This is a genomic window from Microvirga ossetica (assembly GCF_002741015.1).
Lineage (GTDB): Bacteria > Pseudomonadota > Alphaproteobacteria > Rhizobiales > Beijerinckiaceae > Microvirga > Microvirga ossetica.
The window spans coordinates 3761797-3870376 of record NZ_CP016616.1 but is presented as its reverse complement, the minus strand read 5'-3'; the positions used below and the strand labels follow the sequence as shown (position 1 = coordinate 3870376).

122 protein-coding genes, 1 tRNA gene and 3 pseudogenes (2 of these 126 running past the window's edge) are annotated in these 108580 nt (G+C 64.0%); 62 read left to right on the top strand and 64 right to left on the bottom strand.

Annotation, left to right across the window (positions count from 1 at the left end; genetic code table 11):
- The 3 genes from proC to BB934_RS18485 form a co-directional block, all read right to left on the bottom strand.
- Window positions 1–64 carry the 5' portion of a pyrroline-5-carboxylate reductase gene (gene proC / locus BB934_RS18495; RefSeq protein ID WP_099510947.1) on the bottom strand. It extends 761 nt beyond the left edge of the window, so only the first 64 of its 825 coding nucleotides appear in the window; its start codon is at window positions 62–64; its stop codon lies beyond the left edge, outside the window.
- A 72-nt stretch (window positions 65–136) separates the two neighbouring features.
- Window positions 137–637 (bottom strand): type III secretion system chaperone family protein, encoded by a 501-nt coding sequence (locus BB934_RS18490; protein ID WP_099510946.1) that lies wholly within the window; start codon window positions 635–637, stop codon window positions 137–139.
- A 244-nt stretch (window positions 638–881) separates the two neighbouring features.
- Window positions 882–1160: an accessory factor UbiK family protein gene (locus BB934_RS18485; protein ID WP_099510945.1), complete on the bottom strand. Its 279-nt coding sequence runs from the start codon at window positions 1158–1160 to the stop codon at window positions 882–884.
- A 138-nt stretch (window positions 1161–1298) separates the two neighbouring features.
- Here BB934_RS18485 and lgt point away from each other — a divergent pair, with 138 nt between their 5' ends.
- The 3 genes from lgt to pgeF are packed head-to-tail and all read left to right on the top strand — an operon-like array spanning window position 1299 to window position 4006.
- On the top strand, window positions 1299–2156 hold the full coding sequence (lgt, locus tag BB934_RS18480) for a prolipoprotein diacylglyceryl transferase (RefSeq protein WP_099510944.1): 858 nt from the start codon (window positions 1299–1301) through the stop codon (window positions 2154–2156).
- Window positions 2153–3235, top strand: a complete 1083-nt coding sequence (locus BB934_RS18475; protein WP_418294707.1) for a class I SAM-dependent methyltransferase — start codon at window positions 2153–2155, stop codon at window positions 3233–3235. Before lgt ends, BB934_RS18475 begins: the two co-directional genes overlap by 4 nt.
- A gap of 3 nt (window positions 3236–3238) precedes the next feature.
- The gene (gene pgeF, locus BB934_RS18470) at window positions 3239–4006 is read left to right on the top strand and encodes a peptidoglycan editing factor PgeF (protein WP_099510943.1); all 768 of its coding nucleotides are present in this window, start codon (window positions 3239–3241) and stop codon (window positions 4004–4006) included.
- Here the strand turns inward: pgeF and BB934_RS18465 are convergent.
- The gene (locus BB934_RS18465; protein WP_099510942.1) at window positions 3996–4751 is read right to left on the bottom strand and encodes an SDR family oxidoreductase; all 756 of its coding nucleotides are present in this window, start codon (window positions 4749–4751) and stop codon (window positions 3996–3998) included. The genes pgeF and BB934_RS18465 overlap by 11 nt on opposite strands.
- A gap of 288 nt (window positions 4752–5039) precedes the next feature.
- Here BB934_RS18465 and BB934_RS18460 point away from each other — a divergent pair, with 288 nt between their 5' ends.
- A complete protein-coding gene (locus BB934_RS18460; RefSeq protein ID WP_099510941.1) occupies window positions 5040–5687 on the top strand; it encodes an outer membrane protein in 648 nt (215 codons plus the stop codon).
- A gap of 58 nt (window positions 5688–5745) precedes the next feature.
- Here BB934_RS18460 and BB934_RS18455 read toward each other — a convergent pair whose 3' ends face one another.
- From BB934_RS18455 to uvrC, 10 genes are all read right to left on the bottom strand, one after another.
- Entirely contained in the window at window positions 5746–6351 is a 606-nt protein-coding gene (locus BB934_RS18455) for a glutathione S-transferase family protein (RefSeq protein ID WP_099510940.1), read from the bottom strand.
- 65 nt (window positions 6352–6416) lie between these two features.
- Window positions 6417–7265, bottom strand: a complete 849-nt coding sequence (locus tag BB934_RS18450) for a 23S rRNA (adenine(2030)-N(6))-methyltransferase RlmJ (RefSeq protein ID WP_099510939.1) — start codon at window positions 7263–7265, stop codon at window positions 6417–6419.
- Window positions 7266–7357: 92 nt separating this feature from the next.
- Entirely contained in the window at window positions 7358–7924 is a 567-nt protein-coding gene (locus tag BB934_RS18445) for a ribonuclease T2 family protein (RefSeq protein ID WP_099513007.1), read from the bottom strand.
- Between the two features lie 92 nt (window positions 7925–8016).
- Complete coding sequence (locus BB934_RS18440) at window positions 8017–8448, bottom strand: hypothetical protein (RefSeq protein ID WP_099510938.1); 432 nt, start codon at window positions 8446–8448, stop codon at window positions 8017–8019.
- 80 nt (window positions 8449–8528) lie between these two features.
- Window positions 8529–9575: an extensin-like domain-containing protein gene (locus tag BB934_RS18435; protein ID WP_099510937.1), complete on the bottom strand. Its 1047-nt coding sequence runs from the start codon at window positions 9573–9575 to the stop codon at window positions 8529–8531.
- Between the two features lie 506 nt (window positions 9576–10081).
- Window positions 10082–10336 carry a hypothetical protein gene (locus BB934_RS18430; RefSeq protein ID WP_099510936.1) on the bottom strand — a complete coding sequence of 85 codons (255 nt, stop codon included), beginning with the start codon at window positions 10334–10336 and terminating at the stop codon, window positions 10082–10084.
- A 62-nt stretch (window positions 10337–10398) separates the two neighbouring features.
- The gene (locus tag BB934_RS18425; protein WP_099510935.1) at window positions 10399–10857 is read right to left on the bottom strand and encodes a molybdenum cofactor biosynthesis protein MoaE; all 459 of its coding nucleotides are present in this window, start codon (window positions 10855–10857) and stop codon (window positions 10399–10401) included.
- Between the two features lie 23 nt (window positions 10858–10880).
- The gene (moaD, locus tag BB934_RS18420; RefSeq protein ID WP_099510934.1) at window positions 10881–11132 is read right to left on the bottom strand and encodes a molybdopterin converting factor subunit 1; all 252 of its coding nucleotides are present in this window, start codon (window positions 11130–11132) and stop codon (window positions 10881–10883) included.
- A 5-nt stretch (window positions 11133–11137) separates the two neighbouring features.
- The gene (pgsA, locus tag BB934_RS18415) at window positions 11138–11734 is read right to left on the bottom strand and encodes a CDP-diacylglycerol--glycerol-3-phosphate 3-phosphatidyltransferase (RefSeq protein ID WP_099510933.1); all 597 of its coding nucleotides are present in this window, start codon (window positions 11732–11734) and stop codon (window positions 11138–11140) included.
- 138 nt (window positions 11735–11872) lie between these two features.
- The gene (uvrC, locus tag BB934_RS18410) at window positions 11873–13879 is read right to left on the bottom strand and encodes an excinuclease ABC subunit UvrC (RefSeq protein WP_099510932.1); all 2007 of its coding nucleotides are present in this window, start codon (window positions 13877–13879) and stop codon (window positions 11873–11875) included.
- Between the two features lie 107 nt (window positions 13880–13986).
- Here uvrC and BB934_RS18405 point away from each other — a divergent pair, with 107 nt between their 5' ends.
- The 3 genes from BB934_RS18405 to BB934_RS18395 all read left to right on the top strand — a co-directional run bounded on the left by BB934_RS18405 (window position 13987) and on the right by BB934_RS18395 (window position 16819).
- Entirely contained in the window at window positions 13987–15147 is a 1161-nt protein-coding gene (locus BB934_RS18405) for a benzoate/H(+) symporter BenE family transporter (RefSeq protein ID WP_099510931.1), read from the top strand.
- A 63-nt stretch (window positions 15148–15210) separates the two neighbouring features.
- Entirely contained in the window at window positions 15211–15732 is a 522-nt protein-coding gene (locus BB934_RS18400) for a hypothetical protein (protein ID WP_099510930.1), read from the top strand.
- Between the two features lie 154 nt (window positions 15733–15886).
- Window positions 15887–16819, top strand: a complete 933-nt coding sequence (locus BB934_RS18395; protein WP_099510929.1) for a ribose-phosphate pyrophosphokinase — start codon at window positions 15887–15889, stop codon at window positions 16817–16819.
- Here BB934_RS18395 and BB934_RS18390 read toward each other — a convergent pair.
- The 3 genes and pseudogenes from BB934_RS18390 to BB934_RS18380 all read right to left on the bottom strand — a co-directional run bounded on the left by BB934_RS18390 (window position 16816) and on the right by BB934_RS18380 (window position 18862).
- Complete coding sequence (locus tag BB934_RS18390; protein ID WP_237050034.1) at window positions 16816–17559, bottom strand: IS630 family transposase; 744 nt, start codon at window positions 17557–17559, stop codon at window positions 16816–16818. The genes BB934_RS18395 and BB934_RS18390 overlap by 4 nt on opposite strands.
- Before the next feature lie 134 nt (window positions 17560–17693).
- Window positions 17694–17825, bottom strand: a pseudogene (locus BB934_RS50935) (helix-turn-helix domain-containing protein); the annotation flags it as partial.
- 215 nt (window positions 17826–18040) lie between these two features.
- Window positions 18041–18862 (bottom strand): class I SAM-dependent methyltransferase, encoded by an 822-nt coding sequence (locus BB934_RS18380; RefSeq protein WP_099510927.1) that lies wholly within the window; start codon window positions 18860–18862, stop codon window positions 18041–18043.
- 273 nt (window positions 18863–19135) lie between these two features.
- On the opposite strand from BB934_RS18380, the gene BB934_RS18375 reads away from it, so the two are divergent.
- The 4 genes from BB934_RS18375 (at window position 19136) to BB934_RS47145 (ending at window position 21821) form a co-directional block, all read left to right on the top strand.
- The gene (locus BB934_RS18375; protein WP_099513005.1) at window positions 19136–19753 is read left to right on the top strand and encodes a 50S ribosomal protein L25/general stress protein Ctc; all 618 of its coding nucleotides are present in this window, start codon (window positions 19136–19138) and stop codon (window positions 19751–19753) included.
- Between the two features lie 86 nt (window positions 19754–19839).
- Entirely contained in the window at window positions 19840–20451 is a 612-nt protein-coding gene (gene pth / locus BB934_RS18370) for an aminoacyl-tRNA hydrolase (protein WP_099510926.1), read from the top strand.
- Window positions 20452–20496: 45 nt separating this feature from the next.
- Complete coding sequence (gene ychF / locus BB934_RS18365; protein WP_099510925.1) at window positions 20497–21594, top strand: redox-regulated ATPase YchF; 1098 nt, start codon at window positions 20497–20499, stop codon at window positions 21592–21594.
- Window positions 21595–21668: 74 nt separating this feature from the next.
- Window positions 21669–21821 carry a hypothetical protein gene (locus BB934_RS47145; protein WP_157934218.1) on the top strand — a complete coding sequence of 51 codons (153 nt, stop codon included), beginning with the start codon at window positions 21669–21671 and terminating at the stop codon, window positions 21819–21821.
- Between the two features lie 3 nt (window positions 21822–21824).
- Here BB934_RS47145 and BB934_RS18360 read toward each other — a convergent pair whose 3' ends face one another.
- A complete protein-coding gene (locus BB934_RS18360) occupies window positions 21825–22181 on the bottom strand; it encodes a group III truncated hemoglobin (RefSeq protein ID WP_099510924.1) in 357 nt (118 codons plus the stop codon).
- A 220-nt stretch (window positions 22182–22401) separates the two neighbouring features.
- Here BB934_RS18360 and nfi point away from each other — a divergent pair, with 220 nt between their 5' ends.
- The 5 genes and pseudogenes from nfi (at window position 22402) to BB934_RS18340 (ending at window position 28064) form a co-directional block, all read left to right on the top strand.
- Window positions 22402–23070, top strand: coding sequence for a deoxyribonuclease V (gene nfi, locus BB934_RS18355; RefSeq protein WP_099510923.1), 669 nt, complete (start codon window positions 22402–22404; stop codon window positions 23068–23070).
- A 169-nt stretch (window positions 23071–23239) separates the two neighbouring features.
- Window positions 23240–24265: a calcium-binding protein gene (locus BB934_RS18350; protein WP_099510922.1), complete on the top strand. Its 1026-nt coding sequence runs from the start codon at window positions 23240–23242 to the stop codon at window positions 24263–24265.
- A gap of 220 nt (window positions 24266–24485) precedes the next feature.
- Window positions 24486–24566: pseudogene (locus BB934_RS50930) on the top strand (hypothetical protein); the annotation flags it as partial.
- 21 nt (window positions 24567–24587) lie between these two features.
- Window positions 24588–26948, top strand: coding sequence for a cadherin domain-containing protein (locus tag BB934_RS18345; RefSeq protein ID WP_099510921.1), 2361 nt, complete (start codon window positions 24588–24590; stop codon window positions 26946–26948).
- Between the two features lie 99 nt (window positions 26949–27047).
- Window positions 27048–28064: a MaoC family dehydratase gene (locus BB934_RS18340; RefSeq protein ID WP_099510920.1), complete on the top strand. Its 1017-nt coding sequence runs from the start codon at window positions 27048–27050 to the stop codon at window positions 28062–28064.
- 162 nt (window positions 28065–28226) lie between these two features.
- On the opposite strand, the gene BB934_RS18335 is transcribed toward BB934_RS18340, so the two are convergent.
- Window positions 28227–28772: an adenine phosphoribosyltransferase gene (locus tag BB934_RS18335; protein ID WP_099510919.1), complete on the bottom strand. Its 546-nt coding sequence runs from the start codon at window positions 28770–28772 to the stop codon at window positions 28227–28229.
- A gap of 51 nt (window positions 28773–28823) precedes the next feature.
- On the opposite strand from BB934_RS18335, the gene BB934_RS18330 reads away from it, so the two are divergent.
- Complete coding sequence (locus BB934_RS18330) at window positions 28824–29015, top strand: hypothetical protein (protein WP_099510918.1); 192 nt, start codon at window positions 28824–28826, stop codon at window positions 29013–29015.
- A 3-nt stretch (window positions 29016–29018) separates the two neighbouring features.
- On the opposite strand, the gene BB934_RS18325 is transcribed toward BB934_RS18330, so the two are convergent.
- Window positions 29019–29894: an S-methyl-5'-thioadenosine phosphorylase gene (locus BB934_RS18325; protein ID WP_099510917.1), complete on the bottom strand. Its 876-nt coding sequence runs from the start codon at window positions 29892–29894 to the stop codon at window positions 29019–29021.
- Window positions 29895–30077: 183 nt separating this feature from the next.
- Between BB934_RS18325 and BB934_RS18320 the strand changes: the two genes are divergently transcribed.
- The gene (locus BB934_RS18320) at window positions 30078–30581 is read left to right on the top strand and encodes a cupin domain-containing protein (RefSeq protein ID WP_099510916.1); all 504 of its coding nucleotides are present in this window, start codon (window positions 30078–30080) and stop codon (window positions 30579–30581) included.
- Here the strand turns inward: BB934_RS18320 and BB934_RS18315 are convergent, their stop codons facing one another.
- From BB934_RS18315 to petA, 4 genes are all read right to left on the bottom strand, one after another.
- Window positions 30582–31196 carry a 2'-5' RNA ligase family protein gene (locus tag BB934_RS18315; protein ID WP_157934217.1) on the bottom strand — a complete coding sequence of 205 codons (615 nt, stop codon included), beginning with the start codon at window positions 31194–31196 and terminating at the stop codon, window positions 30582–30584. It abuts the gene before it with no gap.
- 68 nt (window positions 31197–31264) lie between these two features.
- Window positions 31265–32149 carry a cytochrome c1 gene (locus BB934_RS18310; RefSeq protein WP_099510914.1) on the bottom strand — a complete coding sequence of 295 codons (885 nt, stop codon included), beginning with the start codon at window positions 32147–32149 and terminating at the stop codon, window positions 31265–31267.
- Between the two features lie 24 nt (window positions 32150–32173).
- A complete protein-coding gene (locus tag BB934_RS18305; protein ID WP_099510913.1) occupies window positions 32174–33454 on the bottom strand; it encodes a cytochrome b in 1281 nt (426 codons plus the stop codon).
- Window positions 33455–33479: 25 nt separating this feature from the next.
- Window positions 33480–34043, bottom strand: coding sequence for a ubiquinol-cytochrome c reductase iron-sulfur subunit (petA, locus tag BB934_RS18300; RefSeq protein ID WP_099510912.1), 564 nt, complete (start codon window positions 34041–34043; stop codon window positions 33480–33482).
- Window positions 34044–34347: 304 nt separating this feature from the next.
- Here petA and BB934_RS18295 point away from each other — a divergent pair, with 304 nt between their 5' ends.
- Both BB934_RS18295 and hemF read left to right on the top strand, forming a co-directional pair.
- Window positions 34348–34839, top strand: a complete 492-nt coding sequence (locus tag BB934_RS18295; RefSeq protein ID WP_099513003.1) for a tRNA (cytidine(34)-2'-O)-methyltransferase — start codon at window positions 34348–34350, stop codon at window positions 34837–34839.
- On the top strand, window positions 34836–35732 hold the full coding sequence (gene hemF / locus BB934_RS18290; protein WP_099510911.1) for an oxygen-dependent coproporphyrinogen oxidase: 897 nt from the start codon (window positions 34836–34838) through the stop codon (window positions 35730–35732). The genes BB934_RS18295 and hemF overlap by 4 nt, the downstream gene beginning before the upstream one ends.
- Window positions 35733–36036: 304 nt before the next feature.
- On the opposite strand, the gene BB934_RS18285 is transcribed toward hemF, so the two are convergent.
- From BB934_RS18285 to BB934_RS18270, 4 genes are read right to left on the bottom strand one after another with little or no spacing between them, the layout of a single operon-like run.
- Window positions 36037–37281, bottom strand: coding sequence for a CCA tRNA nucleotidyltransferase (locus tag BB934_RS18285; RefSeq protein ID WP_099510910.1), 1245 nt, complete (start codon window positions 37279–37281; stop codon window positions 36037–36039).
- On the bottom strand, window positions 37281–37538 hold the full coding sequence (locus BB934_RS18280; RefSeq protein ID WP_099510909.1) for a DUF6111 family protein: 258 nt from the start codon (window positions 37536–37538) through the stop codon (window positions 37281–37283). Before BB934_RS18280 ends, BB934_RS18285 begins: the two co-directional genes overlap by 1 nt.
- Window positions 37535–38173, bottom strand: a complete 639-nt coding sequence (locus tag BB934_RS18275; RefSeq protein WP_099510908.1) for a CoA pyrophosphatase — start codon at window positions 38171–38173, stop codon at window positions 37535–37537. The genes BB934_RS18280 and BB934_RS18275 overlap by 4 nt, the downstream gene beginning before the upstream one ends.
- The gene (locus tag BB934_RS18270) at window positions 38173–38772 is read right to left on the bottom strand and encodes a DUF1285 domain-containing protein (RefSeq protein ID WP_099513001.1); all 600 of its coding nucleotides are present in this window, start codon (window positions 38770–38772) and stop codon (window positions 38173–38175) included. Before BB934_RS18270 ends, BB934_RS18275 begins: the two co-directional genes overlap by 1 nt.
- Window positions 38773–38971: 199 nt before the next feature.
- Here BB934_RS18270 and BB934_RS18265 point away from each other — a divergent pair, with 199 nt between their 5' ends.
- The 4 genes from BB934_RS18265 to BB934_RS18250 are packed head-to-tail and all read left to right on the top strand — an operon-like array spanning window position 38972 to window position 45817.
- The gene (locus tag BB934_RS18265; protein WP_099510907.1) at window positions 38972–39988 is read left to right on the top strand and encodes an AAA family ATPase; all 1017 of its coding nucleotides are present in this window, start codon (window positions 38972–38974) and stop codon (window positions 39986–39988) included.
- A gap of 9 nt (window positions 39989–39997) precedes the next feature.
- Window positions 39998–40924, top strand: coding sequence for a DUF58 domain-containing protein (locus tag BB934_RS18260; protein WP_099510906.1), 927 nt, complete (start codon window positions 39998–40000; stop codon window positions 40922–40924).
- Between the two features lie 3 nt (window positions 40925–40927).
- Window positions 40928–43732, top strand: coding sequence for a DUF4159 domain-containing protein (locus BB934_RS18255; protein WP_099510905.1), 2805 nt, complete (start codon window positions 40928–40930; stop codon window positions 43730–43732).
- A 12-nt stretch (window positions 43733–43744) separates the two neighbouring features.
- Window positions 43745–45817, top strand: coding sequence for a hypothetical protein (locus tag BB934_RS18250; RefSeq protein ID WP_099510904.1), 2073 nt, complete (start codon window positions 43745–43747; stop codon window positions 45815–45817).
- On the opposite strand, the gene BB934_RS18245 is transcribed toward BB934_RS18250, so the two are convergent.
- Both BB934_RS18245 and BB934_RS18240 read right to left on the bottom strand, forming a co-directional pair.
- A complete protein-coding gene (locus BB934_RS18245) occupies window positions 45818–46327 on the bottom strand; it encodes a GNAT family N-acetyltransferase (RefSeq protein ID WP_099510903.1) in 510 nt (169 codons plus the stop codon).
- A gap of 155 nt (window positions 46328–46482) precedes the next feature.
- On the bottom strand, window positions 46483–46965 hold the full coding sequence (locus BB934_RS18240; RefSeq protein WP_099510902.1) for an NUDIX domain-containing protein: 483 nt from the start codon (window positions 46963–46965) through the stop codon (window positions 46483–46485).
- Window positions 46966–47302: 337 nt separating this feature from the next.
- Here BB934_RS18240 and mbfA point away from each other — a divergent pair, with 337 nt between their 5' ends.
- The 10 genes from mbfA (at window position 47303) to BB934_RS18190 (ending at window position 56120) form a co-directional block, all read left to right on the top strand.
- The gene (gene mbfA, locus BB934_RS18235) at window positions 47303–48274 is read left to right on the top strand and encodes an iron exporter MbfA (RefSeq protein ID WP_099510901.1); all 972 of its coding nucleotides are present in this window, start codon (window positions 47303–47305) and stop codon (window positions 48272–48274) included.
- Window positions 48275–48328: 54 nt separating this feature from the next.
- A complete protein-coding gene (locus BB934_RS18230; protein ID WP_099510900.1) occupies window positions 48329–49243 on the top strand; it encodes a metallophosphoesterase family protein in 915 nt (304 codons plus the stop codon).
- A gap of 270 nt (window positions 49244–49513) precedes the next feature.
- Complete coding sequence (locus BB934_RS18225; RefSeq protein ID WP_099510899.1) at window positions 49514–50212, top strand: DUF4142 domain-containing protein; 699 nt, start codon at window positions 49514–49516, stop codon at window positions 50210–50212.
- 169 nt (window positions 50213–50381) lie between these two features.
- Complete coding sequence (locus BB934_RS18220; RefSeq protein WP_099510898.1) at window positions 50382–51080, top strand: fumarylacetoacetate hydrolase family protein; 699 nt, start codon at window positions 50382–50384, stop codon at window positions 51078–51080.
- 123 nt (window positions 51081–51203) lie between these two features.
- Window positions 51204–52049, top strand: a complete 846-nt coding sequence (locus BB934_RS18215) for a lysine/arginine/ornithine ABC transporter substrate-binding protein (protein ID WP_099510897.1) — start codon at window positions 51204–51206, stop codon at window positions 52047–52049.
- A 219-nt stretch (window positions 52050–52268) separates the two neighbouring features.
- Window positions 52269–53114, top strand: coding sequence for a lysine/arginine/ornithine ABC transporter substrate-binding protein (locus BB934_RS18210; protein WP_099510896.1), 846 nt, complete (start codon window positions 52269–52271; stop codon window positions 53112–53114).
- Between the two features lie 147 nt (window positions 53115–53261).
- On the top strand, window positions 53262–53984 hold the full coding sequence (locus tag BB934_RS18205; RefSeq protein WP_173909465.1) for an ABC transporter permease: 723 nt from the start codon (window positions 53262–53264) through the stop codon (window positions 53982–53984).
- The gene (locus tag BB934_RS18200) at window positions 53984–54709 is read left to right on the top strand and encodes an ABC transporter permease (RefSeq protein ID WP_099510895.1); all 726 of its coding nucleotides are present in this window, start codon (window positions 53984–53986) and stop codon (window positions 54707–54709) included. Before BB934_RS18205 ends, BB934_RS18200 begins: the two co-directional genes overlap by 1 nt.
- A complete protein-coding gene (locus BB934_RS18195) occupies window positions 54702–55511 on the top strand; it encodes an ABC transporter ATP-binding protein (protein ID WP_099510894.1) in 810 nt (269 codons plus the stop codon). Before BB934_RS18200 ends, BB934_RS18195 begins: the two co-directional genes overlap by 8 nt.
- A 78-nt stretch (window positions 55512–55589) precedes the next feature.
- Window positions 55590–56120, top strand: coding sequence for a dihydrofolate reductase family protein (locus tag BB934_RS18190; protein WP_099510893.1), 531 nt, complete (start codon window positions 55590–55592; stop codon window positions 56118–56120).
- A gap of 102 nt (window positions 56121–56222) precedes the next feature.
- Here BB934_RS18190 and BB934_RS18185 read toward each other — a convergent pair whose 3' ends face one another.
- The 3 genes from BB934_RS18185 to BB934_RS18175 all read right to left on the bottom strand — a co-directional run bounded on the left by BB934_RS18185 (window position 56223) and on the right by BB934_RS18175 (window position 58740).
- The gene (locus BB934_RS18185; protein ID WP_099510892.1) at window positions 56223–56615 is read right to left on the bottom strand and encodes a hypothetical protein; all 393 of its coding nucleotides are present in this window, start codon (window positions 56613–56615) and stop codon (window positions 56223–56225) included.
- Window positions 56616–57098, bottom strand: a complete 483-nt coding sequence (locus BB934_RS18180) for a DUF4112 domain-containing protein (protein ID WP_237050008.1) — start codon at window positions 57096–57098, stop codon at window positions 56616–56618.
- Between the two features lie 346 nt (window positions 57099–57444).
- Window positions 57445–58740, bottom strand: coding sequence for an ISNCY family transposase (locus BB934_RS18175; protein ID WP_099510891.1), 1296 nt, complete (start codon window positions 58738–58740; stop codon window positions 57445–57447).
- 111 nt (window positions 58741–58851) lie between these two features.
- Between BB934_RS18175 and BB934_RS18170 the strand changes: the two genes are divergently transcribed.
- Together BB934_RS18170 and BB934_RS18165 are read left to right on the top strand one after the other, a co-directional pair.
- The gene (locus BB934_RS18170; protein ID WP_099510890.1) at window positions 58852–59397 is read left to right on the top strand and encodes a D-Ala-D-Ala carboxypeptidase family metallohydrolase; all 546 of its coding nucleotides are present in this window, start codon (window positions 58852–58854) and stop codon (window positions 59395–59397) included.
- A 46-nt stretch (window positions 59398–59443) separates the two neighbouring features.
- Complete coding sequence (locus BB934_RS18165) at window positions 59444–60316, top strand: alpha/beta fold hydrolase (RefSeq protein ID WP_099510889.1); 873 nt, start codon at window positions 59444–59446, stop codon at window positions 60314–60316.
- 263 nt (window positions 60317–60579) lie between these two features.
- Here the strand turns inward: BB934_RS18165 and BB934_RS18160 are convergent, their stop codons facing one another.
- The 5 genes from BB934_RS18160 to BB934_RS18140 form a co-directional block, all read right to left on the bottom strand.
- Window positions 60580–61338: a LamB/YcsF family protein gene (locus BB934_RS18160; protein ID WP_099510888.1), complete on the bottom strand. Its 759-nt coding sequence runs from the start codon at window positions 61336–61338 to the stop codon at window positions 60580–60582.
- A 4-nt stretch (window positions 61339–61342) separates the two neighbouring features.
- Window positions 61343–62635 carry a nicotinate phosphoribosyltransferase gene (gene pncB / locus BB934_RS18155; RefSeq protein WP_099510887.1) on the bottom strand — a complete coding sequence of 431 codons (1293 nt, stop codon included), beginning with the start codon at window positions 62633–62635 and terminating at the stop codon, window positions 61343–61345.
- A gap of 90 nt (window positions 62636–62725) precedes the next feature.
- Complete coding sequence (locus BB934_RS18150; RefSeq protein ID WP_099510886.1) at window positions 62726–63055, bottom strand: c-type cytochrome; 330 nt, start codon at window positions 63053–63055, stop codon at window positions 62726–62728.
- Between the two features lie 55 nt (window positions 63056–63110).
- Window positions 63111–64376 (bottom strand): PQQ-dependent sugar dehydrogenase, encoded by a 1266-nt coding sequence (locus BB934_RS18145; protein WP_099510885.1) that lies wholly within the window; start codon window positions 64374–64376, stop codon window positions 63111–63113.
- 182 nt (window positions 64377–64558) lie between these two features.
- The gene (locus BB934_RS18140) at window positions 64559–65062 is read right to left on the bottom strand and encodes a pyridoxamine 5'-phosphate oxidase family protein (RefSeq protein ID WP_099510884.1); all 504 of its coding nucleotides are present in this window, start codon (window positions 65060–65062) and stop codon (window positions 64559–64561) included.
- A gap of 207 nt (window positions 65063–65269) precedes the next feature.
- Here BB934_RS18140 and BB934_RS18135 point away from each other — a divergent pair, with 207 nt between their 5' ends.
- The 3 genes from BB934_RS18135 to BB934_RS18125 are packed head-to-tail and all read left to right on the top strand — an operon-like array spanning window position 65270 to window position 67255.
- Entirely contained in the window at window positions 65270–66397 is a 1128-nt protein-coding gene (locus tag BB934_RS18135) for an Mrp/NBP35 family ATP-binding protein (protein WP_099510883.1), read from the top strand.
- A 10-nt stretch (window positions 66398–66407) separates the two neighbouring features.
- Window positions 66408–67034 (top strand): molybdenum cofactor guanylyltransferase MobA, encoded by a 627-nt coding sequence (mobA, locus tag BB934_RS18130; RefSeq protein ID WP_099510882.1) that lies wholly within the window; start codon window positions 66408–66410, stop codon window positions 67032–67034.
- Entirely contained in the window at window positions 67031–67255 is a 225-nt protein-coding gene (locus BB934_RS18125) for a sulfurtransferase TusA family protein (RefSeq protein WP_099510881.1), read from the top strand. The genes mobA and BB934_RS18125 overlap by 4 nt, the downstream gene beginning before the upstream one ends.
- A gap of 47 nt (window positions 67256–67302) precedes the next feature.
- Here the strand turns inward: BB934_RS18125 and BB934_RS18120 are convergent, their stop codons facing one another.
- The gene (locus BB934_RS18120; protein ID WP_099510880.1) at window positions 67303–67479 is read right to left on the bottom strand and encodes a CsbD family protein; all 177 of its coding nucleotides are present in this window, start codon (window positions 67477–67479) and stop codon (window positions 67303–67305) included.
- Window positions 67480–67814: 335 nt separating this feature from the next.
- Here BB934_RS18120 and BB934_RS18115 point away from each other — a divergent pair, with 335 nt between their 5' ends.
- Window positions 67815–68597: a sensor histidine kinase gene (locus BB934_RS18115; RefSeq protein WP_157934216.1), complete on the top strand. Its 783-nt coding sequence runs from the start codon at window positions 67815–67817 to the stop codon at window positions 68595–68597.
- A gap of 15 nt (window positions 68598–68612) precedes the next feature.
- On the opposite strand, the gene BB934_RS18110 is transcribed toward BB934_RS18115, so the two are convergent.
- Both BB934_RS18110 and BB934_RS18105 read right to left on the bottom strand, forming a co-directional pair.
- Complete coding sequence (locus BB934_RS18110) at window positions 68613–69866, bottom strand: glycerate kinase type-2 family protein (protein WP_099510878.1); 1254 nt, start codon at window positions 69864–69866, stop codon at window positions 68613–68615.
- 170 nt (window positions 69867–70036) lie between these two features.
- Complete coding sequence (locus tag BB934_RS18105; RefSeq protein WP_099509524.1) at window positions 70037–71524, bottom strand: NAD-dependent succinate-semialdehyde dehydrogenase; 1488 nt, start codon at window positions 71522–71524, stop codon at window positions 70037–70039.
- Window positions 71525–71834: 310 nt separating this feature from the next.
- Here BB934_RS18105 and BB934_RS18100 point away from each other — a divergent pair, with 310 nt between their 5' ends.
- The 6 genes from BB934_RS18100 to BB934_RS18075 all read left to right on the top strand — a co-directional run bounded on the left by BB934_RS18100 (window position 71835) and on the right by BB934_RS18075 (window position 78221).
- Window positions 71835–73043, top strand: a complete 1209-nt coding sequence (locus BB934_RS18100; protein WP_099510877.1) for an ABC transporter substrate-binding protein — start codon at window positions 71835–71837, stop codon at window positions 73041–73043.
- A 124-nt stretch (window positions 73044–73167) separates the two neighbouring features.
- Window positions 73168–73926, top strand: a complete 759-nt coding sequence (locus tag BB934_RS18095) for an ABC transporter ATP-binding protein (protein WP_099510876.1) — start codon at window positions 73168–73170, stop codon at window positions 73924–73926.
- The gene (locus BB934_RS18090) at window positions 73919–74626 is read left to right on the top strand and encodes an ABC transporter ATP-binding protein (RefSeq protein ID WP_099510875.1); all 708 of its coding nucleotides are present in this window, start codon (window positions 73919–73921) and stop codon (window positions 74624–74626) included. The genes BB934_RS18095 and BB934_RS18090 overlap by 8 nt, the downstream gene beginning before the upstream one ends.
- Before the next feature lie 6 nt (window positions 74627–74632).
- Window positions 74633–75520: a branched-chain amino acid ABC transporter permease gene (locus BB934_RS18085; RefSeq protein ID WP_099510874.1), complete on the top strand. Its 888-nt coding sequence runs from the start codon at window positions 74633–74635 to the stop codon at window positions 75518–75520.
- Window positions 75521–75578: 58 nt separating this feature from the next.
- Window positions 75579–76499 (top strand): branched-chain amino acid ABC transporter permease, encoded by a 921-nt coding sequence (locus BB934_RS18080; RefSeq protein WP_418294760.1) that lies wholly within the window; start codon window positions 75579–75581, stop codon window positions 76497–76499.
- A gap of 81 nt (window positions 76500–76580) precedes the next feature.
- Window positions 76581–78221: a GMC family oxidoreductase gene (locus tag BB934_RS18075; protein ID WP_099510872.1), complete on the top strand. Its 1641-nt coding sequence runs from the start codon at window positions 76581–76583 to the stop codon at window positions 78219–78221.
- 81 nt (window positions 78222–78302) lie between these two features.
- Here BB934_RS18075 and BB934_RS18070 read toward each other — a convergent pair whose 3' ends face one another.
- Entirely contained in the window at window positions 78303–79046 is a 744-nt protein-coding gene (locus tag BB934_RS18070) for a LuxR C-terminal-related transcriptional regulator (RefSeq protein ID WP_162299174.1), read from the bottom strand.
- Window positions 79047–79436: 390 nt separating this feature from the next.
- Complete coding sequence (locus tag BB934_RS18065) at window positions 79437–80174, bottom strand: LuxR C-terminal-related transcriptional regulator (RefSeq protein ID WP_099510870.1); 738 nt, start codon at window positions 80172–80174, stop codon at window positions 79437–79439.
- Window positions 80175–80541: 367 nt separating this feature from the next.
- Here BB934_RS18065 and BB934_RS18060 point away from each other — a divergent pair, with 367 nt between their 5' ends.
- Window positions 80542–81021 (top strand): lytic transglycosylase domain-containing protein, encoded by a 480-nt coding sequence (locus BB934_RS18060; RefSeq protein ID WP_099512995.1) that lies wholly within the window; start codon window positions 80542–80544, stop codon window positions 81019–81021.
- Window positions 81022–81134: 113 nt separating this feature from the next.
- A complete protein-coding gene (locus BB934_RS18055; RefSeq protein WP_418294705.1) occupies window positions 81135–81776 on the top strand; it encodes a 3'-5' exonuclease in 642 nt (213 codons plus the stop codon).
- Here BB934_RS18055 and BB934_RS18050 read toward each other — a convergent pair.
- A complete protein-coding gene (locus tag BB934_RS18050; protein ID WP_099510869.1) occupies window positions 81770–82393 on the bottom strand; it encodes a flagellar biosynthesis protein FlhF in 624 nt (207 codons plus the stop codon). The genes BB934_RS18055 and BB934_RS18050 overlap by 7 nt on opposite strands.
- A gap of 424 nt (window positions 82394–82817) precedes the next feature.
- Between BB934_RS18050 and BB934_RS18045 the strand changes: the two genes are divergently transcribed.
- Entirely contained in the window at window positions 82818–84332 is a 1515-nt protein-coding gene (locus BB934_RS18045) for a sensor domain-containing diguanylate cyclase (RefSeq protein ID WP_099510868.1), read from the top strand.
- A gap of 64 nt (window positions 84333–84396) precedes the next feature.
- Here the strand turns inward: BB934_RS18045 and BB934_RS18040 are convergent, their stop codons facing one another.
- From BB934_RS18040 to mnmA, 5 genes are all read right to left on the bottom strand, one after another.
- Window positions 84397–85539, bottom strand: a complete 1143-nt coding sequence (locus BB934_RS18040; RefSeq protein ID WP_099510867.1) for a GGDEF domain-containing protein — start codon at window positions 85537–85539, stop codon at window positions 84397–84399.
- 170 nt (window positions 85540–85709) lie between these two features.
- A tRNA-Met gene (locus BB934_RS18035) sits at window positions 85710–85786 on the bottom strand.
- A 111-nt stretch (window positions 85787–85897) separates the two neighbouring features.
- Window positions 85898–86116 (bottom strand): hypothetical protein, encoded by a 219-nt coding sequence (locus tag BB934_RS18030; protein ID WP_099510866.1) that lies wholly within the window; start codon window positions 86114–86116, stop codon window positions 85898–85900.
- 100 nt (window positions 86117–86216) lie between these two features.
- Window positions 86217–86858, bottom strand: a complete 642-nt coding sequence (locus tag BB934_RS18025; RefSeq protein ID WP_099512991.1) for a class I SAM-dependent methyltransferase — start codon at window positions 86856–86858, stop codon at window positions 86217–86219.
- A 22-nt stretch (window positions 86859–86880) separates the two neighbouring features.
- Entirely contained in the window at window positions 86881–88035 is a 1155-nt protein-coding gene (gene mnmA, locus BB934_RS18020) for a tRNA 2-thiouridine(34) synthase MnmA (RefSeq protein WP_099510865.1), read from the bottom strand.
- A gap of 341 nt (window positions 88036–88376) precedes the next feature.
- On the opposite strand from mnmA, the gene sciP reads away from it, so the two are divergent.
- Together sciP and BB934_RS18010 are read left to right on the top strand one after the other, a co-directional pair.
- Entirely contained in the window at window positions 88377–88652 is a 276-nt protein-coding gene (gene sciP / locus BB934_RS18015) for a CtrA inhibitor SciP (protein ID WP_099510864.1), read from the top strand.
- 211 nt (window positions 88653–88863) lie between these two features.
- A pseudogene (locus BB934_RS18010) lies at window positions 88864–89085 on the top strand (helix-turn-helix domain-containing protein); the annotation flags it as partial.
- 6 nt (window positions 89086–89091) lie between these two features.
- Here the strand turns inward: BB934_RS18010 and BB934_RS18005 are convergent.
- On the bottom strand, window positions 89092–89919 hold the full coding sequence (locus tag BB934_RS18005) for a class I SAM-dependent methyltransferase (protein WP_099510862.1): 828 nt from the start codon (window positions 89917–89919) through the stop codon (window positions 89092–89094).
- The gene (locus BB934_RS18000) at window positions 89916–90929 is read right to left on the bottom strand and encodes a lysylphosphatidylglycerol synthase domain-containing protein (protein ID WP_099510861.1); all 1014 of its coding nucleotides are present in this window, start codon (window positions 90927–90929) and stop codon (window positions 89916–89918) included. The genes BB934_RS18005 and BB934_RS18000 overlap by 4 nt, the downstream gene beginning before the upstream one ends.
- A gap of 323 nt (window positions 90930–91252) precedes the next feature.
- Here BB934_RS18000 and istA point away from each other — a divergent pair, with 323 nt between their 5' ends.
- The 3 genes from istA to BB934_RS17985 all read left to right on the top strand — a co-directional run bounded on the left by istA (window position 91253) and on the right by BB934_RS17985 (window position 94347).
- Entirely contained in the window at window positions 91253–92791 is a 1539-nt protein-coding gene (gene istA / locus BB934_RS17995) for an IS21 family transposase (RefSeq protein WP_099509451.1), read from the top strand.
- An 18-nt stretch (window positions 92792–92809) separates the two neighbouring features.
- Complete coding sequence (istB, locus tag BB934_RS17990; RefSeq protein ID WP_099509450.1) at window positions 92810–93571, top strand: IS21-like element helper ATPase IstB; 762 nt, start codon at window positions 92810–92812, stop codon at window positions 93569–93571.
- A gap of 152 nt (window positions 93572–93723) precedes the next feature.
- A complete protein-coding gene (locus tag BB934_RS17985; protein WP_099510860.1) occupies window positions 93724–94347 on the top strand; it encodes a GNAT family N-acetyltransferase in 624 nt (207 codons plus the stop codon).
- 56 nt (window positions 94348–94403) lie between these two features.
- Here the strand turns inward: BB934_RS17985 and fliJ are convergent, their stop codons facing one another.
- A complete protein-coding gene (fliJ, locus tag BB934_RS17980) occupies window positions 94404–94793 on the bottom strand; it encodes a flagellar export protein FliJ (protein WP_099510859.1) in 390 nt (129 codons plus the stop codon).
- 507 nt (window positions 94794–95300) lie between these two features.
- Here fliJ and ctrA point away from each other — a divergent pair.
- Complete coding sequence (ctrA, locus tag BB934_RS17975; RefSeq protein ID WP_099510858.1) at window positions 95301–96002, top strand: response regulator transcription factor CtrA; 702 nt, start codon at window positions 95301–95303, stop codon at window positions 96000–96002.
- Between the two features lie 74 nt (window positions 96003–96076).
- The gene (locus BB934_RS17970) at window positions 96077–96514 is read left to right on the top strand and encodes an EamA family transporter (protein WP_099510857.1); all 438 of its coding nucleotides are present in this window, start codon (window positions 96077–96079) and stop codon (window positions 96512–96514) included.
- On the opposite strand, the gene chpT is transcribed toward BB934_RS17970, so the two are convergent.
- Window positions 96515–97156 carry a histidine phosphotransferase ChpT gene (chpT, locus tag BB934_RS17965; RefSeq protein WP_099510856.1) on the bottom strand — a complete coding sequence of 214 codons (642 nt, stop codon included), beginning with the start codon at window positions 97154–97156 and terminating at the stop codon, window positions 96515–96517.
- Between the two features lie 172 nt (window positions 97157–97328).
- Between chpT and BB934_RS17960 the strand changes: the two genes are divergently transcribed.
- The 3 genes from BB934_RS17960 to BB934_RS17950 all read left to right on the top strand — a co-directional run bounded on the left by BB934_RS17960 (window position 97329) and on the right by BB934_RS17950 (window position 100144).
- On the top strand, window positions 97329–98162 hold the full coding sequence (locus BB934_RS17960) for a 3'(2'),5'-bisphosphate nucleotidase CysQ family protein (RefSeq protein WP_099510855.1): 834 nt from the start codon (window positions 97329–97331) through the stop codon (window positions 98160–98162).
- A gap of 159 nt (window positions 98163–98321) precedes the next feature.
- Window positions 98322–98924: a DUF1134 domain-containing protein gene (locus BB934_RS17955; protein WP_099510854.1), complete on the top strand. Its 603-nt coding sequence runs from the start codon at window positions 98322–98324 to the stop codon at window positions 98922–98924.
- A 212-nt stretch (window positions 98925–99136) separates the two neighbouring features.
- Window positions 99137–100144 (top strand): coiled-coil domain-containing protein, encoded by a 1008-nt coding sequence (locus BB934_RS17950; RefSeq protein ID WP_099510853.1) that lies wholly within the window; start codon window positions 99137–99139, stop codon window positions 100142–100144.
- A gap of 19 nt (window positions 100145–100163) precedes the next feature.
- On the opposite strand, the gene BB934_RS17945 is transcribed toward BB934_RS17950, so the two are convergent.
- A complete protein-coding gene (locus BB934_RS17945; RefSeq protein ID WP_099510852.1) occupies window positions 100164–100517 on the bottom strand; it encodes a hypothetical protein in 354 nt (117 codons plus the stop codon).
- A gap of 53 nt (window positions 100518–100570) precedes the next feature.
- Entirely contained in the window at window positions 100571–101434 is an 864-nt protein-coding gene (locus tag BB934_RS17940) for a D-amino-acid transaminase (protein WP_099510851.1), read from the bottom strand.
- 113 nt (window positions 101435–101547) lie between these two features.
- Here BB934_RS17940 and BB934_RS17935 point away from each other — a divergent pair, with 113 nt between their 5' ends.
- Window positions 101548–102162, top strand: coding sequence for a hypothetical protein (locus BB934_RS17935; protein WP_099510850.1), 615 nt, complete (start codon window positions 101548–101550; stop codon window positions 102160–102162).
- A 131-nt stretch (window positions 102163–102293) separates the two neighbouring features.
- Here BB934_RS17935 and BB934_RS17930 read toward each other — a convergent pair whose 3' ends face one another.
- From BB934_RS17930 to BB934_RS17915, 4 genes are all read right to left on the bottom strand, one after another.
- Window positions 102294–102617: an SWIB/MDM2 domain-containing protein gene (locus BB934_RS17930; RefSeq protein ID WP_099510849.1), complete on the bottom strand. Its 324-nt coding sequence runs from the start codon at window positions 102615–102617 to the stop codon at window positions 102294–102296.
- Window positions 102618–102802: 185 nt separating this feature from the next.
- The gene (locus BB934_RS17925; RefSeq protein ID WP_237050007.1) at window positions 102803–103252 is read right to left on the bottom strand and encodes a response regulator; all 450 of its coding nucleotides are present in this window, start codon (window positions 103250–103252) and stop codon (window positions 102803–102805) included.
- An 88-nt stretch (window positions 103253–103340) separates the two neighbouring features.
- The gene (locus tag BB934_RS17920) at window positions 103341–104375 is read right to left on the bottom strand and encodes an apurinic/apyrimidinic endonuclease family protein (protein ID WP_099510847.1); all 1035 of its coding nucleotides are present in this window, start codon (window positions 104373–104375) and stop codon (window positions 103341–103343) included.
- Window positions 104376–104419: 44 nt separating this feature from the next.
- Entirely contained in the window at window positions 104420–104773 is a 354-nt protein-coding gene (locus tag BB934_RS17915) for a response regulator (protein ID WP_099510846.1), read from the bottom strand.
- Between the two features lie 257 nt (window positions 104774–105030).
- Here BB934_RS17915 and BB934_RS47135 point away from each other — a divergent pair, with 257 nt between their 5' ends.
- A complete protein-coding gene (locus BB934_RS47135; protein WP_157934214.1) occupies window positions 105031–105186 on the top strand; it encodes a hypothetical protein in 156 nt (51 codons plus the stop codon).
- 9 nt (window positions 105187–105195) lie between these two features.
- Here the strand turns inward: BB934_RS47135 and BB934_RS17910 are convergent, their stop codons facing one another.
- From BB934_RS17910 to BB934_RS17890, 5 genes are all read right to left on the bottom strand, one after another.
- Entirely contained in the window at window positions 105196–105885 is a 690-nt protein-coding gene (locus BB934_RS17910) for a hypothetical protein (protein WP_099510845.1), read from the bottom strand.
- A 30-nt stretch (window positions 105886–105915) separates the two neighbouring features.
- A complete protein-coding gene (locus tag BB934_RS17905) occupies window positions 105916–106332 on the bottom strand; it encodes a DUF3618 domain-containing protein (protein WP_237050006.1) in 417 nt (138 codons plus the stop codon).
- Complete coding sequence (locus BB934_RS17900; protein ID WP_099512987.1) at window positions 106329–106718, bottom strand: phage holin family protein; 390 nt, start codon at window positions 106716–106718, stop codon at window positions 106329–106331. The genes BB934_RS17905 and BB934_RS17900 overlap by 4 nt, the downstream gene beginning before the upstream one ends.
- 11 nt (window positions 106719–106729) lie before the next feature.
- Complete coding sequence (locus tag BB934_RS17895; protein ID WP_175608886.1) at window positions 106730–107257, bottom strand: hypothetical protein; 528 nt, start codon at window positions 107255–107257, stop codon at window positions 106730–106732.
- A gap of 109 nt (window positions 107258–107366) precedes the next feature.
- Complete coding sequence (locus BB934_RS17890; protein ID WP_099510844.1) at window positions 107367–107753, bottom strand: helix-turn-helix domain-containing protein; 387 nt, start codon at window positions 107751–107753, stop codon at window positions 107367–107369.
- A gap of 108 nt (window positions 107754–107861) precedes the next feature.
- Here BB934_RS17890 and BB934_RS17885 point away from each other — a divergent pair, with 108 nt between their 5' ends.
- Window positions 107862–108580, top strand: the 5' portion of a protein-coding gene (locus BB934_RS17885; protein ID WP_099510843.1) for a LuxR family transcriptional regulator. The gene runs 19 nt beyond the window's last position; 719 of the gene's 738 nt are visible here — the first part of the coding sequence; it begins with the start codon at window positions 107862–107864; the stop codon falls past the right edge of the window.

Below are 108580 nucleotides of genomic sequence, written 5' to 3'. Positions count from 1 at the left end.
AGCCGCCCATCTTGCCGGCTCCGACCAGAACGAGGGACGACGGGAGACGGGAAGCATGCGACATGACGATGTCCTGAGGGAAGGATGCGGAACGGCCGCTATCTATCCCTGTCCGCCCGGCCCTGTCGAGGCGGGTTCAGGCCTCGCCCTCGGTTTCGAACAGGACACAATCGAGCGCCTCGCGGGCGGACTTGCCGGCCCAGATCACGAACTGGAAGGCCTGGAAATAGCGCTCGCAGGCCTCGACCGCGACCCGCAGCATGGTCTCGCATTGCCCGTCGGTCGGGTCCGCGCCGCCCGCCAGCAGCAGGGCATGGCGGAACATCACCACGTTTTCCGAGCTCCACAGGTCGAAATGCCCGACCCAGAGCTGCTCGTTGACGGCGGAGATGAGCTGGAGCACGTCCTGGCGACGCCGCTCCGGCACCTTCAGGTCGAAGGCGCAGGCCACATGCAGGGCTTCCACGTCCTCGATCCAGGTGAAGGCGATGTCGTAATCCGCCCAGCGGCCGGAGACCGAGACGGCCATCTCGTCCGTTTCGGCCCGGTCGAAGATCCAGTGCCGCAGCGAAGCGAGGCGTTCGACCACATCGAGGGGATGTTCCGAACGATCGATTTCAAGATGAATCTGCGACATGTCGATCCAAAAAGCTGAATCACCTGAATATGGTAAACACATTCGGGCAACATCATTGCGTGGATCCGGGCTCTACTCGAAAGAAGTACTCAGAAGACCTACGATATTCGGAGTGCCTGCCGTCGCCGCCACGAATCAGCTCATGAATCGACAGTCTTAGATTTCGGCCTCCGTCACAATGCGCGTGATTCACCTGTCCACAACAGGAGCCCTGCGCTGAGGGCAGGCCGGCTTTCCGGTCGAATCAAGGCGTTGCGGGATTGATGCCGGCGGTGGAGGAGAGCTTGGCCTCGAGTTCCTTCACCCGGGCCGCGAGCTTCTCGTTCTCCTCGCGGGCGGCGGTCACCATCTCGCGCAGGACATCGACCTCCTCGCGGGTGGCGACATCCATGTCCTTGACCAGGCGCTCGAACTGGCTGCGGACCACGCTCTCGATCTCGCGCCGGACTCCCTGGGCCGCGCCGGCGGCATCGGTGGCGAAGCGGGCGAGTTCATCGAAGATCCGGTTGGACGATTGGGTCATAGGCGCAAATCCACAGCGTTCGACGGGCTCTCAAGGCCCCGGGACGCCACACATGAGCGCATTCGCCGCAAACTGCAACAGGGTTGACGACCCCCTCCCGGCGGGTCCAATGGCAGGACATTCCATCAAGGCCCGCTCATGGCTCTCTCGTTTCCCATCATCGACCCGGTGGCGATCTCCATCGGCCCCTTCGCGATCCGCTGGTACGCGCTTGCCTATGTGGCGGGCCTGCTCGGCGGCTGGTTCTATGCCAAGCGCCTCGCCGCAAAAGCCGATCTCTGGGGCTCCCTGCGCCAGCCCAAGGCGACGGACGTGGACGACCTGATCGTGTGGGTGGCGCTGGGCGTCGTGCTGGGCGGACGGATCGGCTATGTGCTGTTCTATAATCTCGGCTCCTATCTCTCGCGGCCGCTGGAGATCCTCGCGGTCTGGCATGGCGGCATGTCCTTTCACGGCGGCTTCCTCGGAGCGGTGCTCGCCATCGTCCTCTTCGCGCGCTGGCGCGGGCTCAACCCGCTCGCCATGCTCGACATGGCGGCGGTGGTGACGCCGATCGGCCTGTTCTTCGGGCGCATCGCCAATTTCATCAACGGCGAGCTCTGGGGCCGCCCCGCCCCCGACTTTCCCTATGCCGTGGTCTTTCCGCATGCGGGCCCCGAGCCGCGCCATCCGAGCCAGCTCTATGAGGCCTTCGGCGAGGGACTGATCCTGTTCATCGTCATGGCCATCGCCGCCCGGGCCTTCGGCTTCCGCCGGCCCGGCCTCCTCGGCGGCATCTTCGTGCTGGGCTATGCGGTTGCCCGCATCGTCTGCGAGTTCTTCCGCGAGCCCGACGAGCAGCTCGGCTTCCTCTTCGGCTCCTCGGTAGGGGCTCTCGGCGGCGGCATCACCATGGGCATGCTGCTCTCGATCCCCATGGCCCTTGTCGGCGCCGGCGTCATCGTCATGGCGGCGCGAGGCTATACGCGGCCGGCAAGGCCGGTCGAGGCCGCGTGAAGCCGCTCGCGGACACCTTAAACGAGATCATCGCCCACGACGGGCCGATCACGGTCGAGCGCTACATGAGCCTGTGCCTGAGGCACTACTACGCCACGCGCGATCCCCTCGGCGCGGCCGGCGATTTCACCACGGCGCCCGAGATCAGCCAGATGTTCGGCGAGCTGATCGGCCTGTGGATGATGGAAATCTGGCACGCCATGGGCCGCCCTGCCCCCTGCCGCCTCGTCGAGCTGGGACCGGGGCGCGGCTCCTTGATGGCCGACCTGCTGCGCGCGACCCGCGTCCTGCCCGACTTCAAGGCGGCCGCCACCGTCCATCTCGTGGAGACGAGCCCGGCCCTGCGGCAGCGGCAGCAGGCGGCCCTCGCCTCCTCCGGCTTCGCCCTTGAATGGCACGACCGGCTCGAGGACGTGCCTCCGGGCCCGACGCTTCTCGTCGCCAACGAGTTCTTCGATGCCCTGCCGGTCCGCCAGTTCCTCGCCACCGAGCGCGGCTGGTGCGAGCGGCTGGTGGGCATCGACGGAGATCGCCTGATCTTCGGCCTTCGCCCCGAGGCGGAACAGGGTCTCGGCAACCCGCTGCGTCCAGGCGACGTGCTGGAATGGCCGGCGGCCTCCATCGAGGTGATGGGCGAGCTTACCCGCCGCCTGGAGCGGGACAGGGGCGCGGCCCTGATCTTGGACTACGGCTATTGGGGCCCGGCCTATGGCGACACCCTGCAGGCGCTGCGGCAGCACGCCTTCGTCGATCCCCTGGCCGAGCCGGGCGAGGCGGATCTGACCACCCATGTGGATTTCCATCGCCTCACCCAGGCCGCCATTGCCGGCGGGACGCAGGCTCACGGCATCGGCCTGCAGGGCGATTTCCTCAAAGCTCTCGGCATCGAGGCCCGCGCCGCCGCCCTGAAGGCACGGGCGACGCCGGCCCAGGCGACCGATATCGAGAAGGCCCTCGCGCGCCTCACCGAGCGCGGCCCGACCGGCATGGGAGAGCTGTTTAAGGTTTTGGCCGTTACAGATAGAGCCATCGAAGCCGTTCCCGGCCTGCCCGCCCTGTCCACCTCTTCACAAGATTAAGCCATGCATATCCAAGCGCCCGCCCTCGCCTCGCTGCCCCGGATCCGCCACGCCTTCTTCACCCGGCAGGGCGGCGTGTCGGAGGGGATCTACGCCACCCTCAACGGCGGCATCGGCTCGTCGGACGAGCCGTCGCGGGTGCAGGAGAACCGCCGCCGGATGACGGAAACGCTGGGCGTTCGGGCGGATGCCCTGATCAGCGTGTATCAGGTCCATTCCCCGGACGCGGTCGTCGTCGAAGGCCCCTGGACGGCCGAGCGCCCGAAGGCGGATGGGATGGTGACGGCCGTGCCGGGCCTCGCCCTCGGCATCACCACGGCGGATTGCGGCCCGGTCCTGTTCGCCGATCCGGAGGCCCGGGTGATCGGCGCGGCCCATGCGGGCTGGCGCGGAGCGGTGACCGGCGTGCTCGAATCGACCGTCGAGGCCATGGAGCGGCTCGGCGCGCGGCGTGAAAAGATCATCGCGGTGCTCGGCCCGACGATCGGCCAGAACGCCTACGAGGTCGGCCCGGATTTTATCGAGCGCTTCACGACGGAGGCCCCCGGTCACGAGCGCTTTCTCAAGCCGGGGGAGAGGCCGGGTCATGCCATGTTCGACCTGCCCGGCTTCATCGGCGCGCGTCTTGCGACAGCGGAGATCGGCGGCTTCACCGATCTTAGCCTGTGCACCTATTCGGACGAGGAGCGATTCTTCAGCTATCGCCGCACCACCCACCGCAAGGAGCCGGATTACGGCCGGCTGATCTCGGCGATCGCGCTCACTCCTTGATGCCGGCGACGTCCGGCGTCTCCCAGGCGAGGTGCTGGCCGCCGTCGACGGCGATCATCTGGCCCGTGACGCTGCGCGCGCCAGCCAGATAGAGCACCGCATCTGCGATCTCGTCCGGCGTTCCGCCATGGCCCAGCAGCACCGCGTCGCTCTGCTTGGCGAAATCCTCGTCGCCCTGGCGCATGTTCGACAGGGTGGGACCCGGCCCGATGGCATTGACGCGGATACGCGGCGCGAGCGCCTGCGCCATGGTCTGCGTGGCGCTGAACAGGGCCGCCTTCGTCAGGGTGTAGGAAAAGAACTGAGGCGTCAGCTTCCAGACGCGCTGGTCGACGATGTTGACGATGCTGCCCCGCGCGCCGGCGGGGAGCTGGTGCGCGAAGTCGCGGGCGAGGAAGGCCGGGGCACGCAGGTTCACGGCGAAGTGCCGGTCCCAGCGCTCCTGCGAAAGCGTCTCGATCTCGTCGGGCTCGAACTCGGAGGCATTGTTGACGAGAAGCGTCAGGGGACCGAGGGCGCGGACAGCCTCCGGCACCAGGCGCTCCACGGCAGCCCCGTCCGCGAGGTCGCCCTGGACGACGGTGGCCCGGCCACCCGCTGCGGCGATGCCCGCGGCCATAGCCTGCGCCTCTTCGGTCGAGCGGCGGCAATGGATGGCGACCGCATAACCCTCCGCTGCGAGTCGCTCGACGATCCGGCGCCCGATACGCTGGGCCCCACCCGTCACCAGAGCGGCTTTGTTCATGTCTCGAACCCTCAAAGCAATATTGTCACGGCCCATCGAAGCACAGACAAGAAAATGACATTTTTTCGCTGCCGCGTCGAACATACGGCCAAGCTGCGCGTTGTGGATCAGCGATGCCATAAGGGGAACGCACGCACATTGCCGCCACAATCCCGCCACAGCCCATTGCCGAGCTGTGGTCGTGAAGTCACAGCCCTCGACCGGTTGTCGCTCTATAAACGGGTAGTGCCCGGCCGATCCACGTCAGCGCGGATCGGTTTGGCATGACATCGATAGGAAAGAGAAATCATGAAGAAAATTCTTCTCGCCAGCGTCGCTCTCTTCGGCTTTGCCGGTGCCGCTTCCGCTGCGGACCTCCCGGTCCGCGCCGCTCCTCCGGCTCCGATCATCGCCGCCGTTCCGGTCTTCACCTGGACCGGCTTCTACGTCGGTGTGAACGCCGGCTACGGCTGGAATGCCAATGACAGCATCACCGTCGGCGGCGTGACGTTCGACCTCGACGACGAGGGCGGCTTCGTCGGCGGCGCCCAGGCCGGTTACAACTACCAGATCGGTTCGTTCGTGGTCGGTCTCGAAGGCGACATCCAGTACGCCGATTTCGGCGGCGACGACCGCTTCGACTTCGACGGCGACGGCATCCTCGACGACGACTTCAACACCAGCGACTGGTTCGGCACGGTGCGGGCTCGCGCCGGTGTGGCCTTCGATCGCGCTCTGATCTACGCCACCGGCGGCTTCGCCTTCGCTGACAACGCCACCGGCTGGACCGTCGGCGGTGGTCTCGAGTACGCCTTCACCAACAACCTGTCGGCCAAGATCGAAGGCCTGTACGTCAACCTCGACCAGGACGACAACTTCCCGGGCCTCGACCTCGACAACGACGCCGAGTTCGGTGTGGTGCGCGCCGGCCTGAACTTCCGCTTCGGCACCTACTAAGATCCGTCTCACCCGAGACAGACGAAAAGGCCCGGGTCACACCCCGGGCCTTTTTTGTTTATGGCGTCACCCTGGTCTTCGCGAAGGCCGGGACGCGGGACTCGAAATCGTCGAGCCAGGCGACGAGCTTGGGATAGCTTTCGCGCCAGCGGCCGGCGAAGCGCAGGTCGAGATAACCAAGGGCGCAAGCAAGAGCGATCTGGCCGATATGAAGGTCCTGGCCGGGTTGCGAGAGATGCGCTTCCGCATGATCGAGCCCGCGGCGCACCTTGTCGGCCTGGTGGGAGACCCATTTCGGCTCGTGCCTATCCTCGGGACGGAAGCGGCCCTCGTAGACCTGCAGCAGCGCCGCATCCATGATGCCGTCGGCAAGCGCCTGATCGCGCAGGGCCGAGAACCGCCCGGCTCCGTTAGGGATGACGCCCCCACCTCCGGCCAGATGATCGAGATAATCGACGATCACGCGGGAATCGTAGAGCACATCGCCATTCTCCAGGATCAGCGCCGGGATCTTTCCGAGCGGGTTCTGCTGGCGGATCGAATCCTCAGGATTCAGGGTGTCCGCATCGACGATCTGAATGCGATCGGAGAGCCCCAGAATCGAGGCCGTGAGCTTGACCTTCCGGCCGAAGGGCGACGCAGACGAGGAACGGAGAACGAGCATGAGCAAACTCCTATCGAGATGATGGGAGCACTCATGAACGCTCAGGCCACGAACGGCAATTCGTTTTAAGCAGGGGGACCGAAGGCTTCACAGCGATAAGCGCCGTAGCCGCGGCGCGAGAGGCGCTCGGCGAGCGCCGGCAGAAGCACCTCCGCCTCCTGTTTCAGCGACCAGGGCGGGTTGATGACGAAGAGGCCGCTGCCGTTCAGACGGGTCGCATCGCGGGGATCGTCCACATAGAGTTCGAGGCGCAGGCCCGGACGCGGGCTTGCCTCATGAAGACGCGCGGCAACGGCATCGACCGGCGCGACATCCTTGATCGGATACCATCCGGCATAGACGCCGGTCGGCCATTTCGTCAGGGCTGCCAGAAGCTCCGTCGCGAGCCGATCGAGCTCGTTCGGCTCCTCGTAAGGCGGGTCGATGAGAACGAGGCCGCGCTTCTCCTTCGGCGGAATCAGGGCATGGAGCGCCGTCCAGCCGTCGAGATGCATCACTTTGAGATTGGTGACTTCGTTGAACGCCTCGTTCAGCACTGCGTGGTCCGCCGGATGGAGTTCCACGAACACGCCTCTATCCTGCCGTCGCAGGACTTCGCGCAGAATGGCGGGCGAGCCGGGATAGGCATTCTCGCCATGGCGGGCGCGCACCTCGGCGATCACCGCACGATACGGCGCCAGGATCTCCTCGACCTCGGGCGAGAAAACCTCTTCGAGGCGTCCGATGCCTTCGACCCATTCCCCCGTACGCCCGGCCTCGTCACTGGTGAGATCATAGAGGCCGATCCCCGCATGGGTGTCGATGACGCGCAGCGGCGTCTCCTTGCGCTGGAGATAGGCAAGGATCCGCACCAGGAGGGCGTGTTTCATGACGTCGGCGAAATTGCCGGCGTGGAAGGCATGGCGGTAATTCATATCGGTCCTATAGCATCGGACGCAAAAGCGGATTCAACTTTTGCGATTGATCCGATGCTTCTCTCCATGGATCGGCGCATCGGATCGATGCGCTATCTCACTGCCGGGACTGCTGTCTCGCCTGCGCGGCAGCCGTCGCGATCGATCTCGGTGCATGAGCGGAAGCCGCGAAGGTCCCGGGTGAGGCAGATGCGTACTTCCTGGAAGATACGCCGTCCGCAGGACACCGAAATCATGTCGGGACGCAAGCCCGGATTGACGGAGACGAAGGCCCGCTCGATCTCGCTCGGCAGCACCTGCGAGCGATTGCTCAATTCCTTGAAGCCGTCCGGAATGCGCACGAGGTCCCGCGCCTGTCGCACGGCGCGGAAATAGCCGCTCGGGGACTCGCCGGTGCAGGTCCCGTGCTTGCGCCATTGATAGCGGGCAAGGTTGTCGTCAGGAAAAAGGCCTTTGGCCTCGGCGACCGCCGCCTGGGGCACGAAGCGCCCATTGGGTTCGCAGAAGCTGGGATAGCCCTGCTCGCGCTGCGGCCACAGGCCGTGCGTCACGAAGCCGAGGCCGCTGCCGTTGTCGCATTGCCGGCTCCGGCTGCCGCTGTTCTCGCAGAAGCCGGGCGACCAGGACAGGGCCAGCACATAGAAGTCGAACTGCCCCATCGGGGCGCCCCTCGCCTCCCGGGGAACTTGAGCCGCAGAAGGAAGGATCAGGAAAAGGCAGGCGCCTGCGAAGGCAAGCCACCGGCGCAGGATCAAGGGGCGGCCTGCTTGCAGTGAGGCGCGAAGGCATATTGGCGGTCGAGGCCGTCGACACAGGTTTCGGTGTTCCAGCCGATGCCGATGAAGCCGAGATCCTCACGGATCGAGAAGTTGATCCGCCGCTTGTAGCCGTCGGAGACGACCACCGTTCCCGTGCAGTAGCGCCGGGGGATGTAATCGAGGCCCCAGGGGCGCCAGGCGACTTCCCGCACTCGCTCGAAGCCGATCAGCTTGAGGCTGGAATTCCAGAACCGGATTTCCGTTTTCTCGAATCGCAAGGTGATGCTCTGGAGAACGGACGGGTCAGCGCAGGCAGGCAGAGAGGCGTCGAAAGGCTCGTCGCGCCGTTCCGCCGGCGTGATCTCGCGCGCAAGCGCAGGCGCGCTCAACAGCATGCAGGAGATGAAAGCCGCCAGCCACTTCATTCGAATGCTCCACCGGGTCGTCAGATTTGCATCACCGACCATGTAAGCGACGCTCGCGAAGGTCAAGGCACCGCTTGCGTTTAATAGAGGGCGTGTCTGTTGAGCATCATCGGCTGCCCGGCCGAGCGCTCCGGCCGGGGCGGCGCGTAGGTCTGCTCGACGGGACGCCCGACCGGCGGGAGCGGCGCCTGCGAATAGGGCGAGGACGGCGAGACACGCGAGGACCCCGCATGCGCACCCGGCAGGTCGGCGGAATACCCTCCGCCCGAGGAATAGCGCGGGGCGGGCGCAACCGGGGCGGCGAAGGACGGCGACGGCGGTGGCGGCGGAGCGGGCGGGATATAGGCGTCTCCCTCCGCCACGTCCTGCTCCAGGTCGACGGGTGCCAGATCGCCCGAGGAGGCCGCGCTCTGAAGGATTTCGCGGCTGCGCTCGGGATCGATTCGCGGCGAGAATTTCAGGATCGGCTTGCAGATGCGCCGGTCGCCGCGGGGGTCGTGCCGGGCGAGATCGATGTGGAAATGATCGTAGTGCAAGGCATCCGAGCCGGGGCCGAGCACCGTGGTGAAGTAGCGGCAGGCGCCGACGAAGGCCTCGCGCAGGAACTCCTGCTCGGTGGCATCCGCGCCGCGCCAGCCCTTGACCACGGAGATCTCCCGGCCGTCGGCCAGGACGAAACCCATCACGTCGAGGGCGTTGCCGAAGGAATGCTCGGACAGCTTGGCGCCGCGCTGGTTGTTGCGCGGGCGGCAGGAATAGGAGCCCGCCTTGATGTCGGCGAGCGGAACGCCGAAATACATCTCGGCCGCTGGCCGCACGATCTCGTCGAGCCAGGTGTCGATGCGGGGGATGATGGGACAGGCGAGCGTCACCTTCGATTTCAGGCCCACGCTGCCGTTGTTGAAGGCCGAAACCTTGAACGGGTAGTCCATGCCGCAGACGCCGGGACCGTCGATCTTCGAGCTCAGCGCCATATAGGCGGAGGGCTGCACGAGACGCTGCGACAGGCAGGCCTCCTCGGCCTGCGCACGCCAAGGCTCGCGCTGCTCGAAACGAAACAGCCCGCAACCGGTGAGCCCAAGCCCGGTGAGCGATAGGGCAACAAACGCAACTAACCCACGACGCATGGGCCGGAGACTAGGTCGAGGGCGTAAACATCCCGTCAACGGCCGGCGACTACGCCTCCGGCAGGCTCCGATTCGAGCGATTCAGGAGCTGAGCCGCAGGGGAAAATGCTCTGGAATCGGGTGCGACAGAATTGAGCAGGAACTTTTTTCGTCGCTCATCTCGGGCAAATTCTGCCCGCCGAAACAAGAGGTTAACTTTTTGTTAACGATTACATCGGGCTGGCGGCGCGAAGCCTAGCCATTTCGAGACGCTTCTCAGGATGGCGGGGGTTTGATAGCCTACCTCTCCATTCAGATAGGGCAATAACCCTTCACGATCTTCAGGGGCTGAGATGAATCCGACCTCCACCTTCGACTGGACGGCCACATTCAATATCACTGCCGTCTGCGTCTCCTTTTCCTTTATTTTCGCCGTTTTCGCCGGGCTCCTCTGAGACCGCGAGACGTCATTCCCTTTCCAGGTCAACCTCCAAGTTTCAACGCTGCCGCACTCCGGCAGCGTTTTTTCATGCATCGGGGCAAGGCGTCTCCGTGACGCTCCAGGACATCACGTTGACCTCCATCTGGCATTGCGCCAGCCGGGGTCCCTCCGCCGTCCTCAGGCAGACCTTCTCGCCCTCGGCGAACATCTTGCCCTGAGCCCGGCAATAGCAGTCGAGCGGGTTGTGAGCGGGAGCCTGGACCGTTTGAGGAGCCGGCATCTCATGGGCCGCGGCCGGGGCCATCGCCATCAGGCCGAGCAGGACGACAACGCTGCGCATGGGGCATCTCCGCGTGTCACGTCAGAGATAATGCTCATCCCGTCTGGCGACGGCGTCAAGCGCTATCGGCTCCACCTTTCCGCCGCCCGATCGTCCGTATCCTTCGCTTCGACCCAGGCGCCGCTCGTGCCGTCCTTCAGATGCTCGCGCTTCCAGAACGGAGCGTGGGTCTTCAGGTAATCCATGAGGAAGGCGGCCGCCTCGAAGGCGGCTTGGCGGTGGGCGCTGGCGGTAAGGACGAGCACGATCTCCTCGCCCGGCCGGATCATGCCGAACCGGTGGATGACGGTGAGACCGAGAAGCGGCCAGCGGCTTTCGGCCTGCGCGGCGATCCGGCCGATCTCGGCCTCGGCCATGCCGGGATAATGCTCGAGCTCGAGGGCCACGAGCCGGCCGCCCTCGTCGCGGCACAGGCCGGTGAAGGCCACCACAGCGCCGATATCGCCCCGCCCCGCGGTCAGAGCGGCGGTCTCGGCGGCGGCATCGAAGGGCTCGGCCTGGATGCGGATCGTTGCTGGCATGGCATCGCCGCTCCCTATGGGAGCTAGCCTCCCGTCATCGGGGGGAAGAAGGCGACCTCACGAGCGCCGGCGATGCGGGCATCGGGCTTGACATGGACATGGTCGATGGCGGCCCGGACGACGCCCTCGTTCTCGAAGGCATAGTCGTATTCCTCGCCCCGCCCCTTCAGCCAGCGCACAAGGTCGGCAACCGTGTCGATCCCCTCCGGCAGGGTCACCTGCTCGTCCGTCCGGCCGATCCGCTCGCGCACCCAGGCGAAATAGACGAGCTTCATCGGCTCTAGCCCTCGTCCACCAGATGGTGGATGCCGTTCTTGAAATAGTCCCAGCCGGTATAGATCGTCAGGATGGCGGCGATCCATAACAGGATCGTGCCGATCAGGATGTTGTTCGGCAGCACCGTCTCGCCCGCCGGCCCGGCGATCAGAAAGCCGAGGGCCACGAGCTGGAGCGTCGTCTTCCATTTGGCGACCCGGCTTACCGGCACGCTGACCTTCAGCTCCGCCAGGAACTCGCGCAGGCCCGAGACCAGGATCTCGCGGCAGAGGATGACGATGGCGGCCCACAGGGCCCAGCCCTTGATGGTGCCGTCGGCCACCAGCATGAGCAGGGTCGCGGCCACCAGAAGCTTGTCGGCGATGGGGTCGAGCATGCGCCCGAGGGCCGATTGCTGCGCGAAGGTGCGCGCCACATAGCCGTCGAGATAGTCGGTGATGGCGGCGATGGCGAACACGGCGAGCGCGAACCAGCGGGACCAGTGGTCCTCCGGCCAGAACAGCAGGCCGACCACGGCGGGCACGGCCGCAAGCCGACCATAGGTCAGCATGTTGGCAAGGTTGAAAGCCTTCGAGCGGCCCATAGAGGTGACAGTCTTCATAACACCCGCAGGAAGCATGTTGAGGGTTGCTCCGTCAATCGGACAGGCCCGGTTTGCGCACCGCCGCCCTTCCGCGAACACGGCAATGTGACATGGACCTGTCCTTCGCCAACGACCGGGCCGCAACGGACGTTCATTCTAGCCCCGGTCGTGGAAGAAATCGTAGACCGCGCGGGCCGTGGCTGCGTTCACGCCGGGCGCCTTCATCAGGTCCTCCAGGGCGGCGCGCTGGATCGCCTTGACGGTGCCGAAATGGTGCAGGAGCGCCCGCTTGCGGGTCGGGCCGATGCCGGGGATCTCATCGAGGGGGTTCTTGACCAGCTCGCGCTTGCGCTTGGCACGGTGCGCACCGATGGCGAAGCGGTGAGCCTCGTCGCGCAGGCGCTGCACGAAATAGAGCGCCGGATCGCGCGGCGGCAGCTTGAATGGCGGCTGGCCCGGCTTGAAGAAGGTCTCCCGTCCGGCATCGCGATCCCGGCCCTTGGCGATGCCGATCACGGCGACGTCGCTCTCGCCGACGCCCACCTCCAACATGGCTAGGCGCGCCGCCTCCAGCTGCCCCTTGCCGCCGTCGATCAGAACCAGATCGGGCCAGGCCGGGAACGCATCGTCGCCATCCGGCCTGCCATCGCCGTCGGCCGCTCTCGGCTCCTCCTTGACCAACCGGGCGAAGCGGCGCTGCAGCATCTCGCGCATCATGCCGTAATCGTCGCCGGGCTTCAGGTCCTCCGAGCGCATGTTGAAGGTGCGGTAATGCTGCTTCATGAAGCCGCCCTCCCCGGCCACCACCATCGCGCCGACCGCATTCGTGCCCATGATGTGCGAGTTGTCGTAGACCTCGACGCGCCGCGGCACCTTCGGCAGCCCGAAGGCCTGGCCCAGCGAGACGAGGAGCTTCTGCTGGGAGGAGGTGTCGGCGAGCCGCCGGCCGAGCGCCTCGCGGGCGTTGCGCAGCACATAATCGATGAGCTGGCGCCGCTCGCCGCGCTGGGGTGCGTGGATCTCCACCCGTGCCTCGGCGCGGGTCGAGAGCGCCGCCGCCGTGAGCTCCACATCCTCGATCTCGTGCGAAAGCAGGATGAGCCGGGGCGCCGGCTTGTCGTCGTAGAATTGCGCCAGGAACGAGCCCAGGACTTCCTCCCGGCTCATGGACTTGTCGGCCTTGGGAAAGTAGGCGCGGTTGCCCCAGTTCTGCCAGTTGCGGAAGAAGAACACCTCGACGCAGAACTGTCCCGCCTGCTCGTCGAGCGCGAAGACATCCGCCTCCTCGACCGATTGCGTATTGATGCCCTGCACACCCTGAATCGCCGAGAGCGCCGCCAGGCGGTCGCGGCAGCGCGCGGCACGCTCGAACTCGAGCTCCTCGGCCGCCTTCTGCATCTCGTCGGTGATGCGCTGCTTGACCGCATTGGACTTTCCCGAAAGGAAGGCACGCGCCTCGGAGACGAGTTCCGCGTAATCCTCGGACGGGATCTCGCGCGTGCAGGGGCCTGAGCAGCGCTTGATCTGGAACAGCAGGCAGGGCCGTGTGCGGTTTTCGAAATAGCTGTCGTTGCAGGAGCGCAGCAGGAAGGCCCGCTGCAGCGCGTTGATGGTGCGGTTGACCGCCCAGACGCTGGCGAAGGGACCGTAATAGTCGCCCTTGCGCTTCCTCGCGCCGCGATGCTTCACGAGCTGCGGCGCCTCGTGATCGGCGGTGAGCAGGATGTAAGGCAGCGACTTGTCGTCCCGCAGGAGCACGTTGTAGCGCGGCTTGAGCTGCTTGATGAGATTGGCCTCGAGCAGCAGCGCCTCGGTCTCCGTCGCCGTGGTGACGAACTCCATCGAGGTGGTCTGGCCGATCATCCGGGCGATGCGGTTCGAATGTGCCTGGCCGCGCGCATAGGACCCGACGCGGTTTTTCAGGCTTTTCGCCTTGCCGACGTAAAGGACATCGCCCCTCCCATCGATCATGCGATAGACGCCGGGCGCATTGGGAAGGGTCGCCCAGAACTGCTTGATGACCTCGGTGCCGCGCTGGACCGAGTCCGGATTGACCTCCAGATCGAACTCGACATCCGAGCTGCTCTCGAGGGCGACGGTCTCGTCGTCTTCCTCATTGTCCAGAATATCGGGCGGAACGTCGTTGGTGGTGTTGCGACTCATGGGGGAGATTTAAGGGCTCGCGAGTCCCGAGGAAAGTGCCGCCGGCGAACTGGCGCAGCCCTTCCGTTCGGTCTAAACGGCAAAGCTCTGCCAAGGGGAGCCGGATCATGCGCCTGTCGATCGTCACATCCGCCGTCGTGGCGGCCCTGGTGGGGTTCGGCAGCACGATCGCGATCATCATCGCCGCCGCCCAGGCCGTGGGCGCCGATCCGGCCCAGACCTCGTCCTGGGTGGCGGCTCTGTGCCTGGCGACGGCCGCCATCAGCGGGATCCTCAGCGTTCGCTATCGCATTCCCGTCGTTGCCGCATGGTCGACGCCCGGCGCCGCGCTGATCGCAGCCTCCAGCGGCATCTCCATTCATGCGGCGGTCGGCTCGTTCATTCTGGCAGGCGCGCTGATCGTGCTGACTGCTTTCATCAAGCCGTTCGGACGGCTGATCGAACGCATTCCCACGCCCATTGCCGCTGCGATGCTGGCGGGTATTCTCATCCGCTTCGTCCTGGCGGTGTTCGAGAGCGCTCAAGCCGCGCCCGGCCTCGTCCTGCCCCTGGTCGGTCTTTTCCTTGTCGTTCGCCTCTACAATGCCGCCTTCGCGGTACTCGCCGTTCTGTTCGTGGGCTTGGGGCTCGCCTTCGCGGGCGGCCTGGCACAGCCTCTCGTCTCCAGTCTGAGCCTGTCCTCCCTCACCTTCATCAGACCGGCCTGGGAGCCGACAGCCCTGATCGGGCTCGGAATTCCGCTCTTCCTGGTCACGATGGCCTCGCAAAACCTGCCCGGTTTCGCGGTTCTGCGGGCATCCGGGTACACGCCTCCGTCGCGACCCATCCTGGCCGTTTCCGGCCTCGCCTCCATTATCACGGCATTTTTCGGTGCCCATACGAGCAATCTCGCGGCGATCTCGGCAGCGATCTGCACCGGACCGGACACCCACCCCGACCCGGCCAAGCGCTGGATGGTCGGGCCGTTCTATACCCTATGCTATCTGGTGATCGCCGCATTCAGCGCGACCCTCATCGGTGTGATCGCCGCGCTGCCTCCCGCGCTGATCAAGACAGTGGCAGGACTTGCCCTCATGGGCGCCTTCGCGGGTGCCTTGAGCTCCGCCCTTTCCGACACGTCGAAAATCTTTCCGGCAGTCCTGACCCTCGCCGTCACGGCGTCCGGCCTGACGCTCTTCGGCGTCGGTTCCGCCTTCTGGGGCCTCGTCGCAGGTCTCCTCGCCCTCGGCCTCGACGTCCTGGCCGACCGGATGCGCCATCGCGGCTGATCTGGACGGCGAGCTCCGTTAAGCTTAAGACTTCGTTGACGAAGAACAAGAACGGGGTCCTCCATGGCCGGGATGAAACACGTGGGGCGGCTTGCCGCCTTGACCCTCGCAGCAGCCCTCGCGGCCTGCCAAGGCCCGCTCGGCGGATCGCCCGAGGGCGTTCCGGTCGCCCTGGAGAGCATCGACGGAGCGCCCGCTCCTATCCGCACCGCCCTCGTCGACGAACTGGCCAGTGCTGCCACCGACCGCAAGGTCGAACTCGTCGGCGCCAGCTCCGACGCCCGCTACCGTGTCCGCGGCTACCTGTCGACCTCGACGGAGGGTGGCGAGACCAAGGTCGCCTATGTCTGGGACGTGTTCGATTCGCAGAAGCGCCGGGCCAAGCGCCTGGAGGGTACAAGCGCCATTACGACCTCTTCCATCTCGGATCTCGACAAGGCCGCCCTCGCCAAGCTCGCCCAGGCCAGCATGGACGAGATCGCCGAGTTCTTGACGGCCTCCAAGTCCGAGACGTCCTCGGTTCCTGAAACTCCCATTCAAACAGCAGAGGTATCGGACGACGAGCCCGCCGTTGCGATGCAGTGATTGCATGGCAACTCGCCAAACTTGCAGCACATTGGAAGCCTTCCATGTATTGTGACGGTTTCATATCGCTGCTAAGAGCCTTGCGCCCGGCGGTGCAGGGATTATGGCATTGCGCAGCGGGTGTTATCGATCACACGAAGCCAAAGTTGCTTGCATGAAGCTCGTTGCGGGAAATTCCAACCGTCCGCTGGCGGAGGCCATCTCCGCCTATCTCAACATTCCGCTGGCCAAGGCTCAGGTCCGGCGCTTCGCGGACATGGAGGTCTTCGTCGAGATCCAGGAGAATGTGCGCGGCGAGGATACCTTCATCATCCAGTCGACCTCGTTCCCCACGAACGATCACCTGATGGAGCTTCTGATCATCACGGATGCGCTGCGCAGGGCTTCGGCCCGCCGCATCACGGCGGTGATCCCCTATTTCGGCTATGCCCGGCAGGATCGGAAGCCCGCTGCGCGCACGCCGATCTCGGCCAAGCTGGTGGCCAATATCATCGCCCATGCGGGCGTCGACCGCGTTCTGACCCTCGATCTCCATGCCGGCCAGATCCAGGGCTTCTTCGACATTCCGACCGATAACCTGTTCGCCGCACCGACGCTCGCGCGCGACATCAAGGATCATCTCGACGGCGGCAACCGCATGGTGGTCTCGCCCGACGTCGGCGGCGTGGTGCGCGCCCGCGCGCTCGCCAAGCGCATCGATGCGCCGCTCGCCATCGTCGACAAGCGCCGCGAGCGCCCCGGCGAATCCGAGGTGATGAACATCATCGGCGACGTGTCCGGCCGCTCCTGCATCCTCGTCGACGACATCGTCGATTCCGGCGGCACCCTGGTGAACGCCGCCGATGCTCTCCTCGCCAACGGCGCGAAGGAAGTCTACGCCTACATCACCCACGGCGTCCTCTCCGGCGGCGCAGTCGCCCGCATCGCGGGCTCGCGGCTGAAGGAACTCGTGATCACCGATTCGATCATGCCGACCGAAGCCGTGAAGGTGGCCCACAACATCCGCGTCATCTCGATCGCCCAGCTCATGGGCGAGGCCATCGGCCGCACGGCGACGGAAAGCTCGGTGTCGAGCCTGTTCGACTAAGCAGCGATTCGGTGGTTGGCCAACGGATGGCGACTTCGCTCGCAATTGAGCATCGCGACCGCCTCGTGGATGGCATCATCGAGGGTCTCTGGACCCGCGAAAGTCTGGTGAGCAAGATGATGCTGCTTCAGATCGCGCCAGAGCTCTTCGATGGCGTTGAGTTCGGGAGCGTACTTTGGCAGCCATTCGACCGTGAGCCAGGGCGCCCGCTCGGCGAGGGCGGCGCGCGTCGCCTTGCTGGTGTGGATCGGGCCATTATCGAGGACGAGCACGATCGGCTTCGTCGCACGAGCGGACGTTGGGCCATACTGCGTGTCGATCTGGTCCAGCAGCGCGATGAAATCGGCACTGCGCTTGCTCCGGCTGGTGCGCACGATCAGGTCCCGCGGGGCCCAGTCGAGCAGACCGAGCATCGCCACCTTGGCGGCTTGGCCGGGCGCGGGAATGCGCAGATCCGCGCCCTTCTTGGCCCAAGCATGGGCGAGATAGGGGTGGGTGAGCGCTTCGGATTCATCCCCGAACAAGAGCACGATATCGCCCGCCTCGGCCTGCGCCTTCAGGAGCTTGCGGCGCAGGCCGGCGCGGTCCACGGCGTCTGCATCCTGGCGGCCCTTCAGGGTATGGCGCGGCCGGCGCCAGCGGAAATCCCCTTTTGGCGCAACACGACCGAGAGCCGTGAGCGCGAGATGCGCACGCCGGAGCGCTTCTCGATCTCGTCGGCCAGCCGCGGCAAGGTCCAGTTGGGGCGATTTGCGACCGATCCCGCCAGAACCGCCTCGGCCACCGCGAGCGCCCGCTCGGCCTTGACCGGTGCCGGTCCCGGGGCAACGGATCGCCGCAGCGCGTCGACCCCACCCGTCATGAAAGCGCTGCGCCAGAGCCGCACGGTATCCTCGCGCACGCCGAAGGCCTCGGCGATCCGCGGGCTCGTCCAGCCCGCCAGGGTCAGCAGGAGCGCCCGCGCCCGATCCGCCTCGCCCCGATCGCGCGAGTGGCTGAGAGCCATGAGCTCACGCCGCTGCGCGGCGCTTGCGACAACAGGGGATTTGCCCGCCATGATCCGCATCCCGAACCAAACTATGAGATGGAATCACAGACAGCATCCGTTGGCCACCCCGCTGAAACCTGCTTAGAGCTGTTTCCACTTGCGTGGAATCATCTCTCCTTCTTGGTTTGCCGCATTTTTGACGACGAACCGGATCCACTTCGCCGAAAAATGCTCTACGCCTCCTGCCGGGAGCGTATGATCAGCCACGGGGTGGGGACGGCTCTCCACTCCCAGACCGCGAGCAGCTGGTCGAGGTGGCCGAGCTTTTCCAGCCATTCCGGCAAACTTGGCATGACTGTTCTCGCCTGCCGCTCCTCGACGACATGCGTGCTCTCGAAGCGCCGCGCGAGGTCTTCGACGGTCCGGTTCCGCGCAGGATGAACCTCGACCACGAGATCGAGCCAACGGAAATCGGCCGCCACAGGATCGAGCAGATCGAATTCCGCACCCTCGCAATCCATGACCAGCAGCCCTCGCGGCTGGCGTCCGAGCTGTTTCGACAGCTCGTCGCGGACGCAGCCCGCATGCCCCGCCTCGAAGCGCTCACGAAGATCGATCCGGGCCTCGACGCCGTTCAGCCGCGCCAGCTCCAGGCATTTCCTGCGCGCCACGGGATCGATATCCCAGGCGAGCACGTCGACATTCGGCAGGAGGCGTGCGCAGCCGACCGCGTAATAGCCCTCCGCGCAGCCGACGTTCAGAACGGCGTCATAGTGCCGCCTTGGGGCCCCCGCGAACACGTCGTGCAGGACGCTCTCGTAGACTCCCAGCAGCTTCGGCGCGATGCCGCCCTCGGAGGTGGAGGCCAGGTAGGTCATGCCCTTGAAAGGACCGTCCTGGATCGTCGTGCCCGAGCGTGCGACCAGGGTCGAGCCGATGAGCTGGGAGCGCCATTTGGCCAGAGCCCGCAAGGCCTGCTCGAGCTTCTGCCGCTCCGGCAGGTCCGCGTTCAGAATCCTGGTCACATGCTCCAGCGCAGCCCGATCGAGCCCCATGCATCCGCCTCCGCGATTCCCGATCGAAGGCTGCGCGATACAAGGTTTCAGGCAAGATCCTTCGATATCGGGGCCTCTCGGCTTAGCCGCCCCCTCTTCGCAGCCGCCCGGACGGCGGGGCCAACTTGTTGCATTCCGGGTGGTACTTCTCTATAAGCCGCCTCGCGCCCGCTCGACACCCTTGGAGGCACGGGCGCGGACCTCATGGCCGCCGGTAGGTTTTTGAACCTTGGCGGCCATCGGTTTTTCATCCCACTTCAAAGGACCACGACCATGAGCGAAGTAAAGCAAATCAAGGCCGTGGCGCGCGACCGGGCCGGCAAGGGGGCCGCCCGGGCCGTTCGTCGCCAAGGCCAAGTACCCGCCGTCATCTACGGAGCCGGCCAGCCGGCCCAGGCGATCGCCCTCGACTTCAACCAGACCAAGCAGCTGATCTTCGCCGGTCACTTCCTGACCACGATCTTCGAGATCGACGTCGACGGCCAGTCGGTCCGCGCCATTCCGCGCGACTACCAGCTCGACCCGGTCAGGGACTTCCCCGTCCATGTCGACTTCCTGCGCCTCGCGCAGGGTCAGGCGATCAAGGTCGTGGTGCCGGTCCACGTGGTCGGCCAGGAGAAGAGCCCGGGCGTGAAGCGCGGCGGCGCGCTCCAGATCGTCGAGCACTCGGTGGAGCTTCTCGTTCCGTCCGACGCGATCCCGGACTACATCGAGGCTTCGGTCGATGGCCTCAACATCGGCGATTCCGTTCACCTGAACGACATCACGCTGCCGAAGGGCGCGAAGGCGACCTCGACCGAGAACATGACCCTCGTCACGGTCGTGGCTCCGACCGGCCTGACGGAAGAGGATGCGGCCCCGGCTGCTGCCGAAGGCACCGCCGCGGCCTAACGGCTCGACAGGGCGTTCAAGCCCATCGATCGGCTTCGACGCTCCGACCGCAAGGCCGGAGCGTTTCTTATGAGCAGGACCAAGCGATGCGCCTCTTCGTCGGCCTCGGCAATCCCGGATCCCGCTACGCCCGGAACCGCCACAATATCGGTTTCATGGCCGTGGACGAGATCGCGCGCGTGCACAACGCGGGCCCGTGGCGCAAGCGCTTCCATGCGGAGGCGGCCGATGCGGTGATCGGCGGCGAAAAGGTTCTGCTGATCAAGCCGCAGACCTATATGAACCTGTCCGGGCAGGCGGTGGGCGAAGCGCAGAACTTCTTCAAGATCCCGCTGCACGACGTGACGGTTTTCTACGACGAGCTCGATCTGCCGCCGGCCAAGCTGCGCGTGAAGATCGGCGGCGGCAATGCCGGCCATAACGGCCTGCGCTCGATCTCGGCCCATTGCGGCAACGAGTATCGCCGCGTGCGCCTCGGCATCGGCCACCCCGGTCACAAGGCGCTGGTGCAGAACCATGTGCTCGGCGATTTCGGAAAGAGCGAAGAGGCCTGGGTCGAAGACCTGTGCCGGGCCATCGCGGACAGCGCCGCCCTCCTCGCCAAGGCTGAGGACGGGAGTTTTCAGAACAAGGTCCACCTCGCCATGGAGGCGAGAGGCTGGACGGACGTGAAACGGCCTGGAGAAAAGGCCACCTAGTTCAAGAACCATGCCGGCAACGCCGGCTATGCAAGGAGTGAGGCCATGGGCTTCAAGATGGGCATCGTCGGCCTGCCGAACGTGGGCAAGTCCACCCTCTTCAACGCTTTGACGCAGACGGCTGCCGCGCAGGCCGCGAACTACCCGTTCTGCACCATCGAGCCCAATGTGGGCGACGTGGCGGTGCCGGACGAGCGGCTCGACCAGCTCGCGGGCATTGCCAGCTCGGCGCAGATCATCCCGACCCGCCTCACCTTCGTCGACATCGCCGGCCTGGTGCGCGGCGCGTCCCGCGGCGAAGGTCTCGGCAACCAGTTCCTCGCCAATATCCGCGAGGTCGATGCCATCGCCCATGTGGTGCGCTGCTTCGAGGACACGGATATCACCCACGTCGAAGGCAAGATCGACCCGATCGCCGATATCGAGACCATCGAGACCGAGCTGATGCTGGCCGACCTCGACAGTCTCGAGAAGCGCGTCACCACGCTCGAGAAGAAGGCAAAGGGCAACGACAAGGAGGCCAAGGAAACCCTCGACCTCGTCAACCGCACCCTGCCCCTGCTGCGCGAGGGCAAGCCCGCCCGCCTGGTCGAGCGCAAGGTCGAGGAGGAGCGCCTGTTCCAGATGCTCGGCCTGCTCTCGTCGAAGCCCGTCCTCTACGTTTGCAATGTCGAGGAAGCCTCCGCCGACAAGGGCAACGCCTTCTCCGCCAAGGTCTTCGAGCGCGCGAAGGAAGAGGATGCCAAGGCCGTCGTCGTCTCGGCCAAGATCGAGAGCGAGATCGCCGTTCTGCCGCCCGACGAGCAGGCGGATTATCTCGAGGCGGTCGGCCTCGAGGAGCCCGGCCTCAACCGCGTGATCCGCGCCGGCTACGAGCTGCTCGGCCTCATCACCTATTTTACCGTCGGCCCCAAGGAAGCCCGCGCCTGGACGATCACCAAGGGCACCAAGGCGCCCGGGGCCGCCGGCGTGATCCATACGGATTTCGAGAAGGGCTTCATCCGCGCCGAGACCATCGCCTATGTCGATTACACCTCGCTCAAGGGCGAGGCCGGCGCGCGCGATGCAGGCAAGCTGCGGCTGGAGGGCAAGGAGTACACGGTGCAGGACGGCGACGTGATGCACTTCCGGTTCAATACCTGACAGTTTCCTGAACGTACGCTTTCTCGTCCGTTCAGGGCCGCTCTGCCAAAAAGCCTGCATGGAGGTTGCGACCCATGCAGGATTTTTTCGATTCTTTCGTCTCTCCCGGTCTCGGCAATGCCGAATTCTTCGTCGGCGTGCTCGTCGCCTGCGGCTTTCTCATGATCGGCATCTCGTCCCTGCTGCCGAAAGGCGGCAGCGACAAGCTCGAATGGTGGGAAAGGTAGGGCTCAAGGAAGCCGCAGCGCCTTCGGTCCGATCCCGAGGCCGATCTGCAGGCTCTCCGCGATGCGCTGCGCCCGATCCGCGAAGAAAGCCGCCACATCCGGCTCGAAGATCTCGCGGGCCGTCTCCTCGAACAGCGCCAGCCAGCGGGCAAAAAGCTCGGGCGTGAGGGGCAGGCCGAAATGGGCCGCCTGGGGCTTGCCGCTGTAGCGGCCGGTGCGCAGGGCGACCGACGACCAGAAATCCACCATCAGCTTCAGGTGCATGCTCCAGCGGCCGGACAGCTCCTTGTGGAAGATCGGCCCGAGCTCCGGATCGCGGATCACCCGGTCGTAGAAGGTTTCCACGAGCTGCCGGATCATCTCCTCGACACGCCCTCGGCCGGGCTGATGAGCGGAATGCTGCGGCCTGTGGCAGGGTAAGCCAAGAACGGAACTCCTCTTCGGCGGCGGAACGGGGCACCGCCCCCATCGCGCGCGGCATGTCCTTAACGGACAAAAGACACCAAGACTATGATCCAGATCAAGACGGATCGTTCTCGAAGCCAGAGCGTTGAGCCCTGGTCAGTCCCGATACCCCGCCATGCAGCTTCACCACCGACACCGCTGGGACCTCTCCCCCTCCGAGGCCATCGCCCTGCAGCAGCAGCTGAGGACCGAGGTCGTCTCCGACCGGCCCATTGACCTCGGTGCGGTCAAGCTCGTCGCCGGCGTCGACGTGAGCGTGAAGAACGAGCAATCGCAGGCGGCGATCGTGGTGGTCACCTATCCCGGCTTCCTGCCGGTCGAGACCGTGCTGGCGCAGCGCCCGACGCCCTTCCCCTACGTGCCCGGCCTCTTGAGCTTCCGTGAGGGCCCCGTGCTCGAAGAGGCTTTCGAGAAGCTGAAATCCGAACCCGACGTCTTCCTCTTCGACGGCATGGGCATCGCGCACCCTCGCCGCATCGGCATCGCCAGCCATATGGGCCTGTGGCTGGACCGCCCCACCATCGGCTGCGGCAAGACACTGCTGTGCGGGCGCTACAAGGATCTCGGTGAGGAGAAGGGCTCCGCCGCTCCGCTGATCGACCGCAAGGAGGTGATCGGCGTGGCGCTTCGCACCCGCACCGCCAAGAACCCCATGTTCATCTCCCCCGGCCACCTCGCCGACATCCCGACAGCGGCCGAGCTCGTCCTGCGCTGCTCGCCAAAGTACCGCCTGCCCGAGCCGATCCGCCTGGCACACAACGCGGCGGGTGAATTCCAGCCATAAGCGCCGACACGCACCGCCCCGTTTCCCGCCTCCATTCCACGCCCTCGAGCGCCGTAAACCTGCGCAAAAGTGACGCTCGTCACCAAACCTCTCTGTTTAGAGAGTTGTCGTGCGCAGGCCCTTGGCGAGAGATGGAGGAAAGAAATGCTATTTCACAAGGAGCCATGAGATGGCGCGGTCCTTTCTTTATACAAATGCATTTTCCTGGGAAGAAGTCTTCACGGGACAATACACAATCCTGTCGGCATCAGACACTTTGTTTACCGTGAATAAGACGATCAACGGCATTCAGTGCAGCGTTGTTTACGTCGGCAGTGCATTGCTTAGCGATAATCCGGCCATCACCGAGGTTTCGGTCACAAATCGGCAGACCGATACAGCATTGGCACGCATCGTAAGATCCTGGGACGAAACCGACCCCGACATCACCCGATCGATCGAAGAGTTGCAGAGCGGTGGCTTTGACGCGTTTGCGCACCTTATGAACGGCGAAACTTGGTGCGTCCAGATCGGGTCCGATCAAGGAGACATCATCATAGGTGTCGATTCCGATACTGATGACCTCAATGGCAGGGGTGGTAATGACACCCTGATCGGAGGTACTGGTGCCGGCGGCGACTGGTTCTCGGGAGACGAAGGCTTTGACTACGTCTCCTATGCGGCTGCCAGCACAGGCCTGTTTGTGTCCCTTGGTGGCTGGCCGGATCAAAACACCGGAGAGGCATACGGCGACCGGTTCTACGGTGTCGAAGGACTGATCGGGTCTGCTCACGACGATCATTTCATTGGTGATCGATTTGCGAACCATTTGCTGGGTGGGGAAGGCAACGATACGTTACGCGGAAACGAATTTCCTGTGATAGATCCTTGGGATTCCGGAGTAGACACGCTCGATGGCGGTTCGGGCATCGATACGGCAGAGTTCCTCTTCGACATGGCCGACTACGACATCGTTTATGCCGGCAATGGCTATTGGAATGTGAGCAATCAGACCTTTAGACGGGATGCTGCTTTAATCACCAACATCGAGTTCATAAAATTCGCCGATCAAGTGATCGCGGCACCGATTGCTACGGGGCCTATCAACGGCACCTCCGGCGCAGACACGCTTTTCGGCACCTTCGATGCGGATACGATCTATGGCGGCGGCGGCAACGACACGATCTACGGCAGCGGCGGCAACGATCATATCTAAGGCGATGCGGATGATGATCACCTGTATGGCGACGCAGGGGCCGATACGCTCACCGGTGGTGAAGGTATCGACACGCTCGACGGCGGCAGCGGGAACGATACCTATGTTCTGGATGCTTTGGACGGAGCCGACATTGTCGTCGAAGCAGAGGACGGAGGTACGGATACGGTCAAATCTTCGATGACCTACACTCTCGGGGCCGACGTGGAGAACTTGACCCCTGACAGGCAACGCAACTCACGGCACCGGAAACAACCTCGCCAATATCATCACCGGCAATGCAGAAGACAATTTTCTCGACGGGGCCGGAGGCGCCGACACGTTGGAAGGCGGCGGTGGCGACGACACCTACTCCGTCGACGATGAAGACGACGTTATCCTCGAGGCGGAGGGCGCAGGCTTGGACAGCATTCTCGCAAGCGCCTCATATGTGCTTGCGGAAGGTGTCGGAGTTGAACTTCTCATCGCAGCCACAGAGAATACTTCCATCAATCTTACCGGAAACTCATTCGCCAATGCGCTATCTGGAAACGCAGGCGACAACCGTCTCGACGGCGGTGATGGAAACGATACCATCGTCGGCTATCAGGGCGACGATACTCTGATTGGCGGCGGCGGAAACGATCTATTGCGCGGCGCAGAGGGCGTAGACTCACTCGTGGGCGGCGCGGGCAACGATGTCTACTACGCCGACAGCGACGACGTCATCGTCGAGGGCGAAGATGGCGGTTACGACAAGCTCTACGCAAGCACATCCTTTACCCTGGCGGGAGGCCAGCAGATCGAGGAAATTCGTACCGAAGTGGATGCACTCGACCTGACAGGAAATTCCTTCGCTCAGCTTCTCCTTGGCAATGCACGCGCCAACATGCTCGATGGAAATGGAGGACGTGACACGCTCCAAGGTGGCGTGGGCAACGACGTCTACTATGTCGACAGCGACGATGAGTTGATCGAGGGCCACGCGAACGGTGACGACATAGTTCGCGCCCGTGAATCCTTCATCCTGCAGGATAACCAGGTCATCGAGCAGCTTGAGGCGGCTCAGTCGTCTCTAGAAAAGGACCTCGACCTGACGGGCAATGGCTTTGCTCAGCGGATCATTGGTAATGCAGGCTCCAACCGCCTCGACGGCAAGGGCGGCGCAGATTTCATGCTAGGCCTCGGCGGTGATGATACCTATGTCGTTGACAATGCGGCAGACACGGTAAGCGAAGGTGAGAACCAAGGAACAGACACTGTCGAGTCCACGATCGATTTCAGCTTCGCTGACGAAGATCTATATGGCAATTTCGAAAATCTGACCCTTCTCGGAACTGCCGTACATGCAACCGGCAACTCCCGAGCCAATGTCATCACCGGCAACGCCGTGGCAAACCAACTCGACGGTGCCGGGGGACAGGATACGCTCGACGGCGGCGACGGCGACGATACCTATTTTGTCTATGACCTTGGGGAAACCATTAAAGAGCTCCTCGGCAAGGGCACGGACACGGTCGTCATCCGTGGCTCCGCCTTCACGCTTGCGGACGATGTCGATGTCGAAATTCTGCGGGCCGACGAGGAGGAGGAAGTCAGCGACATCACCGGCAACAATCTCGGCAACAGGATCTACGGCAACAGCCGCTCCAACGCAATCAACGGCGGCGGTGGCAATGACGAGGTGGTCTTCACCGGCAACCGGTCGGACTACACGATCGAGCGCAGAGGAGATGGCTCTTTCATCCTCGAGGACAAGCGCGGCGCCGGCGGCGACGGCGCCGACACGGTTCTCAACGTGGAGATCTTCACGTTCAAGGACGGCTCTGTCACTGCACAGAACCTAACGAACCCGGCGCCCACGGGGATCCGTATCGACAAGGACGTCGTGGACGAGAACAGCGGCCTCGGCAAGGTGATCGGGACGTTCACCGCCGATGACGCGGCAGGAGATAGCCACAGCTTCGCGCTCACCGACGATGCCGGCGGCCGCTTCGAAATCGATGCAGCCACCGGCGAGCTCAAGGTCAAGGACGGGGTTCGTCTCGACTACGAGCAGGCGACCTCGCACAGCATCACCGTAAAGGTGACCGACGGCGCCGGAGCGTCGATCTCCCGAACGCTCTCCATCACCGTTCGCGACGTCACGGATGAAAGCGCTAACGGCAACGGCGCCGGCGACCGCATCCTCGGCGGGAACGGGCGCGACACGTTCTCGGGCGCTGCCGGCGACGACACGCTGGACGGTGCCGCGGGCCACGACCGCCTGAATGGCGACGCGGGCAACGACTGGCTGACGGGCGGAGCGGGCAACGACCTGCTCAGCGCCGGCGACGGCAACGACCGGCTCATCGGCGGCTTGGGGCAGGATACGCTCACCGGCGGCAGGGGGCGGGACGTGTTCGTCTTCGACGACAGGGAGACGGGCTCGTCGAAGAGCAAGGCGGACACCATCACCGACTTCAAGGGCAAGGAGGGCGACCGGATCGACCTCAAGCTGATCGATGCCGACACCAAGAAGAAGGGCGACCAGAAGTTCTCGTTCATCGGCAAGGAAGCGTTCACCAAGGCCGGTCAGGTCCGCTACGAGAAGACCAAGAAGGAGACCTTCGTCTATCTCAACACCGACAGCGACAAGGCGGCCGAGGCCGTGATCAAGCTCAAGGGCGCCATCGACCTCAGCAAGGGCTGGTTCGTGCTCTAACCGACGGCCCGCCAGGGCAGCACGGAACACAAACCTGGAATACCGCGACGGATCTCCCAACGGGAGGCCCGTTGTGCTAGGGCAGGCTCCAATAAGGGGATGCCCATGCGCACGTTCGAAGATTTTCCGACCGGCCTGACCCAGACCCTCGGGCCTCTTACGGTCTCGAAGGACGACATCGTGGCCTTCGCGCGGGAATATGACGCCCAGCCCTTCCATGTGGACGAGATCGCCGCCAGGGACAGCTTCATCGGCACGCTGATCGCCTCCGGATGGCACTCCTGCAGTCTCAACATGCGTCTCGTCGCCGACGGGCTGCTTCTCGATTCCTTCGCCATGGGCGCGCCGGGAATCGAGGAGGTGAAGTGGGTGAAGCCCGTCAGGCCCGGCGACACCCTGCGCTCGCATATGACGGTCCTGGACAGCAGAATTTCCAAGAGCAGGCCCTCTCTCGGCCTCGTGCGCTTCCATTTCGACATGGTCAACCAGGCCGACGAGAAGGTGCTGGGCCAGACGAACTGGGTGATGTTCGCCACCCGGGAAGCCGAGCCCGTTTCGGGCGAAAGCAGCAGCGTTCCCAACGCCGCCGCGAAGTCGCGTCCCGCAGCCGCATCCGGGCGGGGAATCCCGCCGGTCTCCGCCAATCCCTTTTTCGAGGATCTCGTCATCGGCGAGACGGAGGAGCTGGGCTCCCACACCTTCACGCCGGAGGACATTGTCGGCTTCGCCAGGCAGTTCGACCCGCAGCCCTTCCATGTGGATGCGGAGGCCGCGAAGAGCAGCCTGTTCGGGGCGCTCTGCGCCTCGGGCTGGCATACGGCGAGCGTCTGGATGAAGCGGATGGTGGGCTACCGCGACCGCACCCGCACCGATGCGCTCGCCCGCGGCGAGCGGCCGGCCCGGCTCGGCCCCTCCCCCGGCTTCTCCAATCTGAAGTGGCTCAAGCCCGTCTATGCGGGCGATACCATCGCCTACCGCTCGACCGTCACCGCCAAGCGCGCCTCCGCCTCCCGCCCCGGCTGGGGCCTGGTGTTCCACCACAACACCGGCACGAACCAGCATGGCGAGGAGGTCTTTGCCTTCGATGGCATGGTCTTCTGGGAAAGGCGGGCCTGAGCTCACCGCTCGACTGTCATTCCGGGGCGGCCGGAGGCCGAGCCCGGAATCCATAGACACGACAGACCAGGAAAGAGCGAGTGGCGTCACACCCTTTCCTATATCGTTAGCGGTTATGGATCCCGGGCTCCGCTGTGCGGCCCCGGGATGACAGTGATACCGTCAATGCCCCTCGAAGCTCACGAGGCTGCGCACGTCGACGCCGATATCGCGTAATTTCTGGGCGCCGCCGAGGTCGGGCAGGTCGATGATGAAGCAGGCGGCGACGATGTTGGCTCCGATCTGACGCAGGAGCTGGGTCGCCGCCACCGCCGTGCCGCCGGTAGCGATCAGGTCGTCCACCAGGATCACCCGCTCGCCCTGGCCGATGGCATCGGTATGGATCTCCATCTCGTCGACGCCGTATTCCAGCGAATAGACGATCCGCACCGTCTCGTGGGGCAGCTTGCCCTTCTTGCGGATCGGCACGAAGCCGGCGGAGAGCTGGTGCGCCACCGCGCCACCGAGAATGAAACCGCGCGCCTCGATCCCGGCCACCTTGTCGATGCGCCCGCCGGCGAAGGGATGAACGAGCTCGTCCACCGCCCGCCGGAACGCCCGCGCGTCGCCGAGCAGCGTCGTGATGTCCCGGAACACGATGCCGGGCTTCGGATAATCCGGAATCGAGCGGATCGACGCCTTCAGGTCGGTGAGGAGACGCTGGTCCATGCTTAAGCCTGCCATAGGTGAAAAGGTTGAGGTGATCCGAGGAGCCGTGCCATGGCCGAACAACCCGCCCGAACCGTTCTGAGCGACATCGACATCCCCTTTGGAAGCCTAGTTCTGTTCTTCGTCAAGGCTGCGCTCGCGGTGATCCCGGCTGCCATCATCGTGAGCTTCATCCTGGCCCTCATCGGCTGGGTCTTCCGCGCGATCTTCGGCTTCGGTCACATGAGCTGGATGATGGGCTAGATCTCAGGCCTTCAGAACCCGCCCCGCCACCGCATCCAGCTTCTTCAGAAGCTCCGGATCGCGGGCGGAGGGCGCGGTCATGATGGCGCCGTCGAGCGCCCTGTCCGAGCCTGCGAGGCACGGCTCGTGCTCGGCCGGGAAATCCCGCGCGACACGCGCCACCAAACGCGCGACCTTGACGGCGTTCTGATGCGCGACGGCGACGACGGAGGCGACGTCCACATTGTCGTGCTCCGGGTGCCAGCAATCGTAATCCGTCACCATGGCGATGGTGGCATAGGTGATCTCGGCCTCGCGGGCGAGCTTGGCCTCGGGCATGGCGGTCATGCCGATCACGTCGTAGCCGAGCTTCTTGTAGGTCATCGACTCGGCGTAGGTCGAGAATTGCGGCCCCTCGATGCAGACCAGCGTGCCGCCCAGCGCAAACGGGATCTTCTCCGCCACCGCAGCATCCGCGATGCGCTGCCGCAGCAGCGGCCCGACCGGATGGGCCATGGGCACATGCGCGACGCAGCCCTTGCCGAAGAAGGAGGTCTTACGGGCATGGGTGCGGTCCACATACTGGTCCACCAGCACGAAGAAGCCGGGATAATATTCGTCCCTGAACGAGCCGCAGGCCGAAACGGAGATCAGGTCGGTCACGCCTGCCCGCTTCATCACGTCGATATTGGCGCGGTAGTCGATGTCGGAGGGAGACAGGCGGTGCCCGCGCCCATGGCGGGGCAGGAAGGCGATCCGGGTCTCGCCGATGCGCCCGATGCGCAGCACGTCGGAGGGCTCGCCCCAGGGGGATTCGATCCGCTCCTCGCGCATGTCCTCGAGTCCGGGCAGGTCGTAGACGCCCGACCCGCCGATGATGCCCAGAACCGCCTTCGTCATCGTGTCCCCACCCTGTTAGGCTCTCCGCCTCTGTCATAGCCGAGGGCGGGCCCGGCCCCAAGCCCGCCCCTCACAGCCACTCGATTTGTCCCGCGGCCGGGTCTGTCCGGGGAAATGGGTGGCCGGACCGCGGACGCGCGGCATATAGATCTCTTTCGTCATCCTTGGAAAGGCAGATCGCCCATGTCCCAGCAGGCCCAACGCCCCTCCTTCATCCGTCATTACAAGGAGCTCCAGGGCGACGGCACCGCGGTCTTTCGCGGCACGAAGGAGTTGCGAAGCATCAACTCCCCCTTCTCCGAGGCCCTCGGCCTGACGAAGCTCGGTATTCATCACGAATTGCTGCCGCCGGGCCGGCGCACCTCGTATCCGCATGCGGAAAGCTCAGAGGAGGAATTCGTCTACGTGATCGAAGGCGCGCCCGATGTCTGGATCGACGGCGAACTCTTCCGCCTTGCCCCCGGCGACGGGGTCGGCTTTCCGGCCGGAACCGGGATCGCGCACAGCTTCCTGAACAACACCGACGAGCCCGTCCGGCTCCTGGTCGTCGGCGAGGCGAACAAGGACGAGAACCGGATCGTCTATCCGGTCAATCGGGAGCTGCGTGCCCATCGCACCGACTGGTGGGACGATGCGCCGGCGCGCTCGCTCGGCCCGCATGACGGCAAGCCGCGCCGACCGGAGTGATCAGCCGAGCGGAAAGGAGGCGAGTTCGTCCGTCGCGAGGCAGGGAAAGAGCGTCTCGCGGACGAGCCTGATCCGCCTCACGGGTGCGGTGATGGAGACGGGCAGGCACTCGATGCATGCAACGACATCATCCGGGATGGAGGCTTTCGTCCGATAGCGCGCCAGGGTCGAGTGGATCAGGTCGTAGATGATCGGCTTTTGGCCCGGCGGCGGGGGAATGTCGCGGACGATCCTCTCCCGGATCGCCGCGATCAGGCCGCTTTCCTCGGTCGCCGTCGCGATGATGGCGGTGTTGGTCACCTTGAGGCCGGAGAAACGCAGCTCCAGAGGCCGATGGCCGGTGCAGAGGTCATCGAGGATGCCTTGAGTTCGTCCGGCGATCTGCTGCCAGTACGCGTCCTTGTCGTAGTCTCCCCATACCGTCAGCAGCGGATAGATGGTGACGTGCAGCCCATGCTTCGGCCCGACATGCAGGGGTTCCGGACAGAGCGCGGCGAAGGCCCGCTGCACCGCCTCGAAGGCGTCACGGGCCTCGGGCTCCAGGCTGGGCTGGACGTGATAGGCGAGGCAGGGCCGGCCCCAGATCTCGTCGGCGATCGTCTGCAACATGGTCACCGGGACAAACACGCTCCCCTGGTTGTCGCGCCAAAAGAAAAAGGCCCCGAAGCGGGGCCTTGATCTGCTTAAGGATTGTGGGTCATCGGAGGCGTGGCGTGGCCGTCGACCTCGCCGCCCACCCGGGCCCAGACCTTCTTCTTGGTGAAGTAGAGCAGGCCCGCGAGCACGAACAGGAACAGCATGACCTGGAAGCCCAGGCGCTTGCGGGCCTCGAGATGCGGCTCCGCCGCCCACATGAGGAAGCCCGTCACGTCCTTGGCATACTGCTCGACCGTCTCGGGCACCTGAGGCTGACCGGCCTCGTTCTTCGGATACTCGACCTGGCCGTCGCTGAGCGGCTTCGGCATCGCGATCACGTGGCCTGGATAATAGTGGTTGTAGTGGCCGCCGGTGGGCACCGTGAAGCCCTGCGGGGGCTCCTCGTAGCCGTGGAGGAGCGCGGTGATGTAATCCGCGCCGTTTTCCGAGTATTGACGGAACACGTCGGTGATGAACCACGGGAAGCCGCGCTCGTAGGTGCGGGCCTTGGCCATCAGCGAGAGATCCGGCGGGGCCTTTCCGCCGTTCGCCGCCGCAGCCGCGTTCTCGTTCGGGAACGGCGACGGGAAGTGATCGGCCGGGCGGCCGGCACGCTCGAACATGTCGCCGGCGTCGTTCGGGCCGTCCTGGATCTTGTACTCCGCCGCCAGGGCGCGGACCTGGGCCTCGGAGAATTCCGGGCCGCCGGGCTGGTGCAGATTGCGGAAGGCGACGTAGCTCAGGCCGTGGCAGGAGGCGCAGACCTCCCGGTAGACCTTGAAGCCGCGCTGGAGCTGGGCCCGGTCGAATTTGCCGAACGGCCCCTGGAAGCTCCACTTGAGCTGCGGCGGGACCGGGGTCTCGCCGGCAGCGAAGGCCGGAGCGGCCAAGCCGAGGATTGCGGCTGCGATGAGAAGAGTACGCTTCATCATTGTTCTGTTTCCCCTACCCTCGCATCAGCCCTTGGAATGCGGCTCGGCATTGACGCCAGCCGGCACACCAGCCCCAACCTTCTGCACGCCCATCACGGATTCGAGGATCGAATTCGGCAGCGGCAGCGGACGCTCGACGAAGCCGAGCACCGGCAGGACGATCAGGAAGTGGGCGAAGTAGTAGACCGTGCAGATCTGGGAGGCGATCACGTACCAGCCCTCGGCCGGGCGGGAGCCGAGCCAGCCGAGCACGACGCAGACGGCCACGAAGACCCAGAAGAACTGCTTGTAGAGCGGGCGATAGGCCGTGGAGCGCACCTTCGAGGTGTCGAGCCAGGGCATGAAGCACCAGATCACGATGGCCGCGCCCATGGCGATGACGCCGCCGAGCTTGTCGGGAATGGCGCGCAGGATCGCGTAGAACGGCAGGAAGTACCATTCAGGCACGATGTGCGAGGGCGTCACGGCCGGGTTCGCCGGGATGTAGTTGTCCGCATGGCCGAGATAGTTCGGCATGTAGAACACCCAATAGGCGAAGAACAGCATGAACACGACGACGGCGAAGATGTCCTTGATCGTCGCATAGGGCGTGAACGGAACCGCGTCCTTGCCCGACTTGATCGGAATGCCGGTCGGGTTGTTCTGGCCCGGCACGTGGAGCGCCCAGATGTGCAGGGCGACGACGCCCACGATCATGAAGGGCAGCAGGTAGTGCAGCGAGAAGAAGCGGTTGAGCGTCGGGTTGCCCACCGAATAGCCGCCCCAGAGGTAGCTGACGATGGTGTCGCCGACGAGCGGGATCGCCGAGAACAGGTTCGTGATCACGGTGGCGCCCCAGAAGCTCATCTGGCCCCAGGGAAGCACGTAACCCATGAAGGCGGTGGCCATCATCAGAAGGAAGATGATCACGCCGAGGATGTAGAGAACCTCGCGCGGCGCCTTGTAGGAGCCGTAATAGAAGTTCCGGAAGATGTGGATGTAGACGGCGACGAAGAACATCGACGCGCCGTTGGCGTGCAGGTAGCGAAGCAGCCAGCCGTAGTTCACGTCGCGCATGATGTGCTCGACGGACTGGAAGGCCATCGCGGCATTCGGCGTGTAGTACATGGCCAGGAACACGCCGGTCACGATCTGCGAGACGAGCATGACCGCCAGGATGGCGCCGAAGGTCCAGAAATAGGTCAGGTTCCGCGGCACCGGGAAGGCGATGAACGAGGAATGGACGAGGCCCGCGATCGGCAGACGGCTTTCGAACCACCGACCGAAGGCGCTCTTGGGAACATAGGTTGTGGAATGCTGGCTCATGGATATCGCCTGATCGTCGCTTAGGTTACGCCGTGGCTTCTTGGCCGATCACGATCTTCGTGTCGGACGAGAAGGTATAGGGCGGGATCGGCAGATTGATCGGCGCCGGGCCGCCGCGGACGCGGCCGGAGGTATCGAACACCGAGCCGTGGCACGGGCAGAACCAGCCGTGATACTCGCCCTGCTGGCCGAGCGGGACGCAGCCGAGATGGGTGCAGTTTCCGTAAACGATGAGCCACTGGGCATGGCCTTCCTTGACGCGGGCCGAGTCGGCCTGCGGATCGCGCAGGGAGGAGACGTTCACGTCCTCGGCCGCCTTGATCTCCTCGGCCGTGCGGTGGCGAACGAAGATCAGCTTGCCGCGCCAGAAGACCTTCACGATCTGCCCTTCGGCGATGGGAGAGAGGTCGACCTCGACAGGAGCGCCGGCAGCCACCGTCGCCGCATCGGGCGCCAGGGACTGGACGAAGGGCCATACGAGGGTGGCTCCGCCGACAGCGGCGGCCGCGCCCGTGGCGATGTAAAGGAAATCGCGCCGTGTCGGCTCAGCGACATGAGTGGTGGTCTCGGCCACTTGGCTCTCCAGCATTGATCAAAAAACGAGAACCGCGCATCGGCAATACCTTGGGAACCCAGGCATTCGGCACACGAGGTCCATAATGGAACAAGCATGCGCGCCGAAGCGCGCGCAATGCGACTGGGAGTCGCCGCGCGGTGGCTGTTTGGCACGGCCAAGCCCGCCTGTCCATAGCCGGATTGGAGTTGTTCCAGCCTGTGGCTCAAAATGCCGCCGGTCCCTGCGCGGCCAAGCTCCGCCTCGCAATCCGACCCCCGCAAGCCGCCCTTGCAAGCCACCCTTGACGGAGGCCGTTCTTCCCCCGATGACGGATCGCATGCCCCGCCTCGCCATCTACCAGCCGGACATCCCGCAGAACACCGGCACCATGCTGCGCCTGTCCGCCTGCCTCGGCGTGCCGGTGGAGATCATCGAACCTGCGGCCTTCGACGTGTCGGACCGCAACCTGCGCCGTTCCGGCATGGATTATCTCCACCACGCGACGATCGCGCGGCACATCTCCTGGCGCGCCTTCGAGGCGTGGCGCCGTGAGGCGGGCGGGCGGCTGATCCTCGCCACCACCAGGGGCGCCATTCCTTATGCCGATTTCGCATACCGCGCGGACGACATCGTCCTGGTCGGACGGGAATCCGCCGGCGTGCCGGATGAGGTCCACCAGGCCGCCGATGCCAGGGTCGTGGTGCCGATGCAGGCCGGCATGCGATCCCTGAACGTCGCCGTGACCGCCGCCATGATCCTCGGCGAGGCATTGCGGCAGACGAACGCTTTTCCCAATCCCGGTCCCACGGAATCCGAGACGACATCATGACCGATACGAACGCCGTCGAGCGCCTGCAGACAGAGGCTCCCATCTGGTTCGCGCTCCTGCGCGACCGGATCTGCGCCGCCTTCGAGACGCTGGAGGACGAGGTCGTGTCCCCGCTCCCCCCGGAGGCGTCCGAACCGGGCCGCTTCGAACGCACGCCGTGGGAGCGCAGGGACCATGGCGGCGCTCCCGGCGGCGGCGGCGTCATGTCGATGATGCGCGGCCGCGTGTTCGAGAAGGTGGGCGTGCATGTCTCGACGGTCCACGGCGAGTTCGCGCCGGAATTCCGCGGCCAGATTCCCGGTTCGGACCAAGACCCGCGCTTCTGGGCCGGCGGCCTCTCGCTCATCGCCCATCCCTGGAACCCGAACGTTCCAACGGTGCACATGAACACCCGCTTCGTGGTGACCACGAAGCCGTGGTTCGGCGGCGGCGCCGACCTCACCCCCGTTCTCGACCGGCGCCGGACGCAGGACGATCCGGACACCGTCGCCTTCCACCGGGCGATGGAGGAGGCCTGCGGCGCCCATGCGCCGGAAGGCTCCTACGAGAAATACAAAAAGTGGTGCGATGAGTATTTCCTGCTCAAGCACCGCAACGAGCCCCGCGGCATCGGCGGCATCTTCTACGACTATCACTGGACCGGAGACCCGGACGAGGACTTCGCCTTTACCCGCAGCGTCGGCGAGGCCTTCCTCGAGATCTATCCCGAGATCGTCCGCCGCAATGTCGCGAAAGCCTGGACTGACGAGGATCGCATCGAGCAGCAGGTGCGGCGCGGGCGCTACGTGGAGTTCAACCTGCTCTACGACCGGGGCACGATCTTCGGCCTGAAGACCGGCGGCAACATCGCCTCGATCCTCTCCTCCATGCCGCCGACGGTGCGGTGGCCTTGATCGAAACTTCATCCCGGACGAAGCGCAGCGGAACCTGGGATCGTGTGCAGAAAGAGCACGCTCTTCCCTCCCCCTTGCGGGGAGGGATTAAGGGTGGGGGTCGGAAAGCCGGAGCGCTGTGCTTCGTAACTCTCTCTACGTCATCACCGGTCTCGTGCCGGTGATCCCGACCCGAAGAGCGCTGAGTCTCACAGGATCGGGATGGCCGGCACAAGGCCGGCCATGACGTGGCAGGTGTGACGGAAGGGTCTCACTCAATCGCACCACCTCGAGCCCTCCCCGTAAGGGGGGAGGGCAATGCGCGCTAACCCTGCTCCAGCACCCGCCTGAGCAAATCCTTCGCGTAATCCTCATCCGTCCGGCAGCCTTCCGCCAGCCAGGCCTGGCGGGCCTGTGCGAGCATCTCGCCGATCTTCGGTCCCTTCGGAACTCCCCCCTCGACGAGATCGGCGCCGCGCAGGGGAAAGACCGGCACCGGCTCGGCGCCGCTGCGAAAGCGGGTGAGAGCCTCAAGGGCATCGACATGGACGATGGGGAACGGCTCGCCCGCAACGGCAGCCAGAACGACGTCCAACATCTCGATATCGTGGTCGGCCGCCAGCCGCCGCATGGCAGCCGCATCGAGCGGCAAGGCCCAGGTCTTGAGCAGGGTGAGGAGCCGTGCGTAGGCGGAGAGCTTCTTGTCCTCGTCGTTGGAAAGCCGCAGGCGCTCCCGCAGGCGTTCGGCATCCTCCTCGACCATGACGGCGAGCGCCGCCAGACGCCAGACCGGAACCGGCCCTTCCCTGTCGACGGAAGCCAGACGATTGAAGCGTCCGAACTCCGCCGCACCGCCCAGAAGCCCCGTGAGGAAGCCGTGATCGGCCAGGATGCGGATGGTGTCCTCAGCCCGCCGCGCGACGACGAGCCTCAAAAGCTCGTGCCTGATCCGCTCCTTCGAGAGGATCGCCAATCCGTCCCGCTCCGCACCCGAAGCGGCGAGGCCCTCCGGATCGGGATCGCCTTCGGCATATTCCGCGTGGAAGCGGAAGAACCGCATGATCCTCAAGTAATCCTCGCGGATGCGGGTATGCGCATCGCCGATGAAGCGGACACGGCGGGAGGCGAGATCGCTCACGCCGTCGGTATAGTCGTAAAGCTGCCCGTCGAAACCGAGCGAGAGGGCGTTGATGGTGAAATCGCGCCGCCTCGCATCGAGCCCGAAATCGCGCCCGAAATGCACGACGGCATGGCGCCCATCGGTTTCCACATCCTCGCGCAGGGTCGTGACTTCGAACGGTTCGCCGTCGACGATCACGGTGATCGTGCCGTGATCGATCCCGGTCGGAACCGCCTTGAACCCGGCCTTCTTCGCCCGCTCCGCGATCGCATCGGGCAGCATGGTGGTGGTGCAGTCGACCTCTGTGACGGGCCGCCGGAGCAACGCATTGCGCACGGCGCCACCCACGATGCGCGTCTCCTCGCCCCGGCTGTTATAGACCTCCAGGAGGCTGCGTAGGGCAGGACGGTCGAGAAGGCCTGCCAGAGCCTTTCGGTCGAGGGTTTCCATCACTCGAAATGTCCCGGCACGACCCGTCCGTTTTCCACATGGGTCGGCACGTAAGTGCCTGTCTGCCGCTCGGCCAGAAGGCCTGTCGCAAGCAGGGAGATCACGACGAAACCCAAGCCTGCGATCGTGAGCCAGAGGGATTGATCGCTCCAATGGGACCAGAGCAGCGGGTTGCGGCGCCGGACGACGAGATAAACGGCGAACAGAACGAAGGGCAGGAGGAACAGCACAAGTCCCTGAATCACCGCCCGTGTCATGTTCCGTAGAGCCTCTCGTAAAGATTGCGGATGATGCCCGCCGTCACGCCCCAGATGTAGCGTCCCTCATACGGCATTGCATAGTAGCGGCGGATTCTGCCCTTCCACTCGCGGGAATGAAGCTCGTGGCGCGCCGGGTCCATGAGAAAGCCGAGCGGCACCTCGAAGGTGTCGGCGACCTCATCGTGATTGAGGTTGAGGACGTAGGAAGGCGAGACGCGCGCCACGACCGGCATCACGAGATAATTCGTCGTGGACAAGTACGCATCGAGATAGCCGAGCGGGCTGATGAAGCGGCTGTCGAGGCCGATCTCCTCCATCGCCTCGCGGCAGGCTGCCGCCAGGACGGAAGCATCCTCCGGATCGACCCGCCCACCCGGAAAGGCGATCTGTCCCGAATGCTGGCGCAAATGCGCGGCGCGCTCCGTGAGAAGCAGCATCGGCGCGTCGCGCATGACCACAGGCACGAGAACCGCGGCAGGCTTCGGCGTCAGCGGATGGACCAAGGGCACGTTATCGAGGCTGTGGTCGCCGCGCGGATTGGCCAGGGCCTCGTCCGCATGCGGCGGTTGGGACCGAAGCCGCTCAGCCGCCAGCGTCAGGAAATCCGGCACGTCGTGTGGAGCAAGGCGCATCAAGGAGCGCCCAGATCGGAGGCGGGAGCGATGGGAAAGAATGCTCCGCCGGCTCGCACGCCGAAGGTGGCGGCCTCGCCGATCTTGCCCTCCTCGCCCAGGGCGATCAGGTCGAGCGCGAGGCTGCGCGTCACGCGCGCCCACAGCTCGCCCCGGACCCTGACGTAAGGTTTGACGCCGCCCGTCGCATCCTGCTCGAAGCGCAGCGGGCGCTCCGGCCCGACCTGGACGAGATCGTCCACATTGGTGCGAAAGGCGATCTGACGCCCTTCGCCTTCGCCCTCCACAGCCATCTCGACGGCGAGGAAGGGCGCATCCTCGACTTCGATCCCGACGCGCTCGACGGGCGTGACGAGCACGTGGCGCTCGGGATCCTTGCGCAGAACCGTCGAAAACAGCTTCACGAGGGCGGGCCGGTTGATCGGCGTTCCCATGTAATGCCACGTGCCGTCGGCGGCGATGCGCATGTCGATTTCGCCGCAATAGGCTGGGTTCCAGCGCTCGACGGGAGGCAGTCCTTTGCGCTCGGCATCGGGGCCGAGCGCTGCGGAAAGGCGTGCCAGCGCGCTTCCGGATGTGAGGGGCGAGGGATCGGTCATGACGCAAGCGTGAACGGGAAACCGCATTTTGAGGATCGACGAACGGCCGTCGATGGTTACTTCCTAGAGCATAGAGTCCCCAGCCGCCTCGTCCACTCCCATCGGTCCGATGCTGCGGCGCATCGACCCTTGCTAATCGACACGGATCGAAGGCAGACTACCTACTGGGGCTATTGGGAATGAGAGGGAGAGTGACCTCATGACGGCCAGCATTGCTCAAGCGCCCACCGCCCTGGACGACGCGATCATCCGTAGTGCGGAGGCGACCCTTGAGACTGTCGGGCGCGCCCGGGAGGCCATCCACACGGTCATCTTCGGCCAGGAAGACGTCGTCGACCTGACCCTCATCACCCTTCTCGCCGGCGGCCACGGCCTTCTGGTCGGCGTCCCCGGCCTCGCCAAGACGAAGCTCGTCGAGACGCTGGGCACCGTGCTCGGCCTCGACGCCCGTCGCATCCAGTTCACGCCGGACCTGATGCCCTCCGACATCTTAGGCTCCGAAATCCTCGACGAGGGCGCCGACCGCCGCCGCTCCTTCCGTTTCGTGAAGGGCCCCGTCTTCGCCCAGCTTCTCATGGCGGACGAGATCAACCGCGCGAGCCCGCGCACCCAGTCCGCCCTGCTCCAGGCCATGCAGGAGCACCACGTCTCGGTCGGCGGCGAGCGGCACGACCTGCCGCAGCCCTTCCACGTGCTGGCGACCCAGAACCCCATCGAGCAGGAGGGCACCTATCCCCTGCCCGAGGCCCAGCTCGACCGCTTCCTGCTCGAGATCGATGTGGGCTATCCGACCCGCGATGCCGAGCGGCGCATCCTGATCGAGACGACCGGCGCCGAAGAGCATAAGCCGCAAGCCGTCATGAATGCCGAGGCGCTCATGAACGCCCAGCGCCTCGTGCGCCGCCTGCCGGTCGGCGAGAGCGTGGTCGACGCCATCCTCGACCTCGTGCGCTCGGCGCGTCCCGAAGCCGAGCGGGTCGAAGGCGTGACCGACAAGATCCTCTGGGGTCCGGGTCCGCGCGCGAGCCAGGCGCTGATGCTGGCCGTGCGCGCCCGTGCGCTCATCGAGGGACGGGTGGCGCCCTCCATCGCCGATGTGTTGGCTCTTGCCGAGCCGGTGCTCAAGCACCGCATGGCCCTGACCTTCTCCGCCCGCGCCGATGGGGAGTCGATCAAGAGCGTCATCGGCAGGCTCACCTCGCGGCTGGCAGGCTAGGATCCCATCATGGCCCGCGTCCGGGTCCTCCCCGAAAGCGCCCGTTCGCCGGGACGCCGCGAAACCGAAAACGCCCTCTCCCTGGCTCACCGGATGCCGCGCCTCGTCCTCGAGGCAAGGCGCGTCGCCGCCAATCTCGCCCACGGCATCCACGGCCGCCGGCGCGCCGGCACCGGCGAGAGCTTCTGGCAGTTCCGCCCCTTCGTCGCCGGCGAGGCGGCGCAGCGCATCGACTGGCGCCGCTCCGCCCGCGACGACCGGCTCTATGTGCGTGAACGCGAATGGGAAACCGCGCAGACCGTGTGGTTCTGGATCGATCGCTCCGCTTCAATGGGCTACGCCTCGGATCTGGCGCAGGCGCCCAAGATCGAGCGCGCCATCGTGCTCGGCCTCGCCCTCGCCAATTGCTTCGTCGAGGCCGGAGAGCGGGTCGGCATGCTGGGTCTCCTGGCGCCCCGCGCATCCCGGCGCATCGCGGAGACCATGGCCCAGACCCTGGTCGCGGACCGCGCCTCGCTCGAAGAAGACCTGCCGCCGGACGCGCCTGTGGCGCCGCAGCACGAAGCCGTCCTGATCAGCGATTTCCTGTCGCCCGTGCGCGACATCACGGCCATGGTCGAGGGCATCTCCTCCCGCGGTGCGCGCGGCCATCTCGTCATGATCGTCGATCCCGTGGAGGAGACCTTTCCATTCCAGGGCCAGGCCGTCCTGCACGATCTCGAAGATGGCCTGTCGCTGCGGATCGGCGATGCCATCGCCTGGGGCAATGCCTACCGCTTAAGGATCGAGCAGCACCGAGCCGAGCTGCTGGAACTGGCACGCCGCCGCGGCTGGACGCTCACCATCCACAGAACCGACCGCCCGGCGAGCGAGGTCGCGCTTCGCCTCATGACCCTCGTATCGGCTTCCCGCGGCACGCATATGGGAGGGCGTTGAGCGATGTTCGGCCTTCCTCTCACCTTCACGGTTCCGCTCGTCCTGACGGCTCTCGCGGCGCTTCCGGCGATCTGGCTGCTGCTGCGCATCACGCCGCCGCAGCCCAGGCGCGTCGACTTCCCGCCCCTGAAGATCCTCGCCGACCTGCGCCCGGAACAGGAGATGCCCGCGCGCACGCCATGGTGGCTGCTGCTGCTGCGGCTGCTGCTTGCCGCGTTTCTCATCCTCGCGGCCGCCGGGCCGATCTGGAACCCGCTCGCGGAAGACAGCAACCGCTCGCCGCTCCTGATCGTGCTCGACAACGGCTTTGCCGCCGCCCACGACTGGCGCGATCGCATGAACCTTGCCGCCGAGCGCATCGAGGCAGCGGGACGCGACGGACGCACGGTCGCGCTCGTGGCGACGGCGGATGCGCCGGCGGCCATCGAGCCTTCGAGCCCCTCCACCGCGCTGGAGCGCCTGCGCTCCCTCAAGCCTCTGCCGCATCTGCAGGACCGTCAGGCTCACCTCGAATCCGTCAGGCGTTTTCTGGAATCGACGCCCGATGCCAACATCGTCTGGATCAGCGACGGGGTCGCCGGCGTTGACGGGCAAGGCTTCATCGATGGTTTGGCGCCAATGGCCGGCGGGTCGCGGATGACCGTCCTCAAAGCGGAGCGTGCGTCGGCCCTTGCGGTTGCCGGCGTCGAGAATGCGGGCGGGCGTCTCAATGTCAGGCTGATGCGCGCCGAACCGAACGGGCGCGATTCCGGCACGGTGCGCGCCCTCGACCTCAAGAGCCTGCCCCTCGCCGACATGCGCTTCGCCTTCGACGCGAACGCCACCGAGACCGATGTCGCCTTCGACCTGCCGACGGAAATCCGCAACGCCATCGCCCGCATCGAGATCCTCGGCGAAGGCTCCGCCGGTGCGGTCCATCTTCTCGACGAGCGCGGCAAGCGCCGCCGCGTCGGGCTCGTCTTCGGCGGCACCTCCGACCAGGCGCAGCCGCTCCTGTCGCCGCTCTACTACATCGAGCGGGCGCTCGCACCGTTTTCGGAGATCCGCAATGGCCGCGGCGCGGTGGCCGATGCCGTGAACCAGCTCATCGACGAGCAGGTCTCGGTTCTCGTGCTGGCCGATGTGGGCGGCCTCGACCGCGAGACCATGGGCCGCGTCACCGCCTTCGTGGAACAGGGCGGCCTGCTGCTGCGCTTTGCCGGCTCCCGGCTCGCCGCCGGCAACGACGAACTCGTGCCCGTGCGCCTGCGCCGCGGCGGGCGCAGCCTCGGCGGCACCCTCTCCTGGGACACCCCGAAGACCTTCGCGCCGTTTACCCGCGAGAGCCCCTATTTCGGCCTCGCCGTGCCGGACGAGATCGGCATCCGCCGCCAGATCCTCGCCGAGCCCGACGGCGACCTGCAGTCGAGGACCTGGGCCGCACTCGCCGACGGAACGCCGATCGTGACCGCGGACAAGCGCGGCGACGGTATGATCGTGCTCTTCCACGTCACCGCCGATACGACCTGGTCGAACCTGCCCCTGTCGGGCCTCTTCGTCGACATGCTGCGCCGGACCGTCGCCCTGGCCGGGGCATCGAGCGATGCGAATGCAGAGGCCCGCAATGCGGAGAACGAGACCGTGGCTCCACGACTGACCCTCGACGGCTATGGCATCTACATCTCGCCTCCCGCGACCGCCCGTGCGGTGACGCGCACCTATATGGAGCGGGCGAACGGCGAGCATCCTCCGGGCTTCTACGGCCCCGTCGATTCGAGCCTTGCGCTGAATGCGCTTCTGCCGACCGACCGTCTCGCGCCGCTCAACCTTGCGCCGCTCAACGCCAGGATCGCTCCGCTCGCCGGGGCGCAGACCATCGATTTGCGTATGCCCCTGTTCATGCTGGCCCTCGTGCTGCTGATCGCCGACACGCTCGCCTCGCTCTGGCTCGGCGGCCATCTGTCGAACCTGTTCGGCCGGCTGCGCCGGACGGGAGCGGCGGCCGGCATCGCTTTGGCGGCCATGATGCTCTTCAACCCGGGCTCGGATGCGAATGCTCAGGAGCGCCGCTCCTCCATGACGATGGAGAGCTCCAATCCCGCGCTCGTGACGCGGCTCGCCTACGTGATCACGGGCGACAGCCAAGTCGACGAGACGAGCCGCGCCGGCCTTGCCGGCCTGACGCAGGTTCTGAGCCAGCGCACGGCCCTGTCGCCGGGCGAGCCCATCGGCATCGATCTGTCGCGCGATGAGGTCGCGTTCTATCCGCTGATCTACTGGCCCGTCGTCGCCTCGCGACCCGTACCGACCGAGGCTGCGATCCGTCGGCTCGATGCCTTCATGAAGGGCGGCGGCACAGTGATCTTCGACACCCGCGACGCCTTCGGCAACCGTCCCGACGGCGCACCCACCGCCGAGGGACAGGCCCTGCGCCGCATGCTGGCGAGCCTGGACATTCCAGAGCTCGAGCCGGTGCCGGCCGATCACGTCCTCACCAAGACCTTCTACATCCTCGACAGTTTCCCCGGCCGCTACGCCACGGGGCAGACCTGGGTCGAGGCCCTGCCGCCCGCACCCGAGGGCGAGGAGAACCGTCCGGCCCGTTCAGGCGACGGCGTCTCGCCGATCATCATCACCTCGAACGATCTGGCGGCAGCCTGGGCCGTCGGGCAGCGGGGCGAATGGCTCTACCCCGTCGTCGGCAGCGATCAGCGCCAGCGGGAATTCTCGTATCGCAGCGGCGTCAACATCGTCATGTACGCGCTGACCGGCAACTACAAGGCCGATCAGGTTCATGTGCCGGCCCTGCTCGAACGGCTCGGGCAATAAGGGGAAAAAGCTTTGCTTTCGATCGGCTTCTCCCCCCTCATCCCGGCTTACGCCCTCTGGGCCCTCGGCGCGGTCGTCGCGCTGCTGGCCATCCTTGCCCTGATCTCGCGCGGACCCATCGCGATCCTGCGCGCCGTCGCTCTCGGGCTCGTTCTTCTGGCGCTGGCCAACCCGGCGCTGGTGCAGGAGGACCGGGAGAAGGTGAAGGACATCGTGGCGGTGGTCATCGACCGCTCGACCTCGCAGACGCTCGGCGACCGTTCGCCCATGACCGATCAGGTCCGGACGGAGCTGGAGCGCCGCTTCGGCTCGCTCGCCGATGTGGATCCGCGCTTCATCGAGGCCGATGACGGCAATGGCGACGATGGCACGCGCCTCTTCGCCGCCCTGTCGAACGGCCTCGCCGACGTGCCGCCGGACCGGCTCGCCGGCGTCGTCTTCGTCACCGACGGCGTAGTGCACGACATTCCGCCTTCCGTGGAAGGCCTCGGCTTCCGGGCGCCCCTGCACGCCCTCATCACCGGCCGTCCCGACGAGCGCGACCGGCAGATCAAGCTTCTGGAGGCTCCCCGCTTCGGCATCGTCGGCAAGGACCAGACGATCCGCGCGCAGATCATGGAACGCGGCGGCACGGGCTCGGCTCTTGTCACCGTACGTCGGGACGGACAGGTTCTCACCCGTCAGCAGGTGCGAGCCGATACGCCCTTCTCCCTCGACGTGCGCATCGAGCACGGCGGCACCAACGTGGTCGAGCTCGAAGTGGAAGGCCTTCCGAACGAGCTCACCCAGGCCAACAACCGCGCCGTCGTTCCCATCGAGGGCATCCGCGAGAAGCTGCGCGTGCTCCTCGTCTCCGGCGAGCCGCATGCGGGCGAGCGGACCTGGCGCAATCTTCTCAAATCGGACGCGAACGTGGACCTCGTCCACTTCACCATCCTGCGTCCGCCCGAGAAGCAGGACGGCACGCCGATCAACGAATTGTCGCTGATCGCCTTCCCGACCCGCGAGCTGTTCCAGCAGAAGATCAAGGAATTCGACCTGATCATCTTCGACCGCTACGCGAACCAGAGCATCCTGCCGTCGAGCTATTTCGAGAACATCGTCCGCTACGTGCGCGAGGGCGGCGCAATCCTGATCGCGGCAGGCCCCGAATTCGCGAGCTATGGCAGCCTCGCGCAGACACGGCTCGCGCCGATCATTCCGGGCCAGCCGAACGGCACCATCGTCGAGCAGCCCTACAAGGCCGAAATCACCGACACGGGCGACCGCCATCCGGTCACCCGCGACCTGCCGGGCTCGGAGCAGTCGCCGCCCGCCTGGGGCGAGTGGCTGCGCATCGTCGGCTCGCAGGTACAGTCGGGCTCGACCCTCATGTCGGGCGCGAACGACCTGCCGCTCCTCGTGCTGCGCCGCGAGGACAAGGGGCGCGTGGCGCTGCTTCTCTCCGATCACGCCTGGCTCTGGGCGCGCGGGTACCAGGACGGCGGACCGCATCTCGATCTCCTGCGCCGCCTCGCCCACTGGCTCATGAAGGAGCCTGCTTTGGAAGAGGAAGCCCTTCGCGCCAGCGCTCAAGGCCGCGACATCCGCATCGAGCGGCAGAGCATGCAGGAAACCGTCGATCCGGCGACCCTCACGGCGCCGAGCGGCGCTGAGAGCAGCGTCGCCCTGACCGAGACCCGCCCCGGTCTGTTCACGGCGCAGGTGGCAAGCCGCGACCTCGGTCTGCACACGATCCGCTCCGGCGATCTCATCACCTTCGTCAGCATCGGACCGGCGAACCCGCGCGAGCTGATGGACGTGTTCAGCAACACCGAATCCCTGGCCTCCATCGCAGAGGCGACAGGCGGATCGGTACGGCGCGTGGCGATCGCCGGCGATCAAAGCATTACGGTGCCGCGGATCCTCGCCGTCCATTCCGGCACGCGCTTTTCCGGCGGCGACTGGATCGGGATCCGGCCGAGCGACAGCGCCATCGTGCGCGGCATCTCGGTCTTCCCGATGGCGCTCGGCTTCGTCGGGCTGGTGCTGCTGATCGGCTCGACCCTCGCCGCCTGGCTGATCGAGGGACGGCGAAGGGCCTGATCAGGCCGTCTGCGGAAGCGTGCTCACCAGCCCTTTCGCGCGGGCGAGCACACCCTCTTCCAGTTCCAGCGCCAGAAAGCGCGCGGGATTGACCGGTCCCGGCAGCTGCAGGTCCTGAGGCGGAATGCGCTTGAAACCGAAGCGGCTGTAATAGGGCTCGTCGCCGACGAGCAGCACGAGCTTATGGCCCTTCTGCCGCGCGGCTTCCAGCGAGCGACGCATGAGGGCAGCGCCGATGCCGCGGCTCTCGAAGGCGGGTTCGACAGTGAGCGGCCCCAGCATCAGGGCCGGCACCGCGCCTGCCATCACCGGCGTCATGCGGATCGAGCCGACGAGCAGCGTGCCGACCATGGCGGTGAAGGACAGATCGATGAGATGAGGAGCGCCCTCCCGCAGGCGCGAGGCCGTGCGGGCGAAGCGGCCCGGGCCGAAGGCGCGCTCGTGCAGGCGCTCGATGGCCTCGGAATCGATGGGTTGCTCGGTGCGGATCTGGAGCGAGAGCTCAGTCATGAACGGACTCAGGCGATAGACGGGAAACAGAAATGGCGGCTGGAGAGGTCTCAGCCGTGTCGTCGTCGCAAGGTCCGGATAATGCTCATGGGGCTCGGCGTTTCCTCTATGAATCTAGGCCATAGCAGCGTCGGGAACGCGGCGCAAATCCCCTCTCACCAGTTCTGGGATGGCTTCTGCCCTTGGAGGATCTCGGCGAGACGGTTGCGGGTGGCGACCGTCGTTCCGTCCGGAAGCCGGTCGAGGGGAAAGAACCCGGCCTCCGCGATCTCGCGGTCCGGCCGCTTGACCTCCAGCACCGTGAAGCGCCGGATCACGTAGACGAGCACGTGGTCGCGCCGGGAGATCTTCCGGTTGAAGAACACGCCGGCGAGGGCCGGCGGTTCGTCCATCGCGATGCAGGCCTCTTCGTGCAGCTCGCGCTCGAGGGCCTCCAGCGCCGTCTCGCCCGTCTCGACGCCGCCGCCCGGCAGATGCCAGCCCGGAACATAGGTGTGACGGATTAGGAAGACCCGATTGTCCTGGTCGAGAACCACCCCACGGACGCCGAGCGTCATGCCGCGGGAAAAGCGCCAATAAGCGTGAAGCCCCCAGGAAATCAGCCGCGATGATGGTCGGGAGGGGCGGGACTCGGACATCGGATCAGACAAGCACTCTTCGATTACCGGAGGATGAACGTGACCATTCACTTATTGCATAGCTGTTAACGCAAAATGGCGCGTGACCCGCACTATACGAAGGTCTAATACAGCGCCAGCAAAGGTGTTCCAATGTTTCTCGCTCTGATCTTGTCCCGTCTGAACCGCTCCGCCCGCTTCTCCTGGTCCCCGGCCCTCAATCTCGAGGACCGCACGATCTACTCGACCCTGATCCCGGGCGCACAGTACTGAGCTTCAAGCCGTCTTCCCTGCCCCTGCAGGGTGACTTGGCACTGGCCCGCCTCTCTGTTTAGAATATTTCTAATCAGGAGCGGATATGAAGTCTCTGTCCGAATTGTCCGAGCGCGAGGTCGTCGCGCTCGCGATCGCCAATGAAGAAGAAGATTCGCGGATCTATCAGCATTTCGCGGATCGCCTTCGCCCCGACTTCCCCGCTTCCGCCGAGATCTTCGACGGCATGGCCGAGGAGGAGCGGGCCCATCGCAACTCCCTCTACGGATTCTATCGCACCCGTTTCGGCGAGCACCTGCCGCCGATCCGCCGCGAGGACGTGCGTGGCTTCCTGAAGCGTCGCGCCGTGTGGTGGAGCCCTCATCTCGACCTCGACCGGATGCGCCGCGAGGCGGAGGTCATGGAACTGCAGGCGGCGAGCTTTTACGACAAGGCGGCCCAGCAGACACTCGACGTCTCCGTGCGCGAGCTGTTCACCCGGCTCGCCGAGGTCGAGCGCGGTCACGAGCGCAAAGCGAGCGAACTGCACGCCGCGCACCTGACCGAGAACGCCGAAGCCGCAGAAGAACATGCTCGCCGCAGGCTCTTCGTGCTGCAATATGTCCAGCCGGGACTGGCCGGGCTCATCGACGGCTCGGTCTCAACCCTCGCCCCGCTTTTCGCTGCAGCCTTCGCGACCCAGAACAACTGGGAGACGTTTCTCGTCGGCCTCGCGGCCTCGGTCGGCGCCGGCATCAGCATGGGCCTAACGGAGGCTCTCTCCGACGACGGCGAGATCACCGGCCGCGGCTCGCCCTGGCTGCGCGGTCTGGTCTGCGGCGTGATGACGGCGGCCGGCGGCCTCGGCCATACCCTGCCCTATCTCGTTCCGGATTCCTGGCCCAACGCCTTCATTCTCGCGACAAGCATCGCCGCGCTCGTGGTGGCGGCCGAGCTCGTCGCGATCTCATGGATCCGCACGAAATTCATGGATACGCCCTTCTGGAGCGCGACCTACCAGGTCATCGTCGGCGGCGTCCTCGTGCTTCTCGCCGGTATCTTCATCGGCAGCGCTTGACGCCAGGGGCCGGGCGCGCGAACTCTCCCCTCCACCCGCAGCAACCCGGCCGTCATGTTCCGCATCGCTCACTTGACCGACCCCCATGTGGGGCCCCTTCCCCGGCTGCGTCTGAAACAGCTTTTCAGCAAGCGCCTGACCGGCTGGTACAATTGGCACCGCAGCCGGCAGGACCTGCATGACATGGAGCTGCTGGCGGTGCTCGTCGCCGACATCCATGCGCAGAAACCCGACCACATCACCTGCACCGGCGACACCTGCAATATCGGTCTTCCGGACGAGTGGAAGACCTCCCGGGTCTTCCTCGAGGGCGTGGGCGATCCGTCCCGCGTCACCTTCGTGCCGGGCAATCACGATGCCTATGTGCGCGGCTCGCTCGAGGGCCTCCTGCGGGAGGTCGCGCCCTGGACTCGGGGCGATGATGGCCGCGAGGCCGTCTTTCCCTATCTGCGCCGCTACGGGCGCATCGCCATCGTCGGCCTGTCATCGGCCATCCCGACCCTTCCCTTCGTCGCCTCCGGGCGGGTCGGGTCGAGGCAGACCAAAGCCGTCGAGCAGATGCTCGGCGATCTCGGGCGTGATCCGGACTGCTTCCGGATCGTCCTCATTCACCATCCTCCGCATGTCGGCGGGGCCGAGGCCGGGCGCAATCTCACCGACGCACGCCGCTTCGAGAAAATGCTGGGCCAGGTCGGCGCCGAACTCGTTCTCCACGGTCACAATCACGTCGGCTCGCTCGCTCATCTCGACGGTCCGCGCGGCCCCATCCCGGTGATCGGGGCTCCCTCCGCCTCCGCCCGCGAGGGCACGCTGACCCACAAGGCCGGCTATCATCTCTTCACCATCGACCGGGACGAGACCGGCTTCCTCCTGAAGGCGGAGCTGCGGGGATTGAGACCGGACGGAACAGTGGGCGGGATGGGCATGCTCTCGCTCGCCCGCATTCGCCAGCCAATAGACAAGCTTTGACGATGTAAATCCGCCAAGCTTCGACGGTTTCCGAGAATATCCAAGGCTCAGCTTGATCGAAGACAATCGTCATTCATCGCGAAATCTCTGCTTTACTGCCGCTCATGCCCGATATCCGGCCATCGCAGGCATGAATGGGCAATATATCCTGCGCTGTTCTGGAACCGCCGAGATCGCTCCCCGTTGAACGGTTGCAGCAGCCACCCATGAATTCTGCGAGCCTCTCGGGTTTCGCATGGTGCCCTGCGACCTGAACACAGGAGTTTTCTCATGAAACATTACGTTGCCCTTGGGGTCTTGCTCGCGTCCGTTTCGGCCGTCCCGGCCTCCGCCCAGGTTGCCCCTGCCCAGGTCATGGACAGCCAGACCTACCGCATGATGGCGGCCCAAGCGGACGCGTTCGAGATCGCCTCGAGCCAACTTGCCCTCGAACGGTCGCGCAATCCGGCCGTTCGGCGCTATGCCGAAACCATGATCAAGGATCACGGTATGACGAGCCAGGCACTCAACGGCGGCCGTCCGGTCTATTCGGCCTCCGGTGAGTTCATCGGCGGCTCGCTCGGCGGCACGCTCGCCGGTGCGGGCATTGGCGCCGTGATCGGCGGTCCGGTCGGCGCAGTGGTTGGGGCCGGCGTCGGCGCTGCTGCCGGCGCAACGGCCGGTGCTGCGGCAGGCCGCGCCGACGTGCAGACCACCGGATCGACCACCCCGATCCGTCTCGGCATGCCGCTCAGCCCTGAGAAGACGGCCCTGCTGAACCAGCTGGCCTCGACCTCGGGCCCGCAATTCGACCGCCTCTACGGTCAGGCCCAGCGGCAAGCCCATCAGGAAGCCCTCGCGCTCCATTCGGGTTATGCCCAGGCCGGCAACGATCCGACACTGCGCCCGTTCGCGGCTTCCGTGGTGCCGCATATCGAGCATCATGCGGCTGAGGCACGCCGCCTTCCGGGCGGCTCCGCCCGGCGCTAAGCGATCGCACAGAGACAAGACTGCGACGGCGGGCTCCTGGCCCGCCGTTTCCTATTCGCCGAAAGCGGCACGCCGAACCGCATCGTTATGGCTTGTGGCGAGAGCCCTAATGTGTAGGAAGGAGCCGTCCGGACCTCGTCCGCAATGCATCGACCTATCGCGAGCTGCCATGGCCTACGTCATTCCCGCGCCTTCGATCCCTGCCCTTCCCGTTGCCGGCACCGATGACCTCTTCCCGGTCCGCCGCGTCTATTGCGTCGGCCGCAACTACGCGGCCCATGCGCGGGAAATGGGCGCCGACCCGACCCGCGAGCCGCCCTTCTTCTTCATGAAACCGGCGGACGCTCTGCAGCCGGTGGCCGGCGGAGAGACGACGGACCATCCCTACCCGCCGAAGACCGGAAACTATCACTTCGAGGTCGAGATGGTGGTGGCGCTCGCCAAGGGCGGACGGGACATTCCTGTCGAACAGGCGCTCGACCATGTATTCGGCTATGCGATCGGGCTCGACATGACACGCCGCGACCTGCAGGACGAGGCCAAGCAGCTCCGCCGTCCCTGGGAGCTCGGCAAGGCTGCGGACCTGTCGGGACCTGTCGGCCCGCTCTATCCTGCCTCTGAAATCGGCCATCCTGCCAGCGGCTCCATTACCCTCGCCATGGATGGGGCGATCAAGCAGAAGCGCGACCTGTCTGACATGATCTGGTCGGTCGCCGAGCAGGTCGCTTATCTCTCGTCCTATTTCGAGCTCTTCCCCGGCGACGTGATCTTTTCCGGCACGCCCGAGGGCGTGGGAGCGGTGACGCAGGGACAGACCTTGAGCGCCGCCATCGAGGGCCTCGGCGAGATCCGCCTGCGGGTCGTGTAGGGCGGGGTGGCCCCTTGCCTTTTTGCTGAGATTGGCTGTTACTGCGCCACGGCGCGGCCCTCTCAGGCCGCGGTTAATTAAGGCCCCGGTGTCATGCCGTGGCCCACAAATAAGGGAACGACAATGAACTTCGTTAAGACCGTCGGCTTGGCTCTCCTCGGCTCGGCCCTCGCCATCGGCGGAGCGGCCGCCCAACAGAAGACGATAAAGATCGCGACAGAGGGCGCCTATGCTCCGTGGAACTTCACGGGTGCCGGCGGCAAGCTCGAAGGCTTCGAGATCGACCTCGCCAACGACCTATGCAAGCGCATGAACGTCACCTGCGAGATCGTGGCTCAGGACTGGGACGGCATCATCCCAGCGCTGACTGCCAAGAAGTACGACGCCATCATGGCCGGCATGAGCATCACCGACGAGCGCAAGAAGACCATCGACTTCGCCGGTCCCTACGTGAACGGCCCCAACGGCTACATGGTCGCCAAGTCGTCGCCCCTCGCCAAGATGGCGGGCACGGGCGAGGCCTATAACCTCGGCACCCAGCAGGCTGCCGCCGAGAAGGCTATCGACGCTTCGAAGGCGATCCTCAAGGGCAAGACCGTCGGCGTCCAGGGCTCGACGATTCACTCCAACTTCGCGGACAAGTATCTGAAGGGCACTGCGGAAATCCGCGAGTATAAGACCACCGAACAGCATGACCTCGACCTCGCGGCTGGCCGCATCGACGCTGTCCTGGCGGATTCCACGGCCATTATGGGCACGCTCGATAAGCCGGAATTCAAGGATTACGTCATGGTCGGTCCGTCCATCACCGGCGGCCTGCTCGGCCTCGGCGTCGGCGTCGGCCTGCGTAAGGGCGAGACCGAGCTCAAGAAGAGCTTCGAGGACGCGATCCAGGCTGCGATCAAGGACGGCACGGTTAAGACCCTGTCCCTGAAGTGGTTCAAGGTGGACATCTCCCCCAAGGGCTAATCTTCGCTTCGATCCATGAGAGGCGCGGCTCCGGCCGCGCCTTTTTTTTATCGAACGGGTTCAAATGCGACCGAAATCGCCAGCTTGGGCGCTTTATTCAGCATGTTTAGGACTTGCGCCGGCTTGGCTTTTGAATGTTAGCTTCTGGACGCGAGACGAGGACCTCCACTGGTCTTCCTCCGTCAATAGGATCAGTCGAAGCTGACCAGAGGGACGACAATGAAACTCTTTCACGCTCTGGGTCTCGGCCTGCTGGCCGCCTCTTTCGCCATCGGCGGAGCGGCAGCGCAGGAAAAGACCGTCAAGATTGCCACGGAAGGCGCCTATGCGCCGTGGAATTTCACCGGTGCAGGCGGCAAGCTCGAAGGCTTCGAGATCGACCTCGCCAACGACCTCTGCGCCCGCATGAAGGTCAAATGCGAGATCGTCGCCCAGGATTGGGACGGCATCATCCCGGCGCTCCAGGCCAAGAAGTACGACGCCATCATGGCCGGCATGAACATCACCGACAAGCGCCTGGAGGTGATCAACTTCTCGCACGCCTATGCCGCGACCCCGCATGGCTGGGGCGTCATGAAGGATTCGCCGCTTGCCAAGCTGCCCGGAGCCGGCACGACCGTCAGCTTCGAGAAGGACACTGAAGGCGCGAAGAAGGCGATCGAGGCCTGGAAGCCGCTTCTCAAGGGCAAGACCGTCGGGGTGCAGGGCTCGACCGTGAACTCGCAGTTCCTGGAGACCTACCTGAAGGACACGATCCAGATCCGCGAGTACAAGACCACGGAGCAGCACGATCTCGACCTGACCGCTGGGCGCATCGATGCCATCTTCGCCGGCCACGGCGCCCTGAAGGCCACGCAGGAGAAGCCCGAGTTCAAGGACATGGTCATCGCCGGGACGGGCATGCGCGGCGGCATTCTGGGCCGCGGCGTCGCGGTCGCCATGCGCAAGGACGACGCCGATCTGAAGAAGTCGTTCGACGCGGCGATCGAGGCAGCGATCAAGGACGGCACCGTCAAGAAGCTGTCCGAGAAGTGGTTCAAGATCGACGCCACGCCGCAAGTCTGACCAAGTCCGACATTGCGTGCTGGAAGCAAAGTCCCGGACCCGCTACACGGATCCGGGACATGATCCGGCCAGAATGCCGGATGTGACAGTTGCTGTCTCACCCTCAGCTTTCCGGCGAAGGGGAGACATAGTCAGGAAAGTTGAAGCGTGCAGCAACTGAGCTATTTCGAGCTCATCGGGTTTGGCCCCAATGGATGGGGATGGGCTCTTCTCACCGCGACGGGTATGACGATTGCCGTCGCCATCTGCGGCTTCCTCGCGGGCTCGGTCGTCGGGACCTTCGTCGCCTGGGGCAAGATCGGCGGAAATGTCGTCATCCGCAGCCTTGCGGACGGATACACCACCGTTCTGCGCGGCATCCCCGACCTTCTCGTGATCTACCTCTTCTATTTCGGCGGCAGCGCGGCGCTCGGCGCCATCGGCAGCCTGTTCGGAGCCCAGGGATTCATCGGCGTGCCGGCCTTCGTCACCGGCGCGCTGGCCATCGGCATCGTGTCGGGCGCCTATCAGGCGGAGGTCTTCCGCGGTGCCTACCAGGTCGTCAGCCGCGGCGAGCTTGAGGCCGCGCGCTCCGTGGGCATGCATCGCTGGCTCATGTTCCGCCGCATCATCGCACCGCAGGTTCTGCGCTACGCGATTCCGGGCCTCGGCAATACCTGGCAGCTGGTCCTGAAGGAATCGGCGCTCATCTCCGTCACGGGCCTCGTCGAGCTGCTGCGCCAGTCGCATATCGCCGCCGGCTCGACGCGCCGCCCGTTCGATTTCTACATCACGGCGGCCATCCTCTACCTCGTCATCACCTGGGTTTCGACCTACCTGTTCCAGCGCGCGGAGTCGCACTCGATGCGTGGCATCCGGAGGGCTTCCTGATGGACTTCGCCTTCATGCGCGACAGCTTCTTCACGCTGCTCGGCGGCGTGCCGCTGACGCTGAACCTTGCCTTCATGTCCGTCGCGCTCGGCGCCATTCTCGCCATGCTCCTGGCGCTCATGCGGATGTCGGGTTTCAAGGTGCTCGACTGGCCGGCCCAAGCCTATGTCTTCGTCTTCCGCGGCACGCCGCTGCTCGTGCAGATCTTCCTGATCTATTACGGCCTCGGGCAGTTCCGCCCGACACTGCAGGAATGGGGGTTGTGGACCTTCTTCCGCGAGCCCTATTGGTGCGCGGTTCTCGCGCTCACCCTGAACACGGCGGCCTATGCCAGCGAGATCATCCGCGGCGGCCTGCAATCGGTGCCGCACAATCAGGTCGAGGCGGCGCGGGCCTGCGGCATGTCCGGGTTCCTGCTCTTCCGCCGCGTCGTCTTCCCGATCGCGGTGCGCCAGGCGCTTCCCGCCTACGGCAGCGAGATCATCCTCATGGTGAAGGCGACCTCGCTCGCCTCGATCATCACCATGATGGAAGTGACCGGTCTTGCCGCGAAGCTGATCTCGCAGAGCTTCCGCGCGGTCGAGGTCTTCATCGTCGCCGGCCTGATCTATCTGATCCTCAACTTCATCATCACGCGCATCATCATGGCCATCGAATGGTGGCTCTCGCCTCACCTGCGCCGCCCCCCGGCCATCGAGCCGCGTCTGGAGGCCGCCCATGTCTAACGGAGTTGCATCCTTGTCGCCCCAACCTGCGTCCTCCGAGGCCGCTGCTGCCGTCTCCGTCAACAATCTGCGCAAGAGCTTCGGAAACCTCGAAGTGCTCAAGGGTGTATCGCTGAGCGCGAAGGAAGGCGACGTCATTTCGATCCTCGGCGCCTCCGGCTCCGGCAAGTCGACCATGCTCCGCTGCATCAACATGCTGGAAGTGCCGGATTCCGGCGAGATCCGCATCGGCGGCGAAACCATCGCGCTGAAGAGCAGCCGCAAGGGGATGATGCCGGCCGACCAGAGCCAGGTGGACCGCATCCGCTCCCGCGTCGCCATGGTGTTCCAGAGCTTCAACCTCTGGTCCCATATGACGATCCTGGAGAACGTGATCGAGGCGCCCATCCATGTGCAGAAGCGCCCGAAGGCGGAATGCATCGCCGAGGCCATGGAGCTGCTGGAGAAGGTCGGCATCGCCGACAAGCGCAATCAGTACCCTTCCCACCTCTCCGGCGGCCAGCAGCAGCGCGCCGCCATCGCGCGCGCGCTCGCCATGCATCCCAAGGTGATGCTATTCGACGAGCCGACCTCGGCTCTCGATCCGGAACTCGTCGGCGAGGTGCTGCGCGTCATGCGCTCGCTCGCCGAGGAAGGCCGCACCATGCTGGTGGTGACGCACGAGATGGGCTTCGCCCGCGACGTGTCGAACCGGGTGGTGTTCCTGCACAAGGGCGTGGTGGAAGAGGAAGGCCCGCCGGCCGAGGTGTTCGGCGCGCCGAAATCCGAGCGCTTCAAGCAGTTCATCTCGAGCCATCGCTGAGATGAAACGAAAGGGGCGAAGCGGATGCCGCTTCGCCCTTTGTTTTTAGAGCTGAAGTTGGAGAGGAGATCCCGCAGCATGGCGAAGCTCGTGTTCGCCCTGAACCAGTCTTTGGATGGGTATGTCGACCACATGGAATTCGCGCCCGATCCCGCGCCCTTTCGTCATTTCATCGACGACGTGCGCGGCCTGACCGGCAGCGTATACGGTCGCCGCATGTACGAGGTGATGCGATATTGGGACGAAGACAATTCCGAGTGGGACGCGGCGCAACACGACTATGCAGCAGCGTGGCGGAGCAAACCGAAATGGGTCGTGTCGCGATCGCTGAAGTCCGTCGGTCCGAACGCCACTCTCATCGTGGATGACATCGAGGCGGCGATCCGCGGACTGAAGGCTCAACTGGATGGGGAGATTGAAGTTTCCGGACCTGAGCTGGCGCGAAGCCTGACCGACCTCGGTCTCGTCGACGAATACCGACTGTACGTCCATCCCGTCGTGCTTGGTCGCGGCAAGCCGTTCTTCGCCGGCCCGCGGCCGCCACTGCGCCTCGTGGCGAGCGATCGAATTGGCGAGGACGTGATTAGGTTAACATACGTTCCCGCATAGTCGCGCGACTGGCCCGCGCGACTGCAAGCTTGCTGCCGACTTCATCGCCATGGTCCAACTCGCCTCAATGCGGCTGTGGCTGCGCGCTTATGAGTCTACGACCTAACCTCTTTCGATCCGCCGCACCGGCGGGGTGCCGGATGACGGCGGGAACGGCCCCGATCCCGGCGCGCGGGGATCGAACCGAGGCTCGCGCCAGTCGGTGGCATATTGCTCACGACGCGAGTCGCCGAGAAAGAGGCCGAGCAAGGCCGGAACGGCCAGGATCAGCAGCGAGACCAAGCCCCACACGATCGCGATGGCGCCCAGGCCGAGGCTGCGCAATGTCATCAGCGTCCAGGACAGCCATTCGACCGTCTCGGGATGTCCCGTGACGATGTCGGCATTGCGCGCGGCGAAGGCGCCGAACACGTCGAGCAGCCCATAGGCACCCCAGGCGAAGAGCGACCAGATCGCAACGGCGATCCAGGCCAGGATCCACAGAAGCCGCTTCATTTACCGCTCTCCGACGCGCATTGCGGTACCGTCGATCTGTTGCGGTCCGCGTTTGGGCAGGCCCAGATGCTCGTGAATGATGCGCAGGTTGCGCTGATTGGCCTTGAAGAAGATGTCGAACACATCGCCGGCGAACGGGATCGCGCCGATCGCCGTATCGGCTGCGACGTTGCCGATCATGCGCGCGATCTTCCACCGCGGCAGACCGAGCTGACGCGCCTCCCAGATGATGTAGCTGGCAAGAGCGGCCGAGACCACATCACCGACACCGGGGATGAGGCCGATCACGGCGTCGAAGCCGACGCGCCGGTTCAGGCCGGGGATCAGGAAGGCGTTATCCATCAGTTTCGCCACCAGCGCGACGCGCGCGAGCGCATCGGCGCGAGTGGGGCCGGCAGTCTTGATCGCATCAAAAACAGCGCCACGCGCAGCGTTCATTCCAGTCTCCAGATCGCCGTCGAAATGATCGGCACGAATGGCCATGATGTGTGCATTCGGATCGATTTTCGCAAGATACGAGCCGCGTTATTTCATAACTCATCCCAAATTCCCGACACGTTGAAACCCTTAGCAAGCAAAGCTTTCCTTGCTGCCGGTTTGATCGGGCCGCACCCGCGCCTCTCACTGCTCTTGCCGGAAGCAAAGCTTACGTTAGGTAGCGGTTCCCATCACGCCCTCGAGCGTGACCGTCGGATCGATCTGACCAAGAAAACGGCTGCCGCATGAGGACGATTGCGGCGGCGCTTGTCGACAGGTGTCAGAACTCGTTAGACAAGTCTCTGATTGTCCTCATTAGAGATGTCACCTCCGGGGAGTGACTGCTGAGAGCTCAACCCACCTTGAACAGGCTCTTGCCTTGGCCGCGCCGCCGCGGGGCGCTGTTGCTCCGGCTCATGTCGAGCTCCTTCTGCCGCTCGGCAATGTAGGCCAGAACCGGACCCAGCCGCTTGTTCTCGACGACCGCCGCCTGATCCACCTGCTGGCGTCGGTCAAAGGGCCTGTAGGGCAGCTCCAGGCCCTTGTGCTTGATGGCAAAGCGCCCATCCGGATAGTCGTAGACGGTCACCCGCTGGCGGGCGAGGGACAGCGTGATCGCGTTCGGCTCGAGAATGAACAGCACCTGGTCGTACTGCAGGGTCAGATTGCGCGAGACCGTCCGCTCCTCCCGCCAGGCGAACACGTCATCCAGCTCATCGTCCTCGCTGAGCGGGCGATGCAGGTCCTTGTCGCTGTAGGGCGCCTTGGCAAAGCGGCGGTTGAAGTCCGCCATGAATGCCGGCAGGAAGGCATTGCCCGCCTCAAGGGTCGAGATCCCAGCCAGTCGCATCTCCTTGACCAGGCGGTCCTGCAAGGTGCCGTTGGCGCGCTCGACGCGGCCTTTGGCTTGCGGAGCATTGGCGCAGATGATGTCGATGTTGAGCTGATGCAGCGCCCGCCCGAACTGGGTCATGCCGTCACCGCCCACCGCTCCTTTGCCGTTGACGCGGAAGACGGCATGCTTGTCGGAGTAGAACGCCACCGGCTTGCCGTAGGCCTCCAGGTACTCCCGGGTCGATCGGAAATAATCAAAGGTCGACTCGGTCTCGACGAACTTCAGGTGCATCAGCCGGCTGGTGGCATCGTCAATGTAGACCAGAAGCGTGCAGGGTGGGCCGCGATCCTCGAACCAGTAGTGCTCGGAGCCGTCGATCTGGACGAGTTCGCCGACGCAGTCGCGCCGATAGCGCGGCTGGTGCACCCCTTTGAGCTTCTGCCGGCGCTCCTGCCAGAGACCCGCCGCGATCATCCAGCGCCGGATCGTCTCGACACCCAGATCGATGCCGTGCCGCTCGGCGAGCTTCTCGCAGGCGAGCGTCGGGCCGAAATCGGCATAGTTGGCTGTGATCAGCGCCAGCACCTCGGTCCGCAGCGCCGCCGGGTAGGAGCGGTTGCTGGGCTTGCCGCGCCGGCGCGACACCAAGGCCGTGGGACCACCGGTCTGATAGGCCTTGAGTAATCGGAACACTTGGCGCCGTGTGATCCGCAGCAGTTGGGCAGCTTCGCGCACCGTAATTCGCTCCGCCACGACGTCCCGCAGAATGTGAACCCGATCGATCTCCGGCCGGCTCATCCCGATCACCGTCATCAGACCCAATCTCCCCAGCACCATCACCCAGGGAGAGTGACATTTGTAACGGGGAGAGGAGTGACCTTTCTAACGGGGTTCTACAACAGGGGCTCGAAACGGGAGAACCCGATGAGCATCAAGTGTCGCGTTCGCCATGCATCCATGCTTGCGTTCACGATCTGCATCGCCCTGCTGGGAACGTCGAAGGCGATGCTGCGGGCGGAAGGCGGAGACGGGGGAATCATCATCCCTCCGGCGCAATATGCCAGCCTGCCCTCGCACGACGAGATACAGGATCCCGACGTCACCGGGAGCATGCCGGATGCTCGTGTTCTCCCTGGCTTCGCGTCGCTCGTCTCGCAAGGCACTATCGCCCTGCGTGACACCGCCCCGACCAACTGCATCCCGGGCGACCTGCGGGAGGTCGTCGCCTCCGTGGCGGAGAAGTTCGGCCCGGTGAGCGTCGAATCCACCCATCGCAACCGGGGCCGCAACTGGCGTGCCGGCGGCGCCCGTCAGTCCCTTCATCTCTCCTGCCGCGCCATCGATTTCCGGGTCCATGCCCGCGGGCGCGGCGTGATGGCCTATCTGCGCAGCCACCCGCAGGTGGGAGGCCTCAAGATCTATCGGAACGGCATCATCCATATCGACAACGGCGAGCGCCGCTCCTGGTGAGGTCCCTGCACTGGCACGGATGCGAAAAGTGTAGGACAACAGCATCATGTTCGAGACCTTCACCCATCGCCGGATCGACACGTCAGAGGCCGTCATCAACCTGCGCCATGCCGGCAGCGGCCCGCCCGTGCTGCTGCTGCACGGGCATCCGCAGACCCACGCCATGTGGCACAAGGTGGCGCCCAGGCTAGCCGAGACATACAGCGTCGTCTGCGCCGACCTGCGCGGCTACGGCGACAGCTCCAAGCCTCCGACCGCGGAGGATCATGCGCCCTATTCCAAGCGCGCCATGGCGCGCGACATGGTTGAAGTCATGCAGGCGCTCGGCTTCGAGCGTTTCGCCGTGGTGGGCCACGATCGCGGCGGACGCTGCGCCTATCGCATGGCGCTCGACCATCCAGAGCGCATCGCCGCTCTCTCGGTGCTCGACATCATCCCCACGGCCGAGCATTTCCAGCGCACGGACATGTCCTTCGCCATGGGCTACTGGCACTGGTTCTTCCTCGCCCAGCCGCATCCCATCCCCGAGCGCCTGATCGCATCGGATCCCGACGTGTTCTACCTGCGCCGCGGACGCGCGCTCTTCGACGAGGAAGCGCTTTCCGAATACCGCCGCTGCTACACCGATCCGGCAACGATCCACGCCATGTGCGAGGATTACCGCGCCGGCGCGACCATCGACATGCGTCTCGACGAAGAGGACCAGAGGTCGGGACGGCGGATCGCGTGCCCGGTGCAGGCGCTGTGGGCGAGGAAGAACGGCCTCGATCGATGGTACGACGTGCCGGCCGTCTGGCGCGACTGGGCCGACCGCGTCGAAGGCCACAGCATCGATTGCGGACACTACCTCGCCGAGGAGGCACCGGAAGAAACGCTGGCGGCTCTGGAGCCTTTTCTCGCGCGGGCGTTCATGAGCTGAAAAGCTGAAGCGGAAAACCAGCAAAGCGCAGCCCAACCTCTCCTTGAGGGAGAGGTCGACGCGCGTCAGTGCGGCGGGTGAGGGGTTACAGGTTCTCTCCGGAGAGCGCTCTCCCCCTCACCCTCGCTGCGCTCGACCTCTCCCCACCGGGGAGAGGTGATACGCCGTAGTAACCTCTGCGCAATCTGGGGCAGACCAGACGCTACTACTTTGCGAATTCAAATCTCTTTCTCTGAGGAACGAGCTTCATAGAAAGGATGCGATCACGAAAACGGCCTGATCTTAACGCCGTTCGCCTCGAGCTTCGCCCGCACCGTGCGCGCCATCGCAACTGCGCTGGGCTCGTCGCCGTGAACGCAGATCGTGTCGATCTCGACCGGTATCCGTTTGCCGGAAACCGTCGTTATGGCCCGGTCCTGGACGGCGCGGAGGATGCGCTCGGCGGCAAATTCCGCATCGTGCAGAACGGAACCGGGCTTCTTGCGGCTGGTGAGCGTGCCATCATCCTCATAAGTGCGATCGGCAAAGATCTCGCGAGCGACCGGTACGCCGACCGAGTGGGAGGCCTTCTCCATCAAAAGGCCCGGCATGCAGACATTGATCAGGCTCGCATCCACGCCCTTGATGGCGCGGGCGATGGCAAGCGCCAAGTCCATGTCCTCGTTGGCCATGTTGTTGAGCGCGCCATGCGCCTTCACATAGGTGACCTTGTGCCCCGCAAGCGAAGCGACGGCCTGCATGGCGCCGATCTGGTAGGCGACCATGCGCTCGATCTCGGCCGGTGAATCGCCGCGGATCACGCGGCGGCCGAATCCGTGCAGGTCGTTGAAGCCGGGATGCGCGCCGATGGCGACGCCCTTGCGCTTCGCCGTCTCCGCGGTGCGGAACATGATCGAAGGATCGCCCGCATGATAGCCGCAGGCGATGTTGGCGGAGGACACGATGTCGAGCATCGCCTCGTCGTCTCCCATCGGCCAGGGGCCGAAGCCTTCGCCCATATCGCAGTTGAGATCGATGATCATTCCGTCACACCAAAACCGGTTGAGAAACCTGTTCTCCCACGTGGAAGACGCGCTTGTAGCGCTCGATGTCGGCCGACGTCCCCAGGGCCTTCGTCGGATTGTCGGACAGCTTGACCGTCGGCCTTCCATCCGCCGAGATCACCTTGCAGACGATGGAGATCGGGTCGAGCTTGCCGTCGGGAGCAAGCCCGCGGAAGTCGTTGGTGAGAAGCGTGCCCCAGCCATAGCCGATGCGCATGCGCCCGCGGAAATGGCGATGGATGCGCTCGATCACATCGACATCGAGCCCGTCGGAAAAGATCGCAAGCTTCTCCTTCGGATTCTGCCCGCGCTGGTGCCACCATTCGATGGCCTCCTCGCCGCCCTCGATCGGATCCTTCGAATCGACGCGAATGCCTGTCCATGACGCCACCCATTCCGGCGCGTTGCGCAGGAAGTTCGTGGTGCCGTAGGTATCGGGCAGGATGACGCGCAGGTTGCCCTCGTAATCCTGCTGCCAGTCGGCCAGCACACGGTACGGCGCCCCGGCGAGCTCCTCGTCGCTATCGGTCAGGGCCGCATAGACCATGGGCAGCTCATGGGCGTTCGTGCCCACGGCCTCCACCTCCTGCCGCATGGCGATAAGGCAGTTCGACGTGCCGAGGAACGACGATCCGAGCCCTTCCATCATCGCCTGCACGCACCAATCCTGCCAGAGGAAGCCGTGGCGGCGGCGGGTGCCGAAATCGGAGATCGAGAGATCGGGGAGCTTTCTCAGACGCTCGATCTTCTCCCAGACCCGTGTCATGGCGCGGGCATAGAGCACCTGGAGCTCGAACTTCCCCATGCCCTTGAGCACGCCGCGCGAGCGCAATTCGTTGAGGATCGCGAGCGCCGGGATCTCCCACATGGTGGTCTCGATCCACGGACCGTGGAAGGTCAGCACATACTGGCCGTCCTCCTTCTCGAGAAGGTATTCCGGGAAGCGGAAGGTCTCGAGCCAGTCCATGAATTCCGGCGAGAACATCTGGCGCTTGCCGTAGAAGGTGTTGCCGCGCAGAAAGGTGGACTCGCCCCGGCTCAGGGACAGGCTGCGCACATGGTCGAGCTGCTCACGCAACTCGCCCGCATCGATAATGTCGGCGAGGCGGATGCGGGTGGTGCGGTTATGGATGCCGAACGTGACCTTCACGTCCCGATGGCGGCGAAAGATCGTCTGCGCCATCAAGAGCTTGTAGAAATCCGTATCGAGGACGGACCGGACGATCGGGTCGATCTTCCAGGTATGGTTGTAGACCCGTGTTGCGATGTCCGCCATCGCCTGCTCCTGCCGCTCAAGGGAGGCGAGACAATAGCGGGTGCCTGTCCATGATGAAAGGGCGCCGGCTATTGAGAACGCGCAGGGCAGTCATGGCGGCAGGACATCGACCTGGATCGACGCGTAATAGGCCGAAACATCGGCGATGTCCTCGTCGGACAGCTCCTTCGCTACGATGTTCATGGCATCGTTCTTGCGCTCGCCCGAACGGAAGGCTTCCAGGCTCCGGGTCAGGTAACTCTCGATCTGCCCAGCCAGATTAGGCGATTCCGGGTTCTTCGACAGGCCGTCGAGCCCATGGCAGGCCTGGCAGGTGGTGATCTTCTGGCGCCCTGCCCTGGCATCGCCCGCATCAGCTTGATCGAAAGCGAGACTGGTCAGGAACAGTCCCGTCAGGGCGAGGACACGGATCGTTGTCATGACCGACCTTTCAAGGAAAACGGGCGCGCCTCATGGCGCGCCCGTCGATGGGTGCTTACCGACCTTCGTAGGAGATGCGATAGATCGCGCCGGCCGTGTCATCCGAGACCAGGAGCGAACCGTCCGGCAGCATGGCGACATCCACCGGCCGTCCGAGATATTCCCCGTTCTCCGTCAGCCAGCCCTCCGCGAAGACCTGGGGCTTGTCGGCCGTGCCGTCCGGCTTGAGCGGCGTGAACATGACGCGCGCCCCGACGGGCTTGGTGCGGTTCCAGGAGCCGTGCTGGGCCGAGAAGATGCCGCCCTGATAGGTCTGGGGGAACATCCTTCCGGTGTAGAACATCATGCCGAGATCGGCCGCATGCGGATCCATTTCGGCCTGCGGACCGATCACGCCGGCCGGAACCGGATCGTCCTTGTACTCGACCGTGCGGACCGTGCCGCCGCCGTAGTAGGGGAAGCCGAAATTCTGTCCCGCATTGGCGATGCGGTTGAGCTCTCCGGGAGGCTGATCGTCCCCCATGCCGTCGACCTGGTTGTCGGTAAACCAGAGCGTCTTGTCGCCCGGATTGAAGTCCATGCCGACCGAATTGCGGATCCCTGTCGCATAGACCTCATGGTTCTTGCCGTCCTGATCCATGCGGACGACGCCGCCGATCCCGGCGCGCTTGAACAGGTCCAACTTGTCCTTCGGCGGCACGTTGAAGGGCTGGCCGAGCGCGATGTAGAGCTTGTTGTCCGCACCGATCCGGCAGACACGCGCCGTATGGTTGTAGCTCTCCTCGGTCGGAGGAATGAGATCGCCCTGCTTGGCCACGACGAAAGCGGCGACATCCGGCCCTTCATAGAAGAACTCGGCGGCCGGGAATTGCAGCACGCGGTTCTGCTCCGCCACGTAGAGAACGCCGTCGCGCGAGAAGCAGACGCCGTTGGGAATCTTGAACGAGACCGAAGGAGCAAATTGCTTCACCTCATCGGCAACCCGATCCTTGTCGCGGTCCGTGACGGCATAGACATTGTTCTTGCGCGTGCCGACGAAAACCACGCCGGCATTGGGACCCACAGCCATGTGGCGCGCATCGGGCACGATCGCATAAAGATCGACCTTGAATCCGGCCGGAAGCTTGATCTTCTCGAGATTCTTCCGGATGGCATCGGCTCGCCGCCCTTCCTGTGCGACGGGCCGCGGCTCAGCGGTTCCCGTGCTTTGGAACGACGAGAGTTTCTCCAGATTGCCGGTCGGAGATTGAGTAGCAGGCTGAGCGAAGCTCGAGGACGCGAGTGCAACAACTGAGACGGCAGCAAGCAGGACGGTCTTCATTGTTTCCTCCCAGATAAGCCCCCTGGCACATTATGGTTGTGGCGACCGAGCCGATTGTCCTCGGCTTCTTTCGTTTTCTTAAGCGTAACTATACCCAAGTTTGTGACGTAAAGGTAGGATAAGAAAGACCAAAGAAAAGGGGCCGCAAGCGGCCCCTGAATATTTCGCATTGCAGCGAGAAATCAGCTCAGATTGACCTTGGCCTGATCGCCCGGATTCAGCGGCTGGCCGGTGATGGCGGCCTTTGCGTAGCCGTAGAGATGCACCAGCGTGGAGGACGGGCTGTCCCAGTACTCGCCTTTCGCCGGATGAACGCGGATCAGGGCGATCTGCGGATCGTCGACACCCTCCGGGAACCAGGCCCGCAAGGGCTCGGACCACTTATCCTGGATCGTTGCCTTGTCGCGCACGATCTCGGCCCGGCCGGTCACCGACACATAGGTCTGGCTGCTCGGATCGCTGTAGGCCAGGTTGACCTCGTTGTCGCGGGAGAGTTCGGTGGTCTTGGGAGACTGGATCTGCGTGAAGAACCAGAGGTCGCCATGCTCGTCCGCTTCCTGATTGTGCATGGGCCTGCTGTGAAGCGTGCCGTCCGTATCGACGGTGGTCATCATGGCGATCCGCACGTCCTTGATCAGCTCGTAGAGCTTTCCGGCATTCGGATCGTTATGGCCGTGTTGGTGCATCATCGTCTCCTCGATCGTTGTCTCTGTCCCTGGGAAGATCGGTGCGGACCGTCGTTCGGCCCGGGTCCCGGGAGGTCGGGTGAACAACGGACAGGGTGCGGTTTGGTTCGGGATGTCGCGCCAAGCGGCCCGGGACCGTCTTAACGATCGCCCTCGCACCCTATACATGGGAGGGCAGCAAACCGGAGCCATCCAGGAGATATCGACGTGGCGATCACCCGTGAACATGTGCTGCAGGCTCTGTCGACCGTTCCGGTCGATGCGAAGGGGACCGGCCTCGTCGCCTCCGGCCGCCTCTCCGACGTGGTGGTGGACGATGCCGGCCGGGTCATGTTCTCGATCACCATCGATCCCTCCGAGGCCGCCGACATGGAACGCGTGCGGCAGGCTGCCGTCACCGCCGTGCAGGGCCTGCCTTCGGTCACGGGCGTCTTTGCGAGCCTGACCGCCGACCGGCCCACAGGATCCGCGGGAGCGCCTCCCTCGCCTGCGGCAGCGCAGCGGCCCCGGGCAGCGGCTCAGCCGAAGAACCAGCGCATCCCCGGCGTGGCACATGTGATCGCCGTCGCCTCCGGCAAAGGCGGCGTCGGCAAGTCGACCACCGCCGCGAACCTGGCGCTCGGCCTCAAGGCGCTCGGGCTGAAGGTCGGCCTTCTCGATGCCGACATCTACGGTCCGTCGATGCCGAAGCTTCTCGGCATCCATGGCAAGCCGCGCCTGCTTGAGAACCGCATCCTGGAGCCCATGGAGGCCTACGGCCTCAAGGTCATGTCCATCGGCTTCCTGGTCGAGGAAGAGGCCGCCATGATCTGGCGCGGTCCCATGGTGATGTCGGCGATCACCCAGATGCTGCGCGAGGTCGCCTGGGGCGATCTCGACGTGCTGGTGGTCGACATGCCGCCGGGCACCGGCGACGCCCAGCTCACCATGGCTCAGGCCACGCCGCTCGCCGGCGCGGTCATCGTCTCGACGCCTCAGGATCTCGCGCTGATCGATGCCCGGCGCGGGGTTTCCATGTTCAAGCGGGTGGAGATCCCGATCCTCGGCATCGTCGAGAACATGGCCACCTTCGTCTGCCCCCATTGCGGCCAAGAATCCCATATCTTCGGGCACGGCGGCGCCCGGGAAGAAGCCAAGCGCCTGGACGTGCCCTTCCTCGGCGAGGTGCCCCTCAACATGACGATCCGCGAATTGTCCGATGCGGGACGCCCCGTTGTGGTCGCCGATCCCGAGGGGCCGCATGCGACAATCTACAAGGACATGGCGCAGCAGGTCTGGGCATCCCTGTCGGGAGGCGCTGCCGCCAAGCCCGCCCCGCGCATCGTGATCGAATGAGCGGGCTTTCATGACGCCACCGCCCACCCTCGGGGTCATCCTGGCCGGCGGCCTGTCGCGGCGCATGGGTGGTCAGGAGAAATCGCTGCTCGTCCTTGGAGGGCAGACGCTGCTCGACCATGTGAGGGAGCGCGTTGCCCCGCAATGCGAGAGCCTGATTCTCAATGCGAATGGAAGCTCCTCCCGCTTCGATGCCATAGGGCTTCCCGTCGTGCCCGACGTCATTCCCGGTCACCAGGGACCTCTGGCGGGAATCCTGACGGCGCTCGAATGGACAGCCGCCCATCGCCCCCGGATCGAGTGGGTGGTCAGCGTTCCAGGAGATACGCCGTTCATTCCGAAGGACCTGGTTCGACGCCTGCACGAAGCCTGCCGGGAGGGACAGCGACCCCTCGCCTGCGCCTCGTCGGGTGAGCAGACGCACTTCGCCGTCGGCCTCTGGCCCGTGTCCCTGCGCGACGATCTTCGCCGGGCCATCGTGGAGAAAGACATGCGCAGTGTGAGGGTATGGGTCAGTGTCCACGGTTGCGCCGAAGCGTCATGGCCCATCGAGACCGTCGATCCGTTTTTCAATATCAATACGCCTGAAGATCTGGCTCGGGCGAATATGTGGGTTTCCCGGGAATATCCTCGATGATCGAACTCGATCTCTCCGGCCTGAAATGTCCTCTGCCCGCCCTTCGCACGCGCAAGGCCCTGCTCGCCGCGGCGCCGGGAGACAGGCTGCATGTGATCTGCACCGATCCTCTCGCGGGCATCGATGTGCCCAATCTGATCCGGGAAACGGGAGATGTTCTGGAGGAGCAGAGGCAGGAAGCTGCCAGGATCAGCTTCGTGATCCGCAAAGTCGGTCAATAAAAAAGGCCCGGCTTAAGCCGGGCCTTCTCATGCTATTCCTATGAAATTCAGGTGCTTTTGCGCAGCGAGTCCTTCATGCCGCCGATGGCGTTCTGGACCTTGCCCTCCGCCTTGTCCATCTTGCCTTCGGTCTCTAGCTTCGTGTCACCCAGGGCCTTGCCCAGGCCCTCCTTCACGCGGCCCTTTATGGTCTTCATGCTGCCTTCGGCGCGATCGTTATCCATGACATTTCTCCTGAACTGGATATGCGGGAAAGAAACGCGCGTCGCTCGCGGATGGTTTCGCATAAAATTTTCGCGATCGGCATTCGAATCCGGCAAGCAGTAAGCTCGGATATTGGCTTCGATCTACGGAGAACGTCTCGCGCCGCTAAGGCAAATTCTTCCAAAGCGCTCTCAGGAAAATTCCAGGCCCCATTTATAGGCATGATATCCTTTCGGATATATCGCGGGATCAATTGCTCATCGAAGCAGAAGGAGGGATGGACAACCCACCTGGGCGCACTAATTCGGGGTCGGTTCGATCAAATACGTTATATAGTTATTAAGATAGCGAGTCCGTGTCCCCCGCAGCCCGTCCGCCTCGATCCGCCTCTAAAACCCCTCGCCGCCGGGTGACGCGCCGCGGCGCTCTGGGGACGCCGGCTCATCCCTTGGACCGGATGGCGTTGCTCGCCCATCAGCTCAGAACGCCTCTGTCGACGATCAATGCCTTGGCACAGGGCCTCATTCGCAGGGCCGACCGTCTCAGCACCGCCGACGTGCGCGCAAAGGCCGAAAAGATCTGGCGCGCAAGCCTGCGTCTGGATGAACTGGTCGAGACGATCCTCTCCTACACCCGCGCTACATCGGGTGGAATCGTGCTCAATCCAGGCGAGTTCAGTCCGGAGGACCTCATCCGCCGCGTCTGTCGCGAGCAGATCGGCCAGGAGCCTGATCGCCCTTTCCAACTCCAGATGCGAGGCCTTCCGGATATCGTCGTCGGCGATCCGGTTCTACTGGAACAGGCGATCACTATCGTCCTGTCGAATGCCATGAAGTATTCGCAGCCGGATCAGGCCATCGAGGTCACCGCCCGCAAGCGGGCGGGCATGATCCGGATCGTCGTCCAGGATCACGGCATCGGCATTCCGGAGCGCGACCTGACTTTCATCATGCAGCCGTTCTTTCGCGGTCAGAATGCGAAGAAGCTGCCGGGCACCGGCTTAGGTCTCAGCCTCGCCTGGTACATTCTCAAGCTGCATGGCGGCAACCTGGAGGTCGAGAGTTTCGAAGGGCATGGCACCAAAGTCACGATGATCGTGCCCGAGACGAACACGACCGGGCTCAGCTACTCCATCTGAGCCCGCATCCCGCCTTCACGAACGAATGAGAATGCAGCGGAAATCGTTGACGTTGGTGAGCGTCGGGCCGGTCACGATGAGCCTGTCGAGCTGCGCGAAGGCCGTATAGGCATCGTTCGTCTCGAGATGAGCTGCAAGATCGACGCCCTTCGACCTCGCCTCGTCGAACAGGCTGCCATCGAACCACGCGCCGGCGTTATCCTCCGATCCGTCGATGCCGTCCGTATCGCAGGCGATGGCCGCAATTCCGGTCTCGTCCTTCAGCGCGAGAGCAAGCGCCAACAGGAATTCCGCATTGCGCCCTCCCCGCCCCTGGCCGCGAACCGTCACCGTCGTCTCGCCGCCCGAGAGCAGTACGCAGGGTGATTTTGCGGGCTCGCCATGCATCAGCGCCGAGCGCGCGATGCCGGCCATGACGCGTCCGACCTCCCGTGCCTCTCCTTCGAGCGCATCGCCGAGAACGAGTGGCGTCAGGCCAAACTCGCGGGCCTTTGCAGCGGCAGCGTCGAGCGCCATTTTCGGCGTCGCCAGCATGTGCACAGTGCCGCCGACAACGGGCTCCGTCACCGCATTGGAACGGATGACCTGCAGGATCGGAGCCGGCACGTCGATGCCGTATTTGCGCAGGATGGAAAGTGCGACATCCGGGTCGACGCGCTCCGGTATGGTGGGGCCGGAACCGATGCTGGACGGATCGTCGCCCGGAACGTCCGAGATCAGATAGGTGACGAGCTGCGCCCTCCCCGCGGCCGCCGCAAGCCGGCCGCCTTTGATGGCCGAGAGCGACTTGCGCACGAGGTTCATCTCGCCGATCGGCGCGCCGGATTTCAGCAGCGCCCGATTCAGGTCCTGCTTGTCCGCGAGCGTTACCCCATCCGCCGGCAGCGACAGGAGCGCCGAGGCGCCGCCCGACATCAGACACACGACGAGGTCGTCGGGATCGGCGTCGCGCGCCAGGGCCAGGATCCGTTTGGCCGCCTGCAATCCAGCCTCGTCGGGGACCGGATGCGCGGCCTCGACGATCTCGACGGATTGCGTCGGCACGGCATGTCCGTAACGCGTGACGACGAGCCCTTCGCACGTGCCCCCCGCCCGGCTCCATGCCTCCTCGAAGGCGGCGGCCATGCGGGCGGAAGCCTTGCCGGCGCCGAGGACGATGGTTCGGCCCTTGGGCTTTTCCGGCAGGCGGCCCTCGAACTGTCCGTCCGGAAGCGCGGCTTTCAGGGCCGTGTCGAAAAGTGCGTAGAGGATATCGGCATCGTTTGGCATGGCGTCACTTTACGTCAGAAATCCCATGCGTGAAGTCCGCAACGGCCGATTTGCGCACGGGGGACGGCCCGAATGCGATTGAGGGCGTTGCGGAGGCCCTCAAGCGCCCATGCTGGCAAGAAAAAGCCCGGCGGTGCCGGGCTTTTTCATGTCTCGCATTCTTATGCCACTCACATGGCGAGATTGATGTATTTGATTTCGAGGAAGCCCTCGATGCCGTATTTCGAGCCCTCGCGGCCCAACCCTGACTGCTTCACGCCGCCGAACGGCGCCATCTCGTTGGCGAGCGCCGGCGTGTTCACCCCGACCATACCGCTCTCGAGCGCCTCCGCCACGCGCCAGACCCGGGCCATGTCGCGGGCATAAAAGTACGCCGCCAGCCCGAACTCCGAGTCGTTCGCCATCGCGATCACCGCGGCCTCGTCCGTAAACGCCACGATCGGCGCCAGCGGCGCAAACGTCTCCTCCTTCGTCACCTTCATGGCCTGCGTGATCCCGGTCATCACGGTGGGCTCGAAGAACGTGCCGCCGAGGCTCGAGCGCCGGCCGCCCACCAGCACCTGCCCGCCCTTTTCCAGCGCATCGGCCACATGCTCCTCCATCTTGGCCACGGCGCGGTCGTCGATCAGCGGGCCCATGCTCACGCCTTCCTCGGTGCCCCGGCCGAGCTTGAGCGCCTTGGCCTTGGCGGCAAGCTTTTCGGCAAAGGCTTCGGCCACGCTCTCCTGGACGTAGATCCGGTTGGCGCAGACGCAGGTCTGGCCGGCATTGCGGAACTTCGAGGCCATCGCGCCGTCGACCGCCGCATCGAGATCGGCATCGTCGAACACGATGAACGGCGCGTTGCCGCCAAGCTCGAGCGACAGCCGCTTGATCCCGTCCGCCGCCTCCTTCATCAGCCAGCGCCCGACCCCGGTCGAGCCGGTGAAGGTGATCTTGGCGACCTTCGGGTTGTGGCAGAACTCCGCCCCGATCGCCTTGGCATCGTCGGTGGTGATCACCGAGAAGGCGCCCTTCGGCACACCGGCGCGCTCGGCCAGCACGGCCAGCGCCAGGGCCGAGAGCGGGGTTTGCGCCGCCGGTTTCAGCACCATGGTGCAGCCGGCGGCGAGCGCCGGGCCGACCTTGCGGGTGATCATGCCGTTGGGAAAGTTCCAGGGCGTGATCGCGGCGCAGACCCCGACCGGCTGCTTGAGCACGAGGATGCGCTGGTTCGGGGCAGCGCCCGGGATGACGTCGCCGTCGATGCGCTTGGCCTCCTCCGCAAACCACTCGATATAGGCCGCGTTCGAGAGCACCTCAGCCTTGGCCTCGGACAGCGGCTTGCCCTGCTCGGTGGTGAGGATCAGGGCGAGATCGTCGGCGTTGGCGACGATCAGGTCGTACCAGGCCTTCAGGATGCGGCTGCGCTCCTTGGCCGGGCGCTTGGCCCAGTCCTTCTGCACCTCGGCCGCCGCATCGACGGCGCGGCGGGCGGCCGAAGCATCGAGCGCCGGCACGTCGACGATCGGCGCACCGTCGAACGGATCGGTGACGGCAAAGCTCCGGCCGTCCGCCGCCGCGATCCACTCGCCCGCCACATAGGCCCGGTCCACCAGCAAAGACCGATCCTTCAACTCAACAACACGACGCTCAACAGACTTCAGCTGCGCTGTCATAACAGGGCTCCTACCATCATCGACGGGTCAAGAATGTTGAGGAGGATATAAGCACTGCCGTCCCTCCTGTGAACCGCAGGAGATGCGGAGCAGGGTTACCGGAAGTGCGGCCGAGCTTGCCGATTCGCAGCGCCCGCCAATGCCCTAAAATAAGGCATAATCTCAAAGATATCTGCGACTTAAGGATGACGCTCTCTCGCATTGCCATGCCCGCCGGTGTCTATACCTTTCTGACCATCGCCAAGCATGCCCTCATGCTGGGCTCGAACACGGCCGGAGGAACGGTCATCATGCGAAGGGAAGGAAGTCGATGCGAGTTCTCAATAAGATTCTGTTCGCTCTCAGCTGCACCGTGTTGGCGCAGTCGGCCTATGCGCAGCAGGCCTCCGACGGCGTGGTCAAGATCGGCATCCTGAACGATCAGTCCGGCGTCTATGCAGATTTCGGCGGCAAGTCCTCCGTCGAGGCCGCGCGCATGGCCGTGCAGGATTTCGGCGGCAAGGTTCTCGGCGTGCCCGTCGAGATCGTCAGCGCCGACCATCAGAACAAGCCCGACGTGGCCGCCAGCGTCGCGCGGCAATGGTACGATACGGAAAAGGTCGATTCCATCATGGAGCTGACCACGTCCTCGGTGGCGCTTGCCGTGCAGGGCCTGTCGAAGGACAAGAAGAAGATCACGATGACGACCGGCGCCGCGACGACGGATCTGACCGGCAAGCAGTGCTCTCCTTACGGCTTCCACTGGGCCTACGACACCCATGCTCTCGCGGTCGGCACCGGCGGCGCGCTGGTGGAGAACGGCGGCAACAAGTGGTTCTTCCTCACCGCCGATTATGCCTTCGGCTACTCTCTTGAGGAGCAGACCTCGAAATTCGTGAAGTCGAAGGGCGGACAGGTGCTCGGCGCCGTACGCCATCCGCTCGCCGCCACGGATTACTCGTCCTTCCTGCTGCAGGCGCAGAGCTCCGGCGCGAACGTGATCGGCATGGCCAATGCCGGCCTCGATACCGCGAACGCGATCAAGCAGGCCGCGGAGTTCGGCCTGACCCAGGGCGGCACCCGCCTTGCGGCGCTTCTCTTCACGCTCGCCGAGGTGAAGGGCCTTGGCCTCAAGGCCGCCCAGGGCCTGACCCTGACCGAGGGCTGGTACTGGGATCAGAGCGACGAGAACCGCGCCTTCGCGAAGAAGTTCCAGGAGAAGACCGGCCGCATGCCGAACATGATCCATGTGGGCACCTACTCCGCCGTGACGCAGTATCTCAAGGCGATCCAGAAGGCTGGCACGGACGCGACCGAGCCGGTGGCAAAGGCCTTGCACGAGATGCCCGTCGAGGATGTCTTCGCCAAGAAGGGCAAGGTCCTGTCCAACGGCCGCATGGTCTACGACATGTATCTCTTCCAGGTGAAGAAGCCGGACGAGAGCAAGAGCGAGTGGGACATGTACAAGCAGCTCGCCAAGGTCCCTGGCGACCAGGCCTATCTCTCGGTTGCCGACAGCGGCTGCCAGGCCACGCAGTAAACTCAAAAGCCGAGGCGAGATGGCGTGAGCCGCCCCGCCCTTCATCCTCTGACAACGGCTGGTATCGAGCATCGCGCCCGGACCAGCCGTTGCCTCCTCACCAAGAGAGTGTCGGCCGGTCCCTATGGTCACTACGCAACCTATCCTGAGCGCCACCGGGCTCACCATGGAGTTCCGCGGCTTCCTCGCCGTGAAGGACGTGACGCTCTCAGTCAACGAGGGCACGGTCCATGCCCTGATCGGGCCGAACGGCGCCGGCAAGACAACGGTTTTCAATCTGCTGACGAAATTCCTGACGCCGACCCGCGGGCAGATCACATTCAAGGGCTCCGACATCACGGGCCTGAAGCCGGCCGAGGTCGCGCGTCTCGGTCTCGTGCGGTCCTTCCAGATTTCAGCGGTCTTTCCGCACCTGTCGGTCCTCGACAACGTGCGCGTGGCGCTGCAGCGCCCCTCCGGCCTGGCGACGCAGTTCTGGCGCTCGTCCAGTGCCCTCTCCGCCCTCGACGAGCGGGCCATGGAATTGATCGATGCGGTCAACCTCTCGTCCTACAGAGATCTGACCGCCTCCGAATTGTCTTACGGCCGCAAGCGCGCGCTCGAGATCGCGACGACGCTCGCGCTCGATCCGGCCATGCTTCTCCTCGACGAACCCATGGCGGGCATGGGCCACGAGGATATCGGCCGCATCTCCGATCTGATCCGGCGCATCGCCCGCAACCGCACGGTGCTGATGGTCGAGCACAACCTGAACGTCGTCGCCGATCTTTGCGACCGCGTGACCGTTCTGGCCCGCGGCGAGATCCTCTCCGACGGCACCTACGACAAGGTCAGCCAGGATCCGCGGGTCCGTGAAGCCTATATGGGAACCGAGCATGAGTAGCGCTCCCCTTCTTGAAGTCCGCGGGCTCAATGCCTGGTACGGCGAAAGCCATGTCCTGCATGGCGTCGACCTCGATATCCGCGAGGGCGAAACCGTCACGCTGCTCGGCCGCAACGGTGCGGGCAAGACCACCACCTTGCGTGCGATTATGGGAATCCTGCGCCGCCGCGAGGGCGTGATCCGCCTGCGCGGCAGGGATATCTTGGGACTGCCGCTCCACAAGGTCGCACAGTCCGGCTTGGGCTATGTGCCGGAGGAGCGCGGCATCTTCGCGAGCCTGAACGTCTCCGAGAACCTGATGCTGCCGCCCACCGTCTCGGAAGGCGGCATGAGCGTCGAGGAGATCTACACGCTCTTTCCCAATCTCCATGAACGCCGTTCGAGCCAGGGCACGAAGCTGTCGGGCGGCGAACAGCAGATGCTCGCCATCGCCCGCGTGCTGCGCACGGGCGCACGGTTCATCCTGCTCGACGAGCCGACCGAGGGTCTCGCCCCAGTGATCGTGCAGCGCATCGGCGATGTGCTGGTGGCATTGAAGAAGCGCGGCATGACGATCCTGCTCGTGGAGCAGAATTTTCGCTTCGCAAAGAAAGTGGCCGACCGCTTCTACCTCATGGAGGACGGGCGTATGGTGAACTCGTTCCCCGGGCATGAGCTCGATGCGCGCATGGACGAACTTCACGAAGTTCTTGGGGTATAGGGCATCATGAATACGATTTTCGGCGTTCCAACCCCTGCCCTCTACGGCCAGATCCTCATCGGCCTGATCAACGGCTCGTTCTATGCCATGCTCAGCCTTGGCCTTGCCGTCATCTTCGGCCTGCTGCGGGTCATCAACTTCGCCCATGGCGCGCAATACATGCTTGGCGCTTTCGCGGCCTACCTGCTCCTGGCCTATGTGGGTGTCGGCTACTGGCTGGCACTCCTGCTGGCGCCCCTCATCGTCGGCCTCATCGCGGTCGTGATCGAGAGGACGATGCTGAGCCGCCTCTACGGCGTCGACCCGCTCTACGGCCTTCTTCTCACCTTCGGCCTCGCCCTGATTCTCGAAGGCGCGTTCCGCTACTGGTTCGGCGCGGCCGGCAAGCCCTATGCTCCTCCGGAGCAGCTGACCGGCGCGCTCAATCTTGGCTTCATGTTCATGCCGATCTACCGGGGCTGGGTGGTCGTCGCGTCGCTGGTGATCTGCATCGGCACCTGGCTTCTCATCGAGAAGACGCGGCTCGGCGCCTACCTGCGCGCCGCCACGGAGAACGCCACCCTCGTCCAGGCCTTCGGTGTGAACGTGCCGCTGCTTCTCACCCTGACCTACGGCCTAGGCGCAGCCCTCGCGGCCCTCGCCGGCGTTCTGGCGGCGCCGATCTATCAGGTGAGCCCGCTCATGGGCTCGAACCTCATCATCATCGTTTTCGCCGTCGTGGTCGTCGGCGGTATGGGCTCGATCCTGGGCGCCATCGTCACGGGCTACATGCTCGGCGTGCTCGAGGGGCTGACAAAGGTTTTCTATCCGGAGGCCTCGAGCATCGTTATCTTCGTGATCATGGCCATCGTTCTGCTCGTGCGGCCAGCGGGTCTCTTCGGGCGGGAGGAGTGATATCATGGCTGTTGGAACCCAATATCTCGCGGAGCAGCCCAAGCTGCGCACCTCCTCCATGGTGCTGGGCGCGATCGCCGTCGCGGCCCTGCTGGCGGCTCCGTTCTTCTTCTATCCGGTCATGCTGATGAGCGTGCTGTGCTTCGCGCTCTTCGCCTGCGCGTTCAATCTCCTCATTGGCTATGTCGGCCTTCTGTCGTTCGGGCACGCCGCCTTCTTCGGCGGCGCCGCCTATGTCACCGCCCATGCGGCCAAGGTGTGGGGCTTGGAGCCTCTGACCGCCATCCTGCTCGGCGCAGCGGGAGCGGCCGTCATGGGCCTGATCATCGGGTTCGTGGCCATCCGCCGCCAAGGCATTTACTTCGCCATGATCACGCTCGCCCTCTCGCAGATGTTCGCCTTCATCTGCCTGCAGGTGCCGTTCACGCACGGTGAGGACGGCATCCAGGGCGTGCCGCGCGGCTATCTTCTCGGATTGGTCGACCTGAACCAGCCCCTGACGATGTATTACGTCACGCTGGCGATCTTCCTGTTCGGCTTCCTCGCCATCTGGCGCATCGTGAATTCGCCGTTCGGGAATATCCTCAAGGCGATCCGAGAGAACGAGAAGCGTGCGGTGTCGCTGGGCTACCGGGTCGATCGCTACAAGCTCGGCGCCTTCGTCATGTCCGCGGCCCTCGCCGGGCTTGCGGGCGGCACGAAGGCCATCGTGTTCCAGTTCGCGACGCTCACCGACGTGCAATGGCAGATGTCGGGCGAGGTGATCCTCATGACGCTGCTGGGCGGCATCGGCACGATGATCGGCCCCATCGTCGGCGCAGGTCTGGTCATCGCCCTGCAGAACTATCTCGCCGCCTCGGACTTCCCGGTCACGGTTCTGATCGGCATCATCTTCGTGATCTGCGTGCTGCTGTTCCGGCGCGGCATCGTGGGAGAAATTCTCGAGCTGGTGAAGCGCAGGACGAAGAGCGCTTCCTAGGATGTGAGCGCCATGATCTTGCCGGCGCCGCCATGCTGGCGCCGGCGCATCGATTGAGATGTCATCGATTGGGCATTGGCCATGTCAAACAGCGATACATTCGACTACGTGATCATCGGAGCGGGTTCGGCGGGCTGCGTTCTCGCCAACCGCCTGTCCAAGGATCCACGCAATTCGGTCTGCCTTCTCGAAGCGGGCGGCAAGGACAATTGGATCTGGTTTCACATTCCGGTCGGATACCTTTTCGCCATCGGCAATCCGCGCGCGGATTGGATGTTCAAGACCGAGGCGGAAGCCGGCCTGAACGGACGCATCCTCAACTACCCCCGCGGCAAGGTGCTGGGCGGCTGTTCCGCCATCAACGCCATGATCTACATGCGCGGCCAGCGGGAGGATTACGACAACTGGCGCCAAATGGGCCTCGAAGGCTGGAGCTGGGATGACGTGAAGCCGATCTTCCGGCAGCATCTCGACCATTATCTCGGTGCGGGCGAGCATCATGGCGCGGGCGGCGAATGGCGCGTCGAGGCGCCGCGGGTTCGATGGCAGATCCTGGACTCGTTCATCGACGCCGCGGTCGAAGCCGGCATTCCGCGCGTGAGCGATTTCAACACCGGCAGCAACGAGGGCATTTCGTATTTTCAGGTGAACCAGAAGAACGGCCGGCGCTGGTCCGCAGCACGCGGCTTCCTCAGGCCCGCTCTCTCGCGCCCCAACCTGAAGGTCGAGACTCAGGCCCACGCCACGCGCATCCTTTTCGAGGGTCGTCGCGCCATCGGGGTCGAGATCCGGCAGAATGGCAATGTACGGCGCATTCTCGCGCGCAGGGAGGTTGTTCTCTCCGCGGGCGCCATCGCCTCGCCCCAGCTTCTGCAATTGTCCGGAATCGGCAACGGCGCATTGCTGCAGGAGCACGGTATCCCGGTCGTCCACCACCTGCCGGGTGTCGGGGAAAACCTGCAGGACCATCTGCAGCTTCGCCCGATCTACAAGGTCAGCGGCGTACGAACGCTCAACGAGGAATACCGCTCGCTCCTGAGGAAAGGGCAGATGGCGTTCGAGTATGCCTTCTTCCGCAAGGGGCCACTTACCATGGCGCCCTCGCAGCTCGGAGCCTTCACCCGATCCTCACCCGACTATGCGACGCCCAACCTGCAGTTCCACGTCCAGCCTCTGTCCCTCGACAAGTTCGGCGAGGACCCGCACCCCTTCCCCGCCTTCACGGCGAGCGTGTGCAATGTAAGGCCAACCAGCCGCGGCAGCGTTAGGCTCCGCAGCGGCGAAGCGGGCGATTCGCCGTCGATCCGCCCGAACTACCTGTCGACGGAGGAGGACCAGAGAGTTGCCGTGGATGCATTGCGCCTGGTCCGGCACATCGTGTCGATGCCTGCGCTTCGGAAGTACCGGCCCGAGGAATACCGGCCGGGCGCTCAATTGACGACGGACGAGGAACTCCTCAACGGTGCGCGCGATGTCGGGACCACCATCTTCCATCCGGTCGGCACGGCCAAGATGGGTGCCGACAACGATCCGGCGGCCGTGACCGACGGACGTTTGCGCGTGCGCGGCATCGAGGGCCTGCGCGTCATCGACGCCTCGATCATGCCGACCATCACGAGCGGCAATACGAACTCGCCGACGCTGATGATCGCCGACAAGGGCGCCAAGATGATCCTGGAAGATCAGTCACTCGACTCTTCGGCGGTCCTGCGTTCAGCTTGAGACTGAAGGCTTTGGTCGGCCCGAATACGCCGATGGGCGCCAAGGGCGCCCATCGCGATATCCATCAGGTTGTTATAGGGATCAGCTGACAGAAGCCGTGCGGACAGCCGACAGATGGCTTGCGGCCCAGATCGCCGCCTGCGTCCGGTTCTTCGCCTGAATCTTGCGCAGGATCGCTTTGACATGGACCTTCACGGTCGCTTCCGTGATGTCGAACTTGCGCGCGATGATCTTGTTCGAATCACCGTCCATGAGGCAGCGCAGGATCACCGTCTCACGAACGGACAATCCCTTTGCAAGCTGGGTCAGCTCCTGAGGCTCGTCGGCAGCCGGGGCTTCCTTCGCCCGGTCGGCGCGAATGTCCTGCTCGCGCAGCATATCGAGAATGGCGCCCGGGAAAATCGCCTCGCCCAGCATCACGAGATCCAGCGACTTCACGAGGACTTCGTGAGAGATGGACTTCTTGAGATACGCATCCGCGCCGCCCTGGAAGGCTGCGATCACCTGCTTGAGATCGTATTGTTCGACCAGCATGACCACTTTCGCTGTCGGATGCTCGTCCTTCAGCTTGCGCGTCTGGGCACAGGTATCGTCGTGATTGCGGCTGGCATCGATGATCAGGATGATGGAGTTGCTATCCAGGCTCGCCGTAGAGCCCAACTCGTCGAAATTTGCCGCAGCCGTGGAGGGTGCATAGACCGTCTCGGACAGGATTCGGCGGAGTCCCTCTCTCAGCAGGGCATTCGGCTCGACGAGAAGCGTCTTGATCGACCGGGCGGCTGCGTGCTCCGTCGACGAGGGCTCTACCGAACGGGCCAGTTCCATATATCTTGAATATGCAACATCCTTCGCCGAAGAGGCGCCCGGATGAGGAAGGCTATCAAGATCGTAGGTGTTCCGCATCGCAGAGGCCTTTCTGGTCTTGATTCGGTCAGAAAAATAATGAAATTTCCCTAAAGATGTTTAGCTTATAATCTCATTACAGACAATCATTACCCATTCAAATCATTTTAACAAAGTGTAATTTAGGCCCGCGAATACGATACGAAATATCGTTTAACTAATATTGGGACGAGATGCCGCCGTTATGTCTATCGGTGCGCGCGACTTTCACGCCGCTAGTAAGCCGCTTTCACTGAGCATGCCGGCGAATTGTCGAAACCCCCGCAACGATGCGAGGGTCCGTCAGTATTGGTAGCGCCGATCGCCGGTTGCTTAAGGCGCCCGCGAGCCGTCCATCTGATCGGGAGACAGATGGTTCACCGCCCACATGGCAGCCTGCGTGCGATTGGCGACGCGGATCTTGCGCAGAATCGCCTTGATGTGAACTTTGACCGTCGCTTCGGCCACATCGAGCTTGCGCGCGATCACCTTGTTCGGCGACCCCTGCATCAGGCAATGCAAGATCTCGGCCTCACGGCTCGACAGCGTCCGAATCGGCGAGTCCTGGCCGTCGACCGCATGAGAGGCACGGACAGCGGGAGCCCGGATGGCGGACGCATCCTTTTGAGCATCGTCCTCCATTCCGAGGGTGGATATGGCCGTCAGGAAGGCTGCCGACGGGAAGACCACCTCTCCCAGCATGACCAGATCGAGGTACTTGATCAGGGCTTCGCACCCGGTCGTCGCGAGGCAGTACCCATCCGCCCCTGCCTGAAAAGCCGATTTCATCCCGTCCAGGTTGAAGACATCGGCGAGAATGACGACGCGCGCCTGCGGATGCTGCAGCTTCAGCGGGCCGATGACGTCGGCCAAGCCGGAAAGGTAAAGATTGGCATCGAGAACGAAGAGGAGCGGATGGTCAGAGGCCGAATCATCGAGCCTGACCTCCCCGCGCCCGAAGCTCTCCGGATGCAGCTTGAAGCGAGTGCTCGAGAGGATATGCCTCAAGCCCTCACGAAGCATGGAGTTCTTGCAGCCTAGGATAGTGGTGACCGGCAGAAGATGGGACATGCGAGAGAGCCTTTTCCGCAAAGATTACCTCGGATTGTACGAATTTACCGTTGGTTAACTATCCCGCATAAAGAGGTAGCAGGTCATGCTTAGGAGGTAGAAATTTCTATGTTCCTGAGAGGAAAAGCATATCTTCGCTGAAAAGCAGGCTGAAAGCTATAATATTTCGCGAGCAATTTCGGGTGCTTCGATAGTTTATTACGCTGTCGCAATTGAAGCACCTCCATTTGGGAATTCGATAGAAAAACGCAGAAACTTGAAGAGCGCCCTAGCCTGCGACCGGAAGTCTGCTCAGCCACTATGGCCAAGCTGACGCCCAATTGCCACGATTGACGTCGAGAAATCTCTTCAAACAGAGGGGATGCTCATGATTGCTCGTGTTGTTCTTGCCTGTGCAACGATCGCCTGCACATTGCCGGCAGCAGCAGATGATCGGGCGGCAATCGATGCCCTCGTCACAGCGCACGCCAGAGCCCATGGCGTTCCCGAAACATTGATTCATCGCGTCATCAGGCGCGAGAGCGGTTACAATCCGCGCGCATCCAATCGAGGCAATTTCGGTCTGATGCAGATCCGCTATGCGACGGCCCGTGGAATGGGATATCAAGGCGCCGTCACAGGATTGCTCGACGCTAACACCAACCTGACTTACGCCGTTCCCTACCTGGCAAATGCCTATAAGGTTGCCGGCGGCAACCAGGATCGCGCGGTCGCTCTCTATGCAGGCGGCTATTATTACGAGGCGAAGCGAAAAGGCCTTTTGCGAGCTTTGCGAACCGGTGCCAGCGATCCTGTTATGACCGGATCGGTCGCCTCTGCTACAGCCTATGCTGCCGGAAGTCGATAACGTCTCTCTTCGCGGGTCTGCATAGGCCTTCGAAGCTGCCCCGATAGAAGAATAACGCACGTCCATGATGAATTTCGCGTGGCTTGAGGCTTGCCGCGGGCGCTTCTCTTGCAATGTCAGGTAAGGTCCGTTCGATCTCGAACGGCGCGACAGCTTTCGCCCCCGCACCGGTTCACATGCCCGACCTTCCGAACATCGCATTCCTCGACTTCGAAGCGTCTTCTCTCGGCAAGCAAGGATATCCGATCGAGGTCGCCTGGGTCCTCATCGATGGCCAGGAAGAAAGCCATCTTATCCGCCCCGATCCAAGCTGGAACGATTGGGACGACGAAGCAGAACGGATTCACGGCATCTCGCGAAATCGTCTCGTCGTTGAGGGAAGGATGGTTGACGATGTGGCGCAACGGATGATGGACGCTCTCTCGGGCCACACACTCTATGCAACCGCTCCGTCCTGGGACGGAAAATGGCTCAGCAAGCTTCTCCGCGCGGCCGGATTGCCACGACATGCGCTTCGCATCGAGGATACGGAACTCGCTCACCAGCGGGCCGTGCAGGAGATTCTGCTTGCCGCGAAGGTCCCGGAGCCTCTGCATGACAGCGCGATGCGTGAAATCCTTGCGCAGGTGCAGAGAATCGATGCCGAACTGGGGGCACCGGAACATCGTGCCCTTGCCGATGCGCGCCGCGAACGGGATCTGTGGCTCGACCTCCGGCAGCGGGCGACGGAGGTCGCAGCGCGTTCGGGTCAGTAACCGTCGGGTATGCCGGACGCGATGTCCTGATCGGGTCGCGTCAGAACGGTGATGCGACGCCCGTCCGGCAGTTGAATCGTTCTCAGCCGCATCACCTGCAGCCCGGCATCGAGGCCGTCCTGAACCGAGCCATAGCGCGTGAAGCGGGCACGACGTTCGAACGCATTGCGCGCCTCGGCCTGCGACATCCGGGTTCTCGCCTCGCGTCGCCGTTCGACCTGTGCGTTGCGCTTCTGGCTTCGAGCCGAGGAACTGGCCTGTTGCGACGCGCGCGTCTTGCGCTCAATCGATGGCTTCGGCTTGACTTGATCGCCCGTCGCCGCGTTCTGCTGCGAAGCGTCCGACGGATGCTGCAATTCGGCATCCGCATTGACCGTGTCGGATTGGAGCGCAGGCTTGGAGGCCTGCTGAGCTGGAGAGGTGACAGTTTCAGCTGGTTTGGCAGGCAAGGCGACAGGAGCCGGTGTCGCGGTTGGTGTCGGCCGCAGAGGCGTCGCGTCGGATTCGGCCGGTGGGTCTACCCAGGGGCGTCCCGACTGCGCATGAGCGACGACGGGGGTTACGAGAAAGCCGGCAAGCGAGACGGTCACGAGCCAGCGTGCGGCGAATCCTGTCATGACCTGCCTCCATCGCATTCCAGGGGAACGCTTCTCCCGCCGTGTTCGGTTCCACGGGGCCGATGGAGTTGATGTGGCTCTCCCCGTGTCGCCTTCAACGGCGGAGGCCATGCGATCAGTCGATTGTGAACGGGAAACGGCAAAGCTGAGAAAGCTTAAGCTTGTTTTGGACGAGCCTTCTCCAAGCGGGATGTTGGGTGTAGTCGGAACCACACTCAGAACAAGTTGGCAGCGCTATCATAAGGCAATAGAAAGTCAGCCCGAGACAGTAACTTCATTTCAGATATTTACTGTACATTATTGAAATGTTACGCCTCGCCTGCACGCCGACTCGGTTATGCGAGAGTCTAATCCAACCCTCTATTGTCTATATCCCTGTCGTTCGATTATAGACATATATTCATTTTAGAGTCGTTCCCGCCGAATGAAACGCCTGCTGTCAGACGTCTATCTGCACCTGATCGCCGGCGTGATTGCCTTGGGCATCTTGGGGATTTCAGCCCATACGCTCTGGATGGACCGCCAGAACCTTTGGCAGGAGGCGGAAAAATCCTCCCGCAACGTGCTGACCACCATCGCGCGCGATCTCGACGGCAAGATCGAGCTGCTCGACACGTCGCTGAAGGGGGCGATGGCGGGATTGCGGCATCCTGATTTTCAGCGCCTCCCACCCGATCTTCAATACCGCATGCTGTTCGACCGTGCGGCCTCGGCTTCCTTCATGGGAACGTTGCTCCTCGTCGACCGGGAAGGCAACCTTATTGCAGATGCCGGACCGATCATCGCGCCGCGGTCCCTCAACGTGGCGGACCGCGAATATTTCATCGTGCATCGGGAGAATTCTCATCTCGGGCTTCATGTGAGCCGCCCTTTCACCAGCAGAACGGCTCGCGGCGAATTGGCCGTCGGAATCAGCCGGAGGGTTTCCGACGAGAATGGCGCCTTCGCAGGTGTCGTCATGGGCTCCATTCCCCTGAACACCATCAATCAGCATTTCAACAACCTGAGCCTTGGGAAGCAGGGAGCGATCAATCTCTTCCGCAGCGATGGCGTTCTGCTGACGCGCTATCCCTTCCTCGAAAGCCAGGTCAACCAGGACCTCGGCAGTTCTCAGCACGTGCAGCGCCTGATGCGGGTCAAATCGGGCACGTTCGACTCCATTTCGCCCATCGACGGCGTCCGGCGCATCATCTCCTTCGAACGCCTGGACAAGTATCCCCTCATTCTGACTGTCGCGTTGTCCGTCGACGAAATCTTCGCGGCATGGCAGCGCAAAGCGCTGGTCCTAAGCCTCGCCACTCTGATCCTGTGCTGTGCAGTCGTCGGGCTGACGATCCTGTTCCAGCGTGAATTGCGACGCCGGACAAGGGCGGAGACCAAGCTCCGGCGGATCGCGAGAACCGACGACCTGACGGGCCTGCCGAACCGCCGCGCATTCCGGGAAACGTTCGAGCGCGAATGGCGTCAAGCGATTCGCTCCGGCGCGCCTCTGTCGCTGCTCTATATCGATGCCGACTTCTTCAAGAACTTCAACGACCGCTACGGTCACGGGAGAGGTGACGAGGTTCTGGGGGCCATCGCCGGCTCGCTCGAAGCCAGCATCCGCCGCCCGCGCGACGTTGCCGCGCGCCATGGCGGTGAAGAGTTCGCCATCGTCCTGCCGGAAACGGACCTGCCGGGTGCTCTGACGATTGCCGAGAACATCCGTCGGACGATCGCGTCGATGGACATCGTCCATGAGGGCAGCCCCTATCTCACGGTCACGGTCAGCATCGGCGTCGCCGCCGCACGGCCGACGCGCGGAAGCGAACGGTCCGTTCTCCTCGAAGCTGCGGATCGCGCGCTCTACCGCGCCAAGGCCTCGGGCCGAAACTCGGTCTGCGGCCCGGGCAGCGAAAGCGCGCCGATGCAGCCGCCTCTCCCGCATGCCGCGGCCTGAGGCATCGCCGCAGATCTCAGCGCCCAAGCAGCGCGAATCGTGGCGCATCCGCCAGGATTTAGACCTAAGGCTTCGGACCTGCGCACACGACACGGTTGCGGCCGCGGGCCTTTGCCTCATAGAGCGCTTGATCGGCTCGTGTCAGCAACTCTGCAATCGGTACGCCAACTGCCGTGGCGCAGCCGACACTCACGGTGGCCTGGGCATGCGCATCTCCAAGCGTGATCGCGCTGTGTTCCAGGTCGTTCTTGATCTGCTCGGCCAATGCCAAAGCTTCTTCCTGGGTTCCTTCAATCAGAGCGGCAAACTCCTCGCCACCTAAGCGCCCAAATACGCCGCCTGGAAGGTGTGTAACCAGAATATGCGCGAAACCTTGCAGCACTTGATCGCCGACCTGATGTCCATAAACGTCATTGATCTGCTTGAAGCGATCGAGATCGAACAGGAGACAGCTCAGTGGTCTTGAGGTGTAACGGGAAACCAAGGCCTCCGCTTTCTGGAAAAAGGATCTTCGGTTAGGCAGCAATGTCAGAGGATCTGTGAGTGCGGATTGCCGCGACTCGTATTCGAGCCGTTCCTTCGCCATGGACAGCAGAAGAATCGCAATGGCCGGGATGTAGAGAAGCACCAGCAGCGCCCATTGCGTGGTCCATCCCCTGCTGAAAAGCTCTGCCCAAAAGCCAGTCTGCATGGACGGACCTAATATTCCACGCGCCAAACAGAAGAGTGAGGCTATGGCATATACAGCGACGACGGCCCGTTGCGACAAAAGCTGTTGGGGGGCATGCCTCGCCAGTTCCCAGGCTGACAGAGCGAGATAGATGGACGCGGTCAACCCAATCAACGCCAGGCGGACATGGGGCTTGTCGACAGTCAAAGGCCATGCCGCCAGCCAAACCAGTGCACCGGCCATCCCCCATGTGATCCTCGACGGTCGCCCGTTGAATGCACGGCAGCCGCAATATTTGCTTCCGATGCCAGCCGCGACGAGAGCATTTCCGACGGCGATAGCCTCGTGGGATTCATCCGGCAGGAGTTTCTGAAAGCCCAGAATGCCGACCCCCAATGCGGCAATGAGGAAGCCTGCGCCCCACCATCCGAGAGCTGTAATCGTGCGGTTCTGAAACCAAGAGAAGAGGAGCAGTCCACCCATCAGAGCGGACAGCAAGATCGACACCGTTCCTAGCGTTGCTGGGTCAAGATGCATCACGTCATCGCCTACAAGGGCAAGATTTTAGCGAGACGGAGCAATGCCGAGCAAGGAATGCGGCGCGGTAGCGGACCAGACTATTCCGAGATGTCGACGATCTTTAAAGCAATGACCTTTCCCAGACAGCAAAAAGCCCGCTAAGCTACTGCTTTTGCGGGCTTTTTTGATGGTAGCGGAGGAGGGATTTGAACCCCCGACACAAGGATTATGATTCCTCTGCTCTGACCAACTGAGCTACTCCGCCCCGGGAAGCGGGGCTGAGCCCCGCGTCAGGCAAGCGCGATATAGGGAAGGTTGCCCCCCAGTGTCAAGAAAAGACCGGCCATCGGCGCGCGGAAATATGGCAGCTGGATTTTCAGCCCTTGGGTTTCATGCGCCAGAGCTGGAAGCCCTCCGTCGAGATCGACTGCTCGATGGTCTTGCGCGAGAATTTATGCGGCGGCGTCTCGCGAGAATTGAGCGTTCCGGTCAGCCCCCAGGGACCATATTTGGCCGGGAGCTTGCTGCCGGACTCGTCGCCGGCGAAGGCGTGCAGATCGTCCTTGGCCTGAGATGTGAACATGAAGAGGCGCATGGGATTGGCTTTCCGTTAAGCATGGTGGCGACCCCTATTTAGATAGGGATCGAGGCCCGAAAGTCATCTTTTCGGTCCAGGGCCGGGACGGCTCGTGATCTCAGGTTTTCTTCCTGATTCTCATCAGCTTGAAGAAGCCGGCCGGGAACAGGGATCGGAGTTCGACCACCTCCATGCGCCCCGTTCCGCGCGCCCAGGTCTCGACGCGGGCGGCCTTGAAGGCCGAGCTCCAGCCGATCGCCTTGGCGACGGGCGAAGCCAGCTCCTCCAGGGCGGCGACGGGGCCGGAGGGCTGCCCCCAATGATTGGCGAGCACGATCTCCCCGCCCGGCTTCAGCACCCGCATGAACTCGTCGAGGGCCGTTTCGGGCTCCGGAACGAGGGTGATGATGAACTGCGCGGTAACGGCGTCGAAGGTCTCGTCCGGAAAGCCGAGGTGGGTGACGTCCATCACCTGCAGGCTCTTCACATGGGAGAGCCCTTTCTTCTCGACCTTGTCCTGGGCCCGGCGGAGCATGTCCTCCGACAGATCGACCCCATAGACCTCGGCGTGCCTGGGATAGTAGCCGAGGGACAGCCCCGTCCCGACACCGGCCTCCAGCACCTTGGGTCCGCAGGCCACGGCGGCATTCACCGCGGCGCGGGCGGCCGGTTCCGTCAGCTTGTCGTAGACGAGGTCATAGATCGGCGCCCAACGCGCATAAGCCTTGCGCATCAGGACGGTGGTCGCTCCATCCGTCATAAAGATCCCTTCGGTCGATGCCTCACGCCGCGGCGGGGGCGGCTTCGGCGAGAGTGCGAGCAATGGTGCCCCCGCCAAGCACGCGTGCCCGGGAAGCATCGCTCTCATAGATGACACAAGCTTGACCGGGAGACACCCCATCCTCCGCCGATAACAGCTCGACAATAGTGCCGGTTCCTGTGGATCGTAAGATGGCCGGACGCGGCTCGCGCGTGGAGCGGACGCGCACGGCCACCTCCATGCCGTTCTCGCCCAGGGCCTCGAGAGGCACGTCGCCGAGCCAGTTCACATCGGTGACGCGGATCAGGCGGGTGGCCAGGGCCTCCCGGGGGCCGACGACCACGCGGGCCTCCTTGGCATCGAGGCGAACGACATAGAGCGGCTCGCCCACGGACAGGCCGAGCCCCTTCCGCTGCCCGACCGTGTAGTGGATGATGCCCTCGTGGCGGCCGAGCACACGGCCGTCGAGATGGACGATCTCGCCGCCCTGCACGGCGCCCGGCTTGAGACGCTCGATCACGTCGCTGTAGCGCCCTTGCGTGACGAAGCAGATGTCCTGGCTGTCCGCCTTCTCCGCGACGGTGAGCCCGAATTCGCGCGCGAGATCGCGGGTCTTATCCTTGGGCAATTCGCCCAGGGGAAAGCGCAGCAGGTCGAGCTGCTCCGGCGTCGTCGCATAGAGGAAGTAGCTCTGATCCCGGTCCGGATCGGCCGCCCGGTGCAGCGCCCGGCGCCCATCCGGCAAGCGGCGGCTTGCCACGTAATGGCCGGTGGCGAGCACATCCGCGCCGAGTTCCCTGGCGGTCTCCAGGAGGTCGCGGAACTTGATGGAGCGGTTGCATTCGACGCAGGGGATCGGCGTCTCGCCCTCGAGATAGCTCTGGGTGAAGCGGTCGATCACCGCCTCCCGGAAGCGCGCCTCGTAATCGAGCACGTAATGCGGAATGCCGATGGCCTCCGCCACCCGGCGGGCATCGTAGATGTCCTGGCCGGCGCAGCAGGCGCCTTTGCGATGGGCGGCGGCACCGTGGTCGTAGAGCTGGAGCGTGATGCCGATGACATCATAGCCCTCGCGCTTGAGCAGGGCTGCGACGACGGACGAATCCACGCCGCCCGACATGGCGACGACGACACGGGTCTTCGAGGGATCGGTGGGAAGGTCGAGTGTGTTGAGCATGTTTCCGTCCAGAGGCGCCGTTCAAGGCGGCGCACAGGAGGGTGTGAAAGCCCTTCTATAGCGCATCGTGCGGAAAAGTGGACCCGGTTTTCGACGCTCAACGATGCGCCAGCCAGGAGTGGAGCATCGGATTGGATCCCAAAAATGCAAGGCCACTTTTGGGTCCGATGCTCTTGCGCCACAATTCTTAAAGGGAAAGTGCGCGGGAATAAGCCAACGTTAACGTTTATGGCTAAGCTTAGGCATTCTCGTAACCGCCTGATCGGGCTTAGGAAAACATTAAGTCCCGTCGCGTAGGTTCGAGCCTGTCAAAGGTCGTTGAATTTTTGTGTGAGCGTATCATGACCGAACCCCACCGCCCAAGGGTCAAGTATGTCATTGGGCCTGACGGCAGTCCCCTGACGATTGCCGACCTTCCTCCCTCCGGCACCCGCCGCTGGGTCATCCGCCGCAAGGCCGAAGTCGTCGCCGCCGTCCGCGGTGGTCTCTTAAGCCTCGAGGAAGCCTGTCAGCGCTACACGCTGACCACCGAAGAGTTCCTGAGCTGGCAGATGTCGATCGATCAGCATGGCCTGGCCGGCCTGCGCACCACCCGCATCCAGCAATATCGGCAATAGCTTTCCGACATCTCCGATGAAAAGGCGCTGCTCGACAACGAGCAGCGCCTTTTTCGTTAGAGGCGTCAAAACCGAGGGCAAAAGCGTGGCCGTTAAGACCTTTCTAACCATAAGATGAGCATAAACTCCTGAATCATTTCCCTTAAGGCAGGCTCACATCGTGCTTGGCATCCAGGATTCGTTGGAAAAGCAAGGATCAACCCAGGTGCATGCCGAAGCTGCAGATGCCCTGAGACGCGTCCTCATCGGCCGGACCATCGCCGATGTGGAGCGTCACCTCATCCTCGACACCCTCGCCTTCTGCTTCGGCAACCGGACCCATGCGGCGAGGATCCTGGGCATCTCGATCCGCACCCTGCGCAACAAGCTGAACGAATACATGGAAGCCGGCATTGCCGTGCCGGAGCCCGGGCAGAAGCCTGCTGCGGCCTGAACGGAGTTACAGCTTGCGCAACCAGAGGCTGGTCTCGTGCGCGCCCGGGACCAGCGGCAGCTCCGACAGGATGCCCGGGCCAAAAACGTCGGAACGATCCCGCGCCAGATAATGGCTGGCGAATGCCAATTCGTAGCCGCCGCCCTGCAGGAACGCGCCGGCGAGCAGCTGCTCGTTGTAGCCGCGCCAATCCCAGATCTTCGGATAGCCATAGGGCAGCGCGATGTCGTGGATGTGGACGAGCGTTCCGCCTGCGAGACGAGGCAGCACGTCGAGAAACAGGCGATCCACGTCGGTGCCGGGCATGGCGATATGGCTTGAATCGATGAACAGGATGTCTCCCGCCGCAAGAGCCTCGAACACACCTGGATCGGCATCCCGAAGCAGCACCTGCCGATGCTCCACCTCGAGCTTTCTCAAGCTCGCCCGCGGCGCGGGATCGATGCAGGTGATGCGGGTGGAAAGTGCCCCGTCCCGGACCGCCTGAGCCATGAAGCGGGTCGAGTGGCCGGAGCCGATCTCGACGATGCGCGCCGGCTTCTCCCGGCGGACGATGGCATAAGCCGCCGCCGCATCGAGCCGGGGGAACCAGCTCTGATCGAAGCGAGCAGGCCCCCTTCCCTGCAGGATCTGGCGGAGATCGCCGGCATGGCTCTCGATGGCCGCAAGCACCGATGAGAAGCGCGGCTGAGCCGCCTCGAACAGCGGCCGAAGCGCTGGGTAATCGAGCGGCTCGACGCTCTGCGCATAGCGATAGGGAATGAAGAAGCCGAGCCGTCTGACGCCGAGCAGCGTCGCAGCGCCGAAGCGCAGCCTTCGCCAGAAATGGCTCATTGATCGGACGAGGACAGGGGCGGCGGCGGCACGGTTCCCTCGGGCGCGGCGACCCGACCGCGCCAGGCTTGGGCGAGGCGCGCGCGCTCGAACATCAGCACGACCACAAGTGAGAGCCCGAAGGGGATCAGGAGATAGAACAGGCGGAAGATGATGAGCGCCGCCAACACGTCGGCCTTCGGGATGTCGGGCATCGCCGTCAGGAACACGAGCTCGAACACCCCGAGGCCGCCGGGAGCGTGGCTGACCAGAGCGGCGGAGAAGGAGGCCAGGAAGACGGCGAGCACGACGATGAAGCTCGGCTCGAGATGGGCCGGCAGCACGAAATAGATGATGCCCGCGGCGCCGAGAAGTTCGAGCGGCGCAGCGATCAGCTGGCGCACCATCACGGCGGGACGGGGATATTCCAGCTTGGCCTTGCGGATGACGAGCGGCGGCAGATGCAGGATGGAGCCGACCACATAGAGCGCGACGAAACCGAGCAGCAGCAGGCCGACGATGCGGGCCGTGGCCGGATTGGTCAGCATCGAGGGCAGAAGCTCCTCGAGCCGGTGCAGCAGGGTCGGATCGGCGACGAGAGCGATGCCGCCCAGCAGAATGGTGCCGAGTCCGAAGGTGAAGGAGCACAGGGCCACCAGCACCGCGATCTGGGGAGCGCCCAAGCCCTTCGACGTGTAGGCCCGATATCGCACCACCGCGCCGGAAAAGACCGAGGCGCCGATATTGTGCGACAGGGCATAGGTGGTGAACGAGGTGATGGAGACGAACAGCCACGAGATATGGTGCACGCCCAGATGCAGCAGGGCGATGCGGTCATACCAGGCCAGGGCGGCATAGGCGACCAGGGTGGAGAGGGCGGCAAGCGCGTAGCGGTGGGCCGGCACGGCGGTCAGACTGTCCCAGACATCGTCGAGGGACATGCCGCGCAATTCACGATAAAGAAGCCAGCCCGATATGACGACTGCCAGGAGCCCGATCACGGGCCAAATGAACTCACGCACATTCTTCATCGAGCCGGCAGCACTCCCTCATTCCCTCTTCTGTGCCTACAATCCCCTTGGTCCGCAAGGGGATATTGCCCTCACGCGGCATGACATAAGGTCCAATTCAGAAGGGCGGGGCGGTTGAGTGGTAGTCGGTCGTCCCGCCCGCTGCAACGGGAGGCGTGTCGGCGGGCGACAATCTGCGTGTTTCGCGTGATCGTGAGCAGCGATTTCGCGGCACCGTGAGCAACGATTTCAGAGGATCGTGAGCACCTTTTCGGAGGTGCCGGGAGCTTCGGCCGACAACTCAACCGGCTACGGGTGCCTCGTTCAACCCACGAGGAGGCCCGATGCCAACCCAGAGATTGTCGATGCGCCGGATCCGAGAAGTACTTCGTTTAAGACATGTCCAAGGCCTGACCGAGCGCGTCATCGCGCGCACGCTGGGGATCAGCAATGGCGTCGTTCATGGCTACCTGCGCCGCGCCCGTCTGGCAGGGCTGAGCTGGCCGCTGCCGGACGGGCTCGATGACGACGCGCTCGAACTCCTGCTGTTTCCGGCACCATCCTCGGCTCAGACCGATCGGCGCCCGGTCCCCGACTGGGTTTATGTCGAGAAGGAGCTGCGCCGGCGTGGCGTGACGCGCGTGCTGCTCTGGGAGGAATATCGCGCCGCCCATCCCGATGGCTTCGGCTACACCTGGTTCTGCACCACCTACGAGGCCTGGAAGGGGCGCGTTCGCCCAACAATGCGCCAGACCCACAGGGGCGGCGAGAAGGTGTTTGTCGATTTTGCCGGCGACACCATCGACGTCTTCGATCCGCTGACCGGCCAAGCCCATCCCATGAAGCTGTTCGTCGCCGCCATGGGCGCCTCCAACTACACCTATGCCGAGGCCTGCGCGAGCGAGAGCCTGCCGGACTGGATTGCCGTGCACGCCAACCTGTTTGCCTTCCTGGGCGGGGTTCCGAAGTTCGTGATCTGCGACAACCTCAAGGCGGCGGTGACCAATCCCGACCGCTACGATCCCGGCCTCAACCGCACCTATGCCGAGATGGCCGGCCATTACGGCACCGCCATTCTCGCGGCGCGGCCGAGACGCCCGAAGGATAAGGCCAAAGTTGAGGTCGCGGTCCAAATCGCCCAGCGCTGGATCCTGGCCCGGCTGCGCAACCATCGCTTCTTCGCGCTCGCCGAGCTCAATCGCGCCATTCGCAGCCTGGTCGTCGAACTCAACGCCCGCCAGATGCGCGGCTTCGGCTCCAGCCGGGCCGAACTCTTTGCCGAGATCGACCGGCCCCGGCTGGGAGCGCTGCCAGACGAGCCCTACGTCTTCGCCCGCTGGAAGCGCTGCCGCGTCGCGCCGGACTACCATGTCGAGGTCGACGGCCACTGGTACTCCGTGCCCTACCGCCTGATCCGGGAACTCGTCGACGTGCGCCTTGCCGGTGCGACGGTCGAGATCTTCCACAAGGGCCAGCGGGTCGCCAGCCATGCCCGGGCGCCGAACCGGCGCGGCCACACCACCGTTGCCGAGCATATGCCGAGCGCCCATCGCCGCCACGGCCAGTGGACCCCACGAGGCCTGATCGCCGCCGGTGAACGGATTGGGCCCTCCGTCGCGGCTTTCTTCGAGGCGGTGATCGCCGACCGTCCACATCCCGAGCAGGGCTTCCGCACCTGCCTCGGCATCCTGTCGCTGGCCAGGAGCTATGGCGACACCCGCGTCGAGGCCGCCTGCCGGCGCGGCCTCCTCATCAAGGCACGCTCCGTCGCCTCGATCCGGTCGATTCTCAAGAATGGCCTCGACCGCGCCGTCGTTGACGAGACGCCCGACCACGAACCCCTGCGCCACGGCAACATCCGCGGCCAGGGTTACTTCCACTGAACCCAGGAGACCCAACCGATGCTGACCCATCCCACCCATGAGCGCCTGATCGCGCTTGGCCTGACCGGCATGGCCAAAGCCTTCGAGGAGCAGCGACGATTGCCCGATCTCGACGCTCTGTCCTTTGAGGAGCGCATCGGGCTGTTGGTCGACCGCGAAGCGGCCGAGCGCGACACCAAGCGTCTCACCGCGCGGCTCAAGTTCGCGGCGCTGCGCCAGAACGCCTGCGTCGAGGACGTCGATTGGCGAACCCCGCGCGGCATCGATCGCGCGGTCTTTGCCCGGCTGGTTGTTGGCGACTGGATCGACCGGCATGAGAATGTGCTGATTACAGGGGCGGCCGGCCTCGGCAAGAGCTGGATCGCCTGCGCGCTCGGCCACAAGGCCTGCCGGGATAACCGCTCGGTGCTCTACCACCGCGTGCCGCGCCTGTTCGAGGCATTGGCGCTCGCGCGCGGCGACGGGCGCTATGGCCGCCTGCTCAAGGCCCTCGGTCGCGTACAGGTGCTGATCCTCGATGATTGGGGCTTGTCAGTGCTCACCGGGTCCGAGCGGCGCGATCTCCTGGAAATCCTCGACGATCGTCACGGCCGCTCATCGACCATCGTCACGAGCCAGGTTCCCGTGGACGCATGGCATGACCTGATTGGGGATCCCACTCTTGGAGACGCAATCTTGGATCGTCTTGTTCACAATGCCCACCGCCTTCAACTCGCCGGAGAAAGCATGAGAAAGCAGAACGCCAGAGCCCGCCCTCTTGACGGCGACCAAATCTCCTGACTCCATCACCCCATCGGTCGACGCGACCGCTCATGATCGCGTGAAATGCCTGCTCACGATCCCACGAAATGAGCGCTCACGATCCGCGAGATGCGCACGACAATCCCCTTATCAAGCCGGTTTCTCTCCCTTAGCATCCCGAAAGGTACGCGATGTCGGTATATGCGGCAGCAGCTCTCAACCTCGACGGCTATACCGACCTGCCGCCGGACAAGATCGCGACGATCGTCACCTATCTCGAGATGCGGGAACGCCCGTCCCTGTCTCCCGCTCCGGTGCCGCAGGGTTGGACGCTCCAGCGCATCGATGCGGACCTCGCGCGCTACCGGAGGCTGTTCCGGATGGTGGGCGAGCCATGGCTCTGGTTCAGCCGGGCCGTGATGCCCGACGACCGTCTCGCAGAGATCCTCGGCGATCCCGAGGTCGAGGCCTATGCCCTGAACGACGGACGTGCGGATGTCGGCCTGCTGGAACTCGACTTTCGGACGGAGGGTGAGGTGGAACTGGCCTTCCTTGGCCTCGTCCCAGGCTTCATCGGCCAAGGAGCCGGCCGCTTCCTGATGAACGAGGCCATCGCCCGCGCCTTCGCCCGGCCGATCCGGCGCTTCTTCGTCCATACCTGCACGCTCGATGCCCCGGGCGCCCTCGCCTTCTATCTCCGCTCGGGCTTTACGCCCTACAAGCGCGCGATCGAGGTGGCGGAGGATCCCCGCCTGCTCGGCTTCCTGCCGCGGGAATCGGCGCCCCATGTTCCGGTCCTCAAACCCCGGACATGAAAAAGGACGCGTCCCGGCGGACGCGCCCTTTCAAATCTCAAGACGTGTGCGGCGGATCAGGCGGTCGCGCGCACCGGGCGTCCGTGCCCGATCTGGCTGATCGCGGCATCCAGGGAGCGCTCGCGATCCTCGAGGCTCTCTGCCTTCTTCAGCTCCTCGAAGGCCTCGCCGAGCTCGGCCTTCGCGTCGTCGAGCTGGATATGGAGGTTTTGGGCCGAGAGGCGAAGGTTGTCCCGCCGCTGGGCAGCGGCGCGTGCATAGGTCGGGTAGGCAAAGTGGTTCGGGTCGGAGATGCCGGCCTTCTGCTCCTCCGCCGCGATTTCCCGGTCAAGGTCAGCCGCCATGCGGTCGAACTCGGCGATCATCATCTCGATCTGCGCCACCCGGCGACGCTTCTCGTCGACCTGAAAGCGCTTGAGGCGGATGAGCGTATCCCGCGACTTCATCTTGATTCAACTCCACACGTCGCTGTTGCAGTGCATCTCACGGATCGCTCAGTTACCCGCCAGACATGCGACACCTTCACCGACGGAAGTTGAGCTTTCCTTACCGGCTGCGACAAAAAATTTCCTATCCCCTTCAATCCCTCGCCCCGGGGCTCCCGCCGTCGAGCTTCGTAAACCTTTCGTTTACCGATTTCGTTAACACTGGCTCGGTCACGGGCATGGCTCCCTCGGATCCGCGTCCGGATACAGCTGAAACGCTTACGGAATAAGCTTTTGGGATGAAGTGAGGCGGTTCCCTATGGTTACCCAGAATCCACAGGATAATGGCCTTCGTCGGATGATCCGGCTGTCAAGCGCGTTAAGCGCTTGCATCCCAGAATCAGGGTTTGTTAACCATTCTGAATTAGCGTTTCGAATCAGTTCAAAAGAGCATCCGCCTCAGGCCCGGCGGCGGATGGACAGCCTCCCGCTGTTCACAAGCTCTCGGGCTAGGGCTGGGGATTGAACATGCGCGTACTTCTGATCGAAGACGACAGCGCGACTGCGCAAAGCATCGAACTGATGCTGAAGTCCGAGAACTTTAATATCTATACGACCGATCTCGGAGAAGAGGGCATCGACCTCGGCAAACTCTACGATTACGACATCATCCTTCTCGACCTGAACCTCCCCGACATGTCGGGCTACGAGGTTCTGCGGACGCTGCGCGTCGCGAAGGTGAAGACGCCGATCCTGATCCTCTCCGGCATGGCCGGCATCGAGGACAAGGTGAAGGGTCTCGGCTTCGGCGCCGACGACTACCTGACGAAGCCCTTCCACAAGGACGAGATGGTCGCCCGCATCCATGCGATCGTCCGCCGCTCCAAGGGGCACGCCCAGTCGGTCATCACCACCGGCGACCTGATCGTGAACCTCGACACCAAGACGGTCGAAGTCAGCGGCGCCCGCGTGCACCTGACGGGCAAGGAATACCAGATGCTGGAACTCCTTTCCCTGCGCAAGGGCACGACCCTGACCAAGGAGATGTTCCTCAACCACCTCTATGGCGGAATGGACGAGCCGGAGCTGAAGATTATCGACGTCTTCATCTGCAAGCTGCGTAAGAAGCTCGCCAACGCCTCGCAGGGCCGCAACTACATCGAGACCGTTTGGGGCCGCGGCTATGTGCTGCGCGAGCCCAGCGAGGTGGAAGAGCGCATCGCGATCTAAAAACCGCCCATCGGCAGTTTCAAAAAGCCCGGTCCCAGCCCGGGCTTTTTTCGTTGTCAGGCATGGAGGCCGTCATGAAAACCGTTCTGATGTCGTGGCAATTCTGGGCCTTGCTGTCGGCCACCTTCGCAGCTCTCACCGCCATCTTCGCCAAGATCGGCATCGAGCAGATCGATTCGGACGTGGCGACCTTCATCAGAACCGTGGTGATCCTCATCGTGCTCGGCGGGATTCTGCTCGGCAGCGGGCAATGGCAGCCGCCGACATCCATCTCGGGAAGAACCTATCTCTTCCTTGTCCTTTCAGGCCTCGCCACGGGCGCATCCTGGCTGTGCTACTTCAGAGCCTTGAAACTCGGCGACGCGGCACGCGTCGCGCCGCTCGACAAGCTGAGCGTCGTTTTCGTTGCCATACTCGGCGTTCTCTTTCTCGGGGAGAAGCTGTCGATGCCGAACTGGATCGGCATCGCGCTGATCGCCGCGGGCGCCGTTCTCGTCGCCTACAGAGCGTGATCAGGTGGTCACAGCCCGGATCGTCACCTCATCGCCTTCGATGCTGAACGCGATGCTCATGTTCGCGGCGCGGGCGATCATGCCGGCATAATAGATCTGGATGCCGTGAGCATCGACGGTGCCCGTCTCCGAGCTTCCGGCGAGCAGCGCCTCGGAATGGGCGGGAATACGCGCATTGAGGCCCTTCGACACGATGGTGAACACGCAGGATTCCGCCTCGCCGGTGACGGTCACTGCAATCGAGCCGCCGCGCGGGATGGCCGTGGTGGCGATCATGACCAGGTTGAGGAGAAGCTTCACCCGGTTCTTCGGGAACAGCAGCCGCGGCGAGGACCAGGAAAAGCTGATCTTGTCGTCGAGGAAAAGACCGCGGGCGACCTGCTCCGCGTCGCCGAGATCGATGGAGGCGCCGGCCGATCCGGCCGCGCCGAAGGCGAGGCGCGCGAATTGCAGACGGGCCGAGGCCTGCTTGGCGCTCTTCTGAATGAGGTCGAGCGCGAAATCGCGCATGGAAGCGTCGCTGTCGTCCTCGAGCACCTCCAGCCCGTTGACGATCGCACCGACCGGCGAGATCACGTCGTGGCAGACGCGCGAGCAGAGGAGAGCGGCGAGGTCGAGCGAATCGAGCGAGATCGTGGCCATGAGGGCTCCGGAAGCACCGTAAATTCGGCTATGTGTTCATGAAATCGAGATTTCGACGAGCACCAATACAGCCAAACAGGAAAGAGAACGTGAACCCGGATACCCGGCTACGGGTTCTTTGGAAAGCGGGCAAAAAGAGATCGACACTTCCCGGGGGAACGGGCACAAAGCCATGATGCGCTTCGCTGGTCAGAGTCCCGACGAGATCGCCCTGAAGCTTGCCGACATCGCCTGGGAGGCTGGGCGGGTTCTGCGCAGCATGGAAAACGCCTTTATCGACAAGCGTATCAAGAGCGACGGGTCCCCGACGACCGCTGCCGATCTGGCCGCGGAGGAACTCATCATCAAGCGTTTGGACGAAGCCTGGTCCGGCGTTCCGGTGGTCGCGGAAGAAACCTGCAGCTCGGCCGAGACGGAGGATTACTTTTTTCTCGTCGATCCCCTCGACGGCACCGGCGACTTCATCCACGGCACCGGTGAGTACAGCGTCAACATTGCCCTGATCCATGGCGACAGGCCCCTGGCGGCGGTCGTCGCCGCTCCGGCCATGGGATCGATCTGGACCGCGGGCACGACCGCCCGCGTGAGCGCGCTCCCGGCCGGTTCGGAGGCGACATTCGAATGGCGCGAGGCGAAGGTTCGGCCGGCCCCCGAGACGGATCTGGTGGCCCTGGTGAGTCGTCGGCATGGGGACATCGCCACTGAGGCCTGCCTCTCGGTCCTGTCGATCGGCACGCGGCGCATGACCTCCTCGGCCCTGAAATTCTGCCTCATCGCCTCAGGCGAGGCCGATGTCTATGTACGCTGCGGCCCGACCATGGAATGGGATACGGCGGCCGGCGACCATATTCTGACCCGAGCGGGCGGCAGCGTCGTAGGCCCCGGCGGCGCTCCCCTCACCTACGGCCACGAGGACCGCGGCTTCCGGAACGGCCCCTTCGCGGCGATCGGCGACGTCGCCCTCGCCCCCCGGCTCGACCTGCCCGTCGCAGCCTCGGCCGCCTGAGAGGCGATCCCTGACACCAACGCCCATCATGCTCTCGCCATGAAAAGGCATGACGTACAGACATTGTTAGGGTTGATGAACTTAAAGTTCGAACCTCGATAGCAGCCTTCCGGCCGGACATGGCCAGATTGCCCCCTGTCTCATGCGAGGAGATAGCCTATGCGCTCCCGATCCAAGATCATTGCCGCGGCCCTCTTTGCCGCCCTGTTCGGTGCCCTGCCCCTGGAGGCTTCCGCCCAAACCGTCCAGCGTGCCTATGCGGCCAATCCCGGCGGTCCGGAATCGTTCAATTCCAACGAACTGGTCGAGTCGGGGCATCAGTTCTTCGGCTCGGCCTCCCGCGGCATCGCGCTTGCCCTTCAGGAGGCTGTCCGGCGCTGGGGCGAGCCGAACGGCTACATCCTGGGCCAGGAGGCCTCCGGTGCCTTCTTCGGTGGATTGCGCTACGGCGAGGGCAAGCTCTTCACCCGCAATGCCGGCGACCGCCGCATCTTCTGGCAGGGCCCGTCCCTCGGCTTCGATGTGGGCGGCGACGGGGCACGGACCATGATGCTGGTCTACAACATGCCCTTCACCGACGCGCTCTATAAGCGCTTCGTCGGCATCGACGGCTCGGCCTATTTCATCGGCGGCTTCGGCGTCACGGCGGTTGCAGCGGACGAGATGATCGTGGTGCCGATCCGGGCCGGCGTCGGGGCGCGTCTCGGCGTCAATGTGGGCTATCTGAAATTCACCTCCGAGCCGACCTGGAACCCCTTCTAGCGACGCCTCTCCCGGCAAGCCTCGTCCAAGGCAGTGGAAACGGCCTGCGAATGCGCTACAACGGGCCGTCTGGAGCATAGGGCTCCGGAATGAGCATCGGATGGATCCCGAAAGTGGCCTCCACTTTCGGGTCCGAGGCTCTGGAAAGCTGCGCAGGCACAAGGCAAGGTGCTTGAGCGTTACCGATCAAGCACCTTGGAGTTGGCGTCCGCGTGGTCGAAACCATCATGATCTTCGCGCTGGGATTCGTCGCCGCATCCCTGATCGCGCTTCTCATCATCCCTGCCGTGAACGCCCGGGCCGAGCGCCTGGCGCGCCGCAGGGCCGAAGCCCTGTTTCCCCTGTCAATCTCGGAGCTGACGGCGGAGAAAGATCACCTGCGCGCCGAATTCGCCGTGCAGCAGCGCCGGATCGAGCGCAAGGTCGAGGAGGCGCTGACCGTCAAGCGAGAGAGCATGGAAGAGCTCGGCCGGCGGGCCATTCGCATCGAAGCCCTCGAGAGCACTCTCGCGGAGCGCGAGCGGCTGGTCCTCGAACTCGAGACCGCCCTGGCCGCCACCCAGACCCGGCTCGCGGCCGGCGAAACCGATCTGGGTCAGACACAGACCCATCTCGCCAGCGCGCGGGAAACCCTTGCCGCCCTCGAGAACGCCCACCGGGCCACCTTGAACGAATTGTCCAATACGCGCATGGAGCTCGATCTGGCGCAGAGCGAGCGCTCCAAGGTCAGGACGGAGCTTGTTCAGGCGGAAGAAAAAATTGCCCGCCTGGAGACGGATCTGGTCGATGCGGAACGGCAGGTGACGAGCGCGCTGGGCGATCTCGCCACCAAACGCATCATGGTCTCGGATCTCGAAACCCGCCTGATGACGCAGACCGCGCGGGGCAACGATTTCGAGCGCGCCCTGAACGAACGGCAGAGCGAATTGTCGGACGAGCGGTTACGCCTCGCCGAGCTGGCCAGACGCTTTGCCGCGGAACAGGAACGCAGCCTGACCCTCGAGCCGCGGATCCGCGAACTCGAAAGCGAGCGGGACGAGGCTCAAACCCGCCTCGGAAACCTTGAAGGTTCAGAGAGCCAGAACGACGAGCTTCGTCGTCAGATCTCCGAAGTGGCCACCCAGATCATGAAAAGCGGCGATGACCAGCCCGATGAAGGCAAATCCCGGGACAACAACAGGTCCCGTGAGGGCAAGCGGCGCCGTTCGGCTGGACGGTAGCCGTCCCGGCGAACCGGGATTACTTCGGAACGACCTGTTGATTGCCGCCCGGACTTCCCGGAGGACGGATGACCGGCGTCGAGTTGGGATCCGGCACGGGCGCGGGCACGGTGATGTCGGGCGTGGCGCTCTCCGGGGGCCGGATCACGCCGTCCGACCGCTCCAGCTTGTCGCTCAAGGTGTTGGTGGACCCCGTCTCAGACGGGCCGCTCGTCGTGCCGCCATCGGTATTGGGCTCGATCTTTTCCGCCGGCATCTGGTTAGGCGCCGGCATGTTAGGCGGCCGCTGCTGCAGCACTTCAGGGTTCTGCGCCAGCGCAGCGGTGCCAAGACCGGCTGCAAGGATCGTGGATAGGACCAGCACGCGCTTCATGGATCACTCCTTTGCGAAGGCAACGGGCGACCCGGAAGCGGGTTCCGGCAAAGCTATTCCGCAGCCATCGCCGGCGCGCTTGCCATCTGCAGGTAGAGCTGGCGCAACCTCGTCGTGATCGGGCCGGGCCTGCCGTCGGCAACGGGGCGTCCGTCGATGGACACCACCGGCAGCACGAAATTCGAGGCGCTGGTCAGGAAGGCTTCCCCCGCCTCATAGGCCTCCGCGACCGTGAATCGACGTTCCTCGAGGACAATCCCGCTTTCTTGCGAGAGCCGCAGGAGGGATTTGCGCGTGATCCCTGGCAGGATGGCCTGGGAGAGCGGGCGCACGACGATGCTCCCTGCTTTCGTGACAATGAAGGCACTCGACGAGCCTCCCTCCGTCACGAATCCGTCCTCGACCAGCCAAGCCTCCTGCGCTCCGGCCTCCTTGGCCGCCTGCTTGGCGAGAACCTGCGCGAGCAGGTTGATCGATTTGATATCCCGCCTCTGCCAGCGCAGATCCGGCACGGTGACCACGGCGATTCCCTTCTCCGCCGCCGGCGCATTCGCGATGGCCTTGGCCTGCGTGAACATCGCAACCGTGGGCTTGGCGTTCTCCGGAAAGAAGAAATCCCGTTCGGCAACGCCGCGGGTGACCTGGAAGTAGATGAAGCCCTCCGTCATGCCGTTTCGGCGCGCGAGTTCTTCCTGCAGGGCGGTCCACTCGGCCTTGGAATAAGGATTGGCGATGCGGACCTCGCCGAGCGAGCGCTCCAGGCGCTCGAGATGAGCCTCGTTGTCGATCAGGCGCCCGTCCAGCATCCCGACCCCTTCGTAGACTCCGTCGCCAAACAGGAAGCCGCGGTCCATGAAGGGCACCTTGGCCTCTTCGATCGGGAGAAAGGATCCATTCAGGAAGACGATGCGGGACATGCCAACTCCAAAGGCGTAACGCGATTCCACCAAGCTTAACCTATGGGCAGATGAACCGCTCGACCTATATCCCCGAGGGCACCTGCAGCCTTTCGAGGATAGGTATCGCCATCATGAGATCGACGCCACTTCTCATTTTGACAGCCCTGCCATTCCTGTTCATGACGGCGCCGGCAGCGGCCAGCTCCCTGCCGGCGGAAAGCTGGTTCAACCAGCAGGGCTATGTCGGGCCCGCGGGGGGCCGGATCATCGCCTGTCACGGCTATGGCTGCGTGCGCCGGATGCAGATTTCCGTCGACGGGACATGGCTGAGCCAGGCTAGGACCATCCTGCGGACGGGACAGGGGTCGCCTGACGCGGAACGCCGTGCCCTTGGCGATGTGGTCCGGTCCTATACGGCCTATCTGGCGGCGTCCTTCGGGGGAAAGCCGGACAGACCCGGCTCACCGCCCCAGATGTCTGGCGTCTACGGGCAGATGGATTGCCTGGACGAGACCGCGAACACGACGAGCCTGCTTCTGGTCCTGCAGGACCAGGGGCTTCTGACCCATCATGTGGTGGAATACCCGGAATCGCGCGGCTTCTTCCTCGATGGACGCTATCCGCATTTCACCGCTGTGATCGCCGAGAAACGGACAGGGGCGGAATGGGCGGTGGATCCGTGGGAGAAGGCCCCGGGTCAGAGGCCGGATATCCTGCCGCTCACGAAGTGGCGGCAGGATTCTTGATGAAATCAGCCAGAGCATCGGACCCAAAAGTGGATTCAACTTTTGGGATCCAATCCGATGCTCCTTCTTAGTTGGCGCATCGTTTTTCGCGGAAAACCGGATCCACTTTCCGCACGATGCGCTAAGCGATCTTATTTGAGGTGCTGCGCGAGATGCTTGTTCATCTCGAACATCGTCACCTTCGGCTTGCCGAAAATTGGCTTCAGCTTGTCGTCGGCGATGATCTCGCGCTTGTTCTCGGGATTCTGAAGGTTGTTCTTCTTGATGTAATCCCAGATCTTGCTCACGACCTCGCCACGCGGCAGCGGATCAGAGCCTACGATGGCGGCCAGTTCCTTGGACGGCTGCAAAGGCTTCTGAAGAGCATTGGGCTTGGAGCCGGCAGCCTTCTTAGCGGCAGGCTTGTCTGCAGCCTTCTTCGCACCGGCTTTTCCGTCTGTAGTCTTGGTCGGCATGTATTCCTCCGGGAATCGTATGGGAAAGCTTATCGACAGCCCTGTAGCCGGGCCCGAAAGCTCATTGACCGATCGTCGGTCGGGCATCCCGGAGAGACTTACCGGTACCCGGCCCCCTGACAGAAGGTCAATTCCGGCAGAGCTTATGTCCGTGCAACGCCGTCAGCAAGCCGGACTTCAGGAATTTAGGCGGTTTTCGGGAAGGGCAGAACCTTGGCAGGCTGTTCGACCGATGGCCGTGGGTTTTTGGCAACATGCCAAGCTCGCTTCGTCCGTTCTACCGCCGACTGGACATGTGACACGATCGACTCATTCGGGCAGGGCTTGGCCAGAAAGGCCGCGCCGGGAGGCAGATCGCCCTGAGACGGCCATTGCCGACCCGACATGATCAGGATCTCGGTCGCCGGCCAGGTCCGATGCACGCGGTGGGCAAGCTCGAAGCCACTGCACCCGAGGGGCATGTCCACATCCGTCAGGAGAACCTCAACCTGCAATCCCGCCTCCAGCAGAACCAGGGCCTCGGCCGCGTTGGCTGCCTCGACGACCTTGAAGCCGACGTCTTCGAGAAGATCTGAGATGAACAGGCGGATCAGGGGCTCGTCTTCGACGAGGAGGATCGTGGAAGGGTCGGACATCAACTGTCTTTGGCTCACTGAACAATGTCCGACAACGCCACCAAATCGGTTCGGTTCCAAGGAAAAACGAGTCATTTGCAATGCTATTTCATATGCCTGCCGGCGCTAGTCGTTTTTCGACATGGCGCACCAATCCCTCGGTGGCGATGTTCTTGAGCTTGGCCTCGATCTCGAAATCGGACCAGGACAGATGGCGCAACACCAGGTCGTTGACCGCCTCGTTCCACATGAGGTCCGAATGGGCGCGCAGATCCTTCGGCTTGATCCCTGCCGCCACCAGCACCTCGAAATCGGGAAGCGCCGCGATGTCCTGATCCGGCAGGAGATCCTCCCGGGAGACGCTGACATGGCTCACAGGCCGCACGCCGCGCCAGGAAGCGACGATGCGTCCGATCCGTGGATCGTCAGGCTCGATATATTCGCCCTTGCTCATGATCCAGTGATGGTGAAGGTCGAGAACGAGCGGCACCTCGTCGGCAAGGGGCAGAAGGTCGTCGAGACCGAAGCTGACCTCGTCATTCTCGACCGTGATCAGGTTTCGGGCCGTCTGGGACAGATGCTTGAGCCCGCTACGGATGCCCTCCGCTCCGACAGCCTTCGCGCCGCCATGAATGTTGACGTGCGCGCCATGCGGATGCCAGCCTCCGCCGAATCCCATGAGAGCCATAATCTCGGCGTGATACTCGAATTCCGCACGACCGTTCGCCGCGGCTGCGGGATTGGCCGAGGCGATCACGCAGAACTGGCTCGGATGCATACTGAGGCGGACATCCCCGTCACGGGCGATCTGTCCCAGGGCAGAAAGCTTCGTCTCGATGAGCCGGCGCAGATCGGGATCGCGGTAATAGTCGTGGCAGCCCGGATGCGTGTAGCCGGGGAGCAGATCGCTGGAAAGGCGGTGCAGGCGCTCGCGCTTCGGCCGGGTCGCTACATGCGCGATCTGGAGCCGGAACGCTTCCAGGTTATGCGCGACGACGGATGCGAGTTTGTCGTAGGCGGCGCTTGGTTCCAGACGGCCGAGATAGGTCATCGTCACCGTGCTCGTGTTCATCTCCCGCGCGGTCTGAGCGGAGCCGTCTTCGGGAATATATTTGCAGCAGAAGCCGAATCGCGAGTCTTGCATGATGAGGATGTTGTTTGCGGGGCAACGAGATTCTGCCCGATGCTCTAGCACAGCAATCGATTGCCTGCGATGTCTCCGACGGAATCAAGAAGTGCCTGCTCATCGTATGGCTTTGCGATGAAGGCGGCCTGCTGGAGCGGCCGGGGCAGATCGGACCGCTTGGAGGCCGACACGAAAACGAACGGGATCTGCCGTTCGATGAGCGCCTCGGCCACGCCGAAGCTCTTGCCGCCGACCACATCGATGTCGAGCAAGGCGCAATCGAAACCGTCATCGAGATGCCGATAGGCTTCGGACAGAGAACTCAGCGCATCGGGAACCTCGTGCCCCTCGGCCTCAAGGATCGCCTGCAAATCCAAAGCGATCATCGGATCGTCTTCCAGGATCAGAATGCGCACGCCAAACCCCTACTCGCTGGCCCAGTAGGCCAACTTCCCGAGCCGAAAAGCCTTTTGGAGAGCGGGAACTTTGTCCCAGCATGGAAGCAACCGGTTCATGGCCCCAGAGTTCCTGAAATTGGCTCGGCACATCGGAAGTTTGAGAATTCAGGGTTAACGCCATGCGGGCTGAGAAACGCCGCCGATAGAGCGCCGCCGCTTGAAACCGGCCCGCCCCATTCCTATCTCATGATCAACCTGGTGGCATGATTGTCCACATGATTGACCACCAGAAGCGGTCACGTTGCAGATCTGATGACGCCGGATGTACGCGCATCATTTTCGCCGTGGCCGTTGTTGTTTTTACTGTTGCCGATATTGGCTTCATGAAAAAAGAGCGCCGGCTTTCACCGGCGCTCTTTCTATTTGGCTGACCTCGGGGATCAGTGCCGGTTCGCATCTTTCTGGCCGCCGAACTCGCTGTCATGCCGGCTGAAGCGTGCATCGTCGCCGTTGAACGCCTCTTCGACATATTCACGGCCGCGATCGGCGGCTTCGCGGGCGTAGCGCACTCCCTGATTGCGAACCTCATCCGCCCATTCGCCGAACATCTCGTTCTCGCGTCGGGTGCGCGGCAGCAAGGCGCCCAGGAGCAGGCCGGCTGCCAGGCCGACGAGACCCACGACCATCGGATTCTCGGACACGTAGCTCTGAACGCCTCCGCGGGCATGGCCGAACGCGCTTGCAGAGCGGTTGCCCACATGAGCCGCACGACGGCGCTGGTTCTGATAGGCATCGGAGGCCCACTCGGACGCACGCCCATAAGTGTCCTGTGCCCATTCCGACGCGCCTTCATAGACATCCTCGGCCCGGTCGCGCACCTGCTCGGCAGCCTGCTGAGCCTTGCCGGTCAGGGAGTCGTCCTGACGTTGCGCATTCTGCGAGGACTGGCCTTTCTGCTGACCCTGGCTGCTCCCTGCTTGCGCGGATTTCTGATCGTGCGCATGCGGCATCGGGGCCTCGCCGATATTCCCGACGGACGTTCCTGCGGATACTTTGCCCGCGGTACCTGTCTCCGTTCCACTCTGCTTGTCATTGGCCGAACGGCCGGTCTCGTTCTTGTTATTCACCATGGAAAGCTCCTGTTCAATTCACTGAAATCGCTAAAAGCGGGGTGTCGTGCTGGGACTCTCGAAAAGCTCGTCGGAGCGCTGCAGCGGATCGGCCTGCGAGCCGTAAAGTCGCGAGTCTTCCATCTCCATCAAGAGGTGCTCCTCGGTGATGAGATCCTCATCGGCGGCGATCAGCCGTTTATGGGATCTGGATGGCGGTCGGCTGAGCCGGTGGGCGAGAAGGCCAATGCCCAACGCGATCAGCATCACGGGAACCGGATTGCGTTTGACCGTTTCCAGAACCCGGTCATAGAGCGGCCCATATTGACTGGTGCGCGCAGTGCCGAGCATGTCGTCGACGACACCCGAGACGGACATCTTGTCCTGCAGACGATCGATGGTCCGGTCGAGCTGGGCGCGGCTGCGCGCGATGTCCTGCTCCAGATCGTGCAAGCTCTGCGTCATCATGCACCTCTTTCCGACAGAACTTCCGCATCACGCTTGAGCGAGCGCATCGTTCTCTCCGGCGCAAGCGAGGACGATGTCATGGTGCTGCGGCCCCATAGCCCGAGTCCGATGGCGATCAGAGCCATGACGCCACCGACGATGAGCGCGGCCAGGGCCTCGGAATTGACGACCGTCGCCAGCCATTCGACAAGCGACTCGGTCAGCAGCATCAAGGCAGCGATGGCGAAGATTGCCGCCACGACCACCATGGCGAGGCCCAGGAAGAGAGTACGGATGTTCTGGGAAATCTCCGTACGGAAGAGAGTGAGTTCCTTCTGCGCGAGATCGGTCGATTCCCGCAGCGCCTCGCCGACGAGACCTTGGATGGTTTGGTTGTTGCCCTGCATGGCGGTCCCCACTAGGCGCCGGTCTGTGTGCGCGGGCGCTGCGCCTGGCGGACAGGGGCCCGTGCGCCGCGAGCCGCGGCGTGACCAGCGTCATCGTAGCGGAGATCTTCCGCCGTGCTCTTGATGAAGCGGGCGGCGAGGAATCCGACGGCGACCGATACGGCGGCCACGGTTGCCGGGCGACGGCGCACGACATCCTCGAATTCGTTGAAGAAATCGGCGAAGGTGCGCTCGCGGATCGATTCCGCCAGCTGCTCTAGGCCTTCGGCGGCGCTGTCGACGACGGCGCGGATGTTGGGGCGCTCGTCGAAGGACCGCGTGGACTCGCGCAGGGAATTCGCGAAGTCCGCGACCGATGCCGCGACATCGTCCTTGCGGCGGTCGGCATAATCGGTTGCCTGCTCACGCGCCGAATCGATGAAATAGCGGCTGCGCTCCACTGCGGCGCCGGCAATGTCGCCGACATCGCCTTTCAGCGCATCCCAATCCTCGTTGCCATTGTCCTGTTGGCTGTTGGTGTTCTGCTGTCCCACGCCCATGGTAGACCTCTCTTAATCGTGAGTGTCTAACCATTTAGAAGCGCGGCAGGTTCCGAACCTTCCCAGGGCCCAATGCTTTAGCACCGGACACGGTTCGCCGCCTCCCCCTCTAGCTCACCGAAGCGAGCCAATCGACCAGGTCGGCGACCTTCCTGCGGGCTTCGTCGTCCTTCAGCTTCAGGAACCCGCGGACAAGGCGGTCGCTTTCCGATCGCGTCAGAAATTCCGCCACGAGGCTGTCATCGGAGAACCCTCCCGCACGCAGCCCGGGGAGCCCTTCGAAGAAGAACTCGATGCTGACATCCAGGATCCCGGCGATGTGAAGCAGGCGGCTGGCGCCGATGCGGTTCACGCCTTTCTCGTATTTCTGAACTTGCTGGAAGGTAAGCCCCAAGGCGTCCGCGAGTTTTTCCTGGCTCATTCCAAGCATGAGCCGCCGCGCCCTGACGCGGCTGCCGATATGCCTGTCGACCTGGTTGGGAGACTTCTTTTGCAACCGCCGCTCCTGCTTTGCTCTGCCTTTTCCTATCTAGGCCATTTCTAAAACTTTTGGTAGTATATCTATAATATTTAACTAAAAGTTGTATTGACTGTGGAGATTTCCGTGAGCGGCAGCACCTTCGACCATGCAACGGAGGCCTTCGATTTCATCGATAGCCTCGATCACCTGGACAGCCCGGGTAAGGTCGTGGAAGCAGTCGCCAAAACGTTTTCCCTCTTCGGGTTCGAAAACTTCATCATTACTGGCCTGCCGAGCCCCAGGGAACGGTTCGAGCAAGTCGTTCTGCTGAAGAAATGGCCCAGGGGCTGGTTCGACATCTATGCTAGGGAAGACTATGTGCGCAGCGATCCCATCATCCGCCTCTGCAGGAATACGACCCAGCCTTTCGAATGGTCGGAAGCTCCCTACGATCGGGCAGGCGAGCCGAGAGCTGCCGAGATCATGGAGCGGGCGACGGATTTCAGGATGAAGGAAGGCTTCTGCCTGCCGATTCACGGCATCAACGGCTACGAGGCGTGCTTCTCCATGAGCGGCGTGGACCTCGACCTGTCATCCCGGACGAAGCCCGCCCTGCATCTGATGGCCATGTATGCCTTCGAGCGTGCCCGGGAATTGCTCAAGCCCAGTCTGCATGCCGGCTCCGGCCTCCTGACCCCACGGGAGCGCGAAGCCCTAATCTGGGCCGCCGCCGGAAAATCGGCCGCGGATACAGGCGAGATCTTGGGCATCACCGAGCGGACGGTGACCGCCCATATCGCGAGCGCCTGCCAGAAGCTCGACGCCGTCAACAAGACCCAGGCCGTGGCGCGAGCCCTGCAGTA

Excerpts from the sequence above, each read along its gene's own strand:
- BB934_RS18215 (WP_099510897.1), top strand. The coding sequence starts at position 51,204 with ATGAACTTCGTTAAGACCGTCGGCTTGGCTCTCCTCGGCTCGGCCCTC.
- pgeF (WP_099510943.1), top strand. The coding sequence starts at position 3,239 with ATGCATATCCAAGCGCCCGCCCTCGCCTCGCTGCCCCGGATCCGCCAC.
- BB934_RS18245 (WP_099510903.1), bottom strand. The coding sequence starts at position 46,327 with ATGACTGAGCTCTCGCTCCAGATCCGCACCGAGCAACCCATCGATTCC.
- BB934_RS18330 (WP_099510918.1), top strand. The coding sequence starts at position 28,824 with ATGGCCGAACAACCCGCCCGAACCGTTCTGAGCGACATCGACATCCCC.
- BB934_RS18400 (WP_099510930.1), top strand. The coding sequence starts at position 15,211 with ATGGCCGGGATGAAACACGTGGGGCGGCTTGCCGCCTTGACCCTCGCA.
- BB934_RS18150 (WP_099510886.1), bottom strand. The coding sequence starts at position 63,055 with ATGACAACGATCCGTGTCCTCGCCCTGACGGGACTGTTCCTGACCAGT.
- BB934_RS18170 (WP_099510890.1), top strand. The coding sequence starts at position 58,852 with ATGAGCATCAAGTGTCGCGTTCGCCATGCATCCATGCTTGCGTTCACG.
- BB934_RS18025 (WP_099512991.1), bottom strand. The coding sequence starts at position 86,858 with ATGACGGATGGAGCGACCACCGTCCTGATGCGCAAGGCTTATGCGCGT.
- BB934_RS18320 (WP_099510916.1), top strand. The coding sequence starts at position 30,078 with ATGTCCCAGCAGGCCCAACGCCCCTCCTTCATCCGTCATTACAAGGAG.
- uvrC (WP_099510932.1), bottom strand. The coding sequence starts at position 13,879 with ATGAGTCGCAACACCACCAACGACGTTCCGCCCGATATTCTGGACAAT.
- BB934_RS18105 (WP_099509524.1), bottom strand. The coding sequence starts at position 71,524 with ATGACAGCGCAGCTGAAGTCTGTTGAGCGTCGTGTTGTTGAGTTGAAG.
- mnmA (WP_099510865.1), bottom strand. The coding sequence starts at position 88,035 with ATGCTCAACACACTCGACCTTCCCACCGATCCCTCGAAGACCCGTGTC.
- BB934_RS18340 (WP_099510920.1), top strand. The coding sequence starts at position 27,048 with ATGCCCATGCGCACGTTCGAAGATTTTCCGACCGGCCTGACCCAGACC.
- istA (WP_099509451.1), top strand. The coding sequence starts at position 91,253 with ATGCCAACCCAGAGATTGTCGATGCGCCGGATCCGAGAAGTACTTCGT.
- BB934_RS18285 (WP_099510910.1), bottom strand. The coding sequence starts at position 37,281 with ATGGAAACCCTCGACCGAAAGGCTCTGGCAGGCCTTCTCGACCGTCCT.
- BB934_RS18080 (WP_418294760.1), top strand. The coding sequence starts at position 75,579 with ATGGTGCTGGGCGCGATCGCCGTCGCGGCCCTGCTGGCGGCTCCGTTC.
- BB934_RS18360 (WP_099510924.1), bottom strand. The coding sequence starts at position 22,181 with ATGATCCGGCAGCTCGTGGAAACCTTCTACGACCGGGTGATCCGCGAT.
- BB934_RS47135 (WP_157934214.1), top strand. The coding sequence starts at position 105,031 with ATGATTGACCACCAGAAGCGGTCACGTTGCAGATCTGATGACGCCGGA.
- BB934_RS17970 (WP_099510857.1), top strand. The coding sequence starts at position 96,077 with ATGAAAACCGTTCTGATGTCGTGGCAATTCTGGGCCTTGCTGTCGGCC.
- BB934_RS18490 (WP_099510946.1), bottom strand. The coding sequence starts at position 637 with ATGTCGCAGATTCATCTTGAAATCGATCGTTCGGAACATCCCCTCGAT.
- BB934_RS18275 (WP_099510908.1), bottom strand. The coding sequence starts at position 38,173 with ATGCGCCTTGCTCCACACGACGTGCCGGATTTCCTGACGCTGGCGGCT.
- BB934_RS18095 (WP_099510876.1), top strand. The coding sequence starts at position 73,168 with ATGGTCACTACGCAACCTATCCTGAGCGCCACCGGGCTCACCATGGAG.
- BB934_RS17960 (WP_099510855.1), top strand. The coding sequence starts at position 97,329 with ATGATGCGCTTCGCTGGTCAGAGTCCCGACGAGATCGCCCTGAAGCTT.
- BB934_RS18110 (WP_099510878.1), bottom strand. The coding sequence starts at position 69,866 with ATGCCAAACGATGCCGATATCCTCTACGCACTTTTCGACACGGCCCTG.
- BB934_RS18030 (WP_099510866.1), bottom strand. The coding sequence starts at position 86,116 with ATGCGCCTCTTCATGTTCACATCTCAGGCCAAGGACGATCTGCACGCC.
- BB934_RS18145 (WP_099510885.1), bottom strand. The coding sequence starts at position 64,376 with ATGAAGACCGTCCTGCTTGCTGCCGTCTCAGTTGTTGCACTCGCGTCC.
- pgsA (WP_099510933.1), bottom strand. The coding sequence starts at position 11,734 with ATGAAGACTGTCACCTCTATGGGCCGCTCGAAGGCTTTCAACCTTGCC.
- BB934_RS17910 (WP_099510845.1), bottom strand. The coding sequence starts at position 105,885 with ATGGTGAATAACAAGAACGAGACCGGCCGTTCGGCCAATGACAAGCAG.
- ychF (WP_099510925.1), top strand. The coding sequence starts at position 20,497 with ATGGGCTTCAAGATGGGCATCGTCGGCCTGCCGAACGTGGGCAAGTCC.
- BB934_RS18485 (WP_099510945.1), bottom strand. The coding sequence starts at position 1,160 with ATGACCCAATCGTCCAACCGGATCTTCGATGAACTCGCCCGCTTCGCC.
- BB934_RS17955 (WP_099510854.1), top strand. The coding sequence starts at position 98,322 with ATGCGCTCCCGATCCAAGATCATTGCCGCGGCCCTCTTTGCCGCCCTG.
- lgt (WP_099510944.1), top strand. The coding sequence starts at position 1,299 with ATGGCTCTCTCGTTTCCCATCATCGACCCGGTGGCGATCTCCATCGGC.
- BB934_RS18395 (WP_099510929.1), top strand. The coding sequence starts at position 15,887 with ATGAAGCTCGTTGCGGGAAATTCCAACCGTCCGCTGGCGGAGGCCATC.
- BB934_RS18350 (WP_099510922.1), top strand. The coding sequence starts at position 23,240 with ATGGCGCGGTCCTTTCTTTATACAAATGCATTTTCCTGGGAAGAAGTC.
- hemF (WP_099510911.1), top strand. The coding sequence starts at position 34,836 with ATGACCGATACGAACGCCGTCGAGCGCCTGCAGACAGAGGCTCCCATC.
- BB934_RS18085 (WP_099510874.1), top strand. The coding sequence starts at position 74,633 with ATGAATACGATTTTCGGCGTTCCAACCCCTGCCCTCTACGGCCAGATC.
- BB934_RS18175 (WP_099510891.1), bottom strand. The coding sequence starts at position 58,740 with ATGACGGTGATCGGGATGAGCCGGCCGGAGATCGATCGGGTTCACATT.
- BB934_RS18045 (WP_099510868.1), top strand. The coding sequence starts at position 82,818 with ATGAAACGCCTGCTGTCAGACGTCTATCTGCACCTGATCGCCGGCGTG.
- BB934_RS18040 (WP_099510867.1), bottom strand. The coding sequence starts at position 85,539 with ATGCATCTTGACCCAGCAACGCTAGGAACGGTGTCGATCTTGCTGTCC.
- BB934_RS18190 (WP_099510893.1), top strand. The coding sequence starts at position 55,590 with ATGGCGAAGCTCGTGTTCGCCCTGAACCAGTCTTTGGATGGGTATGTC.
- BB934_RS18375 (WP_099513005.1), top strand. The coding sequence starts at position 19,136 with ATGAGCGAAGTAAAGCAAATCAAGGCCGTGGCGCGCGACCGGGCCGGC.
- BB934_RS18445 (WP_099513007.1), bottom strand. The coding sequence starts at position 7,924 with ATGGGGCAGTTCGACTTCTATGTGCTGGCCCTGTCCTGGTCGCCCGGC.
- BB934_RS18195 (WP_099510894.1), top strand. The coding sequence starts at position 54,702 with ATGTCTAACGGAGTTGCATCCTTGTCGCCCCAACCTGCGTCCTCCGAG.
- BB934_RS18265 (WP_099510907.1), top strand. The coding sequence starts at position 38,972 with ATGACGGCCAGCATTGCTCAAGCGCCCACCGCCCTGGACGACGCGATC.
- BB934_RS18305 (WP_099510913.1), bottom strand. The coding sequence starts at position 33,454 with ATGAGCCAGCATTCCACAACCTATGTTCCCAAGAGCGCCTTCGGTCGG.
- BB934_RS18460 (WP_099510941.1), top strand. The coding sequence starts at position 5,040 with ATGAAGAAAATTCTTCTCGCCAGCGTCGCTCTCTTCGGCTTTGCCGGT.
- mbfA (WP_099510901.1), top strand. The coding sequence starts at position 47,303 with ATGAAGTCTCTGTCCGAATTGTCCGAGCGCGAGGTCGTCGCGCTCGCG.
- sciP (WP_099510864.1), top strand. The coding sequence starts at position 88,377 with ATGACCGAACCCCACCGCCCAAGGGTCAAGTATGTCATTGGGCCTGAC.
- BB934_RS18075 (WP_099510872.1), top strand. The coding sequence starts at position 76,581 with ATGTCAAACAGCGATACATTCGACTACGTGATCATCGGAGCGGGTTCG.
- BB934_RS17895 (WP_175608886.1), bottom strand. The coding sequence starts at position 107,257 with ATGGGCGTGGGACAGCAGAACACCAACAGCCAACAGGACAATGGCAAC.
- BB934_RS18005 (WP_099510862.1), bottom strand. The coding sequence starts at position 89,919 with ATGAGCCATTTCTGGCGAAGGCTGCGCTTCGGCGCTGCGACGCTGCTC.
- BB934_RS18380 (WP_099510927.1), bottom strand. The coding sequence starts at position 18,862 with ATGGGGCTCGATCGGGCTGCGCTGGAGCATGTGACCAGGATTCTGAAC.
- BB934_RS18280 (WP_099510909.1), bottom strand. The coding sequence starts at position 37,538 with ATGACACGGGCGGTGATTCAGGGACTTGTGCTGTTCCTCCTGCCCTTC.
- BB934_RS18435 (WP_099510937.1), bottom strand. The coding sequence starts at position 9,575 with ATGCGTCGTGGGTTAGTTGCGTTTGTTGCCCTATCGCTCACCGGGCTT.
- BB934_RS18120 (WP_099510880.1), bottom strand. The coding sequence starts at position 67,479 with ATGGATAACGATCGCGCCGAAGGCAGCATGAAGACCATAAAGGGCCGC.
- BB934_RS18430 (WP_099510936.1), bottom strand. The coding sequence starts at position 10,336 with ATGCGCAGCGTTGTCGTCCTGCTCGGCCTGATGGCGATGGCCCCGGCC.
- BB934_RS18405 (WP_099510931.1), top strand. The coding sequence starts at position 13,987 with ATGCGCCTGTCGATCGTCACATCCGCCGTCGTGGCGGCCCTGGTGGGG.
- BB934_RS18255 (WP_099510905.1), top strand. The coding sequence starts at position 40,928 with ATGTTCGGCCTTCCTCTCACCTTCACGGTTCCGCTCGTCCTGACGGCT.
- BB934_RS18090 (WP_099510875.1), top strand. The coding sequence starts at position 73,919 with ATGAGTAGCGCTCCCCTTCTTGAAGTCCGCGGGCTCAATGCCTGGTAC.
- BB934_RS18070 (WP_162299174.1), bottom strand. The coding sequence starts at position 79,046 with ATGGAACTGGCCCGTTCGGTAGAGCCCTCGTCGACGGAGCACGCAGCC.
- BB934_RS18240 (WP_099510902.1), bottom strand. The coding sequence starts at position 46,965 with ATGTCCGAGTCCCGCCCCTCCCGACCATCATCGCGGCTGATTTCCTGG.
- nfi (WP_099510923.1), top strand. The coding sequence starts at position 22,402 with ATGCAGCTTCACCACCGACACCGCTGGGACCTCTCCCCCTCCGAGGCC.
- BB934_RS18465 (WP_099510942.1), bottom strand. The coding sequence starts at position 4,751 with ATGAACAAAGCCGCTCTGGTGACGGGTGGGGCCCAGCGTATCGGGCGC.
- BB934_RS18200 (WP_099510895.1), top strand. The coding sequence starts at position 53,984 with ATGGACTTCGCCTTCATGCGCGACAGCTTCTTCACGCTGCTCGGCGGC.
- petA (WP_099510912.1), bottom strand. The coding sequence starts at position 34,043 with ATGCTGGAGAGCCAAGTGGCCGAGACCACCACTCATGTCGCTGAGCCG.
- BB934_RS18160 (WP_099510888.1), bottom strand. The coding sequence starts at position 61,338 with ATGATCATCGATCTCAACTGCGATATGGGCGAAGGCTTCGGCCCCTGG.
- ctrA (WP_099510858.1), top strand. The coding sequence starts at position 95,301 with ATGCGCGTACTTCTGATCGAAGACGACAGCGCGACTGCGCAAAGCATC.
- BB934_RS18225 (WP_099510899.1), top strand. The coding sequence starts at position 49,514 with ATGAAACATTACGTTGCCCTTGGGGTCTTGCTCGCGTCCGTTTCGGCC.
- BB934_RS18450 (WP_099510939.1), bottom strand. The coding sequence starts at position 7,265 with ATGAATTACCGCCATGCCTTCCACGCCGGCAATTTCGCCGACGTCATG.
- BB934_RS17905 (WP_237050006.1), bottom strand. The coding sequence starts at position 106,332 with ATGATGACGCAGAGCTTGCACGATCTGGAGCAGGACATCGCGCGCAGC.
- BB934_RS18220 (WP_099510898.1), top strand. The coding sequence starts at position 50,382 with ATGGCCTACGTCATTCCCGCGCCTTCGATCCCTGCCCTTCCCGTTGCC.
- BB934_RS18165 (WP_099510889.1), top strand. The coding sequence starts at position 59,444 with ATGTTCGAGACCTTCACCCATCGCCGGATCGACACGTCAGAGGCCGTC.
- BB934_RS47145 (WP_157934218.1), top strand. The coding sequence starts at position 21,669 with ATGCAGGATTTTTTCGATTCTTTCGTCTCTCCCGGTCTCGGCAATGCC.
- BB934_RS18065 (WP_099510870.1), bottom strand. The coding sequence starts at position 80,174 with ATGTCCCATCTTCTGCCGGTCACCACTATCCTAGGCTGCAAGAACTCC.
- BB934_RS18455 (WP_099510940.1), bottom strand. The coding sequence starts at position 6,351 with ATGCTCGTTCTCCGTTCCTCGTCTGCGTCGCCCTTCGGCCGGAAGGTC.
- BB934_RS18310 (WP_099510914.1), bottom strand. The coding sequence starts at position 32,149 with ATGATGAAGCGTACTCTTCTCATCGCAGCCGCAATCCTCGGCTTGGCC.
- BB934_RS17900 (WP_099512987.1), bottom strand. The coding sequence starts at position 106,718 with ATGCAGGGCAACAACCAAACCATCCAAGGTCTCGTCGGCGAGGCGCTG.
- BB934_RS18125 (WP_099510881.1), top strand. The coding sequence starts at position 67,031 with ATGATCGAACTCGATCTCTCCGGCCTGAAATGTCCTCTGCCCGCCCTT.
- fliJ (WP_099510859.1), bottom strand. The coding sequence starts at position 94,793 with ATGAAGTCGCGGGATACGCTCATCCGCCTCAAGCGCTTTCAGGTCGAC.
- BB934_RS18180 (WP_237050008.1), bottom strand. The coding sequence starts at position 57,098 with ATGGCCATTCGTGCCGATCATTTCGACGGCGATCTGGAGACTGGAATG.
- istB (WP_099509450.1), top strand. The coding sequence starts at position 92,810 with ATGCTGACCCATCCCACCCATGAGCGCCTGATCGCGCTTGGCCTGACC.
- BB934_RS17945 (WP_099510852.1), bottom strand. The coding sequence starts at position 100,517 with ATGAAGCGCGTGCTGGTCCTATCCACGATCCTTGCAGCCGGTCTTGGC.
- BB934_RS18050 (WP_099510869.1), bottom strand. The coding sequence starts at position 82,393 with ATGACAGGATTCGCCGCACGCTGGCTCGTGACCGTCTCGCTTGCCGGC.
- moaD (WP_099510934.1), bottom strand. The coding sequence starts at position 11,132 with ATGAAGCTCGTCTATTTCGCCTGGGTGCGCGAGCGGATCGGCCGGACG.
- BB934_RS18060 (WP_099512995.1), top strand. The coding sequence starts at position 80,542 with ATGATTGCTCGTGTTGTTCTTGCCTGTGCAACGATCGCCTGCACATTG.
- BB934_RS17920 (WP_099510847.1), bottom strand. The coding sequence starts at position 104,375 with ATGCAAGACTCGCGATTCGGCTTCTGCTGCAAATATATTCCCGAAGAC.
- BB934_RS18000 (WP_099510861.1), bottom strand. The coding sequence starts at position 90,929 with ATGAAGAATGTGCGTGAGTTCATTTGGCCCGTGATCGGGCTCCTGGCA.
- BB934_RS18335 (WP_099510919.1), bottom strand. The coding sequence starts at position 28,772 with ATGGACCAGCGTCTCCTCACCGACCTGAAGGCGTCGATCCGCTCGATT.
- BB934_RS18140 (WP_099510884.1), bottom strand. The coding sequence starts at position 65,062 with ATGCACCAACACGGCCATAACGATCCGAATGCCGGAAAGCTCTACGAG.
- BB934_RS18230 (WP_099510900.1), top strand. The coding sequence starts at position 48,329 with ATGTTCCGCATCGCTCACTTGACCGACCCCCATGTGGGGCCCCTTCCC.
- BB934_RS18440 (WP_099510938.1), bottom strand. The coding sequence starts at position 8,448 with ATGAAGTGGCTGGCGGCTTTCATCTCCTGCATGCTGTTGAGCGCGCCT.
- BB934_RS18055 (WP_418294705.1), top strand. The coding sequence starts at position 81,135 with ATGTCAGGTAAGGTCCGTTCGATCTCGAACGGCGCGACAGCTTTCGCC.
- BB934_RS17940 (WP_099510851.1), bottom strand. The coding sequence starts at position 101,434 with ATGTCCCGCATCGTCTTCCTGAATGGATCCTTTCTCCCGATCGAAGAG.
- chpT (WP_099510856.1), bottom strand. The coding sequence starts at position 97,156 with ATGGCCACGATCTCGCTCGATTCGCTCGACCTCGCCGCTCTCCTCTGC.
- BB934_RS18260 (WP_099510906.1), top strand. The coding sequence starts at position 39,998 with ATGGCCCGCGTCCGGGTCCTCCCCGAAAGCGCCCGTTCGCCGGGACGC.
- BB934_RS17935 (WP_099510850.1), top strand. The coding sequence starts at position 101,548 with ATGAGATCGACGCCACTTCTCATTTTGACAGCCCTGCCATTCCTGTTC.
- BB934_RS18425 (WP_099510935.1), bottom strand. The coding sequence starts at position 10,857 with ATGCCAGCAACGATCCGCATCCAGGCCGAGCCCTTCGATGCCGCCGCC.
- BB934_RS18325 (WP_099510917.1), bottom strand. The coding sequence starts at position 29,894 with ATGACGAAGGCGGTTCTGGGCATCATCGGCGGGTCGGGCGTCTACGAC.
- BB934_RS18270 (WP_099513001.1), bottom strand. The coding sequence starts at position 38,772 with ATGACCGATCCCTCGCCCCTCACATCCGGAAGCGCGCTGGCACGCCTT.
- BB934_RS17925 (WP_237050007.1), bottom strand. The coding sequence starts at position 103,252 with ATGTCCGACCCTTCCACGATCCTCCTCGTCGAAGACGAGCCCCTGATC.
- BB934_RS17930 (WP_099510849.1), bottom strand. The coding sequence starts at position 102,617 with ATGCCGACCAAGACTACAGACGGAAAAGCCGGTGCGAAGAAGGCTGCA.
- BB934_RS18100 (WP_099510877.1), top strand. The coding sequence starts at position 71,835 with ATGCGAGTTCTCAATAAGATTCTGTTCGCTCTCAGCTGCACCGTGTTG.
- BB934_RS18210 (WP_099510896.1), top strand. The coding sequence starts at position 52,269 with ATGAAACTCTTTCACGCTCTGGGTCTCGGCCTGCTGGCCGCCTCTTTC.
- pth (WP_099510926.1), top strand. The coding sequence starts at position 19,840 with ATGCGCCTCTTCGTCGGCCTCGGCAATCCCGGATCCCGCTACGCCCGG.
- BB934_RS18185 (WP_099510892.1), bottom strand. The coding sequence starts at position 56,615 with ATGAAGCGGCTTCTGTGGATCCTGGCCTGGATCGCCGTTGCGATCTGG.
- BB934_RS17985 (WP_099510860.1), top strand. The coding sequence starts at position 93,724 with ATGTCGGTATATGCGGCAGCAGCTCTCAACCTCGACGGCTATACCGAC.
- BB934_RS18295 (WP_099513003.1), top strand. The coding sequence starts at position 34,348 with ATGCCCCGCCTCGCCATCTACCAGCCGGACATCCCGCAGAACACCGGC.
- pncB (WP_099510887.1), bottom strand. The coding sequence starts at position 62,635 with ATGGCGGACATCGCAACACGGGTCTACAACCATACCTGGAAGATCGAC.
- mobA (WP_099510882.1), top strand. The coding sequence starts at position 66,408 with ATGACGCCACCGCCCACCCTCGGGGTCATCCTGGCCGGCGGCCTGTCG.